Origin of the sequence: Bradyrhizobium sp. CCBAU 25338 (genome assembly GCF_028128965.1) — a bacterium.
GTDB lineage: Bacteria > Pseudomonadota > Alphaproteobacteria > Rhizobiales > Xanthobacteraceae > Bradyrhizobium > Bradyrhizobium liaoningense.
On the sequence record NZ_LFKY01000035.1, the window covers coordinates 226,060 to 311,010 of the forward strand.

Below are 84,951 nucleotides of genomic sequence, written 5' to 3' on the forward strand. Positions count from 1 at the left end.
CGGTACACCTATTGGCTGCACTATGCGGAAGGATCCGCGATGCAGCCGCTGCTGCTCAAGCTGCTGTTCACGCTGATGCCGAAGCGCGCCCCGGCACTGCTGCGCCCGCTGGTGCGCAAGGTGTGCAACCAGGCGCTGACCGCGCTGGTCAATCCGCAGCTCAAGCAGCACATGGACTATTGGGAAGGCGAGCTTGCCAAGAGCGAGTGGTTCGCCGGCAGCGAGTTCACCGCGGCCGACATCCAGATGAGCTTTCCGCTGGAAGCTGCCCAGGCGCGCGGCGGGCTGGAGCAGGGCCATCCCAGGGCGATGGCGTTCCTGGAGCGCATCCACGCGCGGCCGGCCTATGCGCGCGCGCTGGAAAAGGGCGGGCCGTATCAGGTCGGGCGGTAGTTTCTTCACCGTCATTCCGGGGCGCCCGAAGGGCGAACCCGGAATCTCGAGATTGTGGCGCGAGATCCCGGGTTCGATGCTTGCGCATCGCCCCGGGATGACAGGTCAGTCCGCGTACAGCACGCGCCCGCGTGTCTCCGGCAGCGCGAAGGCGGCGATGAAGAACACCGCGTAAGCCACCACCGCGAAGATCGCGATCGCATTGGCGAGCGACGTCGTCGCCGACAGTGCGCCGACGAGGAATGGAAACAGCGCGCCGATGCCGCGGCCGAAATTGTAGCAGAAGCCCTGGCCCGAGCCGCGCAGCCGCGTCGGATAGAGTTCGGTCAGGAACGCGCCGATGCCGGAGAAATAGCCCGAGGCGAAGAAGCCGAGCGGGAAACCGAGTATCCAGAGGATCTCGTTGGTCAGCGGCAGCTGTGTGTAGAGAAGCACCACCGCCATGGCTCCGATCGAGAAGATCAGGAACAGATTGCGCCGCCCGATCCGGTCGGCGAGCCACGCGCCCACCAGATAGCCGATGAAGGAGCCGATGATCAGCGTCGCGAGATAGCCGGTCGATCCGACGATCGACAGGTGCCGCTCCTTGGTCAGGAATTGCGGCACCCAGAAGGTGACGGCGTAGTAGCCGCCTTGGCAGCCCGTCGCCATCAGCGACGCAAGCACCGTGGTCTTCACGATCGGAAAGGTGAAGATCTCCCAGAGCCTCGGATGACTGCCCGTTTCCGCCCGCCTGGCGCGGGCCTCGGCTGCGATCTCCGGCTCGGTGACAGAGCGGCGGATGTAGAACACCAGAAGTGCCGGCAGCGCACCGATCACGAACATCCAGCGCCAGGCCGTCTCCGCCGGCAGAAGCGAGAACAGGATCGCCTGCGACAGCACGGCCAGGCCCCAGCCGACCGCCCAGCCCGACTGGACCGAGCCGACCGCGCGCCCGCGATATTGGGGCCGGATCGCCTCACCCATCAGCACGGCGCCCGCCGCCCATTCGCCGCCGAAGCCGAGGCCGAGCACGGCGCGTGCGATCAGGAGCTGCTCGAAATTCTGCACGACGGCGCAGACCAGAGAGAAGAACGAGAACCAGATGATGGTGATCTGGAGCGTCCTGACACGCCCGATATGGTCGGAGAGATAGCCGCCGAGCCAGCCGCCGATGGCGGAGGCGAGCAGCGTCACCGTGCCGGCAAGGCCGGCCGAGGCCGCATCGACCTTCCACAGGGCGATGATGGTGCCGATCACCAGCGGGTAGATCATGAAGTCCATGCCGTCGAGCGCCCAGCCCGCAGCGCAGGCCCAGAACGTCCGCCGCTCGGGCGTGTTCATGTCGCGATAGAAGGCGAGCAGGCTGGTGTCCTCGATCTCCGCGCGTTCGATGCGCAGGTTCGGATCGGCGGTGGTCATGTGCGTTTCCCCGGCAATTGCTTTGGCCGGCCGGTGGTAGCATGCACGCCGGCCTGTGCAAGCCGGTGCGCGCTGCCGTGCCATGCAGAGAGAGCGGGCTACTGCGCCGCCGCTTCCGCGCCGCGCGTTCGCGGATCGGCCGCGCCGAGCAACCCGCTCGGCGTCACGAGAATCGAATTCGCCGATGTCTGCCCCATCGGCTCGACGATGAGGTGGCCCATGGCCTTCAGCGCGAGCAGCACGTCGTCGGGAAAGCCGCGCTCGACGCGCACCTCATCCGGTAGCCATTGGTGATGTAGCCGCGGCGTTGCGACGGCGGCCGCAACATCCATCCTGTAGTCGAGAACGTTCACGATCACCTGGAGCACGGTCGAGATGATGCGGCTGCCGCCGGGTGAGCCCGTCACCAGCACCGGCTTGCCGTCCCTCAGCACGATGGTCGGCGACATCGACGAGAGCGGCCGTTTGCCGGGGCCAGGCAGGTTTGCCTCGAAGCCGACGAGGCCATAGGCATTGGAAGCGCCGACCGCCGCCGTGAAATCGTCGAGCTCGTTGTTGAGGAGCACGCCGGTGCCGTCGGCGACGAGGCCGACGCCATAGCTGAAGTTCAGCGTATAAGTGTTGCTGACGGCGTTGCCGCGACCGTCGACGACGGAAAAATGCGTCGTGTTGCTGCCCTCACGGGGCGCGGCAGAAGCGGACACGAGCTCCTTCGACGGCGTGGCGCGTTCGGCAGAAATGCCCGCGCGCAGCCTGGCGGCGTAGTCCTTCGCGATCAGCGTCTCGATCGGGGCGTTGACGAAGGCGGGATCGCCGAGATAGCGCGCGCGGTCGGCATAGGCGCGCTTCATGGCCTCGATCAGCAGATGCAGCGATTCCGGCGATCCCTGCTTCAGATCGGCAAGCTGAAAGCCTTCGAGGATGTTGAGCGTCTCCAGCAGTACCACGCCGCCGGACGAAGGTAGCGGCATCGAGACGATGTCATAGCCGCGATAGGTGCCGCGCACCGGCGCGCGGATGACCGGTCGATAGGCCTCGAGGTCGGCGGGCGTCATGATCCCGCCGGCATCGGTCACGGCCTTGGCGAGTTTCTGGGCGACCTCCCCCTCGTAGAAGCCGCGCGGTCCCAGTGCGGCGACGGCCGACAGCGTTTCGACGAGATCGCCCTGCACCAGCCGGTCGCCCTCGCCCAGCGGCGTGCCGTCAGGCCGCGAGAAGATCTTGGCCGAGGAAGGCCAGCGTGCCAGCCGCCGGTGCCAGCTCGGCAGCGTATCGGCGATGTCGTCGCTGACGATGAAGCCATCGCGTGCGAGCGCGATGGCGGGCGCGAGTAGCTGCGCCAGCGTGAACTGGCCGGAGCCGTATTTGTCCAATGCCAGCGCGAGGCCCGCGACCGTGCCGGGAACGCCGACGCCGAGCGCGGAATCCCGTGACTTCGTCGCGTCAGGCTTGCCGTCTGCGCCGAGGAAGATCTGTGGCGTCGTCGCAGCCGGCGCGGTCTCGCGATAGTCGATCGTGATGTCCTCGTTGCGATCGGCGGAATGGATCACCATGAAGCCGCCGCCGCCGATATTGCCGGCGCGTGGATAGGTGACGGCCATCGCAAAGCCGGTCGCGACCGCAGCGTCGACCGCATTGCCGCCGCGTCGCAGGATGTCGGCGCCGACCTGCGCAGACAACCTCTCCTGCGCCACCACCATGCCGTGCTCGGCGGCGACGGCGCGCACCGTGTCGCGCGCGGGCGGCACATAGCCACGCCGCGCATCCTGAGCGGTCGCAGGAGCGAGACTGAACGCCAGAGTGGCTATGAAGGCGAAGAATGTCCGTCGTGTCGAATATGATGACATCATCAAAACGTCCGCCGTGGCCTCGGGCCAGTTCACACACCTCGCTGCAATGCTATACGGTTTGCTCCAAGAGGGACAAAACTGTTCGTGATGAGGACCGCGGGATGACGACGATTGCCCCCGATGTGCGTATGGCCGGCGCGCAGCGGACCTATCCGCCGCGCGCTGCCGTCGTCAGCTGGATCTTCTTTGATTGGGCCGCGCAGCCCTATTTCACGCTGGTCACGACCTTCGTGTTCGCCCCCTATTTCGCGACCAGCGTTGCGCCAAATCCCGCGACCGGTCAGTCGCTGTGGGGTTTTGCGATGGCCGCCGCAGGCCTTGCGATCGCGCTGCTGTCGCCGGTGCTGGGGGCCATCGCGGATGCATCGGGCCGCAGGAAGCCATGGATCGCAGGTTTCGGCGTGGTGCTGGTGCTGGCATCCTGCACGCTGTGGATCGGCAAGCCCGGCGACTACGCCATCATACCCTTGCTGCTCACCGCGGTTGCGCTCGCCAGCGTCGGTGCGGAGTTCGCAACCCTCTTCAACAATGCGATGATGCCGACCCTGGTGCCGCCGGAGCGCATCGGCCGGCTCTCCGGCACCGGCTGGGCTACCGGCTACGTCGGGGGCATCGTCAGCCTGATCATCGTGCTCGGCTTTCTCGCCGCGAATCCCGAGACCGGTCGCACGTTGCTCGGCTTCGCGCCGTTGTTCGGGCTCGATCCCGTGACTCATCAGGGCGATCGCGCTGCCGGGCCGTTGACCGGGCTATGGTTCATCATCTTCGTGACGCCGATGTTCCTGTTCACGCCGGACTATCCGGCGAAGCGCCCGTTGCGCGAGGCGCTGCGCGAAGGTCTGTCCGAGCTGAAGCGATCGATCAACGGCCTGCCCAGGCAGAAGTCGCTTGCGGCATTCCTGCTCGCCAACATGATCTACACCGATGGTCTGGTGTCGCTGTTCGCGTTTGGCGGCATCTATGCCGCCGGCACGTTCGGTTGGCATACGATCCAGATCGGCACCTTCGGCATCATGCTCGCGATCGCCGGCGCGTTCGGCGCGTGGCTCGGCGGCAAGCTCGACGATCGTCTCGGGCCGAAGCGCGTCATTGCCGGGAGTCTGCTGGTCCTGCTGCTGTCGGTGACCGCGATCCTTCTGGTCGACAAGGACAGTGTCCTGTTCGTCAAGGTCGCTCCGCCGCAGGCAGGCGCTCCCCTGTTCTGGAGCGCGGCGGAGCGCGCCTATCTCGTGCTCGGCTGCTTGATCGGTGCAGCCGGCGGCCCGCTCCAGGCCGCCTCCCGCACACTGCTGATCCGCCTCGCACCGAAGGATCGCATCGCGCAGTATTTCGGCCTGTTCGCATTGACCGGAAAGGTGACATCCTTCATCGGCCCGCTCTTGATCGGCGTGATCACCGCCGTGACCGCAAGCCAGAAGGCCGGCATGGCCGTGCTGGTGGTGTTCTTCGTTGCAGGACTGGGGTTGTTGATGCGGGTGCGGCAATAGCGGCACCACCGTCGTTCCGGGGCATCGCGGAGCGATGAACTCTGGTGCGCAATTGCGCACCAGAGTTCGCGCTGCATGCACCCCGAAATGAAAGCGGCTTCAATGCCTGAAGTGCCGTGTTCCCGTGAACACCATGGCGATGCCGTGCTCGTCGGCGGCCTTGATCACCTCGTCGTCGCGCATCGAGCCGCCTGGCTGCACCACGGCGGTGGCGCCGGCCTCGATGCAGGCGAGCATGCCGTCGGCGAACGGGAAGAACGCATCCGACGCCACCACCGAGCCCTTGGTGAGCGGCTGGGCGAGCTTCAGCTCGGCTGCGGCATCCTGCGCCTTGCGCGCGGCAATGCGGGCTGAATCCACCCGGCTCATCTGGCCCGCGCCGATGCCGACGGTGGCGAGATCCTTGGCGTAAATGATGGTGTTGGACTTGACGTGCTTGGCCACGCGGAACGCGAACTTGAGATCGCGCATCTCGGCATCGGTTGGCGCCCGCTTGGTCACGACCTTGAAGGTCATGTCGTCGACCACGGCGTTGTCGCGGCTCTGCACGAGGAGGCCGCCGGCCACCGTCTTGGCGGTCAGGCCCGGCGCGCGCGGATCGGGCAGGCTGCCGGCGAGCAACAGGCGGAGGTTCTTCTTGCCGCCGATGATGGCGATCGCCTCCTCGCTGGCGTCGGGCGCGATGATGACCTCGGTGAAGATCTTGGTGATCTCGCGGGCGGTGTCGGCATCGAGCGGACGGTTCATCGCAATGATGCCGCCGAACGCCGAGGTGGAATCGCAGGCCAGCGCCTTGCGATAAGCGTCGACGAGGCTGGAGCCTTCCGCGACGCCGCAGGGATTGGCGTGCTTGACGATGACGCAGGCCGCGGTACGCCTGGCGTCGAACTCGCCGATGCATTCATAGGCCGCATCGGTGTCGTTGATGTTGTTGTAGGAGAGCTCCTTGCCCTGGAGCTGCCGTGCGGTGGAGACGCCCGGGCGCTTGTCGGGCGTCGCGTAGAACGCCGCGGTCTGATGCGGGTTCTCGCCATAGCGCAGCGACTGGATCAGCCGGCCGCCGAAAGCGCGGAAGTCGGGCGCGTCGATCTCGAGCTGACGGTTGAACCAGTTCGAGATCGCGGCATCATACGCCGCGGTGCGCGCATAGGCCTTTGCCGCGAGCCGCCGGCGCAGCTTCAGCGTGGTCGCGCCCTTGTTGGCGGCGAGCTCGTCGAGCACGGCCTGATAGTCCTGCGCCTCGACCACGACGGCGACGTCGTCATGGTTCTTGGCGGCGGCGCGGATCATCGCGGGTCCGCCGATGTCGATGTTCTCGATGCAATCCTCGAAGCCGGCGCCCTTCTCGACGGTCGCCTCGAACGGATAGAGATTGACGACGAGGAGGTCGATCGGCGCGATGCCATGCGTCTTCATCGCGTCGGCATGCTCCTTGTTGTCGCGGATCGCGAGCAGGCCGCCATGCACCTTCGGATGCAGCGTCTTGACGCGGCCGTCCATCATCTCGGGGAAGCCGGTCAGCTCGGACACGTCCTTCACCTTGAGGCCGGCTGCGGCGATGGCCTTGGCGGTGCCGCCGGTCGAGACCAGCTCGACATCGTGCGCGGCAAGCGCCTTTGCGAATTCGATCAGGCCGGTCTTGTCGGAGACGGAAAGGAGGGCGCGGGTGACGCGGCGGGGATGGTCAGTCATGAGCAAGATCCTCTGTCTTAAGGAGTGTCTATGCCCAGGCGCGCGGCGGATGTGTCCCGCGCTTCCCGATGGTGCTCCATCCAAGGTCGCCAGTCGCGCGAGCGCGTGTTCGTTAGCAGCTTTTGCCCGTTTTCACAACGACGAGATGCGTTGAATTCGTGCGTCTACAGCGGAAGTTCCGGCTCGCGGCGAGCGTTGCGGCGGGCATTGGTGACGGCCGGCGAGGCAGTGGAGCGGACAAAGCTCCAGCGGATCGAGGGCGCCTGCCGCGCGTCCTGACGGATCACGATCTGGGCGGTGCGGCGCGGGCCGTCATTGCCGGCCAGGAACACGCTGTCCTCGAGGTCGACCTTGTCGTCGAGCGCCTCGAAGGTCCAGACGTCGCGGTTCGGCAGCACCAGCATCACGCCGCGGGCATCCGAGAGCCGACTCGCCTTCACCGCCGGATGCAGATGGAAGCGCAGCGCGAAATCGGCATCCGCGCCCTTGAAGCGTCGGCCCTGCGGCGGCGAGAGCGTGTCCTCGCCGTCGACGCGTGCGCCGTCGTTGGCGACCATCAGCACGCGACGGTGGATTGCCCCGAACTTGGCGAGGTAGCCGTCGTGCGATGTCGTGAGCAGCGTGCCGTTCTGCACGATCTCGCGATAGCTTTCGACCTCGACGGGACCGCTGGTGATGGGCGCGCCGTGCAGGAGCCGCTTCATCGCCGACATCTCGACGAACTGGCATGACGAGGTCTCGTGATAGGTCAGCGTCGAATGCGCCGGCGTGCTGCGTGCGAACGGTCGCCAATTGTCGCGGCCCGTGGTCGGCATGCCGCAATTGGTGACGATGCGGCTGATGCCCGAGGACAGTTCGAACGACAGGCAGCCGGCGTGGGCGTCGTGGCTGACGCCGGCCGGCGGCGGCGGTCCGGTGTCGATGATCACAGTGGTCTGGCCGGCATCGAGGCGCTGGAAGCCGGTATGCGGCATGTTCGCCATCGGCACGCCGTGGGTGTCGTCATAGGCGAGCAGCGTGGCGAGCAGGTCCGAAGAGGTCGCGCTCATGCCGTTGAACAGGGCGAAATTGCCGTCGCCGTGCCGGAAGAAGCGCAGCATCGGCATCATGCGATCGATCGCGTTGAGCAGCGCCGGCGGCGGCGCGATGTTGCGCGCCGCAAAGGTCTGCCGCAGTGGCAGCAGGTCGATCAGGAGTTCGATCAGCGCGCCCGGGTTGCGTGAGATGTGTCCACCGTCGGGCAGGATCTGCCGCTGCAATTCGTCCGACAGCTTCTTCGAGGCGCTGCGGATGTGACGCGCCTGGTTGGCGAGACACAGGGCCGCATAGCACAGTGCGATCAGCACCTGGAGCTTCGGCACCCCGTCCGGAATGTCGACCATGGCGTAGCGCAGGAAGCGGATCTCGCGAGCCAGGGCGCGCAGATAACGGCGATAGAACTTGTTGTCGGTCTCGCCCAGCACCAGCGGCGCCTGCGACAGCAGCGAGATCACGCGCCTGGCCAGCACGTCTGCGCGGCGCGCGACGGGGCGGCGCTTGTTGGCGGGGTTGGCGATCCAGTCCTCGATGAGCGCGCGCGCATTCGCTCGCGTCAGCGCGGTGTCGGCGGCGCGCAAATGACGCAACCAGCCGAAGCCGAGCAGTGCAACTTCCCAATCCTCCGACGGCGGCTCGAGATCGAAGATCGAGCGGCCGTGGCAATTGACGATCTTGCCGGCGAAGACGAACCGGCCGGCATAGATTTCGGCGGCGCGGGTCGCGTCCGCGGTGCGCAGGTCGTGCGGTGCGATGATCAGCCGGTCGGTGCGGCCGGGCCAAACCCGCGACAGCGCAACGGAACCGCCGCTCGCGCGCGCGAGCATGTTCCGCGCGAAGCGGTTCATGACCAGCGTCGAGATATGTCTGCGTTGAGCGACCGACACGCCTTGCCTTGAAGGGGGAGAGGACGACGAATCCTTATTAATCCCAAAATCGGACGGCTGACACCACCTTGAACGGCGCGAATCAGCGTCGTGATGGCAAAATCCAGTGCAAAATCAGGATTTAACGAGACGGGCCGCGAAAAATCCGTCGAGGCCGCCGAGCTTGGGATCGGCGTTCGGCAGATGGCAGGGCAAGGTGCGAAGGTCGCCGTCCCGGTTAAGGATTTCGTCGAGGCCTGCGACCTCCGACGCGTCGATCGGAACACGGCGAAGCGCAGGCTCGGCGGCGAGTAGCGCCGCCACGGCCTGTTCGCCTTCCTCGGGTTCCAGCGAACAGGTACAATAGACCAGTGTCCCGCCGGGCTTGAGCAGCGACACCGATTTTCGCAGCAGCCGCTGCTGCAGCGCCGCCAGCGCGGCGATGTCGGATTCCTGCCGCAGCCACGCCACGTCGGGATGGCGGCGGATCGTGCCGGTCGAGGTACAGGGCGCGTCGATCAGAATACCGTCGAAGGCCTCGGCCGGGCCGGCCCATTCCACGGCGTCAGCAACGACAGTCTCCGCCTGGAGCGACAGTCGCGCCAGGTTTTCGCGCAACCGAGCCACTCGCGCGGGCGAGCGGTCGATGGCCGTGACACGCGCGCCGGCATGCGCCAGCTGCGCGGTCTTGCCACCGGGGGCGGCGCAGAGATCGGCAATGGACTTGCCCTTGACGTCGCCGAATAGCCGGGCCGGCAGCGCGGCAGCGGCGTCCTGCACCCACCATTGTCCTTCGGCGAAGCCGGGCAGCATGGTCACCGAACCGTGCAGCAGCATCCGCACCGTTCCCGTCGGCAGTGTCTCGCCATGCAGGCGGCTCGCCCATTGCGCGGGATCGGACTTCACCGTCAGATCGAGCGAGGGCTCGTGGCCGAGCGCCAGCGCCATGTCGCGTGCGGTCGCCTCGCCATAATGCGCGCTCCAGCGTGCAAACAGCCATGGCGGCAGATCCAGCGATTGTGTCGCGACCTCCTCGATCAGCCCCTTGCCCTCGCGCGCGCAGCGACGCAGCACGGCGTTGACGAGGCCGGCATAGCGCGCGGCGCGGCGGTCGGATTGCACGAGGCGAACGGAGAGGTCGACCGCGGCGTGATCCGGCACGTCCATCCAGAGGATCTGCGCCGCGCCGATCAGGAGCGCGCTCTGCGCGCGGGGCGCATCGGAGGGAATGCCCTTGTCGAGCAGGCGGGACAGCACATGGCCCAGCGTGCCGAGCCGGCGCAGCACCGTGGCGACGAGGCGGCGCATCAGCGCGCGGTCGCGGTCAGCCAGCGTCTTCAGTCCGGGATGGGCGCCGCTGCCGTCGAGCTGGTCGTCGAGCGTGCGGTGCTTGTGCAGCACGCCGTCGACGATGTCGGCGGCAATCCGCCGTGCCGCAAGACCGGGCACTTCGGATGGAGGGACGAAACGTTGAGATGGCATGCGGAAGCAAGGTTCTGAGCGAGCGGCAGTTCCGCCGCAATGGCGCATGCCTCGAGAGACTCGATCTCTGGCATGCGAATATGCCAAATGTAAGAATGGACCCTCGCGATTGCAGCCCGCAATGACCATTTCAGCAATGCGTTATTGGACCTCGCACTTCCCGTGATCCTGCGTTAGGAACCCACCGAGATGAGTGACCAGCCCTCCCGTCCCGATCGCAAGCCGCTGTCGCCGGCCGCCCAGCGGGCGTTGGCCGAAGCCGAGGCGCGCCGGCAGGCTGCGGCGGCCGCGCGTGATGAAGCTGCGCCGAAGGAGTTGCAGGGGCCAAAGGGTCCGGAGCCAACCCGCTACGGCGATTGGGAGCGCAACGGCATCGCTTCGGACTTTTGAGACGCCGCTCTACGCGCGCTCCTCATGAGCCATCTTGCCGGTTCAGCCGACTCAGCCCTAGCGTGCGCGGATGTCGCGCTTCGATCCCAGCCGTCACTACCGGACTTCATACAGCGGCTCGCCGTTCGGCCGTCGCTTCTCCGGACTGTTGCCGTGGATGTTCGTGGTCGGCGTTGTGACGGCCGTCGTGCTCGGCTTCCGCCAGGGAACGATCTGGCCCATTCCGCATGCGGATGACGAACGGTCGCGCGATGCCGAAATCATCCTGCAGCAGTCCGGCGCGGCGGGTGCTCGTCAACCGGTCGAGGTGATTCGCACCGTCGACGGCGACACGTTTCTGGCGCGCGTGCACCAGCACAACGGCGGCGATCTCGTCGCACGTGTCCGGCTGCGCGGCATCGATGCGCCCGAACTGAAGGCGTCCTGCCAGGAGGAGCTGGACAAGGCCGAAGCTGCTGCCCGCGCGTTGCGCGATCTGCTCAGTCAGGGGGGCGTGACGATCACCAATCTCGGCCCCGACAAATACGGTCGCGTTCTCGCCGACGTCGCCACCCGGAAGACCGCGAGCGTTGCGGCGGCAATGCTCGCCGGCGGCTTTGTGCGCAGTTACAATGGCGGCCATCGCGACGGCTGGTGCGCGCGGGGCTGGCGCTTGTGGTAACAAGAAAGCCGCGTGGCAACATGCGGCTTCTATCTCGACTGTTTCAGGCGATCAGCGCGTCACGACCACCGTCGTGCCAACCGAGACGCGGCCGTAGAGATCGGTGATGTCCTCGTTGAGCATGCGGATGCAGCCATAGGAGACGAAGCCGCCGATCGAGCCCGGCACGTTGGTGCCGTGGATGGCGTATTCGCCGCCGGCCAGCGTCATCGCCGCGACGCCCATCGGGTTGCGCGGCGAGCCGCCGGGAATGACATCGGGGATATTCGGCTTGTCGCGCTTCACCTCGGCGGGCGGCGCCCAGGCCGGATTGAGATACTTGCCCTCGATCTTCGTCGTGCCGGCCCATTGCTTGCCGGCCTTGCCGACGCCGACCGGATACCGCACGGCGTGGCCGTTATCGAGGATGAGATAGAGCCGCCGCTCGCTGGTCCTGACCACGATGGTGCCCGGCGAATAGTCGGCGAGGTGCGTGCCCACCAACTCCGGCCGCGCCTCTGCCGCGGTCGACATCAAGGCCCCAACCCCGATGGTGGCCGCCAGCGCCGCCGCAATTCTCATCGACATCGATGCTTCCCCTTGCCCCAAATGGATTGTCCAAAAATTACGCAGAACCCGGCAATCGCCGCCGCGCCAGGCCCTCGTTAGCGCTTCATTCTGAACCGCGCCTGTTAACCGGATGGTTTCCACGCGCGGCCGCCGAGGGCCGGCCGGCAGCGGGAACAAAGGAAATGTTCGAAATAAAGTAAATGATCTGAAAACAACACTTTCCGGGAAAGATGCCGGCCGCGCCCTGACAAGAGCGTGAGGATGTTGAACGACTGTTGTTTTGGAAGGATCGCGAGCTGTTAGTTGCTCTCGTGTCCCGGACGCGCAGTAGCGCCTGAGCGTTGCTGCGCAGAGCCGAGCCCCAGGAGGCCACACGTTCCGCCGCTGCATGGGCCCCGGCTCAGCAGCGCACCGCTGAAGTGCGCGCTGCGCTGCGTCCGGGGCCCAAGATCTTACGCCGACTTCCGGTTCTGCCGGTTCTTGACGAGGTCGTCGACCACCGCCGGATCTGCCAGGGTCGAGGTGTCGCCCAGGCTGCCGGGCTCGTCCTCGGCGATCTTGCGCAGGATGCGGCGCATGATCTTGCCGGAGCGGGTCTTGGGCAGGCCCGGCGCGAACTGGATCTGGTCGGGCGAAGCGATCGGGCCGATCTCCTTGCGCACCCAGGTGACGAGCTCCTTGCGCAGATCTTCGGTCGGCTGGACGCCGGCCATCAGGGTGACATAGGCGTAGATGCCCTGGCCCTTGATGTCGTGCGGGAAGCCGACCACCGCCGCCTCCGAAACCTTCTCGTGCGCGACCAGTGCGCTCTCGACTTCTGCGGTGCCCATGCGATGGCCGGAGACGTTGATGACGTCGTCGACGCGGCCGGTGATCCAGTAATAGCCGTCGGCGTCACGCCGGCAGCCGTCGCCGGTGAAGTACTTGCCCTTGTAAGTCGAGAAATAGGTCTGCTCGAAGCGGGCGTGATCGCCATAGACCGTGCGCATCTGGCCGGGCCAGGACCGCGTCAGGCAGAGATTGCCGGTGGTCTCGCCTTCCAGCACCTTGCCATCGGCATCGACGATCTCGGGCACCACGCCGAAGAACGGCTGCGTCGCCGAGCCAGGCTTGAGCCTGGTCGCGCCCGGCAGCGGCGTGATCAGGATGCCGCCGGTCTCGGTCTGCCACCAGGTGTCGACGATCGGGCAGCGGTCTTCGCCGACGACGCGGTGATACCACTCCCAGGCTTCCGGATTGATGGGCTCGCCAACGGAGCCGAGCAGGCGCAGGCTCGCCCGCGAGGTCTTCTTCACGGGCTCGTCGCCGCCCTGCATCAGCGCGCGGATCGCGGTCGGCGCGGTATAGAAGATGTTGACCTTGTGCTTGTCGATGACGTTCCAGAAGCGGGAATTGTCCGGGTAATTCGGCACGCCTTCGAACATCAGCGTGGTCGCCCCGTTCGCCAGCGGCCCGTAGAGGATGTAGCTGTGGCCGGTGACCCAGCCGACGTCGGCGGTGCACCAGTAGATGTCGCCGTCGTGATAGTCGAAGACGTATTGATGCGTCATCGAGGCGAACACGAGATAGCCGCCCGTGGTGTGCAACACGCCCTTGGGCTGACCGGTCGAGCCTGAGGTGTAGAGGATGAACAGCGGGTCTTCGGCGTGCATGTGCTCGACCGGGCATTCCGTCGTGACCATGGCCGCCGCCTCGTGGTACCAGAGGTCGCGCGTCGGATTCATGTCGACCTTGCCGCCGGTGCGCTTGACCACCACGACCCAGTCGACGCCGTCGGCCTTGGCGAGCGCTGCGTCGACATTGGCCTTCAGCGGCACCTTCTTGCCGCCGCGCAGGCCTTCGTCCGCGGTGATGATCACCTTGGACTGGCAGTCGTTGATGCGCTGGGCGAGGCTGTCCGGCGAGAAGCCCGCGAACACGACCGAGTGGATCGCGCCGATGCGTGCGCAGGCGAGCATCGCATAGGCGGCTTCGGGAATCATCGGCAGGTAGATGGTGACGCGGTCGCCCTTCTTGACGTTGCGGGTGCGCAGGATGTTGGCCATCCGGCAGACCTCGTCGTGCAGCTCCTGATAGGTGATGTGCTTTGACTGCGAGGGATCGTCGCCTTCCCAGATGATCGCGGTCTGGCTGGCGCGCTTGGCGAGATGCCGGTCGATGCAGTTGTGAGCAACGTTGAGGACTCCGTCCTCGAACCATTTGATCGAGACGTTGCCGGGCGCGAACGAGACGTTCTCGATTTTCGTCGGCGCCTTCATCCAGTCGATGCGCTTGGCCTGCTCTGCCCAGAAGCCGTTCGGGTCCGAGATCGAGCGGGCGTACATCTCCTTGTACTTGGCCTGGTCGACCCAGGCGCGCTTCGCCCACTCCGCGGGGACGTCGTAGATCTTCTCGGACATGCTTCCCTCCACATGCGGCAGGCCGAACGCCAGCGACCGGCGAGCCGACTTGATCATTGACTGATTATGCGTCGGGCTAACCGGACCCGACAAGGAGCACAAGCTGGACCTTCGGCGGGCCACCGGCCATGCGGAGGATCAAGGTGACCTGCCGCGACTGTCGCAGATCTGAAACAGGCGCCGCGAGCGGCCTTTGGGCCTTCACCCGGATGTGCGGACCAGGCCGGTGCAGAGCTCTCATGCACCCCGTGGAGGTATTTAGAGACCTCCTCTCACTGATTCGGGACTCGCAATACGGTTCGGAACACCCTAAATGGCCAACCCGGGTCCAAAGAGACCCCTCGGAACAAAAATCAGAACAACGGCATTGATCGATAACAGGCAGGGCTAAAGGCGTAAGACCATGATGGATCAGCAGAATCTCGGGACGATGCGGCCCGCTTCAGCCGATCCTGCGGCCATTGCCCTGGCCAAAGCCCTCGGACAATGGCCCAAACCGGCCCCTTTCCGGCGCCCCAGCCCGAAAAAGACCTTCGATACGGCGCCGGCGACGGTCGAGGCGCTCGCCAGGGAGCATGGCCTGCGGCTCGGCGACCAGAACGAGCTGACCATCCGGCGCGTCAAGCGCGGCAAGGGCTACTCCTTCGTCCGTCCCAACGGCGCGCATATCCGTGATGCCCGCACCATCCGCCGACTGCACGCGATGGCGGTGCCGCCGGCCTATCGCGAGGTGCGTTACTCCGCCGATCCCAACTCGCACCTCCAGGCGGTGGGCCGCGATGCCGCGGGCCGGCTGCAATATCGCTATCACGCCGATTGGGAGAAGGTCCGCGAGCATCGCAAGGCGCATCGCCTGGAGAAGCTCGTCGGCGCGCTGCCAAAAATCCGGCGCAAGGTCTCTGCGTTCCTGTCGGGCGACGAGCCGACGCGCGAGTTCGCGCTCTCGGCCGTGATCGAGCTGATCGCGCGTACCGCGATCCGCCCCGGTAATGAGTCCTATGCCCGCCTCAACGGCACCCGCGGCGCCACCACGCTGCTGAAGTCCAACGTCATGCTCGAAGACGACTGCTTCGTGCTGACCTTCAAGGCAAAGGGCGGCAAGGCGGTGCGTAAGGAGTGCGACGCCGCCAAGCTGGTGCGCGCCATCCGCATTTTGCAGGGCGTCCCCGGCAAGCGCATGTTCCAGTATCGCGATGCCTACGGCATCGTGCGCGCGGTCAACACCACGCAGGTGAACGCGTTTCTGCGCGAGATCGCCGGCATCAAGATCTCGCTGAAGGATTTTCGTACGCTGATGGCGTCCGCCGTCGTCGTGGAATCGCTGTCGCGGATCACGCCGGCGACGAGCCAGCGCGGCCGCAAGAAGCAGGTGCTGGACGCAATCCGCGCCGCCGCGGACAAGCTCTCCAACACGCCGGCGATCTGCCGCAAGAGCTACGTCCACGATACCATCGTCACCGCGTTCGAGGAGGGCATCCTCGAGCGCTTCGCCGCGACCATGAAGGGTCAGCGCTCGCAGGGGCGGCGCGAGCAGCTGCTGGCACAGGTGGTGGCGACGGCGGCGGTGTAACGCGGGTGCGGTATAGGGTGGGCAAAGCGAAGCGTGCCCACCACTTCTAACGAGATACCGAGAAAGATCGTGGGCACGGCGCTAAGTGCGCCTTTGCCCACCCTACGACAGCTGTGCCTGCCGCGCTAAATCCCGCCCATCTTGCAGACGTAGCCCGCATGAGCATCGCGATATGCGGGACCAGACCATCCCGGATGTCGCTGCGCTCATCCGGGCTACGGCAGCTTCGACTACAGCCCACCCATCTTGCAGACGAGCTTCCACTCCTCCGTCGTCACCGGCTGCACCGAGAGGCGCGAATATTTCACCAGGGCCATGCCTTCGAGCTTCTTCTCGGCCTTGACCGCGGCCATCGTCACCGGCGTCTTCAACGGCTTGTCGGCCTTGATGTCGACGCAGACGAACTTGCCCGTCTTGTCGGTCGGGTCGGGATAGGCTTCCTTGATGATCTCCGCGATCCCGACGATCTCCTTGCCCTCGTTGGAATGATAGAAGAACGCCTTGTCGCCCTTCTTCATGTTCACGAGGTTTTGGCGCGCGGTGAAATTGCGCACGCCGGTCCAGGCCTCGCCCTTGGCGCCCTTCGCGACCTGCTGGTCCCAGGACCACACCGACGGTTCGGATTTCACGAGCCAGTAGTTCATGACAACGCGCCCTGTCCATTCGTCATGGCCGGGCTTGTCCCGGCCATCCACGTCTTTGTCACCAGTTCAATATCAAGACGTGGATGCCCGCGACAAGCGCGGGCATGACGAGAAGACGTCATTCCTCTGCCTTGAAGGGGCGCGTCATCAGCGCCGAGATCGCGGAATCGATCGTGCTTCGGCCGCTCAGGATCGCCGCGACCGCTTCCGATACCGGCAACTCGATGTTTTGCGAAGCTGCGAGTTCGATCAGCACAGGTGCCGTGAACTCTCCCTCGGCGAGCTTGCCGGCGGGAGGCTGCTCGCCGCGCCCGAGCGCAAGTCCGAGCGCGAAGTTGCGCGATTGCGGGCCCGAGCAGGTCAGGATCAAGTCGCCGAGGCCGGACAGGCCGGTGAGCGTCTCGCTGCGCGCGCCGAGCGCGCGGCCAAGGCGCGTCAGCTCGGCAAAACCGCGGGTCGTGAGCGCAGCCTGTGCGGAGGCGCCGAGCTTGCGCCCGACCGCGATGCCGACTGCGATCGCCAGCACGTTCTTGGCCGCACCGCCGATCTCGACACCCCGGACGTCCGTGGAGTGATAGGGCCGGAACGTCGGCGAGCCCAGCGCCTGCACGAGCGCGCGCGCCAGCGCCTCATCGCTTGCCGCCAGGGTCACTGCCGTCGGCAGGCCGCGTGCGACGTCGTCGGCAAAGCTCGGGCCCGACAAGATCGCCGGCTGCGCGTGCGGCGCGGCCTCGGCGATCACGTCGGTCATGAATTTGTGGGTGCCGTGCTCGATGCCCTTGGCGCAGGCGACGATCGGCACCGGCCTTGCGAGGTGAGAGGCCAGCATGTTGACCGCGCCGCGCAAATGTTGCGCCGGTGTTGCAATCAGCAACATCTCCGCACGCGCGGCGAGCGCCAGATCGCTCGTCACGACAATGTCCGGCGCAAGCTGAACGCCCGGCAGCCGTGGATTATCGCGCGACGACGCGATCCGCGCGGCATGCTCGGTATTGCGCGCCCAGAGCGTGACGCTCCGGCCGGCGCGCGCTGCCACCGTCGCCAGCGCCGTACCCCAGGCGCCCGCGCCGATCACTGCGACGGATTGCAGCGCGGCCATCGCTAAAATCCCGCCCGGGTGTTGCCGTAACCCGCGGGTGCCGTCGCGTTGGCGTCGAGCAGCCACCGTGCGCGCGGCTGCGCCTCCATCGTGTCGGTCAGGCCGAGCGCGAGGCGTTCGGCGCCGGCCCAGGCGATCATCGCGCCGTTGTCGGTGCAGAGCGCGGGCGGCGGCATGATCAGTTGCGTCCCGGCCTGCCTTGCAACGTCATGCAGAGCGCCGCGGATCGCTTGATTGGCCGCGACACCGCCGGCAGCCACGAGCGCGCGCGGCGCGCCGAACTGCTCGCGGAAAAGTTTCAAGCCGACGCTCAGCCGGTCGGCCGTCGATTCGAGCACGGCGGCCTGAAAACTCGCGCAGAGATCGCTGATGTCCTGCGGCGTGAGCTCAGCCAGCCGGCTCGCTTCGGTGCGCACCGCCGTCTTCAATCCCGACAGCGAGAAATTGGCATCGGGACGTCCCTGCATCGGCCGCGGAAACGCAAAGCGGGTGGCATCGCCGCTCGCCGCCGCGCGCTCGACCTGCGGTCCGCCCGGATAGGGCAGTCCCAGCATCTTCGCGACCTTGTCGAAGGCCTCACCGATCGCGTCGTCGACCGTGGTGCCGAGCCGTACATATTGGCCGACGCTGGTGACTGCGACGATCTGGGTGTGGCCGCCGGAGGCGAGGAACAGGCAATAGGGAAATTCGATTCCGTCGGTGAGGCGCGGCGTCAGCGCATGCGCTTCGAGATGGTTCACCGCGACCAGCGGCGTGTCGTGTACCATCGCGATCGCCTTCGCGGTGGTAAGCCCGACGATGACGCCGCCGATCAGGCCCGGCCCCGCGGCGGCCGCGACGCCGTTGAGCTGGGCAAAGCCGATGCCGGCCTCGCGCATGGCGCGGTCGATGATGCCGTCGAGCAGATCGACATGCGCGCGCGCGGCGATCTCCGGCACCACGCCGCCGAAGCGGGCGTGTTCCTCGATCTGCGACCGCACGATGTTGGACAGGATCCGGCCGCTGCCGTCAGGCGCGCGTTCGATCACGGCCGCGGCGGTTTCGTCGCAGGTGGTTTCTATGCCCAGCACCAGCATTGGCGAATTGTTATCCAATTTGCGCCCTTGCGCTCATCCATAAAGCAGCGTTCTGGTACGTCCGGTAGCATTCCGGGGTCGGCTTGCGCAATCGTCACGCGCAACCGTCCTGGTCAATGCGCCACCGCCACGTGGTTCGGGAACACCAGCGATGTCCATTCTTGTCACACGGCCGCATCCCGACAATGAGGCGACGGCGGAAGGTCTGCGCGCGCGGGGGCATGCGGTGCTGCTCGCGCCGGTGCTCAAGTTCGAGCCGGTCGCCGTCCATGACGAGAGTGAAGGTCCCTACGGCGCCGTTCTCGTCACATCGGCCAACGCGATCCGCGCCGTCGCGCCGCAATTGCCGGAGCTCGGCCTCCTGAAGCTGCCTTTGTTCGCGGTCGGCGAGCATACGGCTGCTGCGGCGCGCGAGGCCGGTTTCGCCGAGGTGATCGTCGCCGGCGGCGATGCTGCTTCCTTGCGCGACAGGGTGATGCAAAGCGCGCGCGACAAGGTGCTGAAGAAAAAGAGCGCGCTGCTGTATCTCGCCGGCGCGGAGCTGTCGCGCGACCTCGGCGGCGAACTCGGTGCGGAAGGCTTCCGCGTCGTCACGCGGACCACGTATCGCATGGCGCCGGTCAAGCATCTGCCGCGCGGGGTTTGCGAGGGCTTTGCCGCGCACGGGGTCGAGGCGGTGCTGCACTACTCCCGGCGCAGCGCACGCGCGTTCCTGGATGCGGCGCGGGACGAAGGCGTCGAAATCTCGGCGCTGGCCATTCCGCATTGCTGCCTGTCCGAGACGGTTGCGAGCGTGCTGCGCGACGCCGGCGCGTCACGGGTCCTGGTGGCAGCAACGCCGGACGAAAGTGCCCTATTCGACACCTTGGAGCGTGCGTTGCGCACCCGTTTGGCGTAAGAGGTCAGGCCGAATCCGACGCAATCTGGTTCATCCAGGTAATGGAAGTGTGAGGAACCGTCACGATGGCCGACGACAAGCCTGAAGACGCTGGATTGGCGCCCGAGACGGGTCGTACCAAGCGCACCCCGCCCACCATCGATCTTGAGGCGACGGAAGTTTCGACCCAGCCGCAGCAGGTCGCGGGCGAGCCCGAGGCGTCCGAGCATGCCGCGCAGGAGCAGGCCAGGTTCGAAGAGCCCGGATCCGAGGAGGTCAAGACCGAGCCTCAGTCCGAGCCTGCAGAGGAGCAGGTTTCCGTCGCGGCCGCACCCGTGTCGGCGCCGATTTCCCCCTGGATCATTGCACCGTTTTCCGGCGCTGTCGCGGCCGCGGTCGTGATCGCGGTCGGCTGGATGCTGGGCTGGCCCGCGGTGCAGGCGCCGCCGGCCGCGCCTGAGGTCACCCGTGCGACAGTCGATGCGCTGAGCGCACGCGTTGCCGCGGTTGAAGCCAGGGCCGGCAGGCCCGCAGCCGATCCGGCCATGGCGGCGCGGATCGACGCGTTGGAGAAATCCGCGAGCAGCCTGCGCAGCGACATGGCCAATCTGCGTGCGCAGTCCGACAAGACTGCGAGCGCCCTGAACGACGTGAAGGTTGCATCGCCTGCTGCAGCGCCGGATCTTGCCGCCGTCATCGACCGCATCGCCCAGCTCGAGCGCGCCGGCAAGACGGAGCGCGCCGAGCTCGCGCGGCAGGGCGAGAAGATCGCCGAGGCCAGGACGATGGACGACAAGCCGCTCCGCCATGTGGTGGCGGCATCCCTGCTCGACGTCGCCGTCCGCCACGGCGATCCCTATCAATCGCAATTGGCCGCGGCGCGGTCGCTTGCGGCCAAGCCCGACATGCTGAAGCCGCTCGACGCGTTTGCATCGTCCGGCATCCCGACGCCAGCCGCGCTGAGCCGCGAGCTCCTCAACATCGTGCCGAAGCTGTCGCCGCCGGCGGAAGCTCCGCCGAGCGATGCCGGCATCGTCGAGCGTCTCCAGGCCGGCGCGTCAAAGCTCGTTCGCATTGAACGTACCGACGGGGTCGGCAACGATCGCGGCGCCATCGTTGCGCGCGTGACCGCGGCGGCGCTTCGCAATGATTTCGTGGAAGCGAGGCGCGAGCTGAAGACTCTGCCTGAGGCCGATCGTGCCCCGGCGCGGGCCTGGCTCGACAAGACCGATGCCCGCGAAGCCGCGCTCGCCGCGTCCCGCAAATTCGCCGACGATGCCATGGCGGATCTCGCCAAGTCCGATCCTGTCAAGTCCGATCCTGTCAAGTCTGATCCGACCAAGCCTCTTCAGTAAAAGTTCACGCAACAATCGGCGCGTATAGGGATCGCCATGCTTCGCATCGTCCTCTTTCTCGTCCTGATCGCGCTGGCGGCGGCCGGCGCGGCCTGGGTTGCCGATCAGCCCGGCGACCTCGTGCTGACCGCGGGTGGTTTCCGCATCTCGACGACGCTTCCCAGGTTCGTTCTCCTGCTTGGCCTGTTTGCCGTGGCCGTCGTGCTGGTCTGGAGCATCCTGACCACGATCTGGCGCACGCCGGGGCGTCTGCGCCGCCGTCGCCACGAAAAGCGCCAGGCCCGCGGCCGCCACGCCATCACCCACGGCCTGCTCGCGATCGGCCATGGCGATTCCGCGCTCGCCCGCCGTCACGCCGACGCGGCACGGCGGCATGCGCCGAACGATCCGCTCGCGCTGCTGCTGCACGCGCAGTCGGCGCAGCTCGAAGGCAATCGCGACGAGGCGCAGCGCGTCTTCCGCGTCATGGCCGAGCGCGAGGACACGCGGCTGCTCGGCCTGCGCGGCCTGTTCATCGAGGCGCAGCGCGCCGACGATGTGGTCGGCGCGGTGATGATCGCGGAGGAAGCGATCAAGCTGTCGCCGTCCTCGACCTGGGCCTCGCATGCGGTGCTCGGCTTCCGCTGCGCGCGCAGCGACTGGAGCGGGGCACTCGCGATCCTCGACTCGAATCTGCGCGCGGGGCAGATCGACAGGCAGACCTATCGCCGGCAGCGCGGCGTCCTGCTCACCGCGCGCGCGCTGGAATTGCAAACGATGGACCGCGACGTCGCGCGCGAGAGCGCGATGGAGGCGGTCAAGCTCGCACCGACCCTGGTGCCGGCGGCGGTGCTCGCGGCGAAATTCGAGAGCGAGGCGCATCAGGTGCGCCGCGCCATGAAGCTGGTGGAAGCCGCTTGGCTCGCCAATCCGCATCCCGATCTCGCGGACGCCTATGCGCATGTGAAGCTCGGCGATACCGCGTGGCACCGCTTGCAGCGGGTCGAGACCCTCGCCGCGAAGACGCCAGCCGACAAGCCCGGTCATTTCGAAGGGCAGCTCGCGATCGCACGCGCTGCGATCGAGGCCTCGGAGTTCGCCCGCGCGCGCGAGGTGCTCGCGCCTTATCTCAAGGATCCGACCCAGCGCGTCGCGCTGCTGATGGCCGAGCTCGAGCGCACCGAGCATGGTGATGGCGGCCGCGCCCGCGCCTGGACCTTGCGCGCGGTGCGCGCCCGCCTCGATCCCGCCTGGACCGCGGACGGCTATGTCAGCGACAGCTGGCGTCCGGTCTCCCCGGTCACCGGCCGTCTCGATGCGTTCCAGTGGCAGACACCGGTCGCCAGCCTGCCCTCGGACCGGGGCGCCACGATCGAATACTCGGCCTTCGAGGAGGCCATGCTGGCCGCTCCGCCGCCGAAGCGAGTGGCCGCCGCTGCCAGCGAGGCGCCGGTGGAACCGCCGGTGACGGCCCCGGTGTCAACGCCGGCCGCCCAGGACAATTCGCCCCCCCAGGCCCAAGAGGTTGCCGGGGAATCCACGAAGGAGGAGCCGGTGGTCGCGCCGTCCGAGCCGGTGAATCCGGCTCCGGCACCGGCCGAATCATCGCAGCAAGCGGAAACGCCGGTCTTCCGAACCCGAGCTGACCTCGGCAAGCCGGCTTCGGCGCCGATTCAGGCCGTCATCCCGATCGTCCGTGCGCCGGATGATCCCGGAATCGACGACGACGGCCCCACCGATGAATTCACGGAACAAATCGGCACGCCGAAGGCCCAGGCCGGCGGCTGGCGCGGATTCTGGTCCCGCTGGGGCGCGTGAAGCGCATTTCGCGTCCCGCTTGTCCTTGCCAATTCGGGCCATGCCCGATATCAGGAGCGCGCGTATCGGGGCCGGCATCGCCCGGGTCCCGGCAGGGTCGCCGCAATAGCTCAGTCGGTAGAGCACGTCATTCGTAATGACGGGGTCGGGGGTTCGAATCCCTCTTGCGGCACCACTCTCTCTTCTCCCACGTTCTCCACCGTTCGTTTTCAGCGGGCAACCAACTGAAAACAATCGTTATTCTGCATCACGCGACCGTAACAGTTCGTTCTGGTTCGTTGACAGCCGGAACAATTGTTGGCCTTCTTGTTGGCCTTTAACCTGATGCGATTTGCAGAAGGCCAACATTTCGGGGCAGGCATGGCGCGCGGAAAACTCACGGACGCGACTATCAGGAACGCCAAGCCCGGCGAGCGGCTGGTGAAGCTGTCGGACGGTGGCGGCCTGCAGCTGTGGCTCACGCCAAGCGGCGGCAAGCTCTGGAATTTTGCCTATCGGTTCGGCGGTAAGCAGAAGAAGCTGTCCCTCGGGGAATACGGCAAGGCGCCGGCCGGCGTGCCGCTGGAAGCCGCCCGCAAGTGTCGGGATGAGGCGGCGGGCCTGCTGCGCCAGGGCATCGACCCAACCATGCAGAAGCGCCAGAGAAAGGCAGCGCGGGCCGAAGCCTTGGCCAACACGTTCGAGTTGGTGGCCGATGAATTGTTGGCCAGAAAAAAGCGGGAAGGTGTTGCTCTCGCCACGGCCGACAAGCTGGACTGGCTGCTCGGCTTAGCGAAGGCCGATTTGGGGCCGCTGCCGATTGCCGACATTTCGGCCGGCGAGGTCTTGCGAGTGCTGCAACCGCTCGAGGCGGCCGGCAAGCTCGAAACGGCCAAGCGCCTGCGCGCGGTCATCGGTGCGGTGTTCCGCTACGCCGTTGCGACAGCGCGCGCCGATAACGACCCGACGCAGGCGCTGCGCGGCGCAATCGCCGCACCGAAGCCGAGACACCGGGCGGCGATAATCGAGCCCTTGGCATTCGGTGGCCTGCTGCGGGCGATCGAAGGCTTCCAGGGCCAGCCAACAACGAGGGCAGCGCTGCAATTGCTGGCGTTACTGGCGTGTCGTCCCGGCGAATTGCGTCATGCGACGTGGCCTGAGTTCGATCTGGACAGCTGTGTGTGGAGTATCCCTGCCGAGCGAACCAAGATGCGCAGGCCCCACCGGATTCCGCTGCCTGCGCAAGCCGTCTCTATCCTGAAGGCATTGCACCCGATCACGGGGCATGGCGTCGCTGAGCTCGTCTTTCCCGGATTGCGCGCTGTGACGCGGCCGATCAGCGAGAACACGCTTTGCGCTGCGCTGCGCCGCCTTGGCTATTCGAACGATGAAATGGTTGCACACGGCTTTCGCTCCACGTTTTCGACGCTAGCCAATGAAAGCGGCAGGTGGAGCGTCAACGCTATCGAGGCGGCGCTGGCGCACATCGAGCCAAACGCAGTGCGCCGTGCCTACGCGCGCAGCGACTATTGGGATGAGCGAGTGAAGCTGATGACGTGGTGGGCGGACCACTGCGACACGTTGCGCCAGGGCGGGAGCGTTGTGCCCTTCAAGCAAGCCGGCAATTCTGCCGGGTGAAGGGGCGAGAGCGAGCGATAGAAGGATCTCGGCGATTGCATTGATTCACGAAAGTCGCGCGGGCCGGATGGCTATCCGTTGGGTGCGCTTCACCGCCGCGCCTGCCCGCGCGGTGACCCTTCGCGGTGGTGCGGTGAAGTATGGAAAGAACTTCGAACGGGAGCGCTGGTACGGCTACATCGTCCGCTGCCGAAACGTCGATTTCAGAATCCAGGAGCGGGTGGTCAAAGCCTCTAGACGGCTGGGTCCCGGTCCGCATGGCAGTGTTTCAATTTGGAATTGAAGCACCGCCGCACACCCTTGAGTACCTCGCCGACCTTCTTCGAGAAGAGGCCAATGCGTTCAAAGCTGAAATACATCGAGAGAACGGTGAGTTTCAGTTCGACTTCACGCCGGGAGGTGGAGGAGCATCATCATCCTGGGGTGGCGCGCCCTGGACGCTACTGGGGCTACCGAAGATCGAACCAAAGCCCGAGGCAGACGCTCTCTTTCGCAAGGTGGGCGTCGTCAGGGTCAGCGACGCAGAAGCAACGGAACACGCCCGGCGGTTGGCGGACGTGCGTCATGCGACACGCCTCGTTTGGCGTGGCCTCATGCTTCCGGCATTTGATCGCGCTGTGGCGGCAGGACAGGTGAGGCTATATGCCCGCATCCCGTCACCTCTCGACGACTTTCAAGGGCTGCCTGCGGACCTCTGGCCTCAGCTGGAGGTCTTAGATTGGGAGCACGGAGTGGCGGTCGATTTAGATGGCACGCTCTATAGATCGATTCACGCTGTGGATAGCGCGTTGCCAAGTGCCACGGTTCAGGTCGAACGATCCTCACCGATCGCAAACGGCGGTGTTTCGGCAATGCCGGACAAGTCCGGCGGACAATCGTTCAAAGCCCAAGACGCCGTCCTGGTCGAAGAAATGCGCCTGTTGATCACGAAAGGTGAGGTCAGTAGCGTCACCGCAGCCGCGCGCGCGGTGACGTCAAAGGCTCAAAAGCTCGGAAGCGAGGAGTCTGTCGTTGAGAGACTGCGACGGGCCTACGGAAGGCAGTATCCGACCAGGCGGAATGTCTAGCCAAGAGTTGGTACCGCTCCCGACTTTGGCTCTACCAAACCGTTACCTTCTCCCAAGCCCTGCAAATCACGGAAGCTCGCAGCACGTCGTGCGCAATCGCGCACGGTCAACGAAAGGACGTGCTGGATGAATCTTCCTCCTGCCTCAACCTCGATCGACTTGTCGGCTGCGCCGGCCGACCAGTCCACGCCCACCGGCGGTGCAATGAGTGTCGAAGAGTTTTGCCGGTGGGCATGTGTCGGCAAGACGAAAGCCTATGCCGAAGCCAAGGCCGGTCGCTTGGTCCTGCGCAAGATTGGCGCCAAGACCGTCATCATCCGCGCTGATGCCGAAGCCTGGCTGCGCGCGTTGCCCGCCGCATCGTCGGCGGCCGCTTAGCTCCCTTCCCATTCAGCACCCGTTGCGGGCTTCTCGGACGAGAAAGCCCGCGCCGCCTGCAAGCGGACACGGGCCAAAGAAAGTAAGCACCCATGACTTCTACCAAAAATTATCCACGCCACAAGTCTGTCCATCGTCTGGATCTGCTTGACTGGCTGCGCGGGCAGGACAACCCGACGGACCGTTGGCGGCACGAAACCCTCAGTCCGGCTACCGCTGCCGGCAGTTTCGTCGCGCGCCGGTATCGAGTTCGTCCCGGCATCGCTGACCTGATCGCCGACCTGGCCGGCCTTGGAAGCGAGGTACGCTCATGAGCTATCCCAAAGCTCCAGGCTTCAAGTCCCGCGGTACGAGCAGTATGGCTGCCCGCCGGATTGCACCGCATGCAACTGCGTTGCGAGATCGGATTCACGCTTTTCTGAAAGCGAACTATCCGGCGTCGTTCACGGCTGACGAGGTGGCTGAACGGCTCGGGGCATCGATTCTAAGCGTGCGACCCCGCGTAACGGAGCTCCTCCAGGGGGGCCTGATCATCAAGACAGCCTCGCGCCGGAAAAATGTTTCCGGCATGAGCGCAGTCGCGGTGCGCTGGCGCGATCCGGTGAAGGAGGCGTCTTTTTGAGTTCCTCAGCCCGCACGCCCCTAACGTCGTTGGAGCTCGAAAGGCGCGCCGCAGTGCTCCGGGCGTCTTCCGCAAACAATGGAGCGCCGGATGCTTCCGACGCCCGCCTGTACGGTCAGCGAGCGGCGGCCATCTTGCGCGATTGCAAGCGTGACGTCGCCTTGGCGCCCCACGACAGCCGGCTCGCCGCCTTCGAAGCGGCGGCTAACACCCTCAGCGCTGCCGTTACTGATCGATGGCTGCCAAAGGCGATCATCGCCGACCGCCTGCAAGAGATCGCGAATGCGCATGGTGCGTTCGGAAAGTCTCCCGAGGAGATCCAGCAGGTCATTTCGGGCGCAGTCGCCAAGATCGACGTCACCCCAATCGCATTGCAGGCAAAGACGCCAAAGCGACGGCTGATCGCCCATCGCGCAAGTGAGCTGGAGCCCGAGAAGCTCGTCTGGGTCTGGCCGGGCCGGGTTCCGGAAGGCAAGCTCGTCTTGCTGGGCGGCCCGCCTGGGCTCGGCAAGAGCCAACTGACGGCGTTCATGGCTGCCACTGTTTCGAACGGGGGCCACTGGCCGTGCGGAGAGGGCTCGACGCGCCAAGGAGAGGTCATCTTCATGTCCGCAGAGGATGGGGTGCAGGACACCATCATCCCGCGCTTGATGGCTGCGGGAGCGGTGCTTGAGCGAGTTCACATCGTGTCGGCGGCAACGAAACCTGATGGGACTGGCAGGAAGACGTTCAGCCTTAAGACCGATGTCGATCTCCTGGAGGAGATGGCCAAGAAGATCGGCTCCGTCCGTCTCATCATCGTGGATCCGATCTCGGCCTATATGGGCGGGAGCGACGGCAATGGTAACGTCGAGACCCGTGAAGTCCTGGAGCCGCTAGCCGACATGGCCAACCGCCTCCGGATTGCTGTGGTCGCCGTGACGCACCTCAACAAGGGTGGTGGTGGTCATCAGAGCGCACTCAACCGGTTCGCCGGCTCGATCGCATTCGTGGCCGCCGCACGCGCGGCCTTCGCGGTGATTGAGGATCCCGAAGACGACGAGCGGCGGTTCTTGCTCCAGGCCAAGAACAATCTTGGCAAGAAGTGCAAGGGGCTGGCCTTCCGGCTCGAGCAGCGCCTGGTGTCGGACGATATCCTTTCGTCGAACGTCATGTTCGAGGGCGAGCACGTCAACGAGTCGATCGACGAGGCGCTGACCGCCTCCGAGAGCCGGAGCTTCAAGAAGGGGGAGCCCAGCGGCAAGGAGGATGTGATGCGATTCCTGCGGGACATCCTGTCGAGCGGTCCGGTGGAGGTTCTGGAGGTCGAACGCCAGGCAAGGGCGGCGGCTTTGTTGGAGGACGACAGACGACTGAGCAAGAGCAAGGTGTTCCGGGACGCGAGGGAGGCGCTCGGCGTGCAAACCACGAGAGAAGGGTTTGGTCCAGGTTCGAAGTTCATCCTCAGCCTGCCGGGCATTTCATTGGCGCCATAGGCGCCCGTCCGAAACAGGGGCGCCAATGGACGAAGAATGGCACCTATGGAGAGGCTGGGTGTGTCATGATCACCTACCGAACTCGCTTGCCAAACTGCAGGCCACATTGGCTGTACCGGTTCGGGTGCGGTGGTCAGGTCTACACGGCGCCATCGAGGATGTTCGTCATGGCGACAAGGTCGGGACCGCCGCCCAGACCAGCGCCCACCCGGCCATCGTCGCCTCATTCCACCTGCAGCATCGCTGCTCAGTAGAGACGATCCAGCACCCTTTGGGTCGTCCGGGCGGCGGCGGTGGCCCGCTGGTCATGTTACCGCCGATGGTCGTTGTGAACCGACTTTGTGAACCCGCTAAGCCTGGTGTGAACCTGTGAAGGGCCTCGGAGCATCTGATTTGGCGTTTTGAGAGAGCAAATCGGGCACAAATCGAACAAAAAGCCACCAGCTTCACACCGGTGAAGATTTGTGAACCGTTCTGTGAAAGTTGATTTTGTGAAGCCACTGTGAAACGCACCGTATTCCGCGCGCTCAACCGGGTAATGGTGGACTTGGTTTAAGAGAATGTCCTTTTAGGTCGTGCCATGCCCTTCCCAGTAAGCCCTTCACCCACAGACGACCCTCGACGGTTCTTGATCCAAGATCCATTTGGGGAACGGCATCCGATCATTTCGCTTTTGGCGATCGACAATCGGACGGACCATGTCTTCGGTTTGGGCACCGCGTTCAGGGTCGATCCCTTTGGCCAGTACCTCACTGCGCAACACGTGCTCGAAGCCTGGTTCAGTCCTGCCCGTCCGCATACGACCGTCGCTGGACTGCTCAATCCCCGACTTGTTTATGGGCTCGGTCCGCTAGGGAACGATCCGTTCGTGACGATCGCGTCCGCGACCGCATTCCGCATGCCACCGGAGGACGCAGTACGTGACGCACTCCTCGGGCAGGATTCCAGCCGCATGACGCTCGACTGCATGACCCTCCGCTTTGCGGACAGTCCGCGCCTGGATGACGTGCGCAATTTCCTTCCACTCAGGCTGACAGGCAGATGGCCCGAGGTCGGCGACGAAGTCATGGCCATAGGATTTCCGGAGCTTGGTCATCTGGATGATCATCCGATTGACAGGGACGTCCTGACCGAGCGCATGTACGGCTCCATCGGCCGAGTAACCGGTGTATTCTCGCAAGGCCGGGAGCATAGGCGCTGGCCAACCTTCAGCGTCGATAGCCTCTGGCCGCGCGGTATGAGCGGCGGGCCGGTATTCAACCAGGATGGCGAAGTGATTGGCTTGGTGAGTTCGAGCGACGAGCCCGGCAGCGACAATGCGCAATCCTATGCCTTTTGGTTCGCGCCGATCCGGCATCTTCAGCGGTACCTTCCGCACATCGACCCAGTAAATCCGGGTTGGGTGCGCGGCTGGGGCGTCCTGAGGAACGCTCCATGGCACTTAGCTGCATTGACCCAGGATCGACCCCGAGCGGAGGAGATCCGCTCCACACTTGGGCCGGGATACGAGGTCCGATTCGGCTCCTTGGGACCAGGATCGGACGATTTCGTGAGCGCTAACTCCAACCCCATGTGAAGCTCGCTTCGGACTAGATGGAAGACGTGGGCATGATTGGCGCCACCTTCGGAAGGCACCTTAGGCGTCTAAGCTGTCCAAGACCTTTAGTGCTCCATCGATCGCATCCTTTGCCTCTCGGAGCAGGGCGTCCGGTTGCTGCTGGAGCGGCCGCTCCAGGTCAACGTCGAAAAACCCACGTAGCAACAGCGAGGCGAGCAGGTCTTCATCGTTTCTTTTAAGGTATGGTTTCAGGGCCTGCAGGATTGCGTTCAGGTTCCTCAAATCGGCTTCGGAAAGGGTTGAGGCTGACATTTCCTCCAGGTTCTGATGCGCAAAACTCTCTCCACTCAGAAGACAGCTCTTTCGGCGTAGACTTCTAAAGCCAATCACCGGTGCGCGTTTTGGCGGGGCCTTCTTTTCGAGGCAATTTTAATAGCTCCGCGGGCCCTACTTGCAAGACAGCCGCGAGCTTCCCGACGATCTTAACGCTGGCGTAGAACGCGCCTTTTTCAAGTTGGCTCAGGGAGCTTCTGCTGACTTCTGCTTCGTAAGCAAGATCATCCTGCGACAACCCCCTTGTCATGTCGCAGCCGGCGGAGATTGATCGCAAATGCCTCTCGCAGATCCGTGCGAGAAACGTGGCTGGGCGTCTAAATTGTGCACCTCGATATATTGAACACTGGATCGCGGACGCTAACTGGCGTTCACGGGCAGAGGCGCCGACAGCCGGGGGCGAAGGCTCGACATGAAATGGTCGATGAAAGGTCATTTCTCCCCGCCGAGACTTATATGCATAACGCTTGGAGCCGCTTATGAGCATCTCGGAGCTGAAAGCGATGGCTCGGAAGCACTGGACGAAGTTCTTGCCCGACAGAGTGCGGAAGCTTCGGGCAGAGGGGGCGCTTGAGGAAGCGCTCCAGGGGGCGGCGCTGTTGGCGCACGAACCGGTTGAAGGCGTTGGGCTATCAAGAGGACGAGGCGCGGGGAGTGGCGCTGCCGATGTTCATCCTGCATCCACCGGAACCGGAGGAGGATGACGAGCAGGCGCAGGAGCTCGTCGCAAAGAGAGGTGGTATCATCAGAACGTGGCGCCATTCCTGACTTGGCAGGATGATGATGAGGATCGTCTAATCAAGTGAGACCGAACTGCCCTCGCCTACGCTCCACCGGCGCCGCCGAACTCTTACACCTCCGTTGCTTCAGACAGCTATTCTGCCTTAGATTGCGCACGAAAGCACCATAACCCGGGGGCGGCGAAGGTGGCCAATGAAGCGTTCGCGCGCGTCAAAATCGACCAACTGCTGAAAGACGCCGAGTGGGCGCTTACCGACAGCCGTAGCGTCCGGTTCGAGTATCCGCTCGATGACGGGGGCAAGGCCGATTATGTGTTGTTCGACCGCCAGGGCCGTGCGCTCGCCGTGCTGGAAGCCAAGAGCACCAGCGTCAACCTGAGCGCGGGAGAAGCGCAGGGCCAGCGCTATGCCGATCAACTGGGCGTGTCCTTCGTGTTTCTCTCGAACGGTGAAGAAATCTGGTTCCGCGACAAGAGCCACGACGCCCATTTCCGCCGCGTCGAGACGGTGTTCAGTCAGGATGACCTCAGCCGCCGGAAAGCTGCGAGCGAGATTCGCCGCAGCCCGCTAGATATCCCGATCGATGCGCGCATCGCGGGCCGCCTTTATCAGAACACCTGCATCGATGTGGTGTGCCGGCAGATTGTCGCCGGGCGCCGCAAGCTGCTGGTCGAGATGGCGACGGGCACCGGCAAAACGCGCACGGCGGCGGCCCTGTTCAAACGCTTGTTCGAGGCGAACTGGACGACGCGCGCCCTGTTCGTGGTCGATCGCAATACGCTCGCGATCCAGACGGAAGACGCCTTCGCTGAGCATCTGCCGCACTTGCCCTGCTATCGCGTGCCGCGCGTCGGCCGTCGCTTCCAGGACGAGAAGCGCGTCACCATCGTCACCCTGCAAACCCTGGTGAACGAGTATGAGAACTACTCGTCCGGCTATTTCGACCTGATCGTTATCGATGAGTGCCACCGCAGCATCTACGGCAAGTGGCGCCGCGCCCTCGATCATTTCGACGGCATCAAGATTGGTCTCACCGCCACGCCCTGCGTCATGCGGGATACGCCGGACGCGGATGAGGAGGACCGCGCCGTCATCCGCGACACCATGCGTTTTTTTGAGGTCGATAGGCCGACCTACAGCTACACCATGGGAGAGGCGATCGCGGACGGGCACCTGGTCCCTTATGAGATTTACCGCGCCATGACGGCGCGCACGGCGGCGACTGAGGGCTTCTCCGTCTCGCGTAGCGAAATTGACTGGGACGCAATGGACGAGGCGACGCGCGCCGAAATGGAAAGGCTGTTTGCGGACCATGATCCGCTGGTTGTCGATCCTACCGCGCTCGAACGCAAATTCACTATCCCTGAACGCAACCGCGCCATGGTGCGCGAGTTCCGCGAAGTGCTGGAGCACGGATATGTTGGCCCGAATGGTGTCCGCCGCGCGCCGGACTGGGGCAAGACCATCGTTTTTGCCGTCACCAAGCGCCATGCCGAAACGCTAGCCCGCCTGTTCGACGACGTCTTCGCCGACAAGAAGCCCACGCCCACCACCCGTTATGCCGATTTCGTCGTCTCGGGCCTCGGGCCGGACGATACCGTCGACGGCGCGGCCAAGATCAAGCGCTTCAAGAAGGAGCATTTCCCGCAAATCCTGGTCAGCGTGAACATGCTGGACACCGGCTTCGACTGCCCGGAGGTACGCAATCTGATCATGGCGCGCTTCACCCATTCGTCGATCCTCTATCAACAAATGCGCGGGCGCGGCACGCGCCAGGCGCAGGGCAAGGATCGTTTCACCATGTGGGACTTCACGGGCGTCACTTTGCGCCACAATGATGACGAAACGCCCCATGAAGGCGGCGTGGTGGTTGTGCGCGCGGCAAAGCCGCCACCGCCCGCGCCCCGCCGGCTGCTCACCCTCGATGTACATGACGAAATCGACCCCTCCACTCGTGAATGGGTGACGGTTGACGAGACCGGCCACGCCTTCATGGACGTGGATGAGGCTCAGGCCGAGGCGCTGGGTGTGGCGTTCGAGACCTGGCTCGATGGACGGGACTTCAACACCGAGCAGCTTCGCCTGCTGCATCTCCTCAAGGAACAGATCAAAGCCAACGCCGCCGACGTGACTCAGTTCGAGAGCTGGCGCTTCGACGCCCCGCCTCTCTCCATGAACGGCGGCTTCGAGCGCGCTCGTGCCGTGTTCGGCGGCGAAGCCGAACTGGAGCGCGTCCTCGCCAGCCTGAACCAGGCCGTGTTCAGTGTTGATTCCCCCGGCGCCGCCCCGGAAGGGCCCACGACGCGCCCCAACAAACCGATCAATTAGAGACCGCCGATGCCCTTCACTCCCGACATGCGCCGCAAGGTCGATCAGATCCGCGACTACCTCTATGGCGGCGGCTATCCCGATCCGCTGTCAAACGCGGAGCAACTGAGCTTCCTGTTCTTTTTCTACATGATCGAGGGGATCGACGCCGCCAACGTTCGTCAGGCCAAGGCGACCAAGCGCGTCTACACCTCACTGTTCGCCGGCGACTGGACGCTGCGGAATCCCCTGAACGCCCCGGCCAAGGGCGTCGAGACCATCCGGCGCGACCGGATGCGCTGGTCCTCGTGGGCCAATGCTATGTCGGGCGAGCAACTTGTTACCTTCGTGCGCGACGAAGTGTTTCCCTTCTTCGCGGAGGTTGGTGACAAATTCGGCATGAGCTTTATGGCGCAGGCGCGCCTTGCCATTGACGAGCCGACTGTCCTCACCCAGGTGGTGACGCTCGTGAACGAGTTGCGCCTCGAGCAGGCCGATCCCGACACCAAGGGCGATTTGTTCGAGCATGTGCTGCGCCAAATCAAGCAGGCGGGTGAGCTCGGCCAGTTCCGTACGCCGCGCCATATCATCCGCGCTATCGTCGATTTGGTCGATCCGAAGATCGGCGAGACCGTCTATGACCCCGCCGCTGGTACCGCCGGTTTCCTGGTCGCGGCCTATGAGCACATCCGCCTCGCCAACTCCTCCGCCAATGGGCGCGAGGTGGCTGAGCTGGAGGGCAAGACGTTCGAGCGCGGTCTCGGCGACAAGCTGAGCGCGGCGCAATGGCGCAAGCTGCAGACCGAGACCTTCTACGGCAACGACGTCGATCCCAAGATGGTCAGCCTCGCCAGCATGAACCTGGCGCTCCGCGGCCTGCCGGACGTGCGCATCCTCAAGCGCAATGTACTGACCACTAGCTTCGACCGTCAGGCCAAAGCCGAGAAGGGACTGCCGCTCGACGGCTATGACGTAATTCTAGCCAACCCGCCCTTCTCGGGCCGGATCGACCGCGACCGCATCGTCGACGACGTGAAGATCGGGACGAGCACCGCGACCGAGCTCCTGTTCGTCAAATATATGATCGACAATCTGAAGCCCGGCGGGCGCTGCGGCGTGGTCGTACCGGAGGGCGTGCTGTTCGGATCCACTGGCGCCCACCGGGAACTGCGCCGTGTCCTGATGCAGAACAACCAGGTGGAAGCGGTGCTGTCGTTGCCCGGCGGTGTATTCCAGCCCTATTCAGGAGTGAAGACCTCTGTGCTGGTCTACCGTCAGGGCGGGCGCACGGATCGGGTGATGTTCCTCCACGCCAGCAATGATGGCTTCAAGCTCGATGCCAATCACGACCAGCCAATCGAGGCGGACGACCTACCCGCCCTAATCGCCGCTTTCAACAGCCGGGAAGAGATGTGGGCGGATTGGCAGGCGCGTGATATGGCCCAGCCGTGGACGGAAAACTGGTGGTTTGCCGATGCCGGCACCATCGAGCGGGAGGACTGGAACCTCTCGGCCTCCCGCTACCGGCCCGAGAGCCGCGAGGCCGCCGAGCATCGCGACCCGCGCGAACTGCTGGAGGAATTACAGGAGGATGTGGAGACAATCCTCGGCGACATTCAGACGTTGGCGGCGGAGCTGCGGGAGTCTGCCGCATGAGCATGCATATGCAGCCCGTGGGAAGACTCCTGGAATTGAGCGACTCCGGCGTCTGGGCGGGAGACGATCCTGTTGGAGGCGTAAGCATCCTTCGCTCCACAAATTTCGGTGAGGGCGGAGAGATCGACTATTCAAACTTGGCTATTAAGGCGGTGCCCGAGAAAGAACGTGTGCGGAAGGCACTACGCCCAGGCGATATTCTCATAGAAAAGTCCGGCGGTGGCCCAAAGCAACCGGTAGGTCGGGTCGCCTACTTCCGGGGAGAAGAGCGAGCCCACGTGTTTGGCAATTTCATCGCGCGCCTGCGGACAAGGCCCGAGGTTTGCGAGCCCAGATATTTGTTCTGGTTCCTGTTCCGCGCTTATGAGAATGGCGTCACGGAGGCGTTTCAAAAGCAAACCACCGGCATCCGAAACCTTGAGCTGAAACGCTATCTCGACGTTGGCATTCCCCTCCCCCCGCTAGAGGAACAGCGGCGGATCGTAAAGCTGCTGGATCGGGCAGCAGAGATCAGGCGCCGCGCCGATGTCGCCCGCGCGAAGATGCGCGCCATCGTCCCAGCCCTTTTCCTCGACACTTTCGGCGACCCAGCGACCAACCCAAAGGGGTGGCCCCGGCGGCCTTTAGGCGAGCTAATAGGCAAAATCGTTGGCGGAAAGAATATTGAAGCGGGTAATGGATCGAGCGCTTATCGAATATTGAAAGTCAGTGCCGTGACCTCGGGGTATTTCCAGCCGGAGGAAGCCAAGCCTGCACCAGATGGATATCAGCCCCCTCCGGAACATCACATCCGCAAGGGCGATTTCCTGTTTTCCCGCGCGAACACGAGGGCTTTGGTGGGAGCGGTCGCGATTGTCGAAAACGACAACACCACTGGATTGCTGCTGCCGGACAAGATTTGGCGTATCGAGTGGCGGCAGGAAACGATCGAACCCCGGTTCGCGTATTCGCTGCTGCGTTCTAACGAAGTCAGACGGATTTTTGCTCAGGTCGCCTCGGGCACGAGCGACAGCATGAAGAATATTTCTCAGAGGAAGCTCGCCAGCATCGAAGTTCCTGTGCCATCTCTCCCGCTCCAACGCACGTTCGCCGAGCAGGCCAAAAGCCTTGAAGCGACCGCCCGCGCCCTCGACGCCGCCGCGGCAAAGGCTGCAGCCATCGCCGCCGCGCTCTCGGCGGAGGTGTTCGGATGAGCAGGACTGATCTTACCGCCACGATTCCAGACTACCAGAGCCTCATGCTGCCGGTGCTGCGTCTAGCCTTGGCGGGCGAGGTCCGGATTGCCGATGTAGTGCATCGCTTGGCAAATGATCTGGCATTGAACGATGAGGCGCGCGCAATCCTGTTGCCGTCCGGTCGCCAGCCTCTTTTCGCCAATCGTGTACATTGGGCTAAAACCTATCTCGCAAAAGCCGGGCTGGTGGAAAGCACGCGGCGTGGGCATTTCCGGATTACGGCCCGGGGGCGAGATGTACTGACCGCGCGGCCGGAACGGATCGACAATCGATTTCTGAGGAGGTTTGAAGAGTTCCGACAGTTCATCGATCGTACGGAATCCTCGCTCGAGGAGGAGTCTCCTCTCGGGACGGACACCGCCGCGGATCAGACGCCGGATGAGATTATGAGGGCCGCGCACCGGCGGATCGATGCCACGCTGGCGCTGGACTTATTAGATCGCGTACGCGCTGCACCACCTGATTTCTTCGAGCGGCTGATCATCAATCTGCTGCTCGCAATGGGTTATGGCGGATCAGCGGCTGAGGCAGGCCGTGCCCTTGGACGCAGTGGTGACGATGGTGTGGATGGCGTGATTGACCAAGATGCGCTCGGTCTCGACCGCGTTTATATCCAGGCAAAGCGATACGCCACCGGCAATACTGTGGGTCCTGGCGCGATCCGCGATTTTTTCGGAAGTCTCGACCGACACAAGGCTGCCAAGGGGCTGTTCGTCACCACCTCAACTTTTACGGCGAGCGCCCAAGAAACTGCCGATTATTTGAGCAAACGCATTGTGCTGATCGATGGCGAATATCTGACGCGCCTCATGATCCGGCACAATATCGGCTGCCGCATCGAGGAAACCCTTCACGTCAAGAAAATTGATGAGGACTTCTTTGAATAGAGAATACGGTGACCAATCGTCACAAGGGGCAATTTAGAAGCTTAGGAGGGGAGCGCGACCATGCCGGTGCGCAAGCGGGGGAATAAGCTCGAGCGATGGGAGATCGCCCTTATCAAGGCGATGGTCGCCGATGGTCGCTGGCCGAACGATCAGGACATTCTCGCGTATTTTACGCGCCCCACACGCTCCATCAATCACCGTGCCATTAGCGAAATCCGCACGGGCGCGAAACACGCCACAACCAAATCCGCTGTGCCCGAGGACCTAGACGAATTTCTCGCGTCATGGCCGGCGATCGACGCCGAGACCGGCCTGTCCCTTCAGGGCGACGAACTGTTGATAAAGGCGCGCGAGGCGATGATCGCGGCGGTCCACACGTTCAACAGCGCCGGACTAACCTTTCGCGCGGAGCTGTTCATCGTCACCGCCGTAATTGCCTGGACCTACTTGTTGCACGCCTGGTTCAAGCGCGAGGGCATCGACTATCGTCACACGAAGAACCAAAATGGGCAGAAATTCGTGGTCAAGACGCCGAGCGGCGCGGATAAGTTCTGGGAGTTGGGCCAATGCCTTAAACATGCACGTTGTCCGCTCGAACAAGGGGCGAAGGACAATCTGGCCTTCCTTCTCGAACTACGACATGAGATCGAGCACCGATCGACCAATCGCATCGACGATGCCGTCAGCGCTAAGCTCCAAGCCTGCTGCATTAACTTCAATGAGGCCATCAAGCAAATGTTCGGTGCACAATATGCCCTTGAACGCCGCCTGCCGATCGCCCTACAGTTCGTGACTTTCAGTCCCGATCAGCGCGCGATCCTGAAGAAAGCCGGCGGGCTACCGCGCAATGTCGGCGCGATGATGAATGAGTTCGAGGGGCGTTTGACCGCCGAGCAGCAGGCCGATCCACGCTATGCCTTCCGCGTCTTCATGGTGGGCAGGACAGCCAACCGCGCGCCTAACGCTGATCTGGCCGTGGAGATCGTGCCACCAGGATCCGAGGTGGCCGAAAAATTCAACATCGCCCTCAAAGAGGTCGAGAAGAAGAAATATCTACCGAGTGAGATCGTGACGCAGATGAAAGCCGAGGGCTGGGATCGGTTCACCATGGACAGTCACACGAAGCTCTGGAAGACGCTCGACGCGAAGAAGTCGGCAAAGGGATATGGCACCATCGCGATCGGCAAAACTTGGTGCTGGTACGAAACTTGGCTGAATCGAGTACGGGAGGAGTGCGAACGGAGCCCCGAAAAATACCGAACCGCTTCGGCTGGTAATGCCGGGGCTCATCTGGAGCAGACGGCGCAGATCGTCTGAGCCGCTCAGGACCGCGGTGCCTATTGATTCATCGCCTGCTCTTCTCCTGCCGTCGCTGGTCAATGCAATCGTTGTCGGCTTCGTCGAGCAGCCCAATTGCCTTGTCGATGGCCTGCTCTCTCTTGAGAGACCCCGCAGTAATGGATTGGAGATCGATAAGTGCGCGAGAGATCACCACGCACTCCTCATCCTCATGGACTTCCTGCGGATCAGGCCCTTCGAGGTCATAGTGATCGAACCGGCCGGCATTCGACGCTAAAGTCATCAGGTGAAAGGCGCAAACGGCGATAGGAAGTCTCACCACTCAATTCTCTATTTGCAGGAAGTGCCTTTCAGCCCACCTTTCGCGCGCTGCTCCGCGCAAAAGGCCGCGACCGCGGCCGCCTTTTCGAGTTCCGCCTTCGTGGGCTTGCTCGGAAAACGTGAATTGACGATGCCGCCAATGTCGAAGTCCCCGCCAACCTTTACCAGTACGACGATGACGCAGAAGGCGACCATGGTCGCGCCCATCGCCGTTGCGACGATCGTTGTGCTGTCAGGCTTCCGATTCCGGAAGATGAAGCGCTGGATCAGGTAGCCGCTGTACAGCCATATGGTGCACGCTGCCGCAATGATCGCCCCGGCGATGAACTGCTGAAAGACCCCGCTGGTCATGGCTCGTGGCAGATCGTGTTGGAGATGTCGCCCACGCGAACGGTGTCGCAGAGGGTGACGCGGCCTCTCAGGGGAGCCGGTCCAATCACCTCATCGTTCTGTCCGAAGTCCGGCCTGGGCCGCGCGCGGCGCCGCTCCGCCTCGATCAGGGCTCTACGTTCCGCGCGCAGGCGGCGGATACTGATATCCTGCTGCAACATCTCCTCTTCGTGTGCAGCTCGGTAACTCTCGATCTGTTGTCGAGTTAACCACTCGATCAAATCTTCCGCGGCGGCGGGCACCGGAGCAAAACCGAGAAGGCAGGTCACGCCGAGCGCGGCGCGGGCCGCGCGAAAGGTCGCAAACATTCTATGGCCCCGCCATCATTCCGGACAGCAACAGCTTAGTGCCCTTCGATCGCTTTGTTCAATATATCGAGGTGCAGATTTTGAACAGATGGCTTCGCTTCTCGCATGGACCTGCGAGAGGTGTTTGCAACCAATCTTCGCCGGCTGCGGCACGCCAAGGGGCTTTCGCAGGACGACCTCGCATATGAAGCGGAAGTGAGCCGGAGCTATCTAAGCCAACTTGAGAAGGGCGCGTTCTATGCAAGCCTCAAGATCGTGGGTAAGCTCGCAGCCGTACTCCACGTCGAGCCTGCCGAGCTGCTGAAGCTGCCGGCGACAAAGCCCGAACGAGGCAAGCGCAAATAGATCGGCCGTAAAGTTTGTTGGCCTTTCTGTTGGCCTTTCGAAGAATCGCGCGGAAATACGCAAGTAATATCAAATTGATATTAGTAAAGTGAGGTGCCCTCTTGCGCACCAGCGCTCAAGATTTCATCCGATCACCCGCAAACGGGCGTTTGACCAGCGCGTCAGCCTTCATGAAGGTTCGTTCAGCTGGGGTGATCGCGATCACATAATCTCAGACATGACTTCCCTAACGTCCCCGGCACGCAAACACGGGGAGACTTCACATGCGCAAGATCATTCTGATTGCCGCCATGCTCCTGGCTTCTGGGTCTGCCCAGGCAGGCGGGTCTCGCAGTTTGTCCTTGGCCGCGGCAGGTGAGCAGAGCTCCGCTCCGCAAACCACGACGACGTCGGCGACCACTGTCACGACGCAGCTGAGCGAAGCCGCACCAGCCACCGAGGCTCAGAAATATTACGATCGTCCGCCGGCGGTATCGCTCGCGGCGCCGGCTCCAGTGACCGCTCCGGCGGTGACCACACCCGCGACGACCTCCGCGCCGGTCACGACGACAAAGCCAGCCGCCAGCACCACGGCAAGAGCCGACAAGCCGAAGCACAAGCGCAGCTGGACCGAGCGCCTCATCATCAGCGAGCTGCATCGCCACGGCATCTACTGGTAAGCCGCAGACCTGTACCTCAATCTCGCCGTCATGCCCGGGCTTGACCCGGGCATCCACGCTTTCGCCGCTGATCCAAAAACGTGGATGGCCGGGACAAGCCCGGCCATGACGCAAGAGTTTTGGATTGGACCAATCGCGCCTTACTGCGTAACCGTCTGCACCACGCTCGAGATCGGGCGTGCATTCGTGCCGGCGGTCGGCACCTTCATGTCCTTCATCAGCGCCTCGTCATATTCCGGCAGCGTCTGGAGCGTCGCCTTGGCCTTCATCTGCACGACCTTGTAGCCGCCGGCCTTGAGCCGCGCGAGCAGCGCCGGCATGGCTTCGCCGGTGTGCTTCTGGAAATCGTGCATCAGGATGATGCCCTTGCCGAGCTTGTCGAGCCTGGTCATCACCGTCTCGACGATCTTCTCCGGCGTGGCACCTTTCCTGAAGTCGAAGGAATCGATGTCGGTCGAGAACATCGCGACGTTGCGGGTGCCGAAATAGGTCACCATCGCGGGATTGTGCTGGAGCTGCGGAAAGCGGAAAAACGGCGCCGGGTTGGTGCCGAGCGCGAATCTCACCGCGCTGAAGCCCTTCTCGACCTCGTCCTTGACCTGCTGCTCGGTCATCTTCTTGCTGTTGAGGTTGACGTGCGACCAGGTGTGCGTGCCGACCGTGTGGCCCTGGGCCAGCACCTGTTTCAGGATTTCCGGATGATAAGTCGCGTGCTTGCCGACCGAGAAGAACAGGCCCTTGGTGCATTCGTCGGCGAGCGCCTTCAGCACCGCGGGCGTGTTGATCGGCCACGGACCGTCGTCGAAGGTCAGCACGACCTCCTTGTCGGTGAGGAAGTCGAACTGCTTGAAGTGCTCGAAGCCGAAGCCGGGACCGCCCGTGGTATCGATCTCGACGACGCGGGACACACCCAACGCGTTCGGATTGGCGCAGGCCTGCTTCGGCTGCATCGGCATGACCGGGGCGGGCGCAGGTGCCGGAGCGGCTGCCGTGGGCTTGGCCGCGATGGCCGCGGTGGTCTCGACGTCATCCCTGGCGGCGAGCTTCGCCTGTGCCGGCAGTTGATCGGCGGCACGAGCGGCAACTGTCTTGGGAGCGCCCTGGTCGGCGCGCGCGGAATAATAGAACCAACCGCCGGCGGCGATCACGACCGCCGCAACTACACTGGCCAGCATCAGGCCCAACGCATTACGCATCGCTACTCTTTCCAATTACGCAACCAAACCAGCGGAATCTTCCGCGCGACCAGCTATTAATGCGAAGTAAGAGTTAACGCGACACCAACACGACGGCGGCTGCGGAGGAATTTCAACGGGGTGCGCCAAAGTGACCGTGATCACAGAGGATGGGTCTCCCGTGAGCGTCATCACAGTGGAAACGGTTTTGCCGGAGCATCGTGGCTCCCATCGACAACCGGCCCGCTTTGCGCGGAGCCAATGGGAGCTTCAAATGACCAGGTCTCTGAATACCAAGCCGTTTACCAGCAAGATCCGCGACACCAGCCTGGCTCTGGGCTTTGCCGCCATCGTCTCGATCGCTTCGACGAGTTCGAGCTTCGCCTTCTCGGCCGAGGCGCAGCAGATGTGCACCGGCGATGCCTTCCGCCTGTGCTCGGCGGAGATCCCCAACATCCCGAAGATCACGGCGTGCATGATCAAGCATCGCTCGGATCTGAGCGCCGGCTGCCGCGCGGTGATGGACAAGAACCTCGCCAAGGGCGCCTCGCGCAAGGTCGCTGACGCCCAGGACAGGCAGTAAGAGCGGGCAACCGAGATCGTTGCGTCGGTCAGCTCCCCTCGCGATGTGCCCCGGCGTCAAGCCGGGGCCCTCGCGGCGGCGCTCGTCCCGCCCGGCCACAAAGCCGTTGCAGCCCCGGGATCGTCGCACTAGCTTCGCCCGCAGATCTTTCCGGGTAAGAGGCATTACGCGATGACCAGATTTCTTTTCATCATCCCTTTGCTCATGTTCGCATCGGGCGCGTCGGCGCAGCAGCTGGGTCAAGACGCTTGCGCGCGTGACGTCACGCGCTTCTGCCGCGCCGTCATGAACAATGGCGATGGCGCCGTGCTCGCTTGCCTGAAGCAGCACCGCACCCGCCTCAGCAAGGCCTGCGATAAGGTGCTGACGGATCACGGACAGTAAACGCCATTCCGGGCTCGCGTTTCGCACGCCCCGGAATGACAGCACCTACGTGCTGCTGCCCGCAGCGGTCGCAACCACCGGCAGCACCTCGCCATCGGCGCGGTCCGGCGTCTCGTCCTTCCAGCGCACCGAACCGAACGGGCGCTCGAGCATGCGGCGGATCCGCACCGGCTCGGGGCCGATGTGGAAATCGATCGCCTGCTGATGCAATGCGCGTTCGGACTGCGTCGAGCGGTTGCGCTGGCGCAGGTAGTCGAACCAGGTCGGGCAGTGATAGCGCTCGGTCCACAATTCGGGATCGGCAATGTCGCGCGCGATCGACCAGCCATAGGCGCCGTTGCGCTGTCGCGAGAGCTGCACGTCCTGCATCACGTTGTGGAACGCGCGCGCATTTTCCTGCGCGACGCGATATTCGATCTCGACCACAAGGGGCCCGCTGCGCCCCGTCAGCGACAGCTTCACCTCGGGATCGGCCAGCATGTCCGCATCCTCGTTGCGGGCGCCGACGCGCGGCATCGTGAGCCAGATGCCGAGCACCGGCGAGATCAGCATCAGGCCGGCCGCCGTCAGCAATGCGATCTCGACGCCGGCATAGTCGGTGAGACGGCCCCAGCCCCAGGCGCCGATCGCGATGCCGCCGGCGATCGCGGCCTGGAACGCCGCAAGCGAGCGGCCCGCGACCCAGCGCGGTGCCGACAGCTGCACGCCGATGTTGAACAGCGCGATCGCAGCCATCCAGACCGCGCCGGCCAAGACCAGCGCCGTTGCCGTCAACACCGGCTCGCTGCTCACCGCGAGGGCGGCCATCGCGAAGGCCATCGAGATGGTGCAGGCGCGGATCGCGGCCTCGCCGCTCATGCGCTTGCGCAATTCGTGGATGTTGAGTGCGCCGATCACCGCGCCCATGCCGAAGGCGCCGAGCATGATGCCGTAGGTCTGCGCGCCGCCGTGCAGGAGGTCGCGCGCGACCAGCGGCATCAAGGCCATCACGGCGCCGCCGATCAGGCCCATCACCAGCGTGCGCAACAGCACGATCTTGATCGGCGGCGAATTGGTGATGTAGCGCGCGCCCGAGACCATGGCACGGTTGAGCTTCTCCCGCGGCAGGCGCGAGGGCTCAGTGCTGCGGCGCCAGAGCAGCAGCACGACCAGCAGCGGCAGATAGAGGATCGCATTGCAGGCGAACGCGGCCACGGCGCCGAGTGCAGCGACGATGACGCCGCCGACCGCAGGACCGAAGCTGCGCGCGATGTTGTAGCTGATGCCGTTGAGCGCCACCGCGGACGCCAATGCCTCGGGCGGCACCTGTTCGCTGACCGAGGACTGCCAGGCCGGGCCGAACAGCGCATTGCCGCTGCCGACGACGAAGCAGAAGACGAGCAACGATTCGGGGGTGATCAGGTTGAGGCCGGCCAGCACGGTGAGCGCGCTCGCGCCGGTCAGCGCGATCGACAGCGAGACCAGGGTGACGATGCGGCGGTCATACATGTCGGCGATGGCGCCGGCGGGCATCGAGATCAACATGATCGGCAGCATCAGTGCGGTCTGCACCAGTGCCACCTTGTCGGCCGAGGCGGCCATCTGCGTCATCGCCCAGGCCGCGCCTACGCCTTGGATCAGGAGGCCGAGATTGGAGAGCAGGCTGGCGAGCCAGATGCGCCGGAACAATGTGTACCGCAGGGGGGCGGTGATGCCGTCGCCGGCAAATGTCTGGCGGTTCGTCTGCTCGGTCATATCCCCTTCCAAATCGGGTGTCAGAACTGGCTTCAGCGATTCCGATTGGATCAGTGATGCCTGCGAAAGTCCTTCGCTGTCCAGTGGTTAGACAGGTATAAGCGGTGCAAAGTCATGGTTTTGCCGGGAGGAACAGATGAGGCTGTCGCGACGGACGATCCTGCTCGGAGCCGGCAGCTTGCCTTTCGCGGTTGCGAGCATGCGGGCCGGCGCGATCGCCCAAACGGCACCTGGCGTCCCGCCGAGCACCGAGGTGCCGCCGATCCTGCTCGTTCACGGCAATGGCGATTACGATGCGCTCTGGATGACGACCTTGTGGCGGATGGAATCGAACGGCATCGCCCGCGAGCGCATGATGGCGATCAATTTCACCGATCCCCTGGCGCGCAGCGATGACAAGGTCGAGCAGGCGAACCGCTCCTCGACCGAGGACCAGCGCCGCGAGCTCGCCGCTGCCATCACGGAATTGAAGCGCCGGACCGATGCGGCGCGCGTGGCGCTGGTCGGCAGCTCGCGCGGCGGCTATGCCATTCGCAATGTCATCAAAAACGGCGGTGCCGGCGATGTCAGCCACGCCGTCCTGTGCGGCACGCCCAATCACGGCGTGTTCGCGACCGATGACCAGTCGAACAACGAATTCAACGGCCGCGGCGTATTCCTGCGCGGCTTGAACGAGGGCGAGAGCGAGGTGACGCCGGGTGTTGCCTTCCTCACCCTGCGCAGCGACGGCATGGACAAATATGCGCAACCCGACGGCCGCTTCATCGGCAAGCCCGGCACGCCGACCGGTGTGACCGCCGAGGGGCCTGAGCTGATGGGCGCCACCAACCTCGTGCTCGGTGCGCTCGATCATCGCGAGGTGGCATTTCACCCTCGCGCCTTCCGCGAGATCTACAAGTTCATCGCCGGCCGCGAGCCCGCCCGCATCGCGATCGTGCCCGAAACCAGCGTGAAGCTGAGCGGGCTTGTCACGGGAACGCCAGGCGGTGTGCCGACCAATCGTCCGGTCGCGGGCGCAACCGTCGATGTCTTCCGTGTCGATCCTGATACCGGGGAGCGCAAGGGTGGTGCGCTGCACAGCGCAAAGACCGCTGCCGACGGCCGCTGGGGACCGGCGCAGGTCGATCCGGCCTGGTCGCTCGAATTCGTCCTGGCCTCGCCGGGCGCGCCGACCACGCACATCTATCGCTCGCCGTTCCCGCGTTCGTCCGACGTCGTGCATCTGCGGCCTGCGCGCCCGCTCGGGCCGGCGGACAAGGACGCGGGGGCGGTCGTGATCATGTCGCGGCCGCGCGGCTATTTCGGCCTGCCGCGGGACGTGGTGCTGTTTGATGGCAAGGAGCCGGCCGACGTCAAGCCGGGCGTGCCCACGGATGCGGCAGCAACCCTGCGGCTTCCGGCCAGCGAGATCGGGCGTAACATCGTGGCCCAATTTGGCGAAGAACGGATCGTGGCGCGCGCCTGGCCTGCCGCCGAGAACAGGATTGCGATCGCCGAGCTGACTTATTAGCTGTTTAGCTGCGACACATCTGCGGGAGAGAGCCATGAATATCGCCAGCGTGCGTCGGCCCATAATCCCTCCGGCTCCTCCGCGTGCGCCCGACGACATGTCGTTCTTTGGCCGTCTCGCGGTGATCCGGCAAAACATGATCGCGACCTGGGGGCAGCGTGCCTATGAGGAAGAGGTCGTCCCGGGCCGCTTCTTTTTCCGCAACAGTTTCATCCTGAACCAGCCGGACGCGATCCGGCACGTTCTGCTCAGCAACTACGAGAACTATACGCGCACGCCGGCCGGCATCCGCATGCTGCGGCCGGTGCTCGGCGACGGCCTTCTGATCGCGGAAGGTCATTCCTGGACATTTCAGCGCCGCACTCTCGCGCCGGCCTTCACGCCGCGCGCCACCGCAAATCTCGTCCCCCACATGACGGCGGTGCTCGACGAGACCATCGCGAAGCTCGATGCGCAAACAGGCAATCCGGTCGATCTGCGCGAGATCATGCAGCGCATGACGCTCGAGATCGCCGGGCGCACGATGTTCTCGTTCGGCATGGACCGGCATGGCGCGACCTTGCGCAACTTCATCATGGAATATGCCGCGCGGTTGGGGCGCCCGTATCTCCTCGACATGGTGATGCCAGTGTCCTGGCCGAGCCCGATGGATTTCGCCCGCGCGCGCTTCCGCAGGCGCTGGACCGAATTCGTCGCGATGCTGATCGCTGAACGACGTGCGGCCGGCAAGAAGGACGGCGCGCCGCCGCGCGACCTGTTCGATCTCATGGACGAGGCGCGCGATCCCGAAACCGGCAAGGGCTTCTCGGACGAGCAGCTCGTGGACGAGGTCGCGACCATGATCCTCGCCGGTCACGAGACCACGGCGACGGCGCTGTTCTGGGCGCTCTATCTGCTGGCGCTCGATCCTGACACGCAGCAGGAGGTGGCGTCCGAGACCCGCGGCGAGCACCTCGACAGCATGGCCGACATCGATCGGCAGAAATTGACCCGCGCCGTGATCGACGAGACCATGCGGCTCTATCCGCCGGCCTTCCTGGTCGCGCGGGCCGCGCGCGAGAAGGACAATGCGGCCGGTGTCGAGATCGGCAAGGGCGACATCATCATGATCGCGCCCTGGCTGCTGCACCGGCACGAGAAGCTATGGGATCAGCCGAACGCGTTCGTTCCAAAGCGATTTATGTCGAAAGAGGTGCCGGACCGTTTTGCTTACCTGCCGTTCGGCGCAGGTCCGCGCGTCTGCATCGGCGCGCCGTTTGCCCAGGCCGAATCCGTGCTGGCCCTGGCCCGGCTGATCGGCGCATTCCGTGTCGAGCTTGCCGACCCGGCGACTCCCGTGATCCCGCTCGGCGTCGTCACGACCCAGCCAGACCACTCACCCATGTTCCGCATCACGCGTCGGTGACAGGCGCTCGTCTGGCCGATGGCGTGATCCACCCTAGATAGAGCCCCGCCATGAGCGACATCCAGGCCCAGTTTTCCGTTCTGAAGCAGACCGCCGACGCGAAGGTGGTCGATGCGATCACCCGTCTCATCGAGGATGGCGAGGATCACGAGCTCAACCGCGTCAATGTGCTCGATTTTTCCAGGCAGCACGGTCTCGACGAGGAGCGCGTGATCTCGGCGTTCCTGCATTCGGCGCGGCTCGGACTGTTCGACCTCGGCTGGAACGTGCTGTGCCCCGGCTGCGGCGGCGTGCTGGGCGCGCACTCGACGCTGAAGGCGCTCAAGCCGGACGATTATCACTGTGCGCTCTGTGCCTGCGGCTACAAGGCCTCGGTCGACGACCAGGTCGAGGTCTCCTTCACGGTGAACCCGCGCGTCCGGCGCATAGCCGCGCACGATCCAGATACGCTGCCGGTCTGGGATTATTTCAAGCAGGTGTTCTGGAGCTCCGGGGTCGACTTCAACAAGGAATCCTTTGCGGCACTCGCGAACGAGGTGACGCTCGACACAATGGAGCTGCCGGCGGGCGAGAAAGCGACCATGTCGCTGCAACTGCCGAACGACTTCGTCATCATCTTCGAGCCGGTGACGCACGCCGCACATTTCATCGACGTCCAGGGCGAGCCGACCAAGGACCGCCAGCAACTCGCCATCATGTACAACAAGGTCCAGGCGCCGACGGGCACGACGACCATGCGGCCGGGCCCGCTGCGTCTGTCGCTGGAGAACCAGGCCGGCGTGCGCGTGCTGCCGTCGGTGTTCATCGCAGCCGAGGCGCTTCACCACCTCATCGGCAAGCGCAAGCCGTTCCTCACCGCTAAGCGGATGCTGTCGAATCAGACCTTTCGCGATGTCTTCAAGGCGGACAATCTCAGTCTCGACCAGCGCCTCCAGATCACCTCGCTGACCTTCCTGTTCACCGATCTCAAGGGCTCGACCGCGCTCTACGAGCGCGTCGGCGATCTCGCCGCCTTCGATCTCGTGCGCGCGCATTTTCATGCCCTGCTCGAGATCATCTCCTCCGAGAAGGGCGCGGTGGTGAAGACCATCGGCGATGCCGTGATGGCGACCTTCGTCCGCCCCGAGCACGCGATCGTCGCCGGCCTGCGCATGCGCGCGGCGATGGACGAGCTCAACAAGAAGCGCGGCACCGACGATCTCATCGTCAAGATCGGCATCCATGAAGGGCCGTGCCTCGCGGTCATGCTCAACGAGCGGCAGGATTATTTCGGCCAGACCGTCAACATCGCCGCGCGCGTGCAGAGCCTGTCGACCGCGCAGGAGATCCACATCACGGGTCCAGTGCTGGACGCTCCCGCGGTCGCCGAAGTGCTCGAGCGGCGCGCGATCAAGCCGATCCAGAAGCAGGCTGCGCTCCGCGGCATCGCCGACAGGATGGTAGTGTATGAGATACCGTAAGGGGTGGGAGGTGGTTGCTACGCACTCCGTCTTTGCGAGCGCAGCGAGGCTTCGCTGCGCTCGCAACGGCGTTGTGGAAGCGGACGTTCGCCACACTCTCTGTCGTCATGTCCGGGCTTGACCCGGGCATCCACGTCTTTCTTGGTGGTGACGCGTGGATGGCCGGGATAAGCCCGGCCATGACGGTGAATGAGACAGCCCAGATTGCCGAAACGTAATGCAGCGCGCGGAACTGACACACGTTGCGCCCGTTGAGTTTCCCTCTCATATAATGCTGGTAACAGCCGCGCTCCTTGCGGCTGTCATCGATCCCGGTAGGACCTTATGCTCGACGGCTTACGTCAATTCATCGCCGACATTGTCGGTCCTCAAGCCTCGGACCGCGCATTCGGCGACAGCGATTATCGGCTGGCGGCCACTGCACTGCTGGTCCACGTGGTCTCGCTGGACGGCCAGCCGAGCGCGGCCGAGCAGCGCAAGCTGCACAGCCTGATCGAAAGCCATTTCGGGCTCGATCGCGGCACTGCGGATCGTCTGATCGCGGACGCCACCCAGGTCGAGGGCGAGGCGGTGGACCTTTATCGCTTCACCAGCGTCATCATGCGCTCGCTTGACGAAGAGGGCCGCAAACGCATCGTCCGGATGATGTGGGAGCTGGTCTATGCCGACGGCCAGGTCAGCGAGTTCGAGGACAATGTCGTCTGGCGTGCTTCCGACCTGCTCGGGATTTCCCAGCGCGACCGGATCGAGCTGAAGCACGCGGTCGCGGAGCGTGCCGGTGGTCAGCTCAAGGATAGTGCCGTCGGCTGACGGCGCTGGACCCGGGGTATCGCGGCTCGGGTGGGCACATGACGAAAGTTTAATATATTCGTCGCCTGCGCCGAATACGCCTGCAAATCAACGGTTTTCCTGCATTGCCGCTCGTTCTGCTCAAGCGGCCATGCTGCCAGTGCCGCTTGCCTGTTGCGCACGGCCTATGCTCTCGTTCCGCCGTTGCGGGGCTAAAATAGTTGAATTCAAGAGACTTCGATCGTGGCTGAGCGGGTGACGCTGATTACTGGTGCTTCGGCGGGCATCGGGATGGAGCTGGCGCGTGTGTTTGCCGCCAATGGACACCGCCTCGCATTGACCGCGAGACGGGCGGATCGGCTCGAAGCGCTCGCGAACGAGCTCGCTGTCAAGGGCGGCAAGAAGCCGATCGTGATCGCCTGCGATCTCGAGAAAGCGGATGCCGGCGAGACGATCGCGGCAGCCCTTGCAGCCGAGGGCGTCGAGCTCGACCATCTCGTCAACAATGCTGGCTTCGGCGTGTTTGGCGATGCCATCGAGCGCGATCGCATCGAGCAGATCGGTATCGTCGATGTCAATGTCCGGGCCCTGACGGATCTGTCGCTGCGCTTTGCCGATCAGCTGATCAGGAACAAGGGCGGTCTTCTCAATGTCGGCTCCGTCGCCGGCTTTCTGCCCGGTCCCGGCATGGCCGTCTACTACGCGTCGAAGGCTTATGTGATTTCCTTCACCGAAGCGTTGCGGGCGGAGCTTGCACCGCGCGGCGTCCGCGTCACCGTGCTTTGCCCAGGTCCGGTGCCGACCGAATTCCAGGCCCGCGCCGGTGTTGGATCGCAACATGATACGGCCGTTCTCAACGTCTCCGCGACCGAAGTTGCGCGTGAGGCGTATCGTGGCCTGATGGCCAACAAACGGGCAGTGCTGCCTGGCCTCGGTATCAAGATCGTGCCGTTCGCGCTGCGTTTCTTCCCGCGCGGCTTCATCCTTGCGGCGACCAGCCGGTTTCAAAGGCACAGGCACTAGAGGCCCCGTAGTGGCCCGGAGTTTGCTTCAGTATCGCACGTATGTGCGCGAACTCACACGATGTTAACCATCGCTTAGCTATGCTGGCGGTCTGAACCGATAGCACTCGCAGAGGCCATGTCGTTCCGGACGGACAGGTTTGGTGGCGCAGAGGTGGTGGCCTTCCCACGGAGGGCGCCGAGCGTCGCCGCCTCTGAAACCCGGTTGCCGGTTCTGATCGTCCTGCACCAGGAATGCTCGACACCGGGCCGCGTTGGCAATGCGCTGCGCGCGCTTGGTCATCGCCTCGATATCCGCCGTCCCCGCTTCGGCGATCCCCTGCCCGAGACGCTCGATCGGCATGCCGGCGCCGTGATCTTCGGCGGCCCGATGAGTGCCAACGATCCCGATGATTACATCCGCCGCGAGATCGACTGGATCGAAATTCCGCTCCGCGAGCAGCGGCCGTTCCTCGGCATCTGCTTAGGGGCGCAGATGCTGGCGATGCAGCTCGGGGCCCGAGTCGCCCCCCATGCGGAGGCGCTGACCCAGATCGGGTATTACCCGATCAGGCCGACCGCTGCGGGCCGTGCGCTCTGCCCGCACTGGCCGGCGCAGGTCTATCACTGGCATCGCGAGGGATTTGAGCTGCCGGTTGGCACTGAGCTGCTCGCCGAAGGCGATGATTTTCCGGTGCAGGCGTTCCGTGCCGGCAATGCTTTCGGCGTGCAGTTCCACCCCGATGTGACCTACGCGATGATGCATCGCTGGACCACGCGCGGCTATGACGGCTTCAGCGCGCCCGGTGCGCGGCAGCGGCACCATCACTTCGCGGATCGCGCCGTCTACGATGTCGCGGAGCGCGCCTGGCTCGATCACTTCATCAATGGCTGGCTCGCACGCCGGCCGGTGCTGGCGCAAGCCGCCGAGTGATCGCGCCTTCGCGCAAGTCCTTGTCTCTTCCCTGGATATGCTAGGTTCGCTGCCAACGAGCGCGCGCGAAATCGCACCGGCAAACAGGGGAGAGCGTCATGGCCTACGAACACATTCTCTACGAGGTGAGCGACAAGATCGCGACCATAACGCTGAACCGCCCCGACCGCATGAACGCGTGGACGCCGATCATGGAGCGCGACGTGCGTCACGCGATGGAAGCGTCGAATGTCGACGACAATGTCCGCGTGATCGTGCTCACCGGAGCGGGCCGCGCCTTCTGTGCCGGTGCCGACATGGATGCGCTGAAGGGGCTTGAGCCCGATGACGTCAGGCGTGCCTCGAACCTGCCGCCGTTCGACATGAATCGCCGGCCGGATTGGCAGACGCGCTACGGCTATTACCCTTCGATCAAGAAGCCTGTGATCGCCATGCTCAATGGCGCCACGGCCGGCATAGGACTCGTGCACGCACTCTATTGCGACTTGCGCTTTGCTGCCGACAACACCGTGTTCACGACCGCCTTCGCGCGGCGTGGCCTGATCGCCGAGCATGGCATCAGCTGGATGCTGCCGCGTATCGTCGGCCACGCCAATGCGTTGGATCTGTTGCTCTCGGCGCGGCGCGTTTCGAGCGAGGAGGCGTTGCGGATCGGGCTGGTCAACCGGCTCTGTGCGCCGGAGAAGCTGCGCGAGGAGACCTACGCCTATGCGCGCGATCTCGCCGATTTCGTCTCGCCGAGCGCCATGGCCGTCATCAAGCGTCAGCTCTACGAGGTCCCGTTCCAGACGCTTGCCGAGGCGACGATCGAGGCCAACCGGGAGATGATGGTGGCGTTGAACGGGAGTGATTTCAGGGAAGGCGTGGCGAGCTTCATGGAGAAACGGCCGCCGAGGTTTACGGCGAGGTAGGGGGAGATTCGGAGGGAGCCCGCCGTCGCCCTTCGGGCTATGGCGCGGCAGCCTTCGCTACGAAGCGGCTTGCCGAGCCGAAGCAGGCGCAGCCTGCGAAGGCTGGTGGAGCCAGGCGGGATCGAACCGCCGACCTCGTCATTGCGAACGACGCGCTCTCCCAGCTGAGCTATGGCCCCTTTGCTGGCCGCTCTGGTGAATGCGGCCGACAACCGGGCGCCATTTAAGTCCCCGCCAAGGTCAAGTCAAGGACGGGCGTAACCCGGTTTTAGCCATTCCGGTGCCCGAACTTCCCTTGTTTGGGCCGGGGGGAACCGATATCTAGCAAAAGGCGTCAATCCCGACCGCAGCCAGAGTTTTCAAAAGCCAGAGTTTTCAAAAGCCATGCGTGCCGTTCTCGACATCGTCATCATCGTGCTCGACCTCTACGTCTGGCTGCTGATCGCCTCCGCGATCCTGTCCTGGCTGATTGCCTTCAACGTGGTGAACACCCGCAACCAGTTCGTGTCGGCGGTGGCGGAGTTCCTGTACCGGATCACCGAGCCTCTGCTGGCGCCGATTCGCAATTTCCTGCCCAGCCTCGGCGGTCTCGACATCTCGCCGATCATCCTGATCCTGATCATCATGTTCGTCGAGCGGGTGATCCTGTACTACATCTACCCGAACGTGATCTGAGACGGCTGGAGCGCCTTTGGTTGCCAAGGAAGCTCATAAAGAACCCTGGCGCTACTCGGCCACAGGAATCAGCATCGCTCTGAGGGTGACGCCGCGCGGCGGCCGCGACGACATCGACGGGATCGAGCAACTCTCGGATGGGCGTACGGTGCTCAAGATGAGGGTGCGCGCCATTGCCGATGGCGGCGAGGCCAACAAGGCCGTTTTGGCGCTACTGGCGAAATCGCTCGGCGTTCCCAAGGCCAGTGTAAAGCTGCTATCCGGAGCCACCTCGCGGCTGAAGCAGATCGCGATCGACGGCGATCCGGCGCGGCTCGGAGAAACCCTGCGCCAGCTTGTGTCGGCCAAATCGAAAGACTGAGGGAACTGACATGACGGCCAAGATCATCGATGGAAAAGTCATTGCCGCGGAGCTGCGCGCCCGGGTCGCTGAGGAGGTCGCCAGGGTCAGGCGCGAGCACAATCTGATCCCCGGCCTTGCGGTGGTCCTGGTCGGCAACGACCCCGCCAGTGAGGTCTATGTTCGTTCCAAGCATACCCAGACCCAAGCGGCCGGCATGGCCTCGTTCGAGCACAAGCTGCCGGCCGACGTCTCGCAGGGAGACCTGCTGGCGCTGGTCGCAAAGCTCAACCGCGATCCGGCCGTGCACGGCATTCTCGTGCAGCTGCCCCTGCCGAAGGGGCTGAATACCGAAGCCGTCATCAACGCCATCGATCCCGCCAAGGATGTCGATGGCTTGCATCCGAACAATGCCGGCCGGCTCGCCGGTGGTTTCGAGGCGCTGTCGCCCTGCACGCCGCTCGGCTGCATCATCCTGACGAAGAGCGTGCACGCTTCGCTCGAAGGCATGAACGCGATCGTCATTGGCCGCTCCAACCTGGTCGGCCGCCCGCTGGTGCAGCTGCTGTTGAATGAAAATGCCACGGTCACGATCGCGCATTCGCGTTCACGCGATCTGCCGGGTCTCGTGAAGAAGGCGGACCTCGTCTATGCTGCGGTGGGCAAGCCCGAGATGGTGCGCGGCGACTGGCTGAAGTCGGGTGCAACCGTGATCGATGTCGGCATCAACCGCATCCCGAAAGATGACGGCAAGACGCGCCTCGTCGGCGACGTCGCCTATCAGGAAGCGCTTGGCGTTGCCGGTGCAATCACGCCGGTGCCGGGTGGCGTCGGTCAGATGACGGTGGCGTGCCTGCTGGTGAACACGCTGCGCGCCGCTTGCGCGATCGCCGGCCTGCCGAAACCGGCGGTGTAAGTAAACTCTCGTGCCCCGGACGCAGCGCAGCGCTTCTTCAGCGGTGCGCTGCTGAGCCGGGGCCCAGTGGCGGCATGGGTCCCGGCTCAGCGTCGTGTCATTTCATGCCGCGCCGCGTCCGGGACACAGAAGCTCAGCCCTTCTTTTTCTTCTCGCGCTCGATGCCTTCGAGGATCAGCTTGTGCGCTTCCTCTGCGCCGCCCCAGCGCAGGATCTTCACCCACTTGCCCTTTTCGAGATCCTTGTAGTGCTCGAAGAAGTGCTGGATCTGCTGCAGAGTGATGTCCGGCAAGTCGGAATAGCTCTTCACCTTGTCATAGCGTTGCGTGAGCTTGGACGACGGCACTGCCAGGATCTTCTCGTCGCCGCCGGCTTCGTCTTCCATAAACAGCACGCCGACCGGCCGCACGCTCATGACGGCGCCGGGAATGATGGCGCGGGTGTTGATGATCAGGACGTCGCAGGGATCGCCGTCATCCGACAGCGTGTGCGGGATGAAGCCGTAGTTACCGGGGTAACGCATCGGCGTGTAGAGGAAGCGGTCGACCACCAGCGTACCGGCCTCCTTGTCCATCTCGTACTTGATCGGTTCGCCGCCCACGGGGACCTCGATGATGACATTGACGTCGTGTGGTACGTTTTTCCCGATCGAGACCGCATCGATACGCATTCAAGGCTCCGTTGTTGCCGAGGTGAAATCGCGCCCGGCAGCGATTTTGGCGCTGTCATACGCGGGCTTGGCCCGCTGATCCATCGCGTTTTTGTGAAATAATGAATCCAGCGATCACCGGCTCGAAAGGCGGGCGGTATCGACGGACGGAGAACGCTGCCGGGTAGGGTTTCAGCAGCTCAATTGGTCCAAGCGAAGGCAACCTTGTCGAGCGACTTCGGCCCGAATCGCTCGGAAGAGCGTGCCACCATGCGGCCGCCCAAGGCACGGTAGAACTCCGTGGCGGGATCGTTGTCCGAGAGCGCCCACACCACCATGCTCTTCAGCCCGCTCTGCATGAGGTCGCGGCGGGCGGCAGCGAACAGGCGGCGGCCGAAGCCTAGCCCCTGGAATTCCGGTCGCAGGTAGAGCTCGTAGATCTCGCCGTCGAAATGCAGGCTGCGGGCGCGGTTGCGGCCGTAATTGGCATAGCCCGCGATCTTGTCCCCGAACACGAGGACGCTGACGCGGCTGCCCTTGCGGATCGCGCTGTCCCACCACTGCGGACCGCGGCGGTTGATCAGCTTTTCCAGCTCGGCGCCGGGAATGATGCCCTGATAGGCCGAGCGCCAGGCTTCGTCATGAGTGGACGCCACCGCAGTTGCATCTGCAGCTTTGGCCGGCCGGACCTCGATCAGGGTTGTGCTCATGGACACGATCAAACCAAGTCACCGCGCCGGCGGCAAGACCTATCGTTAATTATCGGTTAACCTGTGGACTTTCTGCATCAGTATTTCGACCATGTTGTACCGAAAGAGGACAAGCCGCTGCCTCGAGCCGCAACCGCGTGCCGCGCGTCGGTGCAAAACTACGTCTCGGCGGCGAGGGGACGGCAATGGCAACGCAGAAAGTCGGCCGAAATTGATTCGTTCCGACTAATCTGGCTGTCGCTGTTCGCGTTCGCCCTCGGCCAATTCATGCGGCTCCTCAACACCATCGCGCTCCTGCCTCTGCTGGCTTTGCTGACTGCATCCCCTCTGTGCGCCCAGGTCACGTTTGGCTCATCGGGAGGGGAGAGCGAACCGTTTCGTCGGCAAGCGTGGCGGGTACCCGCGCCGGATACCGACCTTGCCGCGCATGCCGTCCTGTTTCGTCCTCCTGGCCCAGGTCCATTCCGGCTCGCGGTGATCGCGCATGCCTCGACGCAGAACGCACTGCGTCGTGCGCAAATGCCGCAGCCGGAATACCGTCCGCTTGCGGCCTATCTCGTCGCGCGTGGTTTTGCCGTGCTGGTGCCGGAGCGGCTCGGCCATGGTGCGACGGGCGGCCACTATGTCGAGGACCAGGGCGGATGTGACGAGGCCGACTACGCCCGTTCCGGCCGCGCGACGGCCGCCGCAATTTCGCTCGCACTGGGCTACTTGCGAAAGCAGGATTTCATCCGCAAGGACGCCGCGATCGTGATCGGCCATTCTGCCGGCGGATGGGGCGTGCTGGCGCTCGCCAATGCTGATCCGAAGGTGATCTCCGCGATCACAGCGTTTGCGCCGGGGCGCGGCGGTCATGCCAATGGTGAGCCGAACCGGGTCTGCGCGCCGCATACGCTGCTTGCCGCGGCAGCGGAGTTCGGCAAGGCGGCGCGCATTCCCGTGACATGGCTCGTTGCAAGCAATGACAGCTATTTCGCGCCCGCATTTTCGCAGAAGCTCGCCGATGCGTTTCGCGGAAGCGGCGGCAAGGCCGACCTGCGCTTCCTGCCGGCCGTCGGTAGCGAGGGCCACTGGATGATCGAGACCGAAGCCGGCGTCAAAGCCGCAGGCAGTGCGCTCGAACGCGCGCTGAACCCGGCCAAGCCTGTGGCGACCAAGAAGCCATGACGCTGTATTTCCTGGTCAAGTTTCTCCATGTGCTCGGCGCCATCGTCATCCTCGGCACAGGAACCGGCATCGCCTTCTTCATGCTGATGGCGCATCGCGCGCACGATGTGGAGTTCATCGCGCGTACCGCTTCTGTGGTGGTGATTGCGGATGCGATCTTCACGCTGTCGGCGGTGATCCTCCAGCCGCTCAGCGGCGGGCTGTTGATGATGTTGTCCGCCACATCGATAACGGAAGGCTGGCTGCTCGCTTCGCTGGCGCTCTACGCCATCGCCGGTCTGTTCTGGATTCCCGTCGTGTTCATGCAGATCGAGATGCGCGACCTCGCGCGCAAGGCCGCCGCCCAGCGCAGTGCGCTGCCACAGCGCTACGACGCCCTGTTCCGCCGCTGGTTCGCATTCGGCTTCCCCGGCTTCGGCGCGACGATGGCGATCCTGTGGTTGATGATAGCCAAACCATTCTGAGTGCAGCGATGAATCAGCGAACCATCCTGGTGCTCGGCGCCTCCGGCCTGATCGGCCGCTTCGTCACCGACGATCTGCGCACGCGGGGCTTTCGCGTCATCGGCGTGGCGCGCAGCCTGTCGCCGGCCCAGACAATGAGCGCGCTGGACATCGAGCGGCCGATCCTCTCGCTCGATGCGGCCGCGCTGACGCGTCTCCTCGGTGAGCATGCCATCGATGTCGTGGTGAACTGCCTTGGCGTCCTCCAGGACGGTCCCGGCAGCAGCACGAGCGCGGTGCATCGCGATCTCGTCGCGCGCCTGCTTCAGGCGATCGGCGGCAGCGGTCGCGCGATCCGGCTGGTGCATATCTCGATCCCCGGCGCAGCCGAGACGGATCGCACCGCCTTCGCCACGACCAAGCGCGAGGCCGAGCGCCTGATCGCGGCCTCCGGCATTCCCCATGCCATCCTGCGGCCCGGCTTCGTGGTCGCGCCGGCAGCCTATGGCGGCAGCGCCATGCTCCGCGCGCTTGCTGCCTTCCCGGTCGATTTGCCTGCAAAGGAATTGGCAACTCCATTCCAACCCGTCGCGGTCGAGGACATTTCGGCGACCATCGCCTGGCTCGCCGCACGCGACGTCGACGATGCCGCCGTGAAGGCGGTGAGCTGGGACCTGATGCAGGCGGAACCCGTCACGATGGCTGGAGTCATCGAGCTGTTTCGCGTCGCGTTCGGCACGGCCGGCTGGCCGCGTTTCGCGATGCCGCGCTTCATGCTCGATCTCGGCGCGAAAATCGGTGATCTCGCCAATCACCTCGGCTGGATGCCGCCGATGCGTTCCACGGCCATCGCCGAGTTGCGCCGCGGCGTGCGAGGTGATCCCACGGCGTGGATCGCCGCGACGGGCATCGCGCCGAAGAGGCTGGCGGATGCGGTCGGACGCCATCCCGCCACCATCCAGGACAAATGGTTCGCACGGCTGTTTCTGGTCAAGGCGCTGGTCTTCGCGAGCCTGGTCGCATTCTGGATCGTCTCGGGCTTCATCGCCCTGTTCGTGTCCTACCGCGCCGCCGCCGGTATTCTGAGCGCGCATAACTTCCCGCCCGCGCTCGTCGACCCCATCACCATCGGCACCAGCCTGATGGACATGGGCATCGGCGTATTGATCGCCTTCCGCTGGACCGCGGCGACCGGGCTGGTCGCGGGCATGGTCGCCTCGCTCGGCTACATGGTTGGCGCGGCGATCCTCACGCCCGATCTCTGGATCGAGCCACTCGGCGCGCTGGTGAAGACGGGACCGGCAATCGTGCTTATGCTCGTTGCGCTGCTCATGCTGGATAACCGCTGATGAGCAAGTGGCCGGACGATGACGTGATCCTGTTCGAGGGCGTCTGCATCTTCTGCTCGCGCTGGGTCCGCTTCGTCGCCAGGCGCGACACGGCGAAACGGTTCCGGTTCACGCCGATTCAGTCGGATTATGGGGCGCGATTGGCGCGCACGTTCGGCATTGATCCCGATGATCCCGACACGAACGCGGTCGTCCACGGCGGCGAGATCTTTATGAAGTCAGATGCCGCGCTGACGGTGCTATCGCAGCTGCCGGGATGGAGCTGGGTGCGCGTATTGTTTGCCGTGCCAAAACCGGTGCGGGACCCGATCTACAGCCTGGTCGCGCGCAACCGCTATCGCATCTTCGGCAAGTACGATGCCTGTTTCGTGCCTGATGCCGATTTGCGGGCGCGGGTGATCGAGTAGCGCGCAATGACGGCGTGTGCGGTTACGGCTTACCCAGAGCCGCCAGCACTTCCTTCGCCGCCCGCTCGCCACTGTCCCGCGCGCCATGCGCCGTCGTGAAGAAAGTCGGCGATGTCGCTTCTCCCGCGAAGAACAGCCGGGCATCCACCGGTGCGGCCAGCACTGCGCGATCCCCCGCGTGACCCGGTAGCGCATGCGAATAGGAGCCTCTCGCAAGCGGATCATGCGCCCAGCGCGACTCGTAGAGTGGCCTCAGCTTGCGCCTGATCTCGTTGCCGAGGAAGCCGGCGATCTCGTCGATGCTCTGCGCGGCAATGGCGCCGTCGCCGGCCTCTTCCAGCTCGCGCGCAAAGCTGCCGCCGAAGAAGCCCTCGATGCAGGGCTGGCCGAAGGGGCGGATGTGGTAGGTGCCCATGTCGGTCCGCATGGTGGCGCCACGCAGATTGGCCTCCTTCGGAAAGGCTTCGGCGTCATCGAGCGCCAGCGTCACCTTGTCGTCGACGCCCAGCGGCAGGCCGGCTGCGGCCTCGACCTTGGCGGGGAGCGGCGGCGAGAGGCGGATCGCCTCCTCGGCGATCAGATTGGTCGGTACGGTGACGATCGCCTTGGCCGCGGTCAGCGTGCCCTGCGACGTCTCTAGGCGTAGGCGCTTGTCGGAGTGGTCGATCAGCGTAACGTTGCAGTTCAGCGCCACCGGGCAGGGTGCCCCATACGCTGCAACCAGCGCGCCATAGCCGCGGCGGACGCGCCAGTTGAGGCCAGTATCCTCATAGGCGTCCCAGTCCAGCGTGGACATGTCCTTGAGTTCGCAGCCGTTGATGTAGGTCGAGATCGCGTCGATCATGGGATTCCAGCGATTGCCGGCCTCGAGGCTCAGGCTCGCGGGTTCGTCCCTGCCCTTTTGCGCGGCGTCCCACAGGCGCTCATAGAACGCGTCCATCGCGCGCATGAAATCGTCGCGCTCGGCTTGCGGGAAAGCGTTGCCGAAGGCGCGCTCGCGCCAGGGCGGCAGGTCCTTGTTGAGCTCGAAATCGAGCTGTCGCGCGATCGGAACGTAGGAATTCTTGTCCGCGGAGTGAAGCCAGCCGCAGCCGACGTCGAACGTCACCTCGGGCGAGGCCTGCACGGTCCAGGCCCGGCCGCCGAGCCGGTCACGGGCCTCCAGCACGATCACGGAGAGGCCGGAGCCCGCCAGCGCATGCGCCGCGCCAAGGCCGGCGGCACCGGCACCGATGATCGCGACGTCGACGGAGGAGGGGAGGGAGGTCATGGGCGGGCTCTAGCACGTTCGCGAAGAGTGCTGAAGCCAGTCAAGTATGCAGCTCTCGTGTCCCGGACGCGCTGCAGCGCGTAGCGGTGCGGCGCCGGGACCCAGGTGATGCGTGGGTGCTGAGAGTATCTGGGCCCCGGCTCGGCAGTGCACCACTATCGTGTTGCGCTGCGTCCGGGGCACGAGAGAACGATGGCCTTACGCCACGGCTTCCTTGGCCTTTTCCGCGCGCTTGCGCTCGTTCGGGTCGAGGTGCTTCTTGCGCAGGCGGATCGACTTCGGGGTCACCTCGACGAGCTCGTCGTCCTCGATATAGGCGAGGGCCTTTTCCAGAGTCATGCGGATCGGCGGGGTCAGGCGCACCGCTTCGTCCTTCGAGGTCGTGCGGATGTTGGTGAGCTGCTTGCCCTTGAGCACGTTGATCTCGAGATCGTTGTCGCGGGTGTGCTCGCCGACGATCATGCCTTTGTAGACCTTCCAGCCCGGCTCGATCATCATCGGGCCGCGGTCTTCCAGCTTGAACATGGCGTAGGCCACCGCCTCGCCCTGGTCGTTCGAGATCAGGACGCCGTTGCGGCGGCCCTGGATCTCGCCCTTGTAGGGGGCGTAGCCGTGGAAAAGGCGGTTCATGATCGCGGTGCCGCGGGTATCGGTGAGCAGCTCGCCCTGATAGCCGATCAGGCCGCGGGTCGGCGCGTAGAACACCAGACGCAGGCGGTTGCCGCCGGACGGCTTCATCTCGATCAGCTCGGCCTTGCGCTCGCTCATCTTCTGCACGACGACGCCGGAATGCTCCTCGTCGACGTCGATCACGACCTCCTCGATCGGCTCCATGGTGGCGCCGGTGGCCTCGTCCTTCTGGAACACCACGCGCGGGCGCGACACCGAGAGCTCGAACCCTTCGCGGCGCATGGTCTCGATCAGGATCGCGAGCTGCAATTCGCCGCGACCCGAGACTTCCATCGCGTCCTTGTCGGCAGCTTCGACCACACGCAGCGCGACGTTGCCCTCGGCTTCGCGCAACAGACGGTCGCGGATCATGCGGCTCGTCACCTTGTCGCCTTCGGTGCCGGCGAGCGGGGAGTTGTTGACGATGAACGACATCGACACGGTCGGCGGATCGATCGGCTGCGCCGGCAGCGGCACGTCGACGGTCGGATCGCAGAAGGTATCGGCGACGGTGCCCTTGGTCAGGCCGGCGATGGCGACGATGTCGCCGGCTTCGGCTTCATCGAGCGGCGTGCGCTCCAGGCCGCGGAACGCCAGGATCTTGGTGATGCGTCCGGACTCCACCAGCTTGCCGTCGGCGTTCAGCACCTTGACCTGCTGGTTCGGCTTCAGCGTGCCGGAAGAGATGCGGCCGGTGATGATGCGGCCGAGATAGGGGTTGGCTTCGAGGATGGTGCCGATCATCCGGAACGGACCTTCCTCGACCTTCGGCGCCGCGACGTGGCGCAGGATCAGGTCGAACAGCGGCTCCATGCCCTTGTCCTTCGGACCCTCCGGGCTCTCGGCCATCCAGCCCTGCTTGGCCGACCCGTACAGGATCGGGAAGTCGAGCTGCTCCTCGCTGGCGTCGAGCGCGGCGAACAGGTCGAACACCTCGTTGATGACCTCGGTCGGGCGCGCGTCGGGGCGGTCGACCTTGTTGATGACGACGATCGGCTTGAGACCGACCTTGAGCGCCTTGGAGACCACGAACTTGGTCTGCGGCAGCGGGCCTTCGGCGGCGTCGACCAGCACCAGGGCGCCGTCCACCATGTTGAGGATGCGCTCGACCTCGCCGCCGAAATCGGCGTGGCCGGGCGTGTCGACGATGTTGATGCGGGTGTCCTTCCACTGCACCGAGGCCGCCTTGGCCAGAATGGTGATGCCGCGCTCGCGCTCCAGGTCGTTGGAGTCCATGGCGCGATCCGTCACCTTCTGGTTTTCGCGGAACGTGCCGGACTGCTGGAGGAGCTTGTCGACGAGGGTTGTCTTGCCGTGGTCGACGTGGGCGATGATGGCGACGTTACGAAGGTTCATGAGTGAGCTTCTTTGCGGTCGAACAATGGGTTAAGCGCGATCTCGCCGGTCGGACCGGGACCTCTTCTCGAAACAACGCTGGAAGACTGGAAACAGGGCGCTTTGCGCCCAAAAAGGAAACCCGGCCATATCAGACCGGGCGCCCTGCGCGTTGCGGCGCAATATATGCAAAAACGGCCAAAAAACAATGTGTTCTTTGGCCGTTGGTTGACTGAATTTTGTCCGGGAATCTCCGGGGCTTAGGCGCCTGGACGGACTTGACCGCGCCGTCCCTTGATGGCCGCCCAGATCAGGGCGACCCCGCCGATGCCCACGACCAGGCCCAGGAACACCAAAGGCGCGATGTCGGAGGCGATGCTGCCATCCTCGAACACCGACATTCCGCCGAACAGCAGCGCACAGACACCCGGCAGCAGCAGGATGATCCCGAAGATCGCCATGAGCGCGGTCAGGCAGCCGCTGCGCTTTTGCGTCGGCGGAGGCGGCGGCGGAACGGGAGGCGCGGGCGGCGGTGTGTCGCTGATGCTCATGCCTGCAAAACTCCTTCGCTCGCCTGAGCGGCCAACCCGGCGCGGATGCCGTCGATCTGTCCGTTCCGATAGAACAAATTGTAGGTGTCGAACGGAATGATCGCGCCCTGCTCCGTCACGAAATGGATGCAGCTGCGCTTGACGTTGCCGACGCAGAAATTGAAGCGGTCGAGGAATTGCACGATGGTGACGCGGAAGACGTTTTCGTAAGTGAGGCCCTGTGGCACCTCGAAGCTCGGCAGGCAGCACAAGAGTTCGCAGACGCGCTTGGAAGTGTTGAGCGGGCCCGACGACAGCGAGAACAGATCGACGAATTTCTCCCGCAGCATCGGATATTTTTCCGGGCTGATGGTGTTGGGCATCACCGCAACCAGCTGCTCCTGCGGGATCAGTGAGGTCAGCGGCAGCACCTTCTCGCCGTTGCGCAGGCCGTAGCCGATCGAGATGCTTTCAGGGTTGCAGGGCAGCGGGATCATGTCCTTGTCGCCGAACACGCCGGTCTCGATCACGCGCCTGCGAATCTCCGACAGCATGATGCGGTCGGTGGCCTTGTCGAAATTCTCGTTGCGCCCGGCATCCTGCACCGGCTGCAGCGTGACGCCGCGCACGCACTTCCAAGTCAGCGCGTGGCGCACGATGTCGCCGATCTCGGCGTCGTTGACGCCGCGCTTGATGGTCGCGACCAGCGTGGTCGACACGCCATAATGCTCGAGATTTTCCAGCGCCTGCTGGCGGATTTTTCGCAAATCCGCGCCGCGCAGATCGATCAGCGCATCGCGCTGAAGCGAATCGAACTGGAGATAGACCTCCAGCCCGCGCTTGTTCTCGGCGAGCCGCGCCACAAAATCCTTCTCGCGGGCGATGCGCAGGCCGTTGGTGTTGATCATGACGTGGCGGATCGGGCGGGCGCGCACCGCGTCCAGGATCTCGAAGAAATCAGGATGCAACGTCGGCTCGCCGCCGGAAATCTGCACGAGATCCGGCTCGCCTTCGCTCGCGACCAGCGCGTCGAGCATCTTCTCCACCGTCGGGAGCGGGGTGAATTTCGTGCGTACCGGCGAGGATTCGGCAAAGCAGACCGGGCAGGTGAGGTTGCAGTGCTCGGTGATCTCGATCAGCGCCAGGCAGGAATGCTGCTCGTGGTCGGGACAGAGGCCGCAATCATAGGGGCAGCCGAATTCCGTGCGGTGCTGGACTTGCAGCGGCCGGTCGCCCGGCTTGATGAAATCCTTGCACAGCCGCCAATAGGCAGCGTCCGTCGACACCAGCGTCGACTGAACGCCGTGCTCCTTGCAGCGCTTTTCGTACCAGACCTCGTTGCCAGAAATCTGGATCTTGGTCGGCACCAGCTTCAGGCAGGTCTCGCAAAGGGATTGGGTCTGGCCCCAGAAGATGTAGGGACGCGACTTACGCAACGGCGCGTTCATGCAGGGATCTCGCTTTGGCCGCCGTCGCCAGCATGAATGCGGCGTAGAGCAGGATGGACAGCGACAGCAGGTGAAACAGCGTGAAAGGACCGATCAGCGTGCCGTAGGGCTTGAGGAATTCCCATAGGAAGCGCTGCGCTCCATAATAGGCGAGAACGAGGTGGAAACCATTGGTGATCGCAAAGGCGTTTCGGTTCAAGGCCGCCACGACATAGAGGATCGCGAAGACCGCCATGGCTGCGCTCTCGTAGAGCTGCACGGGATGGCGAAGGACGCCGTCGCCGAAATCATGGCCGAAAGGCAGCGCCGTCGGCGTGCCGTAGGTGAAGTCTTCGAGGCCCGCGAAGTAGCATCCGAGGCGGCCGATCGCGATGCCGAGCGCCAGCGGCAGCGCAAACCGGGCTCCGGTTCGTATCGCAATCCCTGCGGACCATTTGTAGAGCTCGATCGCCACGATGCCGCCGGCCAGCGCGCCCTCGACCGAGCGCGCAATGCCGCTCTGACCCGACAGCCACAGATTGGCAGAGCCGAACAGATAGGCGCCAATGCCGGCGCCGAACACCAGCGCAGCGATATAGGGCAGCTCGAAGGATTGCGCCGGAAACTGCAAGCCCTGTCGCGCCAGCCAGTAGACGGCCGCTGCGGCCGCCAGCCACGCCGCGATGTCGAAGAGAGTGTGAAGGAAAGCCCCGCTCATGCGGGGAAGAGTATAGCACGATCACGCTCCAAACAGCGCGCCGCGCATTTTCGTGCTCTCTCCTTTGCGGGGGGAGAAGGAAAGAGACCCGGTCGCTATCCGGCCTCCCGCTCCTCGGTTGGATAGACGCCGCGCAGCACCTCCTCGAAATGCATCTTCACGGCATCATTGCACAGGCAGGCGCGCAGCTTCAGGCCATCGCGGCTGAGAACCAGGATCGAACCGCGCCTTGTGTCGAGTATCCGCTCCGCCTTGAATGACTGAAGCACGCGGCTGGCATAGCTGCGCCCGACCCCGAGCAGCGTCGCGAGCTGTTCGTGGGTCAGCGGCACACTGGTCTCGTCACCGGTCCGCTCCATCGCCGCCAAAATCCATTTGGCGGTACGCTGTTCAATCGAATGGATCGCGTTGCAGGCGGTCGACTGGAAGATCTGGGCCAGCATGCAATCGGCATAGCGGGCAAAGATGTTGCGCAGCGACGCCGAGCGCAGCTTGGCCGCTTCCAGCTTGGCAACGTGAACGCGCGCAAACGGTCCGCCGAATTTCACGCAGATCCGGGTATAGGCCGGCAGGAATCCCTCGCTGACGATGCCGCCCACCGCGCCTTCGCGGCCGACCAGAATGGTTTCGACGTCGCGGCCGTCCTCGTTGGGGACGAGGAAGGTCGCGAGCGACGGCCCGCAGGGGAAGTGGACGACCTGCACGTCATCGCCGGGATTGTAGAGCAATTGGCCCGCTGCGGAGTCTTCGACAGTCACGTGCGGCGCAAGCAGCCCGTAGTCGGCCTGGCTCAAGCGCCGCAGCAGATTGTTGGCCGGCCGGCTCTCGACCTCGGTGACCTTGCCGATACGCGCATCCATCGTGAAACTCCCGTCCGTCCTCCCACCTTAGCGAGTTCCGTGCATCCCCTGTGTGCACAAGTGGACAGACTGAACAACGATGATGTGGTGAGTTTCGTTCCGGGAACCCTCCGATGCGCTACGCGCAGGCATCGTGTCGCGGCAGTCCTGATCCTAAAACCCCAACGCAAGATGCGATCATGGCACCCGCACTTTCCAACGGCTCAGGCTGGCCGGCCGATGTTCTGATCGTCGAGGACGATCCGATCATCGCAATCGATTTCGAGGACCGTCTGCTCGGATTTGGCGTGACCGGCGTGCGGACCGTCGGTTCGGTGACGCTGGCGCTGGACGCCATTGCGAAGCGCACGCCCGACTTCGCGCTGCTCGATGTCGAGCTGATCCGCGAGACCAGCTTTGCGATCGCCGAGCGGCTGACCGCGCTGAAGGTTCCGTTCGTTTTCGTCACCGGCTATGGCGCCGAGGCGCGCATTCCGCCCGCATTGGCGGGCCGGCCGCGGCTGCAGAAACCGTGTTCGAGCGATGCGCTGGAAGCGGCGCTTAAGCTACGCGCCGTGGGCTAAAGTGCGGTGAATTAAGTTTCGAGGTGAACCGAGCCCTGAGCGCGCATTGCTTCAACCAAATCCATCCTGACTTAACCATCAGCTTTGCTTCGGGTCGAGCGTGGTCGACCACAGCGCCACGTCGGCGCGGTCGCGCAGGGTCACCGTCATTTGGCCCGAGGCGCCGTCGATCTTGACGTGACCGAAGAACTGCATGCCCGCTGACGGCGGCAGGTTCTGGCTCTCCTTGCCCGGTGCCTTGATGAAGCGAACCTCGGGGCCAAAGGTGTTGTCGAGCGCGTTCGGACCGAACGTACCGGCGTGCAGCGGACCCGACACGAATTCCCAGAACGGCTCGAACTCCTGGAATTGCGCCTTGTTCGGATCGTAATAATGCGCGGCGGCGTAATGCACGTCCGCGGTCAGCCATACCGTGTTGGTGATCGGCGCCATCTTGATGAAGCGGAGGATGTCGGCGATCTCGAACTCGCGGCCACGCACCGGACCGTCGCCCTGCGCAATGGCCTCCGAGCCACCCTTCGGCGTGTCCGAGACAATCAGGCTGATCGGCATGTCGGACGCGATCACTTTCCATGTCGCGCGCGAATTCAAGAGGCCGCGCTTGAGCCAGGCGATCTGGTCCGGCCCGAGGAAGTAGCTGGCGGGGCCGTAAGCGGTCTCGAGATTGGGCCCGTTCGGGCCACGATAGCTGCGCTCGTCGAGCACGAACACGTCGAGATGCGGGCCGTAGGCGATCTGGCGATAGACCCGGCCGGGCTCCACAATGCTTTCCCGCATCGGGTACATCTCGTGGAAGGCGCGCCCCGCGCGGGCCGCGAGCAGCGAGATGTCCCGCACCTTGTAGGCGGCCGGCAACTCCTTCGACAGCGACCAGTTGTTGGTCACCTCGTGGTCGTCCCACTGCACGAAGATCGGCACTTCGGCATTGAAGGCTCGGAGGTTCTCGTCGGTGAGATTGTATTTGTGCGCGGCGCGGTACTCGTCCAGCGTCTCCGCGACCTTGGCCTTCTCCGGGATCGTGACGTTCCTCCAGACCTTGTCATCGGGGAGCTTCACCTCGGACTGGATGGGACCGTCGGCATAGATCGTGTCGCCGGAATGCAGGAAGAAATCCGGCCGGTGCTTGCGCATCGCCGAAAAGGTGAACATGCCGCCGTCATCGGGATTGATGCCCCAGCCCTGGCCGGCGACGTCGCCACCCCAGACGAAGCTGACGTCGCGGCGGTCGGCCGGCGCGGTGCGGAAGCGGCCGACCACCGGCTCGCCCTCGACCGCGCTGTGGGAGAGATCGCGGAAGCGGACGCGGTAAAAGATGTCCTGGCCGCCCGGCAAATTCTCCAGCAGCATTTTTGCCGTGAAGTCGCTCTCGGGCAGCGCCGCGATCGGCGGCAGCGCACGGGCATCCCTGAACGTATCAGTCGTCGCCACCTCGACCAGCATCTGTGCCGGCCGGTCGGTACGCGCCCACACCACACCGCCATCGACCGTGACGTCGCCAGACTGCACGCCATGAGTGACCGCCGGACGATCGGCCGCGCGCGAGAGATACGGCATTGCCGTCGTGCCGAGCGCACCGGCGCTGGTGGCGAGGAAGCGGCGGCGGGAGAATTTGATGTTCATGAAGATGGCTCGCTGTGTTGCGCGCATCTCGCGCTGTCATTCCGGAGCGCGCGAAGCGCGAATCCGGAATCTCGAGATTCCCCGGTGCGCAATTGCGCACCTGTGGTCTGGTCCTTCGGACCATCCCGGAATGACAGTGGGAGCTATATCGAGACAATGTGACGCAGCCATTACGCAGGCAAGCGCCTACGCGTTGCCGGCGGCCCTGAACTGCGCGCCGGCGCGCTGCAGGTTCTGCGGCAAGCTCATCAGCAACGCCTTGCGGTCGGCGACCGCAGAGTGGAACTGGTCGAGTGCGATGTTGAAGGCGGTGAGCGCGCCTTCCTCGATCGCGCCGTGATCGTAGCAGCGCAGCGTATCGCGCAGGATGTCGTCAGCCTCGGTCTGCATCTGGTCGAGCTCTTCGGCCGTCTCGCATTTGCGCGCAGCGGCGATCATGTCGAGCAGGCGCTCGCGCTGATGATTGTTGCTGTCGCGCTCGTCCTTCTTCAGGTACCCGGCGAACCAGGCGCCGATCGAGCCCATGGCGGAAAGCGCCATCAGGCTCCACCAGATGTAATCGCTGTATTTGTCGAGGAAGGTCTTTTCCTCGCCGTCGACGAAGGCGGCCGCACCTGGATGCACCGGGATCACCGCATCCTTGTCGGTATCAGGCGTTTCGATCTTCGCCGCGAGCGGGAATTCCGTGACCAGTTGCTGGCGCACGGCGAAGAGCTGGCGCGTGAACGCCGCAATGGTGGTTTCGGCCACGCCTTTCCGCGCCACGATGTGGTGCGAAAAGCTGATGGTCTTCACCTCGTCCTCCGGGCGAGCAGGCGAGCCACCATAGGTGCCGGCGGGGATCTCGGACGCTTCGTAGACCGGATGGTTCTGCGCGATCGCATCCGCCGAATCGATCGCGAGGAAGGTGGGCGCGCCGAAATCCTTGGTGGAGGCGGCGATCGCATCCGACGTGATCTTGCTGTTGACGGGGCCGGCCGCGAGATAGACGTCGGCCTTCTGCGCCTTGATCGCCTCGGCGGCTTCGTTCGCCGGGAATTGCACGATCTCGACCTTGGCGGGATCGATGCCGTACTGCTGGAGGATCACCTTGAGCAGATTGACGTTGGCCTGGGTGCGGCCGACGACGCCGACGCGATGGCCGGCGAGCTGTGCGATCCTGGTGATCTTCGGGCCCCGCTTCTTGCCTTTGGCCGGCACGGACCACAGCACCACGACGTTCTTGCGCAGGGTCGCGACCGCCTGCGCGTTCTTGGGCACGTCGACGTCGCCGCGCACGATGGCGAGATCGACCTTGCCTTCCGCGAGCGCGTCGGCGCTGGCCGTGGCGCCGTCGGTCTGGAACGGGCGCAGCCGTACCTGACCCTTGGTCTGGGTGAAGGCCTGCGTCAGCGCCTGCACGACCTTGATGTCATCGCTGTTGGCTGGGCCGACCGCGATCTTGAGCGTCACCGGACGCATCGCGAAGTAATAGCCGCCGGCGAGCGCGCCGACGATCGCAAGCACGAGCGCCAGAGACACGAGCGCCGTCTTCCGCGCCGCCGATCGCGGCGAAGGCGGAGGGGGCGCTTCGGCCAGGTCCAATCCCCCGGTCATCGATCTCCCAAACAGGCGCTTCAGGCTCAGTTTCATCTTGGCCGGCGATCTACCGTTGCAATTGTAGCAAATTTCCTTGTCCGGAGGGGTTACATCTCCGTCATGGTTAGCGGACGCAGGAAATCCCGTATGAACCCGGGCGCCGGCGCGGTGTTAGAGTAAAGTTCCCCAAAAAGGACGGAGATGACCATGGTAGAACGGCTCTCGGCGGACGAGCGCAGGCAGGCGCTGGGCGGACTACCGGGCTGGACCGAGGCCCAGGGCCGCGACGCCATCGGGAAAACTTTCGTCTTCAGGGATTTCAACGAGGCGTTCGGCTTCATGACCCGCGCCGCGCTGGTCGCCGAGAAGATGGATCACCACCCCGAATGGCGCAACGTCTACAAGACGGTGGAGGTGGTGCTGTCGACCCACGACGCCGGCGGCGTCACCACGCGCGACATCGCGCTGGCCAAGGCGATGAATACCATCGCAGGCTGACATCGAGCTGACGTCTTGCAGGGATCGGCCGCATCCCCATCTTGTGATCAGCCGGGACGGGACGACCCTCCGCCTCCGGCAGAACGGGGAGTTTTTGAGCATGGCTGCCGAGCATAGCGTCGGCTTCGAGCCGGCCGATCGGCTCGCGGAAGATCGCGAAAGCGTGCGCCGTCGCTTCTGGCGCAAGCTGAAGCGTGTCGCCGCGCACCTGCCGTTCGCGGAAGACCTGCTTGCCGCCTATTACTGCGCGTTCGACCGGCAGACGCCGCGCCACGTCCAGGCCTCGTTGCTCGGGGCGATCGCCTACTTCATCCTGCCGCTCGACTTCGTCGCGGACGTGATGCCGATCCTCGGCTTCGCCGATGACGCCGCTGTGCTCGCCACTGCCATCCGCATGGTCGCCAGCCACATCACGAACGAGCATCGCGAGGCCGCCCGTGCCGCGCTGAAGCGCGGGGTGGAGGAGGCGGAAGAAGAAGCGGAAGCTTAGGCGCGCTCACCGCGAGCGCGCAGTCATTCCCCGCGACCCGGCTACGCCAAGGCTTCGCCGGGGTTGAGGTCCAGGGGCGCCGAAGCTTTAGCGAAGGCGGCAAGCGGGAATCCAGCACGCCGCGGCCTCTCGGTTCAGTCACTGACGTCACGGAGTACTGGATCGCCCGCCTTCGCGGGCGATGACAGTGAGTGTGTGGCGTGCAGGTCGCGACAAACGCGCTTCCGCCACAACATCCTCACGGATGCAGGATCACCTTGCCCATCGCCTGACGTCCCGCGAGCACCTTCAGCGCGTCCGCGGTCTGGGCCAGCGGGAAGATGCGATCGACATGCGATGAGATCTTGCCCTCCGCCGTCCACTTCACGAGCTTTTCCAGATTGGCGCGGTTCTTGGCCGGGTTGAGTCGGGTCCAGGCGCCCCAGAACACGCCGCGGATGTCGCAGCCTTTCAGCAGCGCGAGGTTCAGCGGCATCTTGGGGATGTCGCCGGCGGCAAAGCCGATGACGAGGAAGCGGCCTTCCCATGCGATCGAGCGCAGCGCCTGCTCCGCATAGGCGCCGCCGACCGGATCGAAGATGATGTCGACGCCCTTGCCGCCGGTGAGCTTGCGCAGGCCTTCCTTCAGATCTTCCTTGGCGTAGTTCAGCGTCAGCTCGGCACCATGCGCTTTCGCGAATTCCAGCTTCTCGTCCGACGAGGCGCAGGCGATCACCTTCAGGCCCATCAGCTTGCCGAGCTCGCAGGCGGCGAGGCCGGTGCCGCCGGCCGCGCCGAGCACCGCGAGCGTCTCGCCGGGCTTCGGGCTCGCGCGATCTTCCAGCGCATGCAGCGCGGTGCCGTAGATGATGATGATGCCGGCCGCGCGGTCGTAGTCGAGATTGTCGGGGATCTTCACGATCGATGCCGCAGGCAGCGCGATCTTCTCGCGCGCGCCGTTGTGGCCGCAGGAGGCGACGACGCGGTCGCCGACTTTCAGATCGGTCACGCCCGGGCCGACGCTCTCGATCACGCCGGCGACCTCCGCAGCCGGCGAGAACGGGAACGGCGGCTTGATCTGGTACTTGCCCTGAATCATCAGGATGTCGAAGAAGTTCAGCGCCGCCGCCTTGATCGCGATCACGGCTTCGCCGGGACCCGCCACCGGATCCGGCACCTCGGCCAGAACGAGATCGTCGGGCTGGCAATATTGCGAGCAGAGGATGGCTTTCATGGCAGCACCTGAGGCGTTTCGAGTGGAATTATAGTTGGCCCGTTTCTGCCGGATTTAGTGCGGCCCGACAATCCGGATTCTTTGCTGGACGCAATGTTCGGCCTATCCTCGCCATTGCGAGCCACCGGGGCCGCGCTGCGCGCGGACCCGGTGGCTCGCAATGACTGAGTGTGTGGCAACAGCGAGGATTCAAACGATGTTTGAAACGGGCCTGCTCAAGAACAAGCGCATCCTCGTCACCGGCGGTGGCTCGGGTCTTGGCGCGGCGATGGGCCGTCGCTTCCTCGCGCTCGGTGCAGAGATCGTGATTTGCGGCCGCAAGCTCGACCGGCTGGAAGCAACGGCGCGCGAGATGCGCGAGCAGACGGGTGGCAAGGTCACGACGATCACCTGCGATATTCGCGACGGCGCGGCCGTCGACAGCATGATGGATCAGATCTGGCGCGAGGCGCCGCTCGACATCCTCGTCAACAATGCCGCCGCGACCTTCATCGCACAGAGCGAGCATCTCTCCTTCCGCGCCGCGGATGCGATCCTGGCGCCGACGCTGCATGGCGCGATGTATTGCACGCTCGCCGCCGGCCGGCGCTGGATCGCGGGCAAGCATGGCGGCGTCGTGCTGTCGATCCTCTCGACCTCCACCATCACCGGCCGCGCCTTCACGGTTCCGTCGGCGATGGCGAAGTCCGCCCTGCTGGCGATGACCAAGAGCCTTGCGGTGGAGTGGGGCCCGAAGGGCATCCGCACCGTCGCGATCGCGCCCGGTCCGTTTCCGACCGCCGGGGCGTCCGGGCAGCTCCGCCCCGAGGGCCGCGACGAAGGCTGGACCGCGCGCAACCCGCTGGGGCGGACCGGCGAGCATAGCGAGCTTGCCGATCTCGCCAGCTTCCTGGTCTCCGACCGTGCCGGCTACATCAATGGCGAGATGGTGGCGATCGACGGCGGCGCGCATTTGCGCAGTTCCGGCGCCGAGGATTTGCTTGGCTGGACCGAGGCGCAATGGGCCGAGCAACGCGCCGCGCGATCCAGGGCCTAGCCGCAGCCGATACAGCTAACTGCCTTCCCAAATTGGACTTTCCCGGCTATCCCTGCCCGGGGACAAAGCGCAGTCGGGCCATCTTCCAGTCACAATATTGAGGGAACCACTCCGAGCATGTGGCGGGTGCTGATTTTAGCTTTGATGACTGGCGTCATGGCCGGGGGAATCGCCGATTCCGCGCGGGCGCAGACGGCGCAACCTGCGCCCAAGTCTGCTCCAAAAGAGTCTGCTCCAAAAGAGGCGACCCCGAAGCCGGCGGCGTCGCCGGCCCATACGACCGCAAAGGGGGCTTCGAAGCCCGAGAGCAAACCGGCGGCCTCGCCCGCGGCGGTTGCGGGTGGCGCTGAGCCGACCTTGATCGGGCAGTTCGGCACCTGGGGGGCCTATGCGGCGACGCCCAATGGCAAGAAGGTCTGCTTCGCGCTGGCCAAGCCTTCGTCGTCGAAGACCAATCCGCCGAATCGGCCGCGTGATCCCGCCTATGCGTTCGTCTCGACCCGGCCGGCGGAGAAGGTCAACAACGAAGTCTCGGTCATGATCGGCTACGCGCTGAAGCCGGGCTCGGAATCGACCGTCGAGGTCGGCGGCGCCTCCTTCGCGATGTACACGCAGGGAGACGGCCTCTGGATCAAGAACGCGGCCGAGGAGGAGCGGATGGTCGAAGCCATGCGCAAATCCGCCGACCTCGTGGTCAAGGGCGTCTCGGCCAAGGGCACGGAGACGACCGACACCTTCTCGCTGAAGGGCCTCGCCCAGGCGCTCGACAAGATCGCCCAGGACTGCAAGCGGTAAGGCTAGGCAACGGCCACGGTCGCAATCGGCAGTTCCGATTGCTATATAGAGGCGGTTCCACAATTTCGGTCGTCATGGCCGGGCTTGACCCGGCCATCCACGCGCAACCGCGATTGACGAAAGACGTGGATGCCCGGGTCAAGCCCGGGCATGACGAATTCAAACAGCAGTAATCCCAGGTCCTTTCGATGCAACCCACGACCGAGCCGCACAACGCAACCCTGGTGGAGAAGACTCCGCTCGAAACCTATGTGCCGCCGGCAAAACCGTCGCTGATCGGCCTGTCGCGCACCGAGCTTGCCGATCGCCTCGGCGAGATCGGCGTCGCTCCGGCCCAGCGCAAGATGCGCGTGCAGCAGCTGTGGCACTGGATCTATTTCCGCGGCGCCCAGAGCTTCGAGGAGATGACCTCGATCTCCAAAGGCATTCGCGCCGATCTCGCACAGCATTTCACGGTCGACCGGCCCGAGGTCGTGGCCGAGCAAATCTCCAACGATGGCACCCGCAAATGGCTGCTGCGGCTGCCGAGCGGCGACAATGTCCAGAAGGCGCATGAAGTCGAATGCGTCTACATCCCCGAGACCGACCGCGGCACGCTGTGCGTCTCCTCGCAGGTCGGCTGCACGCTGAACTGTTCCTTCTGCCACACCGGCACGCAGCGCCTGGTGCGCAATCTCACCGCCGGCGAGATCGTCGGACAGGTGATGGTCGCGCGCGATCGCCTGAACGACTGGGCCGATCGCGAGGACGGCACGCGCCGCGTCACCAACATCGTGATGATGGGCATGGGCGAGCCGCTCTACAATTTCGATGCGGTGCGCGATGCGCTGCTGATCGTCGGCGACAACGAAGGCATCGGCATCTCCCGTCGCCGCATCACCCTGTCCACCTCCGGCGTGGTGCCGAACATCGTGCGCGCCGGCGAGGAGATCGGCGTCATGCTCGCGATCTCGCTGCATGCGGTGCGCGACGAGCTGCGCAACGAGCTGGTGCCGCTCAACCGCAAATATCCGATCAAGGAGCTCTTGCAGGCCTGCCGCGACTATCCCGGCGCCTCGAACGCGCGCCGCATCACCTTCGAATATGTGATGCTCAAGGGCGTCAACGATTCGCTCGACGATGCCAAGCTGCTGGTGAAGATGCTCAAGGGCATTCACGCCAAGATCAACCTGATCCCGTTCAATCCCTGGCCCGGCACCGCCTATGAATGCTCGGACTGGGACCAGATCGAGAAATTCTCCGAATACATCTTCAACGCCGGCTATTCCTCGCCGGTGCGCACCCCGCGGGGCCGCGACATCCTCGCCGCCTGCGGCCAGCTCAAGTCCGAGACCGAAAAGCTCAGCGCTCGCGAACGTCAGGCGCTCCGCGCCATGGCGATGACGGATTGAGAATGGCGACTGTCTCCACGCGCGTCGTGGCCGGGTCAAGCCCGGGCATGACGACCAGGGGCCTGGCGACTCTGCCAGTCACCAATTCGTTTGCGTCATGTCCCTGATCGGCCGCCTCGTCGTCATCTTCATCGGCTTCCTCGCCGCCTGCTTCGTCGGCGGCATGATCGTCGTCGTCGCGCTGCTGTTTCCGGAATTCGCCGATCTCGGCGCCGGTCCCGTCGATCAGGGCACGATCGACATCCTGCTCGGCTTCGGCTTCATTTTCGTCTCCGGCTTTGCGTTGGTGCCGGCGGCGGTGATCGTCGCGATCACCGAGGCGCTCTACATCCGCAGCGCGCTCGCCTACGCCGTCGGCGGCGGCGTCGTGGGGCTCGCCTGCTATCTCGGTCTCGTTCCCTTCCACGCTGACACCTTCCAGTTCGAGGGCATCGTGCGCCGTCACCTGGAGATCATGACCGGCGCCGGCATCGTTGCCGGCGTGGTCTACTGGCTGATCGCCGGCCGCAACGCCGGCGCCTGGCGCAATCCGCCGCCCGCGCGCCGTCCGCCTCCGCCGCTGCCATCACAGTCGCGGCCGGATGCGCGGTGATTTGCGCTGTCGTTCCGGGGCGATCTAACGCAATTGAGCGATTTCAGCAACTTAGCACTGTCACATCCGGCGCAGTCGTCTCGCTGAATTCCGCAAGGGAGTGTCACACGTTTAGGCCAGCGGCTCGGGCCTGATCGGTCGGCGCTGGCGGGGATCGATCCGCGAGACCCGCACGAATCGCCTATGATGGCCCCATGGAAGAACGACCGTATCTGCCCGGAGCAAAGCAAGGCCACGCGATTGAGCGAGGACCGTTCGTCCTCGACCTTTACCGGCTAATTTGTATGGTCTCGGCGTCCCGCATCGTGGCGAGGCATGGCCTCACCTCATCCACCATCGCCATGATGCAGGGAGGCTTCTTCAAGACTGAGGTGACGCGGATTTTGATCTCTTGCGCGGCTGGACTGCGCATCCGTTTTGATCAATCGCAAGGTCCAACAGACGAGCAGAAAGCAGATTGCGGAAAGCTGTTTCCAAACTGGGCAACCGATCCGAAAAAGGTCGAGGTACTTACGCTTCGCGAGGCCTGCAACAAGATCATTCATGCAACTGACATCCGGTTCGATGTCGTGATTCCGGATGCCGCCATCAATCCGGATGAGGAAGGCGCTTACTACCTGCCGCAGCTCTACCTGTACGGAAGCAAGGGGCGCAATGACTGGCGCGCCGAGCTGTCGTTGATCGACTTCGCAAGATGGGGCTCGGCGGCATTCAGATGGTTCGCCTTATAACGCTAGGGCGACGCGACTGCTCATGGGTTCACGACAACTCACAGGCCCGCACGTTGAACGACAGCAAGCAATTCGAGAAGTCGATAGATGAGCCCTTAAAGATCAAACGGGGCAATAGGCAATCGCTCAGCGGGAAGCAGGTTCATGCGATTGTTGCGCGGCGACTTCGTAGAATTGACAGGCTCAGCTTTCTGGAGAGCTTTGCCATGTTCATGGGCAAGGCCCAACTTGTCGAACTAGGACTGAAAAACCTCCTGACGAGCATGTATGGCTATGACGAAGAGAGGATCGAACGCTGGACGCTCGGGCGCGTGGTAAAAGAGTTGGGCGAGCGCGGGTTGCGGCAAGACTTCATCCAGTTGATGGAAGAGCTAAAGGAGCGACGCAACTACATTGCGCACGAAATGCTGGCCAATGACGCACTCCTGCGAAGATTGGCAGGAGTCGGCGCACACCGCCTTGCGTGGAAATCGCTGCGCCGTGGCCTGTATCTAGTAGAAGAGGCGATTGTGGTGCATGATTTCCTTTTTGGTGATGAATGAACAGCTCCAAGATCAAGATCCTGCTCGCGTTACTCCATGGGATAATAGGAAGTGAATGGACAAATGGCCGAAGAGAAGCCGGACGATAAGGATCTGAGCAGCATCCGTGAAGCAGCTTTCTTCGCAGCAACGCAGACCGGCATGTTCCCGTCGCCCAGAGCGTCACTGTTTCGCTACGTCAGCATGCGGTCACCGGAATCTTGGCAATTTCTTGAGAACACAGTTCTTGAAAGCAGACTAAGGCTCGCGACGCCGGATAGATTCAACGATCCGTTCGATAGCGACCCGTGCTACGTCAACGATGTCCCCATTGAAGAGCTATTGCGACGCGCCACGATCAAAGATGATCAGGGAAATGTCGTTAAGTCGACCAGCCAGATTCGCGGCCCTAACGGAACGCTCACGAAAGCTCAGATGGAGCTGTTGGTGCGGCAGGTTGTTGAAGAAGACACCAAACGAGCAAACAAGAAGAGATTCATTGCATCTTTCTGCCGCCGTATCTCGTCGCAGCTTCTATGGGCGCACTATGCTGATTCCTATCGGGGTATCGCTTATCATTTCGTCGCAAGGGGACCGACGATAAGTCCGATTAGTGAAGTGCGACCGGTCAAATACGAGCGACAACGACCTATCATTCTTCTAAGCGAATTACTTGATCGTTTCGCCCCCCCCCTCCGCAAGCAGAGACAACACAACAGCATCTCTCGTTTCTTCGTAGAGCTTACCTGACGAAGTCGATTGAATGGAGCTATGAGGAAGAGGAGCGCCTAATAGATGACCAAGCTGAAGTTATCTTTGATCCGCGAGAGCTTGCGTCGGTTATTGTTGGTCCGCGCTGTCCGCCCGACCATGTGGAGAGATTGAAGGAAATTGTTTCGCGTCGATCCAGAGCGTTGCCGATCTATCGCGCAAAGACCGCTGAATCGGATTATGCCATTGAGGTCGAGTGGTCGAAGGGTGCTATCTAGCTTACTCTGCGGCAGCAATCATGGTTCGCATTTCTCGGGAGTCAACTGCCGCATCTGCGGCAGTTGACTAATCCCATTTCCCAATAGGATTATTCCCAGCCACTGTTGTGCCGTCATGTGGGACGGTACGAGCTTGTTGGAGGCTGTCCCAATCACTGAGGATGCACGCTCACTCGGAGCGGCCAAGCTCGCTTGCGAGCAACACTTCGCGACTAGTGAAGCGCAGCAACGATTAGGCGCCATGATCGAGGCCGAGCGAAGGGAACGAGAACAAAAAAGTGTCACTCATCGCACCGTGTGACAGTGAGGACGACGGCGTGACAGAGCTAGGTGTTGATTTTGCTGAAGCTTTTCCTGTAGGTGAGTGTCACACTTCGCTTGGAGGCGATACGAAGCATCGAGCCTGGAGTCTCCAGATTCCCCGGTGCGCAATTCCGCACCTGTGGTCTGGTCCTTCGGACCATCCCGGAATGACGGCAAGGGTTTTCATCTCCGCACCACTCCGCTAAACCGCGCGCCATGAACCGGACTGGACTTTTCATCGCCCTGGCGCTGTGGCTCGTGATCGGCGTCGTCTTCGGCCTCTATCCCGAGCTCGATCTCAAGCTCGCCGCGCTGTTCTTCGACCCCGCGACCAAGACATTCCCGCTCAAGCTGAACGGCTGGGCCGGCTTCGCGCGTGACGCGGCGATGTGGATCGCCTGGGCGTTCGCGCTGCCGTCGATCGTCACGCTCGTGGTCAAGATGGTCCGGCCCGACCGGCCGCTAATGGTGCCGGGGCGCACCGTCATCTTCCTGCTGGTGACGCTGACCATGTCGGCCGGCATTCTGACCAACCTGACGTTCAAGACCTATTGGGGCCGTCCGCGTCCGGTGGTGGTGACCGAGTTTGCCGGCGATCAGCAGTTCGTGCCGTGGTGGGATCCGCGGGGCGGCTGCGGGCGCAACTGCTCGTTCTTCTCCGGCGAAGGGGCGACGGCCTTCTGGACGCTGGCGCCGGCCGCGCTGGCCCCGCCGGCGTGGCGGCCGCTCGCCTATGCCGCCGCCGTGGTGTTCGGCGCCTTGACCAGCGGGCTGCGCATGGCCTTCGGCGGCCACTTCTTCACCGACGTTTCCATCGCCGGCCTCGTCACCTTCGTCGTGATCTGGTTCGCTTACGCGCTGATCTACCGCTGGCCGCGGACGCGGTTTTCGGACGAGGCGGTCGATGGGGCCCTGACCCGGCTGAGCATGCCCGGCTACCGGCTCCGCCAGCGCCTGTTCGGCCGCAAGACCGGTCCCGAGCCGTCGGTTTAAGCGATTATAATGGGTGCCGAGCCCTGCGAAATTTGATATTCGCGCGGTCGAGTTCGCACCTTCACCAGCCCTTGAGACCCGATTGGAAGCCCCATGACCACGATCCTGAAAAGCCTGCCCAAGGGCGAGAAAGTCGGCATCGCGTTTTCGGGCGGCCTCGACACCAGCGCGGCGCTGCTCTGGATGAAGCAGAAGGGCGCGCGCTGCTACGCCTACACCGCCAATCTCGGCCAGCCGGACGAGGCCGACTACAACGAGATCCCGCGCAAGGCGATGGAGTTCGGTGCCGAGAAGGCGCGCCTGGTCGATTGCCGCACGCAGCTGGTCCATGAGGGCATCGCCGCGATCCAGTCCGGCGCCTTCCACATCTCCACCGGCGGCATCACCTATTTCAACACCACGCCTCTGGGGCGCGCGGTGACCGGCACGATGCTGGTCGCGGCGATGAAGGAGGACGGCGTCAACATCTGGGGCGACGGTTCGACTTTCAAGGGCAACGACATCGAGCGCTTCTACCGCTACGGCCTGCTCACCAATCCCGGCCTGAAAATCTACAAGCCCTGGCTCGACCAGCAGTTCATCGACGAGCTCGGCGGCCGCGCCGAGATGTCGGCGTTCATGACCGCCCAGGGCTTTGCCTACAAGATGAGCGCCGAGAAGGCGTATTCGACCGACAGCAATCTGCTCGGCGCCACCCACGAGGCCAAGGATCTCGAGAGCCTCGACAGCGGCATCAAGATCGTCAACCCCATCATGGGCGTGCCGTTCTGGCGCGACGACTGCGCCGTCAAGGCCGAGAAGGTCGTGGTGCGTTTCGAGGAAGGCCAGCCCACGGCGCTGAACGGCCAGACCTTCTCCGATCCCGTCGCGCTATTCCTCGAAGCCAACGCCATCGGCGGCCGCCACGGACTCGGCATGAGTGACCAGATCGAGAACCGCATCATCGAGGCCAAGAGCCGCGGCATCTACGAGGCGCCCGGCATGGCGCTCCTCCACATTGCCTACGAGCGCCTCGTCACCGGCATCCACAACGAGGACACTATCGAGCAGTACCGCATCAGCGGCATGCGCCTCGGCCGGCTGCTCTATCAGGGCCGCTGGTTCGACTCGCAGGCCCTGATGCTGCGCGAGACCGCGCAGCGCTGGGTCGCGCGCGCCGTCACCGGCGAAGTCACGCTCGAGCTGCGCCGCGGCAACGACTATTCGATCCTCAACACCGAGAGCCCCAACCTCACCTATGCGCCGGAGCGGCTCAGCATGGAGAAGGTGGAGGACGCCGCATTCACGCCGGCCGACCGCATCGGGCAGCTCACCATGCGCAACCTCGACATCGCCGACACCCGCACCAAGCTGAAGCTCTACAGCGACACCGGCCTGCTCTCGGGCAGCGAAGGCTCGCAGATCTTCCGCCTGGAGAGCGACAAGGGCTAGGCCTTCCGCCAGCCCGGATTGCGCTTTGCCCGATTCGGGCTGCGAATTTAATGACGGCGTCATTCTCGATCGCTACGCTTCCTGTTCCTGTCGGAAACCGGATTGCGGAGCATCGAGCATGGTCAGGGGATCGGCACTCGCCTCTCTCATCGTCCTCTGTTGGACATCGTCACTGTCGGCGCAGACGATCTATCCGATCGATCGTGCCGAGATCCTGGCCGGAGCCAAATTCGACTTCAAGGTCGAGCTTCCCGGGCCGGTCGATCCCGCCAGGTTGAAGGTGACGGTGAACGGTGCGGATTACGCGACCGCGTTCGGCCGTGCCGGGACCTTCATCGACCGCGAGGACGGCAAGGAGCAGTCGGCCCTGATCCTGCGCGACGTCACGCTGGCCAGGCCGGGCAGCGTCGTCGTGGACGTGAGCGACGGCATGGGCCAGCGCAGCGTCACGTGGACGGTCTACGACACGGGTCCGCGCAAGGCGAAGAACGTCATCCTGTTCGTCGGCGACGGGATGTCGCCTGCGCATCGGGTCGCAGCCCGAATCCTGTCCAAGGGGATTTCGGAGGGCAAGAGCCGCGGCAAGCTCGCCATCGACGACATGCCTCACATGGCGCTGGTGGCAACCGCCGGGTCGGATTCGATCATCACCGATTCCGCGAACGCGGCCAGCGCCTATGCGACCGGCCACAAGAGCGCCGTCAACGCCTTGGGGGTCTATGCGGATCGCAGCGCGAGCGCGTTCGACGATCCCCGGGTCGAGACCATCACCAGCCTTGCCAGGAGGCGGCACGGCATGGCGATCGGCGTCGTCACCAATACCGAGATCGAAGACGCGACCCCGGCGGCAATGGTTGCGCACACGCGCCGCCGTGCCGCCTATGACGAGATCGTCGAGCAGTTCTTTGCGGCGAAGCCGGACGTCCTGATGGGCGGCGGCAGCGCGAATTTTCTGCCGAGATCGGCCGCCGGCTCGAAACGCAAGGACGAGACCGACTACATCGCCAAGTTTCGCGATGCAGGCTATCAGGTCGCGACCACCGCGAGCGAGCTCGGCGCTCTCTCGGCAAAGCCCGAGACGGCTAGGCTGCTCGGCCTGTTCGCCACCGGCAACATGGACGGTGTGCTCGACCGCAAATTCCTGAAGGGCGGCGGCGTCAAGAAATTCCCTGAGCAACCCGACCTGACCGAGCAGGTGCAGGCAGCGCTGAACATCCTCTCAAAGAACGAGGCCGGCTTTTTCCTGATGGTCGAGTCCGGACTGATCGACAAATATGCGCATGCTCTCGACATGGAGCGCGCCGTCTACGATACGATCATGCTCGACAACGCGGTGCGCCAGACGCGCGAATGGGCGCGGGCGCGCGGCGACGACACCCTCATCCTGGTGCTGGCGGACCACAATCATCCCAACAGCCTTGTCGGCACGGTGAATGACGACATGGGCACCGTGCCCAACGTTCCCTTGCGCGAGCGCGTCGGAGTCTATGCGCAGGCCGGATTTCCCAACTATCCGGCCCCGGATGCGGAAGGTTATCCGGCACGCATCGACGTGAGCCGGCGGCTCGCCATCTTCTCGGCGAGCCTGCCGGATCACTACGAGACGTTCCGCCCGAAGCTCGACAGCCCCAACGAGCCGACCGTCAAGGCCGCCGCCGACGGGACCTTCAAGGCCAACGACAAATACAAGGACGTCCCGGGCGCGGTGCTGCGCCCCGGCAATCTCTCGGCGATGATCGGCGCCAGCGTGCATTCGGGCGAGGACGTCATCCTGACCGCGGCCGGTCCGGGCAGCGAGCGCGTGCACGGCTCGATGGACAATACCGAAGTGTTCCGTGTCATGGCCGACGCGTTGGGATTGGCTGCGGGGCAATGATGCAGAGGTTCGGACCGCGCACGATTGCACTCCTCCCGCAAACGGGCGCAGCAAGGCGGTCCGGCCTTGCCTCGCTCACGTCACATGCATTTCACGATGAGGGGGGTGGCGCGAAGACCAGCTTCACGCAGCTGCGGAAGAGCAGGATCTGCCGCTCCAGCCGCTTCGGATCGTTGAGTGTCTTCGACATGATGATCGCGCCGTCGACCACGCACGAGATCATCTCTGCGAGATCGTCGAGGTCCACCGGCTCGCGGGGTGGATAGACTGCGGCGATGCCGTCGAAAATCTCGCGGAAGTGCGCATTCCAGGCCCGGACCGATTGCGCGGTCAGGTCGCGAACCTCGCGGTCGAACAGGCGCTCCTGATAGCAGATGCTGGCGATCAGGCACCCGGGATGGCCGTTGGGCAGATCGGCCATGACCTCGGCCAGCAGCTTCAGCGAGATCAGGAATGATTGCAGCGGATCGTCCGAGAGCTCACGCCCTCGCTGGAAGATCTCCTCGAACAGGCGATCGTTCGTCTCCACATAGCGGCGCAGCATCTCCCGCGCGAGCGCGTTCTTGTCCCTGAAGTGATAGAAGAATCCGCTCTTGGTCAGTCCGGCCTCGGCGATGACCTCGTCGATCGAGGTCGCTCCGAAGCCCTTCGCGAGCACCGCCGCTTCCGCGATCTCGAGAATGCGCTCGCGCGTCGCTTCGCCTTTTCCCATCGATGCCTCCAAAACCGTACCAACGGTGCGGAATTTGCCGCGTGGGCAAGCGTGCCGGGCCGAGCGCCTCACGCAAGTCTTTGATTTGTATCTGTTTGCGGGAGGAAGTTCAGCCGCACCATCAGGCCTCTAGAGCGGCGCGACATTATGCGGCACCACTTGCTCCGAGACCGAAGGCGGGCATGACGCGACCGAACGAAGGAAGCGGTCCGTGCGAATGATGGAGCGATCAATGGCCAGGTACAGACACGCCCTGCCGCAGCACCGCGGCGGCATTTTCCTGACGGATGGCGGCATGGAAACCACCCTGATCTTTCACCACGGGCTGGAGCTGCCGCACTTCGCCGCATTCGTGCTGCTGGACAGCGCGGATGGTCGCGCGCATCTGAAGCGGTACTACGAAGCCTATCTTCGCATCGCGCGACAGCATGGACTCGGCTTTGTGCTCGACAGTCCGACTTGGCGCGCCAACCCTGATTGGGGCGGCAAGCTCGGCTACGATGCGGCCGGGCTCGAGGCCGTCAACATGGGCGCCATTCGCTTTCTCGACGAATTGCGCGGCACATGGGAATCGCCTCGCACGCCATGCGTGATCAACGGTGCGATCGGTCCGCGTGGCGACGGCTACAAGGCCGGCAACATGGACGCGGCCGAGGCGGAGGTCTACCACTCGGCCCAGATCGCAGCCTTCGCCGAGGCGGGCGCCGACATGGTAACTGCATTCACGCTGAACAGCATCAAGGAAGCCGTCGGCGTGGTGCGTGCAGCCAGGACGCAGGACATTCCGGTCGCGATCTCCTTCACGGTCGAGACCGATGGCCGCCTCGTCAGGGGCGAGTCGTTGCGCGAGGCGATCGAATCGGTTGACGACGCAACGGAGCGCGCATGCGAGTATTTCCTGATCAACTGCGCGCATCCGACCCATTTTGACAGCGCACTTGCGGCCGGCGAACCGTGGGTCCAGCGCATCCACGGCATCAGGGCCAACGCGTCGACCAAGAGTCATGCCGAGCTCGACGAGTCGGAGACGCTCGACAGCGGCGATCCCGTCGATCTCGGCCGCCGTTACCTCTCGCTCAGGCGCGCGTTTCCGCAAATGCGGCTTCTCGGCGGCTGTTGCGGCACCGATCACCGGCACGTCGCGGCCGTTTGCGAGGCCTGCCTGCCGCCAGAAGCGATGAGTGCGTGATACATTGCAAAATGAAATGGCCGGGATCGCTCCCGGCCATTTGCGTTTGTGGCTTGTGCCTCAGCGCGGCGGCGCAGTGCCGGGCGGGGGCGGCGGCAGCGAGGCCTGGCCGCCGTTGAGCAGCGGCGTGATGCGGCGGACCGTGACGCGCCGGTTGATCACGCTCGGTCCTTGCGTCTGCTCCTTCAGATACTGCTCGCCGTAGCCTTGCGACGTCAGGTTCTCCGCCGGGACACCGAACTGCTGCGTCAGCAATTCAGCCGCGGACTGCGCACGACGGTCCGACAATGACAGATTGTCGACCTCGTTGCCGACCGCGTCGGTGTGCCCCTCGATCAGGAACACCTCGCGCGGGTTGCGCTGGATCGCACGGTTGAGGCCGTCGGCGATCGCCTGCAGCCGGGCCGCCTGGTCCGGCGGGATGGTCCACGATCCCGTCTCGAAGTTGATCGTGTTGACGTCGATGCTCGGCATCTGCATGCGAACATTGGGGCTGTAGCGGATTTCGTCGAGCGAGTAGCGCCGATCGATCCGCTGCACCGGCGGTGCCTCCATGGTCTCGTAGATCAGGTCCGGCGAGGCATCCTCGGCATCGACGATGTAGCGATCATAAGGCATGTTGACGACCGGCGGCGGCAGGTCGACATAGAAGCCACCGACCGACCGCGGATCGCGATAGGTGTTGTCGATGATGATGACCTCGCGCCCAGCGGGGTCTCTTCGGATGCGCCGCATCAGCCGGCCGTCGGTGCCTACCACGGTGATGATCTCGCTGCCGTCGGGACGGATCACGACGGTGCGGGTTTCGCCGCCGACGGTGTCGGTGCGGATGTCGCGGGCGCCATAGCGGAAGCGATAGAGATCGTTGCCGCGGACATAGGCCTGTCCGCCCGGATCGCGGACGATGATGCGGTCCGGCTCGGTGTAGACGGTGCGGCCGCCTTCGACGGTCTCGCGGCGCTGGTTATGGAGATCGGCGATGGTGGCACCGATCACGGCGCCGGCCACCACGCCCGCACCAACTGCGAGCGGCGTCAGGTCACGCTGCGGCGGACGCGGCGGAGGCGGCAGCGGTGCTGCAACCGTGGGAGCGGCCCGGAAGGCCGGCGTCACCGTGGGCGGGGCGTATTGCGCCCGGTTCGGCGGCGGCGCTGCGGCCGGCGTGCCGGGAACGACCGTTGGCGCCGCAGCGCCGGCCGGAGGCGCCGGTGGGCGGGCCGGAGCGCCAGCCTGCGGTGACGCGGGCGGCGTACCACCTT

Annotated in this window: 82 protein-coding genes, 2 tRNA genes and 1 riboswitch (1 of these 85 only partly in view); of the genes, 53 read left to right on the forward strand and 31 right to left on the reverse strand. The window is 64.3% G+C overall.

Going from position 1 to position 84,951, the window contains the following annotated elements; translation table 11 throughout:
• Positions 1 to 393: the 3' portion of a glutathione S-transferase family protein gene (locus ACM42_RS16290; protein ID WP_271528865.1), read on the forward strand. Its footprint begins 273 nt before the window's first position; the window shows 393 of its 666 coding nt (coding positions 274-666); the start codon falls outside the window, past its left edge; its stop codon occupies positions 391 to 393.
• A gap of 105 nt (positions 394 to 498) precedes the next feature.
• On the opposite strand, the gene ACM42_RS16295 is transcribed toward ACM42_RS16290, so the two are convergent.
• The gene (locus tag ACM42_RS16295; protein ID WP_271528866.1) at positions 499 to 1,794 is read right to left on the reverse strand and encodes an MFS transporter; all 1,296 of its coding nucleotides are present in this window, start codon (positions 1,792 to 1,794) and stop codon (positions 499 to 501) included.
• 98 nt (positions 1,795 to 1,892) lie between these two features.
• Positions 1,893 to 3,644 (reverse strand): gamma-glutamyltransferase, encoded by a 1,752-nt coding sequence (ggt, locus tag ACM42_RS16300; RefSeq protein WP_271528867.1) that lies wholly within the window; start codon positions 3,642 to 3,644, stop codon positions 1,893 to 1,895.
• A gap of 101 nt (positions 3,645 to 3,745) precedes the next feature.
• On the opposite strand from ggt, the gene ACM42_RS16305 reads away from it, so the two are divergent.
• Complete coding sequence (locus ACM42_RS16305) at positions 3,746 to 5,131, forward strand: MFS transporter (protein ID WP_271528869.1); 1,386 nt, start codon at positions 3,746 to 3,748, stop codon at positions 5,129 to 5,131.
• Between the two features lie 99 nt (positions 5,132 to 5,230).
• On the opposite strand, the gene purH is transcribed toward ACM42_RS16305, so the two are convergent.
• From purH to ACM42_RS16320, 3 genes are all read right to left on the reverse strand, one after another.
• The gene (gene purH, locus ACM42_RS16310) at positions 5,231 to 6,823 is read right to left on the reverse strand and encodes a bifunctional phosphoribosylaminoimidazolecarboxamide formyltransferase/IMP cyclohydrolase (RefSeq protein ID WP_271528871.1); all 1,593 of its coding nucleotides are present in this window, start codon (positions 6,821 to 6,823) and stop codon (positions 5,231 to 5,233) included.
• A gap of 25 nt (positions 6,824 to 6,848) precedes the next feature.
• Positions 6,849 to 6,930, reverse strand: a riboswitch (ZMP/ZTP riboswitch).
• A gap of 57 nt (positions 6,931 to 6,987) precedes the next feature.
• Positions 6,988 to 8,706, reverse strand: a complete 1,719-nt coding sequence (locus ACM42_RS16315; protein WP_271528873.1) for a heparinase II/III family protein — start codon at positions 8,704 to 8,706, stop codon at positions 6,988 to 6,990.
• Positions 8,707 to 8,859: 153 nt separating this feature from the next.
• Positions 8,860 to 10,206 (reverse strand): RsmB/NOP family class I SAM-dependent RNA methyltransferase, encoded by a 1,347-nt coding sequence (locus ACM42_RS16320; RefSeq protein WP_194390711.1) that lies wholly within the window; start codon positions 10,204 to 10,206, stop codon positions 8,860 to 8,862.
• A 189-nt stretch (positions 10,207 to 10,395) separates the two neighbouring features.
• On the opposite strand from ACM42_RS16320, the gene ACM42_RS16325 reads away from it, so the two are divergent.
• Together ACM42_RS16325 and ACM42_RS16330 are read left to right on the forward strand one after the other, a co-directional pair.
• Positions 10,396 to 10,596, forward strand: a complete 201-nt coding sequence (locus ACM42_RS16325; protein ID WP_061880084.1) for a DUF1674 domain-containing protein — start codon at positions 10,396 to 10,398, stop codon at positions 10,594 to 10,596.
• A gap of 70 nt (positions 10,597 to 10,666) precedes the next feature.
• Positions 10,667 to 11,257, forward strand: a complete 591-nt coding sequence (locus tag ACM42_RS16330) for a thermonuclease family protein (protein WP_271528874.1) — start codon at positions 10,667 to 10,669, stop codon at positions 11,255 to 11,257.
• Between the two features lie 51 nt (positions 11,258 to 11,308).
• On the opposite strand, the gene ACM42_RS16335 is transcribed toward ACM42_RS16330, so the two are convergent.
• The gene (locus ACM42_RS16335) at positions 11,309 to 11,824 is read right to left on the reverse strand and encodes a L,D-transpeptidase (RefSeq protein ID WP_271528875.1); all 516 of its coding nucleotides are present in this window, start codon (positions 11,822 to 11,824) and stop codon (positions 11,309 to 11,311) included.
• A gap of 434 nt (positions 11,825 to 12,258) precedes the next feature.
• Complete coding sequence (acs, locus tag ACM42_RS16340) at positions 12,259 to 14,205, reverse strand: acetate--CoA ligase (protein ID WP_271528876.1); 1,947 nt, start codon at positions 14,203 to 14,205, stop codon at positions 12,259 to 12,261.
• 403 nt (positions 14,206 to 14,608) lie between these two features.
• Between acs and ACM42_RS16345 the strand changes: the two genes are divergently transcribed.
• Positions 14,609 to 15,775 (forward strand): DNA topoisomerase IB, encoded by a 1,167-nt coding sequence (locus ACM42_RS16345; protein WP_271528878.1) that lies wholly within the window; start codon positions 14,609 to 14,611, stop codon positions 15,773 to 15,775.
• A gap of 230 nt (positions 15,776 to 16,005) precedes the next feature.
• Here ACM42_RS16345 and ACM42_RS16350 read toward each other — a convergent pair whose 3' ends face one another.
• The 3 genes from ACM42_RS16350 to tsaD all read right to left on the reverse strand — a co-directional run bounded on the left by ACM42_RS16350 (position 16,006) and on the right by tsaD (position 18,594).
• Entirely contained in the window at positions 16,006 to 16,419 is a 414-nt protein-coding gene (locus ACM42_RS16350) for an EVE domain-containing protein (protein WP_271528880.1), read from the reverse strand.
• Positions 16,420 to 16,537: 118 nt separating this feature from the next.
• Entirely contained in the window at positions 16,538 to 17,518 is a 981-nt protein-coding gene (locus tag ACM42_RS16355; RefSeq protein ID WP_271528881.1) for an NAD(P)H-dependent glycerol-3-phosphate dehydrogenase, read from the reverse strand.
• Between the two features lie 2 nt (positions 17,519 to 17,520).
• On the reverse strand, positions 17,521 to 18,594 hold the full coding sequence (gene tsaD / locus ACM42_RS16360) for a tRNA (adenosine(37)-N6)-threonylcarbamoyltransferase complex transferase subunit TsaD (RefSeq protein ID WP_271528983.1): 1,074 nt from the start codon (positions 18,592 to 18,594) through the stop codon (positions 17,521 to 17,523).
• A gap of 151 nt (positions 18,595 to 18,745) precedes the next feature.
• On the opposite strand from tsaD, the gene ACM42_RS16365 reads away from it, so the two are divergent.
• From ACM42_RS16365 to ACM42_RS16415, 11 genes are all read left to right on the forward strand, one after another.
• A complete protein-coding gene (locus tag ACM42_RS16365; RefSeq protein ID WP_271528882.1) occupies positions 18,746 to 19,492 on the forward strand; it encodes a uroporphyrinogen-III synthase in 747 nt (248 codons plus the stop codon).
• 65 nt (positions 19,493 to 19,557) lie between these two features.
• Entirely contained in the window at positions 19,558 to 20,826 is a 1,269-nt protein-coding gene (locus ACM42_RS16370) for a COG4223 family protein (RefSeq protein WP_271528883.1), read from the forward strand.
• A 36-nt stretch (positions 20,827 to 20,862) separates the two neighbouring features.
• Positions 20,863 to 22,623, forward strand: a complete 1,761-nt coding sequence (locus ACM42_RS16375; protein ID WP_271528884.1) for a heme biosynthesis protein HemY — start codon at positions 20,863 to 20,865, stop codon at positions 22,621 to 22,623.
• 99 nt (positions 22,624 to 22,722) lie between these two features.
• Positions 22,723 to 22,798 (forward strand) — tRNA-Thr (locus tag ACM42_RS16380).
• 122 nt (positions 22,799 to 22,920) lie between these two features.
• On the forward strand, positions 22,921 to 24,240 hold the full coding sequence (locus ACM42_RS16385) for a tyrosine-type recombinase/integrase (protein ID WP_271528886.1): 1,320 nt from the start codon (positions 22,921 to 22,923) through the stop codon (positions 24,238 to 24,240).
• A 257-nt stretch (positions 24,241 to 24,497) separates the two neighbouring features.
• Positions 24,498 to 25,307: a hypothetical protein gene (locus ACM42_RS16390; RefSeq protein ID WP_271528888.1), complete on the forward strand. Its 810-nt coding sequence runs from the start codon at positions 24,498 to 24,500 to the stop codon at positions 25,305 to 25,307.
• Between the two features lie 126 nt (positions 25,308 to 25,433).
• Positions 25,434 to 25,685, forward strand: a complete 252-nt coding sequence (locus tag ACM42_RS16395; RefSeq protein WP_271528890.1) for a hypothetical protein — start codon at positions 25,434 to 25,436, stop codon at positions 25,683 to 25,685.
• 92 nt (positions 25,686 to 25,777) lie between these two features.
• Complete coding sequence (locus ACM42_RS16400) at positions 25,778 to 25,999, forward strand: hypothetical protein (RefSeq protein ID WP_271528892.1); 222 nt, start codon at positions 25,778 to 25,780, stop codon at positions 25,997 to 25,999.
• A complete protein-coding gene (locus ACM42_RS16405) occupies positions 25,996 to 26,307 on the forward strand; it encodes a hypothetical protein (RefSeq protein WP_271528894.1) in 312 nt (103 codons plus the stop codon). The genes ACM42_RS16400 and ACM42_RS16405 overlap by 4 nt, the downstream gene beginning before the upstream one ends.
• Positions 26,308 to 26,441: 134 nt before the next feature.
• On the forward strand, positions 26,442 to 27,782 hold the full coding sequence (locus ACM42_RS16410; RefSeq protein WP_271528896.1) for an AAA family ATPase: 1,341 nt from the start codon (positions 26,442 to 26,444) through the stop codon (positions 27,780 to 27,782).
• A 628-nt stretch (positions 27,783 to 28,410) separates the two neighbouring features.
• Positions 28,411 to 29,358 (forward strand): S1 family peptidase, encoded by a 948-nt coding sequence (locus tag ACM42_RS16415; protein ID WP_271528898.1) that lies wholly within the window; start codon positions 28,411 to 28,413, stop codon positions 29,356 to 29,358.
• A 60-nt stretch (positions 29,359 to 29,418) separates the two neighbouring features.
• On the opposite strand, the gene ACM42_RS16420 is transcribed toward ACM42_RS16415, so the two are convergent.
• A complete protein-coding gene (locus ACM42_RS16420) occupies positions 29,419 to 29,652 on the reverse strand; it encodes a hypothetical protein (RefSeq protein WP_271528900.1) in 234 nt (77 codons plus the stop codon).
• 64 nt (positions 29,653 to 29,716) lie between these two features.
• A complete protein-coding gene (locus ACM42_RS38500; RefSeq protein WP_333921688.1) occupies positions 29,717 to 30,160 on the reverse strand; it encodes a helix-turn-helix domain-containing protein in 444 nt (147 codons plus the stop codon).
• Between the two features lie 439 nt (positions 30,161 to 30,599).
• On the opposite strand from ACM42_RS38500, the gene ACM42_RS16430 reads away from it, so the two are divergent.
• Genes ACM42_RS16430 through ACM42_RS16450 form a run of 5 tightly spaced genes read left to right on the forward strand, consistent with a single transcriptional unit; the run spans position 30,600 to position 37,815 of the window.
• A complete protein-coding gene (locus ACM42_RS16430) occupies positions 30,600 to 32,741 on the forward strand; it encodes a DEAD/DEAH box helicase family protein (protein WP_271528902.1) in 2,142 nt (713 codons plus the stop codon).
• Between the two features lie 9 nt (positions 32,742 to 32,750).
• Positions 32,751 to 34,376, forward strand: coding sequence for an HsdM family class I SAM-dependent methyltransferase (locus tag ACM42_RS16435; RefSeq protein WP_271528904.1), 1,626 nt, complete (start codon positions 32,751 to 32,753; stop codon positions 34,374 to 34,376).
• Entirely contained in the window at positions 34,373 to 35,569 is a 1,197-nt protein-coding gene (locus ACM42_RS16440) for a restriction endonuclease subunit S (RefSeq protein WP_271528906.1), read from the forward strand. Before ACM42_RS16435 ends, ACM42_RS16440 begins: the two co-directional genes overlap by 4 nt.
• Entirely contained in the window at positions 35,566 to 36,498 is a 933-nt protein-coding gene (locus ACM42_RS16445; RefSeq protein ID WP_271528908.1) for a restriction endonuclease, read from the forward strand. The genes ACM42_RS16440 and ACM42_RS16445 overlap by 4 nt, the downstream gene beginning before the upstream one ends.
• Positions 36,499 to 36,558: 60 nt before the next feature.
• Entirely contained in the window at positions 36,559 to 37,815 is a 1,257-nt protein-coding gene (locus tag ACM42_RS16450; RefSeq protein ID WP_271528910.1) for a DUF3644 domain-containing protein, read from the forward strand.
• Between the two features lie 28 nt (positions 37,816 to 37,843).
• Here ACM42_RS16450 and ACM42_RS16455 read toward each other — a convergent pair whose 3' ends face one another.
• The 3 genes from ACM42_RS16455 to ACM42_RS16465 are packed head-to-tail and all read right to left on the reverse strand — an operon-like array spanning position 37,844 to position 38,816.
• Entirely contained in the window at positions 37,844 to 38,119 is a 276-nt protein-coding gene (locus ACM42_RS16455) for a hypothetical protein (RefSeq protein ID WP_271528912.1), read from the reverse strand.
• A gap of 8 nt (positions 38,120 to 38,127) precedes the next feature.
• Positions 38,128 to 38,469 (reverse strand): hypothetical protein, encoded by a 342-nt coding sequence (locus tag ACM42_RS16460; RefSeq protein WP_271528914.1) that lies wholly within the window; start codon positions 38,467 to 38,469, stop codon positions 38,128 to 38,130.
• Positions 38,466 to 38,816, reverse strand: a complete 351-nt coding sequence (locus tag ACM42_RS16465; protein ID WP_271528915.1) for a hypothetical protein — start codon at positions 38,814 to 38,816, stop codon at positions 38,466 to 38,468. Before ACM42_RS16465 ends, ACM42_RS16460 begins: the two co-directional genes overlap by 4 nt.
• A gap of 105 nt (positions 38,817 to 38,921) precedes the next feature.
• Between ACM42_RS16465 and ACM42_RS16470 the strand changes: the two genes are divergently transcribed.
• Both ACM42_RS16470 and ACM42_RS16475 read left to right on the forward strand, forming a co-directional pair.
• Positions 38,922 to 39,161: a helix-turn-helix domain-containing protein gene (locus tag ACM42_RS16470; RefSeq protein ID WP_271528916.1), complete on the forward strand. Its 240-nt coding sequence runs from the start codon at positions 38,922 to 38,924 to the stop codon at positions 39,159 to 39,161.
• Positions 39,162 to 39,424: 263 nt separating this feature from the next.
• A complete protein-coding gene (locus ACM42_RS16475; RefSeq protein ID WP_271528917.1) occupies positions 39,425 to 39,820 on the forward strand; it encodes a hypothetical protein in 396 nt (131 codons plus the stop codon).
• Between the two features lie 140 nt (positions 39,821 to 39,960).
• Here ACM42_RS16475 and ACM42_RS16480 read toward each other — a convergent pair whose 3' ends face one another.
• Positions 39,961 to 41,016, reverse strand: coding sequence for a polysaccharide deacetylase family protein (locus tag ACM42_RS16480; RefSeq protein ID WP_271528918.1), 1,056 nt, complete (start codon positions 41,014 to 41,016; stop codon positions 39,961 to 39,963).
• A 253-nt stretch (positions 41,017 to 41,269) separates the two neighbouring features.
• Here ACM42_RS16480 and ACM42_RS16485 point away from each other — a divergent pair, with 253 nt between their 5' ends.
• Both ACM42_RS16485 and ACM42_RS16490 read left to right on the forward strand, forming a co-directional pair.
• The gene (locus ACM42_RS16485) at positions 41,270 to 41,578 is read left to right on the forward strand and encodes a hypothetical protein (protein WP_271528919.1); all 309 of its coding nucleotides are present in this window, start codon (positions 41,270 to 41,272) and stop codon (positions 41,576 to 41,578) included.
• Between the two features lie 171 nt (positions 41,579 to 41,749).
• Positions 41,750 to 41,962: a cysteine rich repeat-containing protein gene (locus ACM42_RS16490; protein WP_239628767.1), complete on the forward strand. Its 213-nt coding sequence runs from the start codon at positions 41,750 to 41,752 to the stop codon at positions 41,960 to 41,962.
• 45 nt (positions 41,963 to 42,007) lie between these two features.
• On the opposite strand, the gene ACM42_RS16495 is transcribed toward ACM42_RS16490, so the two are convergent.
• A complete protein-coding gene (locus ACM42_RS16495) occupies positions 42,008 to 43,696 on the reverse strand; it encodes an MFS transporter (protein ID WP_271528921.1) in 1,689 nt (562 codons plus the stop codon).
• Positions 43,697 to 43,832: 136 nt separating this feature from the next.
• On the opposite strand from ACM42_RS16495, the gene ACM42_RS16500 reads away from it, so the two are divergent.
• From ACM42_RS16500 to ACM42_RS16530, 7 genes are all read left to right on the forward strand, one after another.
• Positions 43,833 to 45,206 (forward strand): hydrolase, encoded by a 1,374-nt coding sequence (locus ACM42_RS16500; protein ID WP_271528922.1) that lies wholly within the window; start codon positions 43,833 to 43,835, stop codon positions 45,204 to 45,206.
• 34 nt (positions 45,207 to 45,240) lie between these two features.
• Positions 45,241 to 46,611 (forward strand): cytochrome P450, encoded by a 1,371-nt coding sequence (locus ACM42_RS16505; RefSeq protein ID WP_271528923.1) that lies wholly within the window; start codon positions 45,241 to 45,243, stop codon positions 46,609 to 46,611.
• A 50-nt stretch (positions 46,612 to 46,661) separates the two neighbouring features.
• Positions 46,662 to 48,071 (forward strand): adenylate/guanylate cyclase domain-containing protein, encoded by a 1,410-nt coding sequence (locus ACM42_RS16510; protein ID WP_271528925.1) that lies wholly within the window; start codon positions 46,662 to 46,664, stop codon positions 48,069 to 48,071.
• Between the two features lie 324 nt (positions 48,072 to 48,395).
• A complete protein-coding gene (locus ACM42_RS16515; protein WP_271528927.1) occupies positions 48,396 to 48,881 on the forward strand; it encodes a tellurite resistance TerB family protein in 486 nt (161 codons plus the stop codon).
• Positions 48,882 to 49,103: 222 nt separating this feature from the next.
• Positions 49,104 to 49,883 (forward strand): SDR family NAD(P)-dependent oxidoreductase, encoded by a 780-nt coding sequence (locus ACM42_RS16520; protein WP_271528929.1) that lies wholly within the window; start codon positions 49,104 to 49,106, stop codon positions 49,881 to 49,883.
• 117 nt (positions 49,884 to 50,000) lie between these two features.
• On the forward strand, positions 50,001 to 50,795 hold the full coding sequence (locus ACM42_RS16525; RefSeq protein WP_271528931.1) for a glutamine amidotransferase: 795 nt from the start codon (positions 50,001 to 50,003) through the stop codon (positions 50,793 to 50,795).
• Between the two features lie 98 nt (positions 50,796 to 50,893).
• Complete coding sequence (locus ACM42_RS16530) at positions 50,894 to 51,706, forward strand: enoyl-CoA hydratase (protein ID WP_271528932.1); 813 nt, start codon at positions 50,894 to 50,896, stop codon at positions 51,704 to 51,706.
• A gap of 103 nt (positions 51,707 to 51,809) precedes the next feature.
• On the opposite strand, the gene ACM42_RS16535 is transcribed toward ACM42_RS16530, so the two are convergent.
• Positions 51,810 to 51,885: transfer RNA gene (locus tag ACM42_RS16535), tRNA-Ala, on the reverse strand.
• Positions 51,886 to 52,090: 205 nt separating this feature from the next.
• Between ACM42_RS16535 and ACM42_RS16540 the strand changes: the two genes are divergently transcribed.
• The 3 genes from ACM42_RS16540 to folD are packed head-to-tail and all read left to right on the forward strand — an operon-like array spanning position 52,091 to position 53,637.
• Entirely contained in the window at positions 52,091 to 52,381 is a 291-nt protein-coding gene (locus ACM42_RS16540) for a YggT family protein (protein ID WP_028177047.1), read from the forward strand.
• 16 nt (positions 52,382 to 52,397) lie between these two features.
• Positions 52,398 to 52,742, forward strand: coding sequence for a DUF167 domain-containing protein (locus ACM42_RS16545; RefSeq protein ID WP_271528933.1), 345 nt, complete (start codon positions 52,398 to 52,400; stop codon positions 52,740 to 52,742).
• A 10-nt stretch (positions 52,743 to 52,752) separates the two neighbouring features.
• Positions 52,753 to 53,637, forward strand: coding sequence for a bifunctional methylenetetrahydrofolate dehydrogenase/methenyltetrahydrofolate cyclohydrolase FolD (gene folD / locus ACM42_RS16550; protein ID WP_271528934.1), 885 nt, complete (start codon positions 52,753 to 52,755; stop codon positions 53,635 to 53,637).
• A 133-nt stretch (positions 53,638 to 53,770) separates the two neighbouring features.
• On the opposite strand, the gene ppa is transcribed toward folD, so the two are convergent.
• Both ppa and ACM42_RS16560 read right to left on the reverse strand, forming a co-directional pair.
• Positions 53,771 to 54,307 carry an inorganic diphosphatase gene (gene ppa / locus ACM42_RS16555; protein ID WP_124161935.1) on the reverse strand — a complete coding sequence of 179 codons (537 nt, stop codon included), beginning with the start codon at positions 54,305 to 54,307 and terminating at the stop codon, positions 53,771 to 53,773.
• Between the two features lie 179 nt (positions 54,308 to 54,486).
• Positions 54,487 to 54,996, reverse strand: coding sequence for a GNAT family N-acetyltransferase (locus ACM42_RS16560; protein WP_008136728.1), 510 nt, complete (start codon positions 54,994 to 54,996; stop codon positions 54,487 to 54,489).
• A gap of 267 nt (positions 54,997 to 55,263) precedes the next feature.
• Here ACM42_RS16560 and ACM42_RS16565 point away from each other — a divergent pair, with 267 nt between their 5' ends.
• The 4 genes from ACM42_RS16565 to ACM42_RS16580 are packed head-to-tail and all read left to right on the forward strand — an operon-like array spanning position 55,264 to position 58,362.
• Positions 55,264 to 56,163 (forward strand): alpha/beta hydrolase family protein, encoded by a 900-nt coding sequence (locus ACM42_RS16565; RefSeq protein WP_271528937.1) that lies wholly within the window; start codon positions 55,264 to 55,266, stop codon positions 56,161 to 56,163.
• Positions 56,160 to 56,627 carry a DUF2269 family protein gene (locus ACM42_RS16570; protein WP_271528939.1) on the forward strand — a complete coding sequence of 156 codons (468 nt, stop codon included), beginning with the start codon at positions 56,160 to 56,162 and terminating at the stop codon, positions 56,625 to 56,627. Before ACM42_RS16565 ends, ACM42_RS16570 begins: the two co-directional genes overlap by 4 nt.
• Before the next feature lie 8 nt (positions 56,628 to 56,635).
• Positions 56,636 to 57,955 carry an SDR family oxidoreductase gene (locus ACM42_RS16575; protein WP_271528941.1) on the forward strand — a complete coding sequence of 440 codons (1,320 nt, stop codon included), beginning with the start codon at positions 56,636 to 56,638 and terminating at the stop codon, positions 57,953 to 57,955.
• The gene (locus ACM42_RS16580) at positions 57,955 to 58,362 is read left to right on the forward strand and encodes a thiol-disulfide oxidoreductase DCC family protein (protein ID WP_271528943.1); all 408 of its coding nucleotides are present in this window, start codon (positions 57,955 to 57,957) and stop codon (positions 58,360 to 58,362) included. The genes ACM42_RS16575 and ACM42_RS16580 overlap by 1 nt, the downstream gene beginning before the upstream one ends.
• 22 nt (positions 58,363 to 58,384) lie before the next feature.
• Here ACM42_RS16580 and ACM42_RS16585 read toward each other — a convergent pair whose 3' ends face one another.
• The 6 genes from ACM42_RS16585 to ACM42_RS16610 form a co-directional block, all read right to left on the reverse strand.
• Positions 58,385 to 59,632 carry a flavin monoamine oxidase family protein gene (locus ACM42_RS16585; protein WP_271528945.1) on the reverse strand — a complete coding sequence of 416 codons (1,248 nt, stop codon included), beginning with the start codon at positions 59,630 to 59,632 and terminating at the stop codon, positions 58,385 to 58,387.
• Positions 59,633 to 59,830: 198 nt separating this feature from the next.
• On the reverse strand, positions 59,831 to 61,657 hold the full coding sequence (gene typA, locus ACM42_RS16590) for a translational GTPase TypA (protein ID WP_271528947.1): 1,827 nt from the start codon (positions 61,655 to 61,657) through the stop codon (positions 59,831 to 59,833).
• Between the two features lie 239 nt (positions 61,658 to 61,896).
• On the reverse strand, positions 61,897 to 62,187 hold the full coding sequence (locus ACM42_RS16595) for a hypothetical protein (RefSeq protein ID WP_271528948.1): 291 nt from the start codon (positions 62,185 to 62,187) through the stop codon (positions 61,897 to 61,899).
• Positions 62,184 to 63,614 carry a radical SAM protein gene (locus tag ACM42_RS16600; protein WP_271528949.1) on the reverse strand — a complete coding sequence of 477 codons (1,431 nt, stop codon included), beginning with the start codon at positions 63,612 to 63,614 and terminating at the stop codon, positions 62,184 to 62,186. The genes ACM42_RS16595 and ACM42_RS16600 overlap by 4 nt, the downstream gene beginning before the upstream one ends.
• Positions 63,595 to 64,311, reverse strand: a complete 717-nt coding sequence (locus tag ACM42_RS16605) for a prolipoprotein diacylglyceryl transferase family protein (protein WP_271528950.1) — start codon at positions 64,309 to 64,311, stop codon at positions 63,595 to 63,597. The genes ACM42_RS16600 and ACM42_RS16605 overlap by 20 nt, the downstream gene beginning before the upstream one ends.
• 95 nt (positions 64,312 to 64,406) lie before the next feature.
• Positions 64,407 to 65,171, reverse strand: coding sequence for a Crp/Fnr family transcriptional regulator (locus ACM42_RS16610; RefSeq protein ID WP_028180009.1), 765 nt, complete (start codon positions 65,169 to 65,171; stop codon positions 64,407 to 64,409).
• Positions 65,172 to 65,350: 179 nt separating this feature from the next.
• Between ACM42_RS16610 and ACM42_RS16615 the strand changes: the two genes are divergently transcribed.
• On the forward strand, positions 65,351 to 65,734 hold the full coding sequence (locus tag ACM42_RS16615; RefSeq protein WP_271528952.1) for a response regulator: 384 nt from the start codon (positions 65,351 to 65,353) through the stop codon (positions 65,732 to 65,734).
• A 78-nt stretch (positions 65,735 to 65,812) separates the two neighbouring features.
• Here the strand turns inward: ACM42_RS16615 and ACM42_RS16620 are convergent, their stop codons facing one another.
• Both ACM42_RS16620 and ACM42_RS16625 read right to left on the reverse strand, forming a co-directional pair.
• Positions 65,813 to 67,354, reverse strand: coding sequence for an alkaline phosphatase D family protein (locus ACM42_RS16620; RefSeq protein ID WP_271528953.1), 1,542 nt, complete (start codon positions 67,352 to 67,354; stop codon positions 65,813 to 65,815).
• Between the two features lie 186 nt (positions 67,355 to 67,540).
• A complete protein-coding gene (locus ACM42_RS16625) occupies positions 67,541 to 68,986 on the reverse strand; it encodes a TAXI family TRAP transporter solute-binding subunit (protein WP_271528954.1) in 1,446 nt (481 codons plus the stop codon).
• A gap of 153 nt (positions 68,987 to 69,139) precedes the next feature.
• Here ACM42_RS16625 and ACM42_RS16630 point away from each other — a divergent pair, with 153 nt between their 5' ends.
• A complete protein-coding gene (locus ACM42_RS16630; protein ID WP_271528955.1) occupies positions 69,140 to 69,430 on the forward strand; it encodes a 4a-hydroxytetrahydrobiopterin dehydratase in 291 nt (96 codons plus the stop codon).
• A 100-nt stretch (positions 69,431 to 69,530) separates the two neighbouring features.
• Entirely contained in the window at positions 69,531 to 69,920 is a 390-nt protein-coding gene (locus ACM42_RS16635; RefSeq protein ID WP_271528956.1) for a YkvA family protein, read from the forward strand.
• A 238-nt stretch (positions 69,921 to 70,158) separates the two neighbouring features.
• On the opposite strand, the gene ACM42_RS16640 is transcribed toward ACM42_RS16635, so the two are convergent.
• Positions 70,159 to 71,133 (reverse strand): NADPH:quinone oxidoreductase family protein, encoded by a 975-nt coding sequence (locus tag ACM42_RS16640; protein ID WP_271528957.1) that lies wholly within the window; start codon positions 71,131 to 71,133, stop codon positions 70,159 to 70,161.
• 196 nt (positions 71,134 to 71,329) lie between these two features.
• On the opposite strand from ACM42_RS16640, the gene ACM42_RS16645 reads away from it, so the two are divergent.
• The 10 genes from ACM42_RS16645 to ACM42_RS16690 all read left to right on the forward strand — a co-directional run bounded on the left by ACM42_RS16645 (position 71,330) and on the right by ACM42_RS16690 (position 81,791).
• The gene (locus ACM42_RS16645) at positions 71,330 to 72,169 is read left to right on the forward strand and encodes an SDR family oxidoreductase (RefSeq protein ID WP_271528958.1); all 840 of its coding nucleotides are present in this window, start codon (positions 71,330 to 71,332) and stop codon (positions 72,167 to 72,169) included.
• 117 nt (positions 72,170 to 72,286) lie between these two features.
• Entirely contained in the window at positions 72,287 to 72,964 is a 678-nt protein-coding gene (locus ACM42_RS16650) for an invasion associated locus B family protein (protein ID WP_271528960.1), read from the forward strand.
• Between the two features lie 188 nt (positions 72,965 to 73,152).
• A complete protein-coding gene (rlmN, locus tag ACM42_RS16655) occupies positions 73,153 to 74,355 on the forward strand; it encodes a 23S rRNA (adenine(2503)-C(2))-methyltransferase RlmN (protein WP_271528961.1) in 1,203 nt (400 codons plus the stop codon).
• Positions 74,356 to 74,452: 97 nt separating this feature from the next.
• Positions 74,453 to 74,947 carry a hypothetical protein gene (locus ACM42_RS16660; protein ID WP_271528962.1) on the forward strand — a complete coding sequence of 165 codons (495 nt, stop codon included), beginning with the start codon at positions 74,453 to 74,455 and terminating at the stop codon, positions 74,945 to 74,947.
• 194 nt (positions 74,948 to 75,141) lie between these two features.
• Positions 75,142 to 75,678: a hypothetical protein gene (locus ACM42_RS16665; protein WP_271528963.1), complete on the forward strand. Its 537-nt coding sequence runs from the start codon at positions 75,142 to 75,144 to the stop codon at positions 75,676 to 75,678.
• 53 nt (positions 75,679 to 75,731) lie between these two features.
• Positions 75,732 to 76,220, forward strand: coding sequence for a hypothetical protein (locus ACM42_RS16670; RefSeq protein WP_271528965.1), 489 nt, complete (start codon positions 75,732 to 75,734; stop codon positions 76,218 to 76,220).
• A gap of 63 nt (positions 76,221 to 76,283) precedes the next feature.
• Complete coding sequence (locus ACM42_RS16675) at positions 76,284 to 76,949, forward strand: hypothetical protein (protein ID WP_271528966.1); 666 nt, start codon at positions 76,284 to 76,286, stop codon at positions 76,947 to 76,949.
• A 758-nt stretch (positions 76,950 to 77,707) separates the two neighbouring features.
• Positions 77,708 to 78,484: a phosphatase PAP2 family protein gene (locus ACM42_RS16680; RefSeq protein ID WP_271528967.1), complete on the forward strand. Its 777-nt coding sequence runs from the start codon at positions 77,708 to 77,710 to the stop codon at positions 78,482 to 78,484.
• 93 nt (positions 78,485 to 78,577) lie between these two features.
• The gene (argG, locus tag ACM42_RS16685) at positions 78,578 to 79,915 is read left to right on the forward strand and encodes an argininosuccinate synthase (RefSeq protein ID WP_131874242.1); all 1,338 of its coding nucleotides are present in this window, start codon (positions 78,578 to 78,580) and stop codon (positions 79,913 to 79,915) included.
• Between the two features lie 118 nt (positions 79,916 to 80,033).
• A complete protein-coding gene (locus tag ACM42_RS16690) occupies positions 80,034 to 81,791 on the forward strand; it encodes an alkaline phosphatase (RefSeq protein WP_271528970.1) in 1,758 nt (585 codons plus the stop codon).
• A 91-nt stretch (positions 81,792 to 81,882) separates the two neighbouring features.
• On the opposite strand, the gene ACM42_RS16695 is transcribed toward ACM42_RS16690, so the two are convergent.
• A complete protein-coding gene (locus ACM42_RS16695; protein ID WP_271528972.1) occupies positions 81,883 to 82,503 on the reverse strand; it encodes a TetR/AcrR family transcriptional regulator in 621 nt (206 codons plus the stop codon).
• A gap of 232 nt (positions 82,504 to 82,735) precedes the next feature.
• On the opposite strand from ACM42_RS16695, the gene ACM42_RS16700 reads away from it, so the two are divergent.
• On the forward strand, positions 82,736 to 83,692 hold the full coding sequence (locus ACM42_RS16700; RefSeq protein ID WP_271528973.1) for a homocysteine S-methyltransferase family protein: 957 nt from the start codon (positions 82,736 to 82,738) through the stop codon (positions 83,690 to 83,692).
• Positions 83,693 to 83,752: 60 nt separating this feature from the next.
• Here ACM42_RS16700 and ACM42_RS16705 read toward each other — a convergent pair.
• The coding region (locus tag ACM42_RS16705) for an OmpA family protein (protein ID WP_271528974.1) at positions 83,753 to 84,951 on the reverse strand (1,199 nt) is incomplete at its 5' end.

Bases quoted from the DNA above. Each gene is read 5' to 3' on its own strand.
- ACM42_RS16295 (WP_271528866.1), bottom strand. From the start codon at position 1,794: ATGACCACCGCCGATCCGAACCTGCGCATCGAACGCGCGGAGATCGAG.
- ggt (WP_271528867.1), bottom strand. From the start codon at position 3,644: ATGATGTCATCATATTCGACACGACGGACATTCTTCGCCTTCATAGCC.
- ACM42_RS16305 (WP_271528869.1), top strand. From the start codon at position 3,746: ATGACGACGATTGCCCCCGATGTGCGTATGGCCGGCGCGCAGCGGACC.
- purH (WP_271528871.1), bottom strand. From the start codon at position 6,823: ATGACTGACCATCCCCGCCGCGTCACCCGCGCCCTCCTTTCCGTCTCC.
- ACM42_RS16315 (WP_271528873.1), bottom strand. From the start codon at position 8,706: ATGAACCGCTTCGCGCGGAACATGCTCGCGCGCGCGAGCGGCGGTTCC.
- ACM42_RS16320 (WP_194390711.1), bottom strand. From the start codon at position 10,206: ATGCCATCTCAACGTTTCGTCCCTCCATCCGAAGTGCCCGGTCTTGCG.
- ACM42_RS16325 (WP_061880084.1), top strand. From the start codon at position 10,396: ATGAGTGACCAGCCCTCCCGTCCCGATCGCAAGCCGCTGTCGCCGGCC.
- ACM42_RS16330 (WP_271528874.1), top strand. From the start codon at position 10,667: ATGTCGCGCTTCGATCCCAGCCGTCACTACCGGACTTCATACAGCGGC.
- ACM42_RS16335 (WP_271528875.1), bottom strand. From the start codon at position 11,824: ATGTCGATGAGAATTGCGGCGGCGCTGGCGGCCACCATCGGGGTTGGG.
- acs (WP_271528876.1), bottom strand. From the start codon at position 14,205: ATGTCCGAGAAGATCTACGACGTCCCCGCGGAGTGGGCGAAGCGCGCC.
- ACM42_RS16345 (WP_271528878.1), top strand. From the start codon at position 14,609: ATGATGGATCAGCAGAATCTCGGGACGATGCGGCCCGCTTCAGCCGAT.
- ACM42_RS16350 (WP_271528880.1), bottom strand. From the start codon at position 16,419: ATGAACTACTGGCTCGTGAAATCCGAACCGTCGGTGTGGTCCTGGGAC.
- ACM42_RS16355 (WP_271528881.1), bottom strand. From the start codon at position 17,518: ATGGCCGCGCTGCAATCCGTCGCAGTGATCGGCGCGGGCGCCTGGGGT.
- tsaD (WP_271528983.1), bottom strand. From the start codon at position 18,594: ATGCTGGTGCTGGGCATAGAAACCACCTGCGACGAAACCGCCGCGGCC.
- ACM42_RS16365 (WP_271528882.1), top strand. From the start codon at position 18,746: ATGTCCATTCTTGTCACACGGCCGCATCCCGACAATGAGGCGACGGCG.
- ACM42_RS16370 (WP_271528883.1), top strand. From the start codon at position 19,558: ATGGCCGACGACAAGCCTGAAGACGCTGGATTGGCGCCCGAGACGGGT.
- ACM42_RS16375 (WP_271528884.1), top strand. From the start codon at position 20,863: ATGCTTCGCATCGTCCTCTTTCTCGTCCTGATCGCGCTGGCGGCGGCC.
- ACM42_RS16390 (WP_271528888.1), top strand. From the start codon at position 24,498: ATGGCAGTGTTTCAATTTGGAATTGAAGCACCGCCGCACACCCTTGAG.
- ACM42_RS16395 (WP_271528890.1), top strand. From the start codon at position 25,434: ATGAATCTTCCTCCTGCCTCAACCTCGATCGACTTGTCGGCTGCGCCG.
- ACM42_RS16400 (WP_271528892.1), top strand. From the start codon at position 25,778: ATGACTTCTACCAAAAATTATCCACGCCACAAGTCTGTCCATCGTCTG.
- ACM42_RS16405 (WP_271528894.1), top strand. From the start codon at position 25,996: ATGAGCTATCCCAAAGCTCCAGGCTTCAAGTCCCGCGGTACGAGCAGT.
- ACM42_RS16420 (WP_271528900.1), bottom strand. From the start codon at position 29,652: ATGTCAGCCTCAACCCTTTCCGAAGCCGATTTGAGGAACCTGAACGCA.
- ACM42_RS38500 (WP_333921688.1), bottom strand. From the start codon at position 30,160: ATGCTCATAAGCGGCTCCAAGCGTTATGCATATAAGTCTCGGCGGGGA.
- ACM42_RS16435 (WP_271528904.1), top strand. From the start codon at position 32,751: ATGCCCTTCACTCCCGACATGCGCCGCAAGGTCGATCAGATCCGCGAC.
- ACM42_RS16440 (WP_271528906.1), top strand. From the start codon at position 34,373: ATGAGCATGCATATGCAGCCCGTGGGAAGACTCCTGGAATTGAGCGAC.
- ACM42_RS16445 (WP_271528908.1), top strand. From the start codon at position 35,566: ATGAGCAGGACTGATCTTACCGCCACGATTCCAGACTACCAGAGCCTC.
- ACM42_RS16450 (WP_271528910.1), top strand. From the start codon at position 36,559: ATGCCGGTGCGCAAGCGGGGGAATAAGCTCGAGCGATGGGAGATCGCC.
- ACM42_RS16460 (WP_271528914.1), bottom strand. From the start codon at position 38,469: ATGACCAGCGGGGTCTTTCAGCAGTTCATCGCCGGGGCGATCATTGCG.
- ACM42_RS16465 (WP_271528915.1), bottom strand. From the start codon at position 38,816: ATGTTTGCGACCTTTCGCGCGGCCCGCGCCGCGCTCGGCGTGACCTGC.
- ACM42_RS16470 (WP_271528916.1), top strand. From the start codon at position 38,922: ATGGACCTGCGAGAGGTGTTTGCAACCAATCTTCGCCGGCTGCGGCAC.
- ACM42_RS16475 (WP_271528917.1), top strand. From the start codon at position 39,425: ATGCGCAAGATCATTCTGATTGCCGCCATGCTCCTGGCTTCTGGGTCT.
- ACM42_RS16480 (WP_271528918.1), bottom strand. From the start codon at position 41,016: ATGCGTAATGCGTTGGGCCTGATGCTGGCCAGTGTAGTTGCGGCGGTC.
- ACM42_RS16485 (WP_271528919.1), top strand. From the start codon at position 41,270: ATGACCAGGTCTCTGAATACCAAGCCGTTTACCAGCAAGATCCGCGAC.
- ACM42_RS16490 (WP_239628767.1), top strand. From the start codon at position 41,750: ATGACCAGATTTCTTTTCATCATCCCTTTGCTCATGTTCGCATCGGGC.
- ACM42_RS16495 (WP_271528921.1), bottom strand. From the start codon at position 43,696: ATGACCGAGCAGACGAACCGCCAGACATTTGCCGGCGACGGCATCACC.
- ACM42_RS16500 (WP_271528922.1), top strand. From the start codon at position 43,833: ATGAGGCTGTCGCGACGGACGATCCTGCTCGGAGCCGGCAGCTTGCCT.
- ACM42_RS16505 (WP_271528923.1), top strand. From the start codon at position 45,241: ATGAATATCGCCAGCGTGCGTCGGCCCATAATCCCTCCGGCTCCTCCG.
- ACM42_RS16510 (WP_271528925.1), top strand. From the start codon at position 46,662: ATGAGCGACATCCAGGCCCAGTTTTCCGTTCTGAAGCAGACCGCCGAC.
- ACM42_RS16515 (WP_271528927.1), top strand. From the start codon at position 48,396: ATGCTCGACGGCTTACGTCAATTCATCGCCGACATTGTCGGTCCTCAA.
- ACM42_RS16525 (WP_271528931.1), top strand. From the start codon at position 50,001: ATGTCGTTCCGGACGGACAGGTTTGGTGGCGCAGAGGTGGTGGCCTTC.
- ACM42_RS16530 (WP_271528932.1), top strand. From the start codon at position 50,894: ATGGCCTACGAACACATTCTCTACGAGGTGAGCGACAAGATCGCGACC.
- ACM42_RS16540 (WP_028177047.1), top strand. From the start codon at position 52,091: ATGCGTGCCGTTCTCGACATCGTCATCATCGTGCTCGACCTCTACGTC.
- folD (WP_271528934.1), top strand. From the start codon at position 52,753: ATGACGGCCAAGATCATCGATGGAAAAGTCATTGCCGCGGAGCTGCGC.
- ppa (WP_124161935.1), bottom strand. From the start codon at position 54,307: ATGCGTATCGATGCGGTCTCGATCGGGAAAAACGTACCACACGACGTC.
- ACM42_RS16560 (WP_008136728.1), bottom strand. From the start codon at position 54,996: ATGAGCACAACCCTGATCGAGGTCCGGCCGGCCAAAGCTGCAGATGCA.
- ACM42_RS16565 (WP_271528937.1), top strand. From the start codon at position 55,264: ATGCGGCTCCTCAACACCATCGCGCTCCTGCCTCTGCTGGCTTTGCTG.
- ACM42_RS16570 (WP_271528939.1), top strand. From the start codon at position 56,160: ATGACGCTGTATTTCCTGGTCAAGTTTCTCCATGTGCTCGGCGCCATC.
- ACM42_RS16575 (WP_271528941.1), top strand. From the start codon at position 56,636: ATGAATCAGCGAACCATCCTGGTGCTCGGCGCCTCCGGCCTGATCGGC.
- ACM42_RS16580 (WP_271528943.1), top strand. From the start codon at position 57,955: ATGAGCAAGTGGCCGGACGATGACGTGATCCTGTTCGAGGGCGTCTGC.
- ACM42_RS16585 (WP_271528945.1), bottom strand. From the start codon at position 59,632: ATGACCTCCCTCCCCTCCTCCGTCGACGTCGCGATCATCGGTGCCGGT.
- typA (WP_271528947.1), bottom strand. From the start codon at position 61,657: ATGAACCTTCGTAACGTCGCCATCATCGCCCACGTCGACCACGGCAAG.
- ACM42_RS16595 (WP_271528948.1), bottom strand. From the start codon at position 62,187: ATGAGCATCAGCGACACACCGCCGCCCGCGCCTCCCGTTCCGCCGCCG.
- ACM42_RS16600 (WP_271528949.1), bottom strand. From the start codon at position 63,614: ATGAACGCGCCGTTGCGTAAGTCGCGTCCCTACATCTTCTGGGGCCAG.
- ACM42_RS16605 (WP_271528950.1), bottom strand. From the start codon at position 64,311: ATGAGCGGGGCTTTCCTTCACACTCTCTTCGACATCGCGGCGTGGCTG.
- ACM42_RS16610 (WP_028180009.1), bottom strand. From the start codon at position 65,171: ATGGATGCGCGTATCGGCAAGGTCACCGAGGTCGAGAGCCGGCCGGCC.
- ACM42_RS16615 (WP_271528952.1), top strand. From the start codon at position 65,351: ATGGCACCCGCACTTTCCAACGGCTCAGGCTGGCCGGCCGATGTTCTG.
- ACM42_RS16620 (WP_271528953.1), bottom strand. From the start codon at position 67,354: ATGAACATCAAATTCTCCCGCCGCCGCTTCCTCGCCACCAGCGCCGGT.
- ACM42_RS16625 (WP_271528954.1), bottom strand. From the start codon at position 68,986: ATGAAACTGAGCCTGAAGCGCCTGTTTGGGAGATCGATGACCGGGGGA.
- ACM42_RS16630 (WP_271528955.1), top strand. From the start codon at position 69,140: ATGGTAGAACGGCTCTCGGCGGACGAGCGCAGGCAGGCGCTGGGCGGA.
- ACM42_RS16635 (WP_271528956.1), top strand. From the start codon at position 69,531: ATGGCTGCCGAGCATAGCGTCGGCTTCGAGCCGGCCGATCGGCTCGCG.
- ACM42_RS16640 (WP_271528957.1), bottom strand. From the start codon at position 71,133: ATGAAAGCCATCCTCTGCTCGCAATATTGCCAGCCCGACGATCTCGTT.
- ACM42_RS16645 (WP_271528958.1), top strand. From the start codon at position 71,330: ATGTTTGAAACGGGCCTGCTCAAGAACAAGCGCATCCTCGTCACCGGC.
- ACM42_RS16650 (WP_271528960.1), top strand. From the start codon at position 72,287: ATGTGGCGGGTGCTGATTTTAGCTTTGATGACTGGCGTCATGGCCGGG.
- rlmN (WP_271528961.1), top strand. From the start codon at position 73,153: ATGCAACCCACGACCGAGCCGCACAACGCAACCCTGGTGGAGAAGACT.
- ACM42_RS16660 (WP_271528962.1), top strand. From the start codon at position 74,453: ATGTCCCTGATCGGCCGCCTCGTCGTCATCTTCATCGGCTTCCTCGCC.
- ACM42_RS16665 (WP_271528963.1), top strand. From the start codon at position 75,142: ATGGAAGAACGACCGTATCTGCCCGGAGCAAAGCAAGGCCACGCGATT.
- ACM42_RS16675 (WP_271528966.1), top strand. From the start codon at position 76,284: ATGGCCGAAGAGAAGCCGGACGATAAGGATCTGAGCAGCATCCGTGAA.
- ACM42_RS16680 (WP_271528967.1), top strand. From the start codon at position 77,708: ATGAACCGGACTGGACTTTTCATCGCCCTGGCGCTGTGGCTCGTGATC.
- argG (WP_131874242.1), top strand. From the start codon at position 78,578: ATGACCACGATCCTGAAAAGCCTGCCCAAGGGCGAGAAAGTCGGCATC.
- ACM42_RS16690 (WP_271528970.1), top strand. From the start codon at position 80,034: ATGGTCAGGGGATCGGCACTCGCCTCTCTCATCGTCCTCTGTTGGACA.
- ACM42_RS16695 (WP_271528972.1), bottom strand. From the start codon at position 82,503: ATGGGAAAAGGCGAAGCGACGCGCGAGCGCATTCTCGAGATCGCGGAA.
- ACM42_RS16700 (WP_271528973.1), top strand. From the start codon at position 82,736: ATGGCCAGGTACAGACACGCCCTGCCGCAGCACCGCGGCGGCATTTTC.